Below are 115,343 nucleotides of genomic sequence, written 5' to 3'. Positions count from 1 at the left end.
GATGAGTTGGACAAACTGAAGGAAATTGTCCCGGAATGCATGGAAAACACGATAGAATTACATGTTCCTTTGAAAGTGGAATACGCATTTGGGAATAGCTGGTTTGATGCAAAGTAAGGAGAACGAAAAATGCCGGAACTGCCTGAAGTAGAAACGATAAAAAACACACTGAAACAATTAGTTATTCACAAAACGATTGAAGATGTGACCATTCAGTGGCCCAAAATTATTAAAAGACCTGGTGATACAGCTGCATTCAGGATGGATTTGCTGGGCCAAAGCATTTTAAATATCCATCGCAGGGGGAAATTTTTGCTGTTTGAACTTGATGATTATACGCTCGTATCTCATTTGCGCATGGAAGGGAAGTATAGCGTCCATCAAAAGGAAGAGAAGGTCAAGAAGCATACACATGTCATTTTTACTTTTACCGATCAAACAGAACTGCGGTATAATGATGTCCGCAAATTTGGGACAATGCATCTTTTTCCTAAAGGGATGGAGTTGACCGAGTCTCCGCTGAACAAGCTTGGACCAGATCCATTCGACGAGGCTTTCACCCTGGATTATTTTTATCAAAAACTGCAACATACGAATCGGCTCATTAAAGCAGTGCTGCTTGACCAGTCAGTTGTAGCGGGGCTTGGGAACATATACGTCGATGAGACTTTATTCAAAGCTGGCATTCTTCCTACCAGAAGAGCGGATACACTGAGCAAAAAAGAAACGGCAGCAATCCGTTCCCAAGCGATCGCTACCATTACAAATGCGGTTGCAAAAGGGGGCTCGACCATCAGGTCATATGTCAATTCGCAAGGAAACATGGGCATGTTCCAGCTCGAATTATATGTTTACGGGCAGGAAAATAAGCCATGCAAAGATTGCGGCTGCGAAATAGTGAAAATGAAGGTAGCTGGCCGGGGGACCCACGTTTGCCTGCACTGCCAAAAATAAATAAATCGTCTGATTAGCAATACCATCTCTTCAAAGGAGTTAGAAATATGACAGTTGTTATTGGATTGACAGGGGGCATCGCAACCGGAAAAAGCACGGTAAGCAATATGTTCAAAGACCTTGGTATTCCCGTGATAGATGCAGATGTGCTTGCCAGAGAAGCGGTTGCATACGGAGAACCTGCCTATGCAGAAATCATTGCCACATTCGGAGAAGCCATATTGAAGTCGGATAAAACGATTAACAGAAAAGCACTTGGAGAAATCATTTTTACCGACCCGGAAAAAAGAGAACGATTGAATAAAATTGTCCATCCAGCTGTACGCCAAAAAATGGTCAAACAGCGCGATGCATATGTTGCAAAAGGGGCTGCTGCAGTGGTACTGGATATTCCGTTGCTGTTTGAGGGGAAGTTGATGTCCTTTGTCGATCAAACGTTGGTTGTCTTTGTTAAAGAGAGTCTTCAGCTTGAACGGCTGATTTCACGCGACGGTTCCTCAGAAGCAGATGCCTTGAATAGGATACAGGCGCAAATCCCGATCGAAGAAAAAGTTAAAATGGCTGATGCTGTGATCGATAATAATGGCTCAAAAGCTAGTACGAAAAAGCAGCTGTTTGAGATATTGGCAAATTGGAGCATACTTAACACCGAAAACCACCTAAAATAAGTGGTTTTCGGTTTTTTCTTGTGAGGACATACGCCGGATTTGTTCCGTAATTGGGGAATTTATTCTCACATTTTTATTTGCAATGTGTTATACTATTAGTGGAATTATTAATAAAAAGTATAACATATACAACAGGAGGATTATGGATGAACAAGAACCGTATTGCGATAAATGGTTTCGGAAGAATTGGAAGAATGGTATTTCGGCAAGCAATCAAAGATCCACAGTTGGAAGTAGTAGCCATCAATGCGAGTTATCCTCCGGAAACACTAGCGCATCTTATTAAATACGATAGTGTCCATGGTATTTTTGATGGCGAGGTGAAAGCGCTTGCTGATAGTCTTGAAATCAATGGAAAAGAAGTTTTGCTTGTTCATTCTCGTCATCCTGAAGAACTTCCATGGAAGAAACACAAGATTGATATCGTTATTGAAGCGACAGGAAAGTTCAAAACGAGAGAAGATGCTGGCCTGCATCTTCAGGCTGGGGCTAAAAAGGTGGTCATTACTGCGCCAGGTTCTGATGTAGATAACACGATCGTGATGGGGGTAAACCATGGCTCTTATACAGCGAATGAAGATGTGATTTCAAATGCTTCCTGTACAACCAATTGTCTTGCGCCGGTTGTAAAAGTGCTTGATGATCATTTCACCATCATGAACGGTTTGATGACAACTGTACATGCCTTTACAAACGATCAGAAGAACCTTGACAGCCCACATAAGGATCTGCGACGTGCCAGAGGCTGCACACAGTCTATCATTCCGACTTCTACAGGTGCCGCCAAAGCGCTTGGTCTGGTACTCCCGCACCTGCAGGGGAAACTTCATGGTATGTCATTAAGAGTGCCGACACCGAATGTTTCTTTGGTTGATCTTGTAGTGGATGTCAAAGAGCAGGTTACAGCCGAAACGGTAAATGAAGCATTTCGCCAAGCGGCAAATAACAGCTTGAAGGGTATTTTGCATTATAGCGATGAACCTTTGGTGTCAATTGATTATACGTCGACTGACTATTCGGCTATTGTCGATGGGCTGTCGACAATGGTTATGGAAGGGAACAAAATGAAGGTGCTGGCATGGTATGATAATGAATGGGGTTATTCCAAACGTGTTATTGATCTGGCAAAGTATATTGGCAATTACTTACAGCAAAGCGAAAAAAAGATTTCCTGATTAAATGAAGTACCAGTCAAATTTAATTAGAGCCACACGCTGATCCATGCTGTGCGGCTCTTGTTTTTTATGGCTTTAATACGACCTTGATGTTGCCATCTTCTTTCTTATCAAAAATTTCGTAGGCTCTTGCTGCGTCCTCGATTGAAATGCGATGAGTGATAATATCCGTAGGATCAAAGAGGTTGTTTTCTATCATTTGATAGAGCTTTGGCATTAAGTGAATGACAGGTGCTTGTCCCATCTTTAAGGAAATATTTCTACTAAAAAAATCACCTATGGGAAATCTGTTTGCTTCCGTGCCATACACGCCAGTTAGTTGAACGGTTCCGAATTTACGTACAGCTTTAGAAGCAGTTTTGATCGGGCTAATCGTACCAAACTGATTGTCAAATTCAGATCCGAAATTTTCATTTGGCGGGACAGTGCCATCCATGCCTACACAATCAATAACAACGTCAGCGCCCCCTTGCGTCTCGTCATACAATAATGCTCCAATATCTTCATTGGTTTTAAAGTTGTATGTGTCGACGTTGTTTGTGTATTTGGCATGTTCAAGCCGATGATCTACCTGATCCACTGCGATGACTCGATTTGCTCCTTTCAATTTTGCGAATTTCTGAGCCATCAATCCAATCGGGCCGCTCCCGAGAATGATGACTGTATCGCCTTCCTTCACGCCGCTATGTTCTACACTCCAATAAGCAGTCGGCACCACATCAGACAAAAAGAGGACGCTTTCGTCATCTAAATTACTTGACTCAGGTACTTTAAATGAAGTGAAGTCAGCATATGGCACCCGTAAGTATTCCGCTTGGCCACCTGGGAAGTTTCCAAACATTTCGGTGAATCCAAATAAACCACCGATTTCCCCGTGAGGATTGGAGACATCGCACTGGCTTTCCATTTGATTTTTACAAAAATAGCATTCTCCGCATCCAATATTAAATGGGATTACCACACGATCTCCCTTTTTTAGATGCTTCACTTCAGGACCTACCTCTTCCACAATCCCCATTGGTTCGTGCCCCATGACATAATCTATCTCCGGCTTGATGCCTCCGTGATAAAGATGGAGATCTGATCCACATATGCCACTCGCCGTTATTTTTACAATCATATCGCTTTTTTCTATGATGGAAGGATCATTTACTCGTTTTGTCACCATATTTTCCTTTCCTTGGAAAGTCACAGCTTTCATTCTTTCACATCCTTTTCTTGTTTATTGTAGTAATATGTTTCCGGGAACTTACTATGTTAAACATTCGGAAAACATTCGCTGTACCTTTTTACGCCAGAGAGAAGCGGAGCTTTTATATCCAAGCTATCCATTGTTCCAGCAGGTGAAAACCCGCTTACGATTGGCAGGGACCTTCCATGCAGGGGAAATGTCAGTTTACCGTCCTATGAAGAATAACGCTTTTCTTCTGTTGCTTATGGTGAAAACATGTTAAAATGAATGGTAGCTTCATACATGATTCACGATTATTTTACAAATTTTGTGGTTGCTGAAGTCTATGACGATGGAGTTGAAAAAACGCATGTCATTTCGAAATTTTATAGGTACATATTTTAACAACCATGCTGAAACAAGCGAACATCATTATAATGCATCTTTGCAGTCACGATATTTTAAAACAAACAAAACCAATGCTTTAGCTGCATTAGAAGAAATGCTGCATAAGAGCGGAGAATTCTCCATTCATGCGATTTCCGAAGAGCATGGTGAAATCAGTGCTCATAAACGAAAAGGGAAAAAAGCATTCATGGTCATTACTGTGGTCATGGTACGGCCATATCGTACGGCTATTGATTTTTCGGTAACAACTGAATCGATTTTACCCTTTGATTTTGGATATAGCAGCAAACTGATTCAAAGATTGTACAATCAGCTAGAACAAGAACTGCCACTGGTTGACAAACATTAAAAAGGTGAAATGTAAAACAGAGTAGGAGCGGTTTTGATGAAATGCCCAGATTGTCAAAGCAAAAATACAAAAGTGCTGGATTCACGTCCTGTTGATGAAAATAAAGCGATTCGCCGACGCAGGGAATGTGAGGACTGCGGATTCCGATTTACGACTTTCGAGCGAGTTGAGGAAAGGCCTCTGATCGTTGTCAAAAAAGATGGCGCAAGGCAGGAATTCAGCAGGGAAAAACTGATCCGTGGTTTGATCAAGGCTTGTGAAAAAAGGCCGGTTTCGATGGAAACAATGGAACAGGTTGCCCTGGATGTTGAAAAAGAATTGCGCAATACCGGGGTCTCTGAAGTAGACAGCAAAAAAATCGGTGAACTTGTCATGGCTCATCTAAGCAATATTGATGAAGTAGCTTATGTGCGATTTGCATCAGTCTATCGTCAATTCAAGGATATTAATGTCTTTCTGGATGAGTTGAAAGAAATCATATCGGATAATCATAAAGATGCTTGATAAAAAATATTGCGGGAGGAGTGCTTTGCTATGAATTTTATTGCTAAAATATTGCCTGTTGATGGCTATAAAGTGGCATTGCGTGGTGATCTCCCTGTTGATTACATTTTATCGCTCACACATCTTTACCAGCCAATTATAGGCAGTAAACCTGTCATGTTATATTTGACTTTGCTGCATGAGATAGACTTTACTGCGGGGGGAGAAGCGCAGACTCATCATACCCTGATGAATTATCTTTGCTTACCGCTGGATGAAATATACGAAGCAAGGACCAAATTGGAAGGAATAGGTCTGTTGCAGACGTTCGAGGATAAAAAAGAAGAAGCAACAGTTTATGAATATATGTTGCAGGTGCCTTACACTCCCGAAGTATTCTTTGCAGAACCAATGCTTTCCCAATTGTTATACTACCACATCGGAAAACAGAAGTTTGCTGTACTCGAAAAACATTTTGAAAAGAATACAATGATTCATGCCGCCCGGGAAATCACAGCATCGTTTAATGATGTGTTCGATACCGTAAAACCTTTCAGAAATGGCGAAATTCAAGAAAGGTCAACAGCCAAGCCCAGAGGCCCCAATATAGAAGAAATCGATTTTACTTATTTGGAGCATGCATTGAAACAGCGAATGATCCCCGTCCAAAAAGTGCTTACTATGATCAACCGCCGTATCATTTCCCAAATGGTGACTTTATATCAGCTAACAAGCTTTGAAATTGAAAACTGTCTCATGTGGTCTCTTACAGCCGATAATGAATTTGATGCGGACGCCTTCAAGTCTGCTTGTCTGGATGTGTTCAAATCGAGCCATGGGCAGTCATATATCCGGCTGCAGGATAAAAAAACAACTTTACTTGATGGAGACAGACAACCTTCTTCAACAGCAATGACAAAAGAGGAGAAATTGATTCAGGAACTGGAAAATATATCTCCTCAGCAGCTGCTTGCTGATCTGTCCAAGGGTAAACGGGCATCTGCACAAGATATGAAGGTAATCAGCGATGTGATGACATCACAGGGACTTCCTTCTCCAGTTATGAATGTGCTCATCCATTATGTACTGCTGCAGACAGATATGAAGCTTTCAAAAGCTTACTTGGAAACGATCGCCAGTCACTGGTCAAGAGCCAACTTGCAAACAGCCAAAGAAGCAATGGTATTTGCAAAACGACAGCAGCAAACAAAATTCAAGACAGTTAAGAAACCGGCAAAATACCGGCAATATGCTAATAAGGCCCGTGTCGTACCTGATTGGATCAATGATAATCATACAAAACCAAAAATAAATGATGAGCAAGATGCACAGGTAAATGTACAAAAGGAAAAAGATGAACTCTTGGCATTCATCAACCAATATACAGACAAGAAGAAAAATAATTATTCGCAAGGGTGAAGCTTATGGAACCATTGCAATCGACTTTGAAAAAATGGCTGGAAAACAACAAAAACTTTCAAGAACAATATGAACATATAAAGATGGAAGTTTTGAATGATCCGGACTTAAAAGTATTTTTGCAACAGCATCCTGAACTGTCTCAGAAGGAAATAGACAAAAATTTAATAAAACTTTATGAGTACAAGACGCAATCCAAGCAATGCAGCAGCTGTGAATCATTCGAAAAATGCAAGAATATCGTTAAAGGTTATTCACCGATTTTGCAAGTTACAGAAGGCGAAATCCATCTTTCATATGAAAAATGTCATCTGAGACGTATGCATGAAAAAGAACAGAAGCAGCGCCAACTTGTACAAAGTCTTTATATGCCCAAAGAAATTCTGCAAGCTACGATTGAAAATATGGATAATGACGAAAAACGCGGTGGCGCCATTGCGGAAATAAATCGTTTTATCAGGCACATCAAAGATGGGCTTCCTGCGAAAGGAATATATTTTTATGGACCTTTCGGTGTTGGTAAGACGTATTTTCTTGGAGCTATAGCTAATACGTTAAAACATTTCGATATTTCATCCATGCTGATTTATATGCCTGAATTTGTACGGGAAATCAGGTCCTCTATTAAGGATGATTCGATCAATGAGAAAATAGATGCGTTCAAGAAGACGGATGTGCTTATGCTTGATGATATCGGCGCTGAGATGCAATCTGCCTGGTTCCGTGATGAAATACTGGGCTCAATTTTACAATATCGAATGATGGAAAAGCTCCCAGTGTTTTTTACATCAAATTATAGCCTTGAACAGTTGGTTGGTGAACTGGAAACGACACGAGACGGCGTAGAAACAGTTAAGGCTAAACGGATCGTGGAACGTATTAAACAAGTTAGCAAAGAAATAGCTGTGTTCGGGCAGAATCGGCGTGATTGAAAGCTGATGAATGGATATTGCTCCATTCATCAGCTTTTTTATCGGAATCAGTACAAATCTACTTTGCTAGTTTTCATGGAATGCACATTTTTTTAAAACCATGTCCATATAATGTAACAGTTTGGAATTGGTGAGGGTGATGTTGCATTGCAGGAAATTTATTTTGGATCTAATAAAGAAGTCATTAGTTTTTGCGATTATTTGTTCAGCCATACGCAAAAAATGGACTTGCATTGGAGAACGGATGAGGCGTTTGGAAATCGAATAAAGGTCAACTGCGAACCAAAGGACGAGGAGAAATCTGATGTGATTTCAAAGTCATTGGCGGATGTTTTTATCAAGCACCGGCTGACAAAGATGACAGGAGACCTGATTACGAATGTTTTTTATTACACCAACCATGATGAAATGGAGCAGATTCTGGAACTGACACATTGGATTTTTGCTGGAGAAGACATAGACAGCAGAAAGGTGCGTCAGGATATCAATCCGAAAAAACTTCTCCAAACATTGTTTGTGGCCCATATTCAGGGAGAAGAGTCCATTCATTTCGATTCACTTGTACAATTTCGCATGCAGGAATTCAAGGAACAGCTCATTCAAATTATTGGGTTGGCTATTGATGAATTTAAACGTGAAGAAGAGCACCAGGCATTTATCAACATGCTTAGAGAATATATTTCCAATAAAGAAGCTAACTACCGGTGCGTCCATATTCTTCAGGGTAATCATTTTTCGTTTTTTAAACCGGATGGCAATAAGTTCACGAATTTGGAACTGAAAAAATTGATGCATGCTGAACCACTTTATATCGTTGGTCTAGATGCGCATGAAATGAATTTGGCACCGCTCGTAGCAATGGCTCCGAAGAAGATTTACGTGTATGGGGATTACCCTTCTGAGCCTAAAACATTGACAATCATTAATGTATTTCAAGAAAAAGTCGAATTTTTACCTGTCCAGCAGTTTCCATTTCCGTATCAGCTGCACCATTAAAAAGCAAACTGGAATCTGGACTGCCAGCGATTTACTTAGGTTTTGCATCGAAGTGGGGTGAGATGCTTTCCCGACTGAAAGGCTATTGACTTCTTTAGCGGAAAAGGTTATAATTTGTCTAATCATTATTCATACTTGAAAAGTATCGATAAGGACATGATTATTTGACCGTAAGCAGTTTTCAGAGAAGGAAGCCAAGGGCTGAAAGTTTCCTCTGCCGAACAAATAATTACCCCCTTTGAACTCTGGCTACGAACCATGCAGAATGCAATCAGTAGTGCCCAGCGAGTGATCATCGTTATTGATCTATAAGCCGCAGATAGCTTTATTTGCGGAAAATAGGGTGGAACCACGTGACCAACGCTCGTCCCTTTGCATTCTGCAGAGGGATGGGCGTTTTTAATTTTTTAACCTTTATGCCAAATCGAATAACTTCCATAGGTTCTGTCAATGATACATCCAAAATGGAAGGTTTGGCGACAATGATATCGAGGAGTGAACAGCATGTCAGCAATTGAAATTATTTTTCCTGATGGAGCAGTTAAAGACTTTCCCGTCGATACAACCGGCGAGGATATTGCGGCATCCATATCACCAGGATTGAAAAAACAAGCACTGGCTATCAAGTTGGATGGCAAGCTGCTGGATTTAAAGAGGAAACTTAATCACGGCGGCAAATTTGAAATTATCACGAATAAAGATCAGGAAGGCATTGAAGTCATGCGTCACTCTACTGCCCATTTAATGGCGCAGGCGGTCCGCAGAATTTATAAACAGGTGCATTTTGGTGTCGGTCCAGTTATTAAAGAAGGGTTTTACTATGACATGGATATGGAACATAAAATTGTTCCAGAAGATTTGCCGGCTATCGAAAAAGAGATGAAGCGCATTATCGATGAAAATCTGCCGATTGAAAGGGAAGAAGTCAGCAGACAGCAGGCAAAGGAAATGTTTAAGGAACTTGGTGACCCATTGAAAATGGAGCTTATTGATGCAATTCCGGAAGAGGAACAGGTCACAATCTATCGACAGGGTGAATTCTTCGATCTATGCCGAGGCGTCCATGTTCCATCCACAGGCAAAATAAAGGTATTCAAGCTGTTGAGTATTTCAGGCGCTTACTGGCGAGGCGATAGTGATAACCAGCAGCTGCAGCGAATATACGGTACAGCTTTTGCTAAGCAAAGCGAACTTGATGATTACCTGCACCTGCTGGAGGAGCGGAAAGAACGCGATCACCGTAAGCTTGGCAAGGAATTGGGGATTTTCACCATTTCTCAAAAAGTTGGTCAGGGCTTGCCGATGTGGCTGCCGAAAGGGGCGACTGTACGCCGTCTGATTGAACGCTATATCGTGGATCTGGAAGAAAAGTTAGGGTATGACCATGTGTATACGCCAGTACTCGGCAGTGTGGATTTGTATAAAACAAGCGGACACTGGGATCATTACCAAGAGGACATGTTCCCGGAAATGAAAATGGACAATGAGGAACTGGTGCTTCGCCCGATGAACTGCCCGCACCATATGATGGTCTACAAAAATCAGCTGCATAGCTATCGTGATCTGCCTGTCCGGATTGCGGAGCTTGGCATGATGCATCGCTATGAAATGTCAGGAGCGCTTGCAGGTTTGCAAAGAGTCCGTGCCATGACATTGAATGATTCCCATATTTTTGCAAGACCTGATCAAATGAAAGCTGAATTCATTAGAGTGGTTGAACTGGTACAGCGAGTCTATAAGGATTTTGGTATTGAGGACTATTATTTCCGTCTTTCTTATCGGGACCCGGAAGATAAAGAAAAATATATCGATAACGATGAGATGTGGGAAAAAGCGCAGTCCATGTTAAAAGAAACGATGGAAGATATGAATTTGGAATATGTGGAGGCAGAAGGAGAAGCTGCGTTTTACGGTCCGAAACTTGATGTTCAGGTTAAAACTGCACTTGGCAAGGATGAAACACTCTCCACTGTACAACTTGACTACCAGCTTCCTGAACGATTCGACCTTACTTATATCGGAGAAGATGGTAAAGAACACCGTCCGGTAGTCATTCACCGAGGTGTTGTATCAACAATGGAACGTTTTGTTGCATTCTTGCTAGAGGAGTATAAAGGTGCTTTCCCGACTTGGCTGGCACCCGTTCAAGTGAAGGTGATCCCGGTTTCTCCACAGGCACACGGGGATTATGCGAATAAAGTTGCTGAGCAACTACAGCTGGAAAATGTGCGTGTCAATGTGGATATGAGAGATGAGAAGATTGGCTATAAGATCCGTGAAGCACAAACTGAAAAAATTCCGTTCGCTATTGTTGTAGGAGATAATGAAATGAATGAGGATGCAGTAAATGCCAGAAGATATGGGGAAAAGAAATCTGAAACCATGTCATTTGACAGCTTCAAAGAATTGTTGCTCGATGAAATCAATCAGAAAACACTGCGCAAGGGCCGCTAGAAGAAGGTTATGCACCACTAGGAAAAAATTGTTATAAGTGCATATTGCCCACAGCCAACCTCATGCGGAGACAACAAGTCATCTTTTTATGCAATGGCTGCTTGACATGTCTTACGACTCATGCTATGATGTTGTAGTTGAATAAATTAAATATGATCTTGAGACAAGTAGAAGCACCCGCTTCTCACCTGATCAACGCTTCAAGCAGTTGGCTGGTTCTTATTCTTGATGTTATAAGAAGAAGTGTGGGTGCAGTTTGTACCCACACTTTATTTATGTGACTTATCTATTTGCTTGTCAATAAAAGATCAGCGCTTTATTAAAATATGGAGGTGTCTGGCTATTAGCAAAGATATGAATGTTAATGAGAAGATTCGTGCAAGAGAAGTGCGTTTGATTGATTCCAATGGTGATCAACTTGGCGTTAAATCACGTCAGGATGCCTTGGAAATCGCACAAAAGCGGAATTTGGACCTTGTGATGGTCGCACCAACCGCAAAACCCCCTGTTTGCCGAGTCATGGATTACGGAAAATTCCGCTTTGAGCAACAAAAGAAAGAAAAAGAAGCACGCAAGAAACAAAAAATCATCAATGTGAAAGAAGTGCGATTCACACCAGGTATCGGTGATCATGATTTTATGACGAAACTGAAAAATGCTCGTAAATTCCTTGAAAAAGGTGATAAGGTAAAAGCATCTGTCAGATTTCGCGGACGCGCTATCACTCATAAAGATCTTGGACGAGAAGTACTGGATCGTTTGGCTGAAGAAGTCAAAGACATTGCTGCGGTCGAGTCCAAGCCGAAAATGGAAGGACGCAATATGTTCATGATGCTTGCGCCTGCAGCTGATAAATAAACTGAGTACTTCCATTCTCGCATAATCATCAGAGCACAAGGAGGAAATTATCATGCCAAAAATGAAAACCCATAAAGGTTCTCAAAAACGCTTTAAGAAAACTGGATCAGGTGAATTGAAACGTTCCCATGCTTACACGAGCCATATGTTTGCTCATAAATCTCAAAAGCAAAAACGTAAATTGCGCAAATCAGCGTTGGTATCATCCGGAGATTACAAGCGTATCAAAAACATGCTTCCATAATTGAAGCTAAACGACAAAAAACAAACGAATTTTGATTTGTATTAGGAGGTTATTAAAATGGCACGTGTTAAAGGTGGAACAGTGACTCGCAGACGTCGCAAACGTGTATTGAAATTAGCAAAGGGTTATTACGGTTCGAAAAGAACTTTGTTCAAAACAGCAAAACAGCAAGTGATCAAATCAGGTCAGTATGCGTATCGTGACCGCAGACAGAAAAAACGTGAATTTCGTAAGCTTTGGATCGCTCGTATCAATGCTGCAGCACGTTTGAATGGTCTTTCTTACAATAAATTGATGCACGGTTTGAAATTGGCTGGCATCGATATCAACCGCAAAATGCTCTCTGACTTGGCAATTCATGATGAACAAGCATTTGCACAACTTGCTGATAAAGCGAAATCAGCACTTAACTAATGATCGGTATATCACTGCGAAAGGATTAGAATGGCACAAGGTGCACTTCTGATCCTTTTTTTCATTGGAAGGAATAAGCAAACGATTATTCAGAAAGCAAGTAACTAGGTAAAGACCTTACATTCAGCCTTGTCATAAAGGCTCGTCAATTGTCATATAGATGGATGACGGGGAAATAAATAAATGAAAGGGGATAAGTAATGGAACACCTAGGAACCAACATCATGACCATTATTGAGCATGGCGGTATACTGGCTCCCGTTTTATTTATTGGTTTTCACTTGCTAAGACCGCTGTTTTTTTTGCCAGTGGTATTCATTTGTGTCACAGGAGGGGTTTTATTTGGCACACTAGCTGGATCGGTATATTCCATTATCGGCATTACACTGTCAAGCATCGTTTTTTATGGTATTATTCAATGGATGCCAAAAACGATCCGTAAATTGACCAGGATAAGAGAGAAGCTTATGGGAAAAAATAGTGGATTAACGACATCACAAGTAGCAGTTCTCCGTTTAGTGCCATTCATTCATTTTCATTTGTTATCACTTTGTCTTATTGAGATGTCGGCGAATTTTAAGGATTATACAAAAGCATCTTTATTCTCGAATATACCGCTTGCTCTTGTTTACACAACCCTTGGACAATGGATCTCGAGTATGTCTCCACTGTATATATCTGTAGTTTTGCTGCTGTTGTTACCATTTCTATTCATGCTGCGAAGAAAGGAAATCATTATTAAGTGGCAGGATTTTTTCCAAGCTGCTTAGTTATGAAACATGTTGTTGTTCGAGTTCCCCTAAATAATTGAAAAAATATGCAGGGTTTCTGAAATAACGCTCTTTAGCATGTTAATTAACCCAAAAAAACTGCTCATTATTTTGTGTGAGCAGTTTTTTTCTAGCTGAAGAGTTGATCAATAGGATGTTTCCATTCAATTTTAGCGTGTGGATAGCGTATCAATATTTCCTTTTCAATAAAATAGAGATCTTCACGTGTCATACCACTCAGTTCCATCGGATTTGAGATGGTCACGCTGATATTGACTACTTCAAAAGCATCTTCCGTCGTGCCTAGATATTTCTCACCCTCAAAACAGGCCCCCTGATATACCACATGAAAATTCTTCTGGCTATTGTGACGATCGTCCATAAAGAAAAAAGCATCAGAATTTTTTGCGGCATGCAATCGTCTTTGTGGATTGCGAAGGTATTTCACCAGGGTGAATATGAGCAGTACGAAAGAAATTAAAATGAGTATGCGGAAAAGAACTAAAACAAACATTGTCAACCGTCTCCCACGAATCGTATTAGTATCTCTATACGAAACAGTATCAGCTAGGGTTTCACTATTTTCCCGATTAAATGGTACAATTTACACTGGCTTTGAAATAATTTACCAGGAGGATGAATCTACCATGCTTTACCCCTTGAAAGTGAAATTAATACATGAAGATGCATTGCTGCCATACCAGGCCAATGAGGGCGATGCTGGTTTTGACGTGTACGCGATTGAAAACAAAATGATCCCTGCCGGGGAATCCGCATTGATTCGAACTGGACTGCAGGTGGAATTGCCTGAAGGAACAGAAGCCCAGATCCGGCCTCGAAGCGGTCTGGCACTTAGACATGCCGTCACTGTGTTGAACAGTCCTGGTACAATTGACGAGGGTTATCGCGGAGAAGTCAAGATCATATTGATTAACCATGGGAAGAACGAATTTATTGTGGAGAAACATATGAGAATCGCGCAAATGGTCGTCGCCCCCGTACTTCGTGTCAAACTGGAGCAGACAGATATATTATCCGATTCGGCAAGAGGCGAAGGCGGATTCGGTTCCTCTGGGAAATGACATTTAAAACACGCTGACAAAATGTTAGCGTGTTTTAAGGAATCATTCGTTTTTTTCATATGCCCAAACGCGGTCATGATTGGAATTCTGCGGGAATCTATCACCTGCACGCAATCGGATCATTTTTGGATTTTTCACGTTGCTGCCTGTTTCACCAATCTCTCTATAAACGCCATTATTAGGTACTTTTTGACCAAAGCGGTAATGCGTAAATTCACCCATATCCAACACTCCTTTGGTAATGATTCTACATGTAGTATGGCTATTTGAAGCTGACAGCATACAAAAGAATAGTGTGTATCATATAAACATGTAATGTTACATACAAGAGAAGGAGAACATGTCATTAACGCTTTTATTTGAATTCCATTATAATAGAATGTGAAAAGGAACTTTAACTTTTCTCACTTTAAAGGAGGGTCTCATACATATGTCTAAATTGGACGAAACATTGGAAATGCTGAAAGACTTGACCGACGCTAAGGCTGTTTCTGGCAACGAAAGAGAAGCTAGAGATGTGATGTCACGCTATATCAAGGACTATGCGGATGAATTGTATACAGATAACCTCGGCAGTCTGGTTGCTAAAAAAACTGGCGCTGAGAACGGACCGAAAGTCATGGTTGCCGGCCATTTGGATGAGGTCGGATTTATGGTGACCAGGATAGATGAGAAAGGATTCCTCTCTTTTCAAACGATCGGGGGATGGTGGAGCCAAGTCATGCTTGCGCAGCGAGTTACCATTCTGACAACTAAAGGAGAAGTTACTGGCGTTATTGGCTCCAAACCGCCACACGTACTTTCCGCTGAAGCTCGGAAAAAACCAATTGATATCAAAGATATGTTTATTGATATCGGTGCAGGCAGTAAAGAGGAAGCAGTTTCTTTCGGGGTCAGACCAGGTGATTCAGTCGTACCTTATTTTGAATTCACCCCCCTCAAAAACGAAAAGCTGCTGCTTGCTAAAGCGTGGGATAATCGTATCGGCTGCGCAATTGCCATCGAAGTACTGAAAAGCCTTAAAAATGAATCACATCCGAACATAGTATACGGGGTTGGTACCATTCAGGAAGAAGTCGGACTTCGCGGTGCAAAAACTTCCGCTCATTTGATTGAGCCGGATATTGCATTCGGAGTGGATGTCGGCATAGCAGGGGATACACCGGGCATATCAGATCATGAAGCTGACAGCAAGCTTGGGGATGGTCCGCAACTGATTCTGTACGATGCTTCCATGATATCCCATAAAGGTTTACGTGAGTTGGTCGTTGGGACTGCGGAAGAACAAAACATTCCGTATCAATTTGCATCTATTCCTGGCGGCGGAACTGATTCGGGTTCCATTCATTTAACTGCAAACGGGGTACCTGCATTGTCTATCACGATTGCAACACGCTATATTCATTCCCATGCAGGAATACTGCACCGTGATGATTTTGAAAATGCGGTGAAACTAATTGTTTCAGTTATTAAGAAGCTAGACCGTGAAACAGTAAACAAAATTACGTTTGATTAAAAGACAAGCCACCATCTGATTTTGGATGGTGGCTTCATCTTATGCCAGATAGCTATTCATGACATTTTTAACATAACTTTGCGTTTCAGCAAAGGGAGGGATGCCATTATATTTATCTACATTCCCTGGTCCCGCATTATAAGCAGCGAGAGCGAGTTCAATATTGCCGCTATATTTTTCCAGCATATTTTTTAAATATTTCGTTCCGCCAGTTATATTTTGGACAGGGTCATATGGATTTGCCACACCCAGCCCGCTGGCTGTAGCGGGCATCAATTGCATCAGTCCCATCGCTCCAGCACCGCTTCTTGCATCCGGGTTAAAATTGGATTCCTGTTTGATGACAGCTTGAATCAGCTTGGGGTCGATACCGAATTGGCTGGCAATTTCATTAATTTGTGAATCGAAATTACCTGTAAATTCCATACTCCTAAGCGGTGCCGATGCAGGTGCTTCCGGTATGTTCACCGGCCGGTATGGAGAAGTTTGCTCGTTCATTTGAACCGTTTGGTGTTGCGCCGCATCTATCTTTTCCTGAAGTAATTGTTTAAACGCTAAATCGATAAAAGGAGAATAGCTTGAAAGCGAATTTCCCTGGGATGCGTTCATTGGAAAAGTTTGTTGCTGAATGAATTGCTGCAGTTGCCTGAGTTCCATTTTTACACTCCTATGTATGTATGCAATCACTTCGTAAAATAAGTTCTTATATCTAGTATAAACGAAATGATAGAAGGAATTAAGCACTATTTTCATAAAAAAAAGGAATAAATAAGATTTGACATATATTTGACAAATTAACTTTACCCAGCTAAAATAATGAAAATATTAAAAAAACATGGGCGAATTGGGGGTGGGGTAAGTCTGGCTATTCATGCTAGATGAAATGTATTCTAAAGCGGTTCCTAAAACCTGCACAGGGCCGGGACATGCCCAGTTATTGAACAAGCAGGTTCATGGAGATGATGTTGCGTACCGTACGTTCATGAGACTCGCATTTCCCGCATAGTATATTAGAAAACGTGAAATGCTCGCGGGAGAGGTGGAAACAGAATGCAAGAGGCCTACTTAAATTTTCAAAAGGACCGGGCAAAGAGTATCCAGGTAAATGGCAAGGCAAAAATCGCAGTAGAGCCTGATACTGTTATTGTCAGTTTGGAGGTTTATACGGAAGAATTATCGTTAGGGCAAGCACAGCAAGAAAACGCACAAAACATGGAGAAAGTGATCCACGCCTTGTTGAAGCACGGTGTTGGACAACCTGATATACAGACTACAGTTTTCACGGTTTATCCTATATATGACTATGTGGAGGAAAAGCAGGTATTTCGGGGCTTTGCAGTCAGTAATGAACTGACCATTTCGTCTAACGATATAGAAGCTGCTGGAGAGATTGTTGATACAGCAATAAACAATGGCGCCAATCGTATTTCAGAAATTCGTTTTTCTATTGATAATCAAGCCTATTTCTACAAGCAAGCATTAATCATGGCATTGGAAGACGCAGTATCTAAATCTTTGGCAATAGCGGAAAAGATGCAGCTTCGTCTGGCTCCTTATCCTGTTAAAATAGATGAAATAACTAATGAGCCGCCGCAAATGCATGGACAAGCTTTTGCATTAGCTAACAAAAATACGACACCAATTGAGCCAGGAAAAATTGTAATAGCGGCAGAGGTCAATGTGCAGTTTCAATATTAATAGAAGATTTTAGCAAATTAGACGCAGTTCATAGTGGGGGCGAGGAATTTATGAGACCAGTTAGTAACCAAATACCAGCAGTATTTATCCATGTGCGGGATCTGAAAAAATCGGTAAAATGGTACAGTGAGATATTTGGCCTTCATGTTGATTTGGATACGGTCGTATCCCCGGTACACAATGTACCAATGAAAGGAGGGACCGGATTGACATTGGATGATCACACTTTTGATGACCAGTTCACACATCAACCGAGCCCGAACCCGATTGCAAATTTTTTGGCTGCTGATATTGATGAAGCCTATGAATTTTTACAACAAAAGAATGTGAAAATTGTTCGGGAAATTGAGCGGATAGGAAAAAAATTTGCCTGGTTCAATTTTTCTGATCCGGATGGCAATGTGTTGATGGTTTGTACATGTTGAGGTGCAGGAAGTATGGTGCAAATATTTATTGCGTGGCTGATATTTTGAGTGTCAGACTCTCCGCATCACGTTATATTGGCACTTTCCAAACTCTTGTTTATAATAACTGATTATGAGAGATTAAGGGAGTTGATGGATTGCGAATATTTCAGTTCAAAAAAGCCAACGGAAAAAAAATCAGTCAATATGGTTCCGAATTTGTGATCTCTCGGGTATTGCTTTCAACCACAAGTGTTCAGATAAATTGTATGTATTTAGATGCGCAAGGTGTGATAGGCTATCACGATGCGACGGTATCTCAGCTCATGTTGATTATGGAAGGCCAAGCAATAGTAAAGGGGGGGAAACTGATGTTGGACAGCAAGTCGGCAGCGGTACGGCAGTTTTTTGGGTGCAGGGAGAGGGGCATGAAACATATTCAGAATATGGAATGACAGCCATTGTTATCGAAGGAAAAGAATTGGACCCGGCAAGTTATATGGTAGAAGAGCAATGGAGATAGGAGGAATTGAATGATTATAAGATTGGCAGAGGAAAATGATGCAGCTGGAATTGCTAAAGTGCATGTGGATAGCTGGCGCACGACATACAAAGGGATTGTACCGGATGAATTTTTATTCAAGACGCTGACATATGAATCACGCTTGAAAAACTGGCAAGGAAATGTTAGCCAGCGAAAGGTGTTTGTCGCAGAAGACAAGCAAAAAGGGATAGTAGGATTTGCTGGAGGGGGCAAGGAAAGAAGCGGGGAATATCCAACATATAGAGGGGAACTGTATGCTATCTACATATTGAAAGACTTTCAAAGAATGAATATTGGCAGAAAGCTGACGGCTCGTGTGATGGATCAGCTGGTTGATGCTGGCTTTCATTCTATGTTGGTGTGGGTACTGGAGGAAAACCAATCCAAATCTTTTTATCAGGAAATGGGCGGCAAATATGTCGATTCAACAACAATTCAGATAGGCGGAAAAAGTCTGAGTGAAGTAGCTTTCGGATGGGAAAATCTGCGTGAATTACAAGGGTTCAAAAATGATTGAGGCGGTATTTGTAGATCGGGATGGTACGATCGGCGGTGGAAAAGGAGTTTTATATCCAGATGAATTCAGACTTTTTTCTTACGTGAAGCAGACGATCCAGCGTATCAAAGAAGCAGGTATAACTGTTTGCTCATTTACGAATCAGCCTGGTATCAGCAAAGGGGAAGTGAAAAAAGAACAGTATAATGAAGAATTATGCAGGTTTGGCTTTGATAAAGTCTATCTCTGCCCCCATACGAACGAAGAAGGATGCCAGTGCCGTAAACCGGGTACAGGTATGTTATTGCAAGCTGCTGAAGAAAACAATTTTTCTTTAAAGCGTTGTGTAGTTGTTGGTGACAGATGGACTGATATGCTAGCAGCGCAGAGAGCGGGATGCAGAAAGATCCTTATCCAGACAGGGGCTGGCAGGGAAGCATTAACTGGATACCTGCAAAGAGAATATGTAGGTGAATGGGCTGCTGTGACGTTGGACCATATTGCATCGAATTTTAAAGAAGCTGCAGCATGGTTATTGGATAGGCAGAAAATGGAGGATGGCACCTGAAATCGCCTGGAAATCCTTTGAAGAAATCAAGTCTTTTACGCTGTCTTTCCCGAAATTTAGAGAATGGATACTGAATGATATCTAGGGTAAGGAAAAAAAGCAGAGGTGGATGAAATGGAGCTGCTATTATTTTTGGAGAAATTTACTGCAAATGTTAGTTCCATTTTAAAGGAGAATCTTGTAGGCATTTACCTACATGGTTCCGCGTCGATGGGATGTTATCGGGAGGGTACTAGCGATATAGATATACTTATCATTGTTTCAAATCCGCTAAGTTTAGTAGTAAAACGAAAGCTGATCACTGTTGTTCTGGAACTGGAAGAAAAGGATCCGCAAAAACAAACCGAGTGGAGCATCTTGTTAAAGGCAGATCTGGACCATTTCAGTTATCCAACCCCTTTTGTACTGCATTATTCCAAGATACATAAAGAACAATACATATTGGATCCCAGTTATTCCTGTGCGAATGACGTGGATCCGGATCTGGCCGCACATATTGTTATGACCCGTAAAAGAGGGAAATGTCTGGCTGGTGGGGAGATCTGCCAGGTGTTCCCGTCAGTTCCTGATGAATATTATATACGATCAATTGTGCATGATGTGAAAGATGCAGTTAAAGAAATGGACAATAATCCAGTGTATTATATATTGAATTTATGCCGTGTTTTATGTTATTTGCGAAATAGGTCTGTTCTTTCCAAAAAGGAAGCAGGCGATTGGGCGTTACAGCAACCGTATTTATTGGATAACAGCCATATTTTCCATAAATGTCTGCATGCATATGAGCATGGTTTAATATATGAATATAATCGGGAGGAACGAAACGAGTTAAAACGGCTTGCAACTTATATGCTGGAGGAAATAAGTTCAAAGGTGAATGATCATTTCAAAAATATGCAAAAAAATGGTAAGAAAAATATAACCGGCCATATATAATGCGGGAAATGATTGCCCTAATGGAGTGGATAACAATGCGGGGGAGAAGGGGAGCAGAAATAAGCGTAACGATTAAAGATTGTCAAATAGAAGATATCCAAACGCTTGAGCAACTTTTTCCTGTTATAGCTGATGAACAAGATTTATTGCGCAGTGTGCTAACAAGTCCTAACTTACAAGCTTCCTATATAGCATATATTAATGGGTCTCCGGCTGGTCTGGCTATCGCTTGGAAAAACAGTTTTCATCCAACTTGTACGTATATTCGGATATGGACAGATCCAATATACGAACAGTTCGAGGGGAGGAAAAAACTGCTACAGAAGTTGAGGCAGCTAAAAGGAAGTCCGCTGCAAACTTCTTTATGGGAAACAAATACTATCATGAAGGCTAGAAACGGGTATTTTCAAACCCCAGCTTTCGTATAGCCGGGGTATCATTTTAGTTTTCCATTCTCATTTCCAATGCTTGTTGTGCGTTTTTCATGTCATGTTCTAAAAGCTTGTGTAAATCGTATGCTGGATATAGGCCATTTTGATACATGTATTCGAAAATGTCAGCATGCATTTTGATACAGCTTTGCATTTGGCTGACAAGCGTCTGGCGAAGTGTGGCGGTTGCTGTTTCGGTGATGGCATTGGCATATGCTTTTACTGCTGCTTTAGAGAATGAGAGCGCTTCTGCAGCATAAAAACTATTGCCGATTTCACGGAAACATTCTGGATTATCGTCTTCTCTAGGTGCCATAGAATAAAATTTCATCAGGGTTTCCAAATGATTCCCTAGCGTTTTCATCCCTTGTTGATAAATTTTTTTCAGTTCTTTATCCTTTATCTCGGGTGTGAAGTTTTTCATTTTCATCAATGCTGTGGACTGCATGGCGACAAGCTCGTGTATCTCCAATGTTTCATGCCATGCAAGATGATCAGGTCTTCTTTTACGTGATTCACTCATTGCTTTCCTCCTAAGCCTTAGTCAATGTCACTATATTCAATTACAAAATCCATGATACCCCAATTGGTAAAATGGGCTCTGCAAGATGAAATGCAGCAGCCGGAAAAAGATTTTTAAATAGCATTCTTTTCCATTGATATTTTGAGGATTACATCGTAAAATAAATACATAAGCTGCGATGTACGTATTTACTTAAGTTTTAACCTCTAATTGTAGAATAGGGAGTTTTAAATTGAAGTTCAAATGCCGAGCCGTTATTAAAAGCGGAAGGCAGGAAAACTTCTGCAAACACCCACTTGGTGAAGTGGTGGTTTAAAACTTTTTATGAATAGTACGGCACTCGTGGCTGTAAACAAAAAACCAGTTCCTCTAGAGGAATTGGTTTTTTGTTTATCATGAACTTTAATAGACATGAGGAAATGTGTCGTCATCATTAGTTGTTCATTGATTATCCTTTCTGATTTTCACATATACAGGCACAAGTGTCGTTCTCTTATATTTAATTTTGCTGTTGGAATGGTTTTCTTTACGGCGGATATTACGTCGTTTTAAAAAAGAATGAATATCCTCATGCGAAATAGAAGAAGGCAAAACTAAAAATGAGCTCGATACAATATCGAACTCATTTTGTACAAGCGGTTTAACGAACTCACCATGAGGATGTTTTAGGAAGTAATCTAACATGACTGCTATCACTTTGTTTATATAAGCTTGCTAAAATGCACTTTTTTGTTCATGGCGTACATAATCGGTATACCTATTGCCATGATCGCGAATTCTCCGGCGGCCGTTGTCAGCCAGGACCAGAAGAAAGGCAAATCAAGTGCGATTTTTAATTCGAACGCGATAATGAACATATTGCATGTAAACACCAAAGAGTTTACAATCATATGTGCAATCTTGTTCTTGATATACTTGCCAAGCAGGATGACAATCCCCAGCGAGATAGCCGAATGTCCTACTCCGAAAATTAAATCGAAGACTCCTGTCGGGGAAAAGATGTTCGCCAGGAACACGCCCACAACGATTCCAAAAAAATATTTCTTGTTAAATACAACAAGATGGTTGAATATCTCGGGTATCCTGAACTGGATATTAGAGTATGCTAATGGTGGAAAGATTAGTAATACCAATGAAACAGCAACATATAATGCGGCCGTGACACCATTGACTACCAGTGTTTTGCTATTCATTTACTTCACTCCCTAGTTTTTTTAGCGTGGGATGGTCTCGAACCACGGTTTGGCAAATAGCAAACTACTATATTATATACGAATGGACGTTAAATGCAAGAAACATTGTCTTAAATCGAAATATATTTTCAGAATTGAAGAGGTGATAGGATTGACAGCAAAAGAAAGGTTACAATCCATGGCACCAGTGCTTCCGGAAGAACCGCGCGTTCTCATTTTAGGTAGTATGCCAAGTGAGTTGTCATTGAAGCATCAACAGTATTATGGCAACCCGCGCAACCACTTTTGGCCGCTGATGCTCCAATTGTTCGATAAACCGGAAACCACAGTGTATGAAAGCAGAATCCAGCTACTAAAGGAGCATCATATTGCACTATGGGATTCCATTGCCAGCTGCTATCGAAAGGGGAGCTTGGATGGGAACATCACTGAGGTTGAACCGAATGATATTGTCCGCTTATTAAAAACATATCCTACCATTAACGTGATTGCTTGTAATGGCACGAAATCATTTCAGGTATTCCAAAAACATTTCGGCTCGTACAGAGAGGTGGCGACTAGAGATGTGCTTCGTTTGCCATCGACTAGTCCGATACCTGGACGTTATACCAAGACATTCCCTGAAAAAGTGGAAGTATGGCGGCTTATATTGCGGTACTTGTAACTGTTTTGTCTGCGTCTGATCAAAAATGGGCAAGAGACTTCATTGGTTATTTTTTGAAAAGTATCATGTTAATTTGGAAGTAAGTTTTAAACTCAGCTGATACTATTCAGCATTTATCTCTATTATTGGTCATAAAGTCACGCTTGAGAAATATCTCCTCCGAAAAATTGTAGAGATATTTAATGGCATTTTGATATGACATTAATGCATTACTTCAATATTTTTATTCGCTTCGGCAAGTATATCCCTATAAAATGAATCTTTCCCAATACAGATGACTCGGTCACATAGACGTCTGATTTCATCCATGTCATGTGATGTATAAACAATCACTTTTCCTTGTTCTATGGACTGCTTTTTTAGAAAATTGCCGATCTCCATGCGAGATTTCAGATCGATGCCGACAGTTGGCTCATCCAACAGCAAGATTTTCGGATCATGAATCATACTGATAGCCATGTTCAATTTTCGCTTCATTCCGCCGGAAAGTGTTTTTACCGGCTCATTCCATTTGTCCAGTTCCATGTCTAAGCATAGTCGTTTCAAAGAACTCAAGGTCTTGTGCTGCCAGGAAAGTTTTTCAAAAAAGAGCATATTTTCTTTGACGCTCAGCGCCTCCCATAACGCAATATCCTGCGGAACAAATCCGATGCGCTTTCTGGCTCTTTTGTTGTCCTTATGAACGTTCATTCCTTCAAGTGTGACAATGCCGTTGGAAGGCCTATCCAACGTTGCCAATATTTTAAGCAATGTGGATTTGCCTGCACCGTTTTCCCCGACTAGGCCGACAACTTCCCCTTGGCTGATGGAGAAGCTGATATCGTGCAAGATGGTTTTATCACCGTAATGTTTTGTAATGCCCGCAGCTTGAAGCATTATGTCACTCCTTTCTCATCATACTTGCTTATTTCTGATCAACTTGTGTTCTTTGCTGCAGATAATACCAACTGACAATCACCAAGATACATATCGCTGGCAAATGATAGTTTATTGTACCGTGAAGGAAATCATACAACGGGTTCACCAATGGAATCCATGGATATTTTCCAATAAGGTTGTCCAGCGGGATAATGGCACCTCCAGCAACCGACAGCAGCAGGGTGATTGCGATTGCGATGCTATAAAACAGATAGGAGTTTTTAAATAGTAGTGCTAGCAAAAAAGCACCAGACGACAATAAAATTTGGAAAGCGAACAGACTTGGAAATATCGTAAAACTAAAATTTGACTGCATAACAAGGTGGAAAATGAAAACAGCAGCAAAATTGAAACATGTCTGCAGAACAAAATATAATATTGCGTTATTAATAAGATAGCCGGGATAACTGAAACGTATGAAAGAAAAACGGAGAAATACATCATTCTCTTTTTCTTTGATCAACCAGTCGGATAGCATGAAGGTAATGAGCAAGTTCCATAAAGCCCATATTGCCCATACGTCCAACATTACGCTATCGTTTGACTCTATCCCGGATGCAGAAGGAAGGTAAGAAAATGTCGATAAGAATAAGTTTTCTTCTTTCTGCACCTGTTTACTCGTTTTGACGATGGCATCCCATGTCCAATGCTGCCGGGTTTTTGCTGAATCTGAGAGACGTTTTACAGTATAAGCGGCTTTAGAGCGGCTGGTCTCCTGCTGGACAAGGGAAATAATCATTTCCTTTACTGGCGAATATGCAAATGATAAATCAGAATGGTAGCCGGAAATTAATTGATCACGATTTCCTGCACGAATTTGTTCTTCAAACCCTTTGTTGATGACAAATACGCTGTCCAGTTTATGAATCTCCAATAAATGTAGTGCTTTTTCTTTCTGAAGATGCTGGACTTGCAGCGTTCGTTCAGTACCAATTTCCTTAAGCAGCACTTCGGCTAAGGGTGTGTTATCCTCAGTGACAATTCCTATGGGAACTTTGGCTTCTTTTTCCGCACTTTGCAACAGAGAGCTAATCAATATCGTACCGATAATAGGTAATGCAAGCCAAAACAGCATTCCCACCCAGTGTTTCTTCCAGTGCATCCATCTTGTGAATAAAATATCTTTCATTACGACATTCGCTCCTTCCATGCAGAGCTAATGGCCATTAGCAATGCCCCTGCAAAAGCGGACCAAAACAACAATGAAAAGTCAGCATACAGCCGCTGATTGATGGTGATTTCCTGCAGCCAATGGAGGGCCCGGCTGCCAAAAACATAAGACAGCCATCGCTGAAGCATCAATGAAAAATATATCGCCGGGATGATGGCTCCACTTGCGACCAATAAAAAAAATACAATAACATATTGTAAAACCAATGCCAGTTTTTCGGAGTGGATCACATTTTCCAAAATAGCGAGAATTTCCAATAAACAAATACCGAACAATAGCATGAGCAGGATTATACGCCCGTAATCTGCAAAGTTTAGTTCAATGTTGGTATAATGAGCAATCCCGTACAATATGGGCATGCTGACTATAGTCACAACTCCTAAAGTGACGGCCATTCTGGAAATATGCTGCTGCAGACTGCTAACGCCATATAACTTCATCCGCTGTCTCATTTTTGCTCCGGATTGTTTGTACAGTAATTGAAAGACTAATAAAAACCAGACAGTGGTGAGGATGAACCAGCCAGTGATTCCAAAATATTGTGTTGGTGCGGCAGTAGCTTGGTTGGTAATCTTTTCCTCGGATAGTATCTGATCTTTGCCAATGACATAAAGTAAAAATTCTTTAAACTGCGCAAACATCAGTTTGCGTCTATCCTTATCTGGCATGCCAAGCTTTTTGGCATACTGATCGATCGTCAGTATATTGGCCTGAGAGGTGGAGATATGTCTTGCAACACTGTCGATCAATTGCTTGGCAAGCCGGCTGTCTGTACGCTTTTTTGGATTCCCGACAACGTTGATGTTTACTGGTATCCCATGGTAGAGATTTTCAGTGAATGAAGCGGGCAGGACAATATAAGCACTTATTTTGTTTGCTTTCACTTGCTGTTTTGCCTCTTTTTCTTCTAGTGCTTGTATTTGCAGATAACTTCCTAATTGCGAGGACTCCTCAATCAATTTAACGATCATTTGTGTTTCTTTGGACCGATCCTGGTCAACAAGACCTACTTTAATACTGGATGATTGATCTGTTGTGAACAAGGAAACTGTAATAAACCCCAACATGGTTATCAGGACAACTGGAAAAAGCAAAAGAAGAGGAAGTGTAAGCCACTTCCTCCGTACTTGCCTAAAATCGGTTTTCATAAATAAGCATATATGTTTAAAAAACCGCATGTATACCAACTCTCATTTCACTCATAATCTTACAGCTTTGCCACTGTTGGTGTTTTGCTGCTGCTAAAGGCCAGGGCCGACCATTTGCATGAAGTATTGCTGCGCTTTTTGAGAAACATCATTCATAAAATACTGCTCGATTTCATCAAGCTTCATATTGCCCAGGTCTTTGACATTATCTTCTTTAGGAAGTGTTACTTTCTTAATGGTTTTAGCTGAATTTTTAAGGTTGAGAGCAATTTTTGTGCCTTGGAGGAAATCGCCGTCTAAAGTCAGTTTATGATTGGATTTCATTTGATCCTTGTCATAATCGGCATCACCAGTCCAAATCAGACCGCCGCTTTCGTCATTCTCCTTGAATGTAAACTTACGTTCAAAATCTCTTTTACCGTCTTTTAATGTTTCGTCGGCATCAAAATCGATTTCTGTATCAGCTACTGTCAGTTTGATGGCGTTTTTAATCTTCCCATCCTTGTTCGATAGGGTACCATCTATTTTTAAATCCCCCTCATCGAACTGGTCCTTATAACCGAATGTATAGGCGAATTGCTGTTTCTCTTTTTCCAGTGTCTGTGTACCTTTAACATGGAATGTGCCTAATTGGTCCTTATTGGGTCCCGCCTTAATAGAAAAGTCTCTTTTCACGATCAGTTTGTCGTTCGTCCAAATGGTTGATGTCATGCCATCAGGAATTTTGATGTCTTTCAAGCCTTTATTTGCATCCTTCATTGCCTGCTCGAAATCTTTGATCATCTCATCAGTCATGGCGTCCATTCCAGCAGTTTGCTGCGGTGCGAATAAGCCAGCACCAAATTCCTGCATCTGATATTGGTCTTTAATGATTTTCATCAGTTTTTTATCTTTAGATGCTTTTGTAAATACGTTGGATAAGATGGTTTTTAATTGTTTTTCCGTCAAATGCATCTTTATTTTTTCTGTTTTGACCGATTTCCCATCCACATCGATTTTTTCATCCGATGTGTTGAATGCATCATCTGGCAGATCATCATAAATCATACCAAGATATTCTTTTTTCAAGTATTCGATATCTTCTTCAGGAAGCGTGTTCTGTTCGAAAAATTTACCAAAATCAAGTGAATCATCCAATTTGATGTCTGGATTTTCTTCTTCTATCAGTCTTGCAAGATCATTGTCCTTGATTTGCAGCAATTCATCCAAAAAGGGAAGCTGAACACTGAGTTTATCCTTCGTCAGGTAGGTAGAAATATCCCCAGTTTTAATCTCCCCCATGCTTCCGTTGACAGTTAATGAGGCCAGCTTGTCTTTTTGATCGTATTGTGTTGAAAGATTCAATTTTGAATTGTTGATGAACTGTTCTGGGCTGAACATACCCCCGGTTGAAAACCCGCTGGTGGGAGATTCATAGTTTCCAGTAATCTCCATATCCGATTTGACTGGGTTTTCCTTTGACTTCTCATACCAATCCATTTCAGGAGCATATTGTTCTTTTACATGCTCTGCAACATGGTCAAATGATTCTTTCTCAGCAAGGAAGTATTTCTCCTTCGGTGATTTGTTTAATAGTGCAAATGCAGCAACTGCACCACCGATAATCAGTACTGCAGCGATAACAATAGCAAGAAGTTTTTTGGATCCCCCTTTACCATGCTGATTTTCTTTCATTGTTTCGTCCATGATTTTACCCCTTTCCATTCCCCCAAGTTCATATGTATTTTTGTTGGGAATAAATATACCTCGTATATACTTCCTCATTCTATACAATTACGATATCTAGGGTCAATCAGTTTCAGAAAAATATTAATTCTTGCCGCTGAACGTGTGTTATCTTTTTGAAAACGAACGATAAAAAAAGGGTAGTTAGCACTATATATTTAATGAATATATGATTTGTTTGAGATTTTAATCACGTAAAACAGCGCTTCCACAAATTATCCGGGACTTTATCATCATTTTCGAATTTCGTTGAAAAATGTCGAAAGAAACGGCATATATATCGAGCTTGAAGCATTGTTTACCATAAAAAAACTCCTGGCATTTGCCTCCAGGAGTTAAATATGCTTTACCATGTGACTCTCTTAGGAAGTTGCTGCTTGCTCCACACCTTGTTTCAGTGCTGTCAGCATTTCCTGTTTTTCATCTTGTTGCGCCTGCTGCCAAATCAGCTCGAATAATACGCCCAGACCAGGCAGCATTTTTTCCTCACCATTTTGTATGGCATCAACGATTGTTGCTTCTAATTGCTGTTTGTCATTATCGGAAATATTGGCAATGATCGCCTTCCGAAGATTCAAGTCCATGCTATCACTCCTTGGCTCATCTTTAACAGATAGTTTGACCTGTTTTGTTAAAAATATGTATGATAGTAGCAGTGATTGGATGGGAATGGTGACAATGAAGGAGATAATATCTGTACAAAATGCAAAAGTGAAGCAATGGAGAAAACTGCATCATAAAAAAGGACGCGTAAAAAGCAACATGTTTTTAATGGAGGGATACCATCTTGTTGAAGAAGCACTGAAAAGTGATTGGAAGGTCCATGAGCTGATCATCAGCGAGGATATTGTGCAACTTCCTGAATGGATAAAGGGAGAAAATATCTATCAGTTGCGCAGCCACGTATTTGAGCATATATGTCAAACAGAGAATCCTCAGGGGATAGCTGCAGTTTTGGAAACAAAATGGATGAAGCCTGTATATGGAGCACGAAATCTTTTGCTGCTGGACAGGATTCAGGACCCAGGCAATCTTGGAACCATTATCAGAACAGCAGATGCTTGTGGTTTCGACGGCATCATTTTAGGAAGCGGCACGGTGGATGTGTTTAATGATAAAGTGATTCGTTCTACTCAAGGATCTATTTTTCATATTGCTATCGAACAAGCTGATCTTTCAGAAAAAATGAAAGAGCTGCAAAAGGATGGTTATTCCATTTGGGCGACAGCTTTAAGGAACTCACAAGATTATCAGCAAATAAAACCGACTGAAAAAATCGCATTGCTTCTTGGGAATGAAGGTTCAGGTGTCCAGGATACATTACTGCGATCAGCAGATGAAATCGCCAGAATCCCGATATACGGTAAGGCAGAATCGCTGAATGTAAGTGTTGCTGCTGGTATCCTGATGTACCATGTGAAGCATATCCACTGAATTTAATGTGGTGAAAAACAGGTGTGCTGAACCCAGAAGATGTTCGTATTTGCAAAAAAACGGTAAGTTATCTATAATATCTTAAAGAATTATAATATTACTGGCGTTGAAAGAGCTGGCAAACAAAATAAAAGCTTCCTAAGGGAGGGAATGCCATTTGACTGAAAGCATTTCTGTTGCGATTTTGTTTGCATTTCACTCTGGAGCTGACACTTAGACCTTGTGCATAATTTGGAAACTTTAATTCTGGCAACCTCTGGCGAATGCTGGGGCAGTACAAAGCAAATTATGTTTCCTTGCAGCCAAGTAAAGGTGTTCCGGAATTATCCGTTATCTGATTTCAAGTTGGACATGGGCGTTGTACACATGTCAACAAGGGTGGTACCGCGACAGTAAAACTCGTCCCTTTTTTGGGGATGGGTTTTTATTTTTGATGTAATAAGGAGGAAATGACGATGAAGGAACAACTGCAAGCCCTGAAGCAGGAAGCGATTGAAAAGATCCACCAGGTGCAAACACTGAAAGAACTTCAGGAAATCAAAGTGGCATACCTTGGTAAAAAAGGTTCTGTAACTAGTGTGTTGAAAGGGATGGGAAAATTAACCAAAGAAGAAAGACCCGTTGTTGGAGAAATCGCCAACCAAGTGAGGGCTGCCATTACGGAAGCGATTGATAACAAACAGCAAGTGCTGGAAAATGAAGCATTGGAAAAAAAGCTTGCGCAAGAAGCTATTGATGTCACCCTTCCCGCCAGACCGATTAAAAGTGGTGGACCACATTTGCTCACTTCAATTATGGAAGAAATCGAAGATATGTTTATTGGGATGGGGTTTGAAGTAAGAGAAGGACCACAGGTAGAGACGGATTACTTCAACTTCGAGGCATTAAATCTGCCAAAGGATCATCCTGCGCGCGATATGCAAGACACTTTTTATATCACGAATGAACTTTTGCTGAGAACCCAAACGTCTCCTGTACAAGCTAGAACCATGCAGTCTTATGGCGGTGACAAGCCGATCAAGATGATTTGTCCGGGAATCGTATATCGCCGTGACAACGATGATGCGACACATTCACATCAATTTACCCAAATAGAAGGGCTTTTTGTTGATAAGCATGTCCGCATGAGTGATTTGAAAGGTGTATTAGATGTGTTTGCGAAAAAAATGTTCGGTCAGGACAGAGAAATCCGATTACGCCCAAGCTTTTTTCCATTTACTGAACCATCTGTCGAGATGGATATTTCCTGTAAAGTCTGTGGCGGTGAAGGCTGTTCTGTCTGTAAAGGTACTGGCTGGATAGAAATACTTGGTGCAGGCATGGTGCACCCTCGCGTATTGGAAATGTCAGGATATGATCCGGCTGTTTATTCAGGTTTTGCTTTCGGAATGGGCCCTGAACGGATTGCAATGTTGAAATATGGTGTCAATGATATTCGCCAATTTTATACAAATGATAAGCGCTTTTTAAAACAATTTCATCAGGCTTAATAATTGAGGGAGGTAATCTTATGTTGGTTTCATTGAACTGGCTGCGTCAATATGTAGATATAGATAACATTACGCCGGAAGAACTGGCAGAAAAAATCACCAAATCAGGAATTGAAGTGGATCATATTGAGCATATAGCGGAAAAAAGTACGAATCTGGTAACAGGCTATGTCTCCTCGTGTGAAAAACACCCAGATGCTGATAAGTTGAATCTTTGCCAGGTAGATGTAGGTGAGGGCGAAACACTGCAAATCATTTGCGGCGCTCCGAATGTCGCACAAGGACAAAAAGTGGTTGTTGCGAAGCCTGGGGCAAGACTTCCCGGAGGAATCAAGATTAAAAAAGCAAAACTTCGCGGCATCGTATCCAATGGAATGATTTGCTCATTGAAAGAGCTTGGCTTTGAAGAGAAATATATTCCTAAAAACTTTGCTGACGGCATCTACGTATTTGCTGATGATGTGGAGGTAGGAATGCCTGTCGGGGAATTGTTGAACCTGAATGATGTTGTGTTGGAATTTGATTTGACACCAAATCGTTCTGATTGCTTAAGCATGATTGGGGTTGCATTTGAAGTTGCTGCCATTTTGGATCAGCCTGTGAAATTGCCTGAACCTGCTGTGGAAGCAATTGCTGATAGCGCCTCCGAATATATTAGCGTTTCCGTTATTGCTGGGGATTTATGCAAATATTATAGTGCGTATATGATTAAAGACGTTGTTATCAAGCCATCACCGCTATGGATGCAAAATTATCTGCAGGCCGCTGGCATTCGTCCAATCAATAATGTGGTGGATATCACCAATTATGTTTTGCTCGAGTACGGCCAACCGCTGCATGCGTTCGACTATGATCGTTTAGCCAGCAAGGAAATTGTTGTCCGCCGCGCGAAGGACGGGGAAAGCATTGTTACCTTGGATGATGTAGAAAGAAGACTTACGGCAGAGAATTTGGTAATCACAAACGGTTCTAAACCAGTGGCGCTTGCAGGGGTTATGGGTGGTGCAGAAACGCAAGTCGAAGATGATACGAAAACGATATTGTTGGAGGCAGCACATTTTAACCATTCCGCAGTGCGTGCCACAGTCAAAACAACTGGTCTGCGCAGTGAAGCAAGTACAAGGTATGAGAAAAAGGCAATAGATATAGCAAGGATCAACGAAGCCGGTCTGCGAGCCTGTCAGCTCTTGGAACAATATGCTTCTGGAAAAGTGCTACAAGGGGCCGCCGAGGTGGACTATCGTGAGGTGAAGCGGCCAGAGATAGCTATGGATACAGCTGACGTCAATGATCGATTGGGGACTCGGATGAGCGCGACTGAAATTGAAAATATTATACAGCGACTGCGCTTTGATTATGAACGAACAGATGCACATTTTCTTGTAAAAGCCCCTAGCAGACGTGGTGATATTCAGATCTATGAGGATATGTTGGAAGAAATTGCACGACTTTACGGATATGATAATTTGCCGTTCACATTGCCTAAGGGAGCAGCACAGGCAGGGGCACTTACTGAAACCCAGCAGCTGAAACGTAGAATGAAACAATATTTGCAAGGGATTGGAATGATGGAAACAGTCACGTACTCCTTGACAAACAGTGATTTCTCTAAAAGATTGGTCAGTCCGGAAGTTCGTGACATGCAGCCTAAGCCGATTTCTGTATCTATGCCGATGACAGAGGATCATCGTTATTTGCGGCTTAGCATTTTACCTGAGCTATTGAAATCAGCTGCCTATAATCGGGCTCGTAAACAGTTCGATATTGCCTATTTCGAAATGGGCAGTGTTTTTATAACCCAAGAAGAGGAGTTGACTGAGCAACCGTTGGAACAATTGCGCCTTTCAGGTGTATTATGCGGAAACTGGGTACAGCATGAATGGCAGCAAGAAATTAAAAAAATCGATTTCTACATTGTCAAAGGAATCGTGGAAGGACTGGCCGACTACTTGCGGCTTGATTTGGATTATACTGCAGAAGCCTTACCGGATATGCATCCAGGTCGCTGCGCTGTGCTGAGAACCGGAACGAAAGAAATTGGTTTTATCGGCCAGATACACCCGAAACTGGCCAAAGAAATGGATTTGAAAGAGACTTATGTGTTTGATTTGAATTTGTCGGAAATCATTGCCCAACACCATGTGGAGCCTGCTTACCATGCTATCAGCAAATATCCATCTGTGACTAGGGATGTTGCTTTTGTACTGGATGAATCAGTCGTTGCGGGTGATGTGGAAAAATTGATTCACAAAACAGGTCAGCCATTGGTAAACGAAACACATGTCTTTGACGTTTATAAAGGTGAAAATCTTTCGGAAGGAAAAAAATCGCTCGCATACAATATTGTTTTCCAGCATCCCGAAAAGACCTTGAAAGATGAAGAAGTAGATGAAAGTTTTCAAGCGATTATTTCCGCAGTGCAAAAACAATTTGATGCAGAAATACGCTCATAAAAAAAGATATGGCTGTGTTCCAGCCATATCTTTTTTTTGCATTTCTCTCGTGGTGCTTTTCTGATATCAAAGTACGCAAACGCAGGAAGGAGTGCATCGCCGACTGGATGCAAGTTCATTTATATAAACATCATTTTACCGTTAAAGTAGCTTTTTACCTTTGCCTGTATTAGCAAAGTGGACTTTGGCACAGGAGTCTAACGTGCGTTCCCCTTTTGTTGCAATTATTTTTGCAATGGCCTCATCCACGATTCTTGAAGCTCCTTTCGGCAGATGGATGCCAATCTGCTGAGACAACTTATCCATTTCACGTAAAAAAGCAGCCCTTGCCAGAATCGATCCGGCAGCTACAGCGATGGAATAGCTTTCGGCTTTCGTCATAAAGAATGTATTGTTTTGCAAAGCCAAATTTTCCGAAGTGATATACCTTTTGTAGACGTCCGGTTGGCAGAATTGATCTATCAGGATGCCGTCCAGTTCGGCATTGTCGATTTTTTCTACTAACTTGTCAATGGCGTGCTGATGAAGTACGCCTTTCATTTTTCCCTGGGACCAGCCGCGTTTTTGCAATTGGTTATATTTGGGATTATTTAATATTAACAAACTATATGGTATGTTCATATGAATGATTTCAGCGGCTAGTTTTTTTATTGTATCATCGGAAAGTGCTTTGGAATCCTTAACACCCATCTGTTTTAGCAGTGGAATATTTGCCGCATTTATATAAGCACAAGCGACGGTGATCGGCCCAAAATAATCACCTGTTCCTGCTTCATCAGAACCGATATGGCTTGCAGAAAATAAAGTTTGTGCAGGAAGGAGGCCGCTATTCTTTCGGGTAGCAACTTGTTTGGGAACGTGTCTGCTGCTTTGTCCCTGTGTCCATTTTTCTGCCTCAGCTTCAGGAGCCTTACCCTGAAATAAAATTTTTCCCGAACGGTAAGCAGTGACAGATGCATTACTTGTTTTTGCCCGAAACACCGCTCCAGGCGGTGGTGATTCCAAAAAATCCGTATAGTATTCTTTCATTGACTGAATTTGATTTTCTGCTAACTGCAGTACCAATTGTCCCAACGTCATCTCTCCAATCTACTGTACTGACTATAGCAAAAAAATGCGTCAATTGAAATGGGAAAACAATGAGAAAGAACAGTTCCCTAATCACCTGTCTTCATGTTAATATATGTATGTATCTAATTTGCAATTAACATTCGACAAAATTCAACAGTTTTATACCATTTGCTGCATCATACCAGCTTTTATAGGAGGAATTATTGTGTCCGGAGAAAAGAAACGGATTACAGTTGATATACATAATCGTTCATATACCGTTGTTGGCAAGGAATCAGAAAGCCATGTGAAATTGGTCGCCAGCCTGGTTGATCAAAAAATGAAGGAAATACAACAGATGAATCAAAGTCTGGATACAACCAGTCTCGCTGTACTGACGGCTGTTAACGCGATGAACGATTATATGAAACTTAAAGAAGAGTATGCAACATTGCTTGGCTCATTCAAAGGGAAAGAGGATAAATAACATATGGTCACTTTTATTATTATACTTTTATTGCTTTTCGGTTTTTTGATGGGACTGAAAAGAGGTCTTGTCCTGCAAGTGCTTCATTTTGTCGGTTTTATCGTAGCTTTTGTGGTGGCTGCGGTCTATTATGATGACCTGGCTAGCAAATTGGCAATTTGGATACCCTATCCAAACACGACGGATACGAGCTCTTGGGCGCAATTTTTACAGTCGATGCCAGTGGAACAAGCTTTTTATAATGCGATTTCCTTCGCGATCATTTTTTTCGCTGTAAAAATCATTGTCCAGATTATTGCTTCGATGCTTGATTTTGTAGCTTCTTTGCCTATCCTGAATTCCGTTAACAAATTGCTCGGTGCAATATTCGGTTTTCTGGAAGTTTACCTGATTTTATTCATTGTGCTCTACATCCTCGTGCTCATACCTGTTGATACCGTCCAGAATTGGATCAATCAGTCATCACTGGCGTTATTCATGATCGAAAAAACACCATTTTTGTCAGGAAAAATCCAAGATCTTTGGTTTGCAAAAATTAGCACGAGCATGCATTAATAGACACGTGAAGGCCGATTCGTATCAAAGGCATGAACCATTGCCTGAGGGAATTGGCCTTTTTCACCATAGAAACAGGAACAAGATGATCATTTTGATGACATACAGCAATGGAAATAGCCTTGTTTTATTCTGATATCCTTCTGTCGGAAACGGGGAGAACACAGGCTTTGTTCCACCGCTGTTTGTATCTTTTCTTACAAGAATAGCTGATTTGGAAAGAGTGACGAACATGGAAATGAACAAGAAAGATATTATCAGGTTACTAGAACAAATAGCTGTTTTGTTAGAGTTGAAAGGAGAAAATAGCTTTAAAATCGCTGCATACAGCCGCGCTGCGCAAAACATAGAGCGTGACAGCCGCGCATTATCGGAAATAGATGATTTTACAAAGATAAAAGGGATCGGCAAAGGGACAAGCAGCGTTATAATGCAATATATCCATGACGGTAAATCTGAAGCGCTGGAAGAATTGAAAAAACAAGTACCGGCAGGGTTAATACCGCTGTTGCAAGTTCCAGGACTAGGGGGCAAAAAGCTTTCAAGGCTCTACCAGGAATTGAATGTGACAGATGCAGAATCGCTAAGGGAAGCGTTGGTGAGCAAAGAGGTTGAAGCTTTGCCGGGCTTTGGAAAGAAATCTGCTGAGAAATTGCTTGCTTCTCTTCAAGAGATGGGGAAGCGGCCTGAACGTCTTCCTATAGCCGTTGTGTTGCCGATTGTTGAGAAGTTGAATCAACACTTGGAAACGATACCTGAAATCCGCGCATTTTCAATAGCCGGCAGTGTCAGGAGAATGCGGGAAACCGTGAAAGATATAGATTTTATCATCGCTACCGAACAGCCTGATATAGTTGGAAATAAATTATTGGATATCGAAAATGTCAAAGAAGTCATCGCAAAAGGACAAACGAAAGTCTCTGTCATATTGGCAGAGCAATATGATATTAACGTAGATTTCCGAATGGTGAAAGAGAATGAATTTGCTACCACTCTCCACCATTTCACCGGATCATCGGAGCATAATGTTCACATGCGTCAGCTCGCGAAGTCGCACGATGAGAAAATCAGTGAGTACGGAGTGGAGAATGTTGCCTCCCAGGAAATTCTACAATTCACTGACGAAGAGCAGTTTTATGCGCATTTCAATCTGCGGTATATACCTCCGGAGCTGCGCGAAGATAGTGGAGAAATTGAGGCATTTGCAGAACGTAAAATCGCAGAAGGATTACTGCACCTCTCGCATATCAAGGGTGACCTTCATATGCATACGACTTGGAGTGACGGTGCCCAGTCTTTGGAAGAGATGGCAGAAGCTGCGCGAAGAAAAGGCTATGAATACATTGCTATCACGGATCACTCTAAATTCTTACGGGTTGCAAATGGATTGGATGAGACAAGGTTAAGGAAACAGAAGGAAGAAATAAATAGACTAAATGAGAGATACGCTGACTTGCATATTTTCTCCGGAGTGGAAATGGATATTCTGCCAGACGGCTCCCTCGATTTTTCTGATAAATTTTTAAGAGAAATGGATTTTGTGATAGCGGCAATCCATTCTAGTTTCAGTCAATCACAAGAGCAAATCATGACCAGACTAAAAAACGCTATGAATAATCCTTATGTATCTTTGATTGCTCATCCAACTGGAAGATTGATTGGAAAAAGAGATGGTTATGCTATTGATATGGAAGAGCTAATTGCTACGGCTGCAGAAACAAATACAGCATTGGAAATCAATGCCAATCCTAATCGATTGGATTTAAGTGCTGCCTGGGCAAAGAAAGCACAGGAAAAAGGCGTGGTACTCTCAATCGATACGGACGCGCATAATTATTCGATGCTGGAGGATATGAAATATGGTGTTGCGACCGCAAGAAAGGGCTGGATAAGCAAGAATACAGTTATGAACACATGGACAGCAGAAAAAATCAAATCTTTCTGTAATCACAAACGTATGATAGAGAAGTAGTAATTGAAATGATCAAGCTGCAGATGGCATTTCCACCATTTGCTGACAAAGGGGCAACAAATTATGAACGAACGGGTATTTCGAGTGCTCGAATATCAGAAAGTGTTGAACGTTTTAGGCGATCAGGCACAAACAAAGCTTGGCAAAGATTTGGTTTTGTCACTAGCGCCATCGCTGGATTATCAGGAAATCGTCCACATGCAAGAGGAAACCGATGAGGCTGCGCAAATTTCACGCTTGAATAAAGTTATACCGCTTGGAGGCATATTTGATATCCGGGCGAGTGTGAAACGCAGTATTATTGGCGGATCGCTGAATATCCACGAACTGCTTGATATTGCCAGCACCATCTATGCCGGAAGGCAAATCAAGCTTTTCTTTGAAAATCTGGAGGAAGACTTACCGATCTTAAAAGAAATGGCTGATTTGATTACCCCTGTACATGAGGTTGAGACAGAAATAAGAAATTGTATGGATGAACACGGGTATGTGATGGATAGCGCGTCAGCAAAACTGCGCAGTATCAGGACAACCATCCGGACAAATGAAGGGCGTATACGGGAAAAACTCAATGAATATACCAAAAGTAAGAGTAATATGCTCTCGGACGCTATCATTACTATTAGAAATGAGAGATATGTTTTGCCTGTAAAGCAAGAATATAAGGCGGCTGTCGGCGGAATTGTCCATGATCAATCAGCTTCTGGTCAAACGCTATTTATGGAGCCAAAAGCCGTTGTGGAATTGAATAACCGCTTACAGGAAGCAGCATTACAAGAAAAACAGGAAATAGACCGGATTTTGCAAAAACTGACTGAATATGTGGCTGAACATGCTTCTGCTTTGCTGGCCAACGTTGATATTTTAACAAAAATTGATTTCATCCATGCGCGGGGTAAATTGGCGCAAAAAATGAAAGCGGCCAAACCAACCATGAATGCGCAAGGGTTGATTAAGATGCAGCAGGCAAGGCATCCGCTGATAAGTGCGGAAGCTGTGGTGGCCAACGATGTGGAAATAGGGGATAGGTATACCTCTATTGTCATTACCGGTCCGAATACGGGCGGCAAAACAGTAACAATCAAGATGATCGGCCTCTGTGTGCTGATGGCGCAATCCGGACTTCAAGTACCTGCACTGGATGGTTGTGAATTAGGAGTTTTTAAAAACGTATTTGCAGATATTGGGGACGAACAGTCTATTGAGCAAAATTTGAGCACATTTTCTTCTCACATGACTAATATCGTTCAAATATTGGAGGAAGTGGATGATAAGTCGTTGGTGCTTTTTGATGAGCTCGGCGCCGGAACTGACCCCCAGGAGGGGGCGGCACTTGCAATGGCAATTCTGGACGAAACAATTTCCCGAGGGGCTCGTGTCATAGCAACTACCCATTACCCTGAATTGAAGGCCTATGGATATAACAGGCAAAATGTGATTAACGCATCCATGGAATTTAATGTCGATACGCTTCAGCCGACTTACCGTCTGCTGATCGGTATTCCTGGGCGCAGCAACGCGTTTGAAATATCACAGCGGCTTGGGCTTAGTCAGCAAATCATTAAACATGCAAAAAAATTAGTTGGTACGGATTCGAAAAGTGTTGAGAATATGATTGCTGCATTAGAAAAAGCACAAATCGGCGCACAGCAGGAATATGAACAGGCAGAGCAGGTTTTACAGGACAGTGAGAGACTGCAGCAAGACTTGAAACGCGAATGGCAGGATTTTAAAGACAAAAGAGAAAAATTATACCGAAAAGCAGAAGAAAAGGCTGGCAAGGCCCTGGAAAAGGCTAAAGATGAAGCTGAAAAAATCGTTTCCGATATTCGCAATATGAAGACTGAGGCGGAATTGAAAGAACATAAATGGATCGAGGCGAGAAAATCTCTTGAAGCGGCTATGCCTGAACTGACTTCCAAAAAGCCGGATAAAAAAATTGTAAATAAACAAGAAAAAAATTTCCATCCTGGTGATGATGTAAAACTGCTGTCACTTGATCAACAAGGAACTATCGTTGATAAAGTCAATGACAGTACCTATTTGGTCCAAGTTGGCATCATGAAAATGAAAGTCAAAAGCAAGGATATGCAGGTAGTGAAAACAAAAAAACAAGATTATGAAAAACCATTGGCAACTGTAAAGGGCTCCAGTTATCATGTAAGTCCTGAACTGGATCTCCGCGGTGAAAGGTATGAAGATGCCTTGTTGAAGTTGGAGAGGTATCTCGATGATGCCATGCTTGCAGGATATCAAAAAGTTTCAGTCATACACGGAAAAGGTACTGGTGCGTTGAGAAAGGGTGTAGAAAATTATCTGAAAGGCAACGGCTCCATTGCTGGTTTTCGCTTTGGTACGATGGGAGAAGGAGGAAGCGGGGTAACGATAGTAGAACTGAAATAAAACAGGTTGAATATCTGTTGAAACTCCAGGTAGGAATACATCAACAGTAGGAAGGAGTATTGCAGTGGAGGGATTTTGGGAAAATCTGTATATAGCAACCTTTGCCAGGTATACTGTCGTAATCCTTTGTTCTGTCGTTTTTCTTGCAATTTTCGAATTAGTGACAGCATATAAAAATTGGAAAGAAATCAAAGAAGGGAATGTCGCCGTGGCCATGGCAACCGGAGGTAAAATTTTCGGGATCGCAACTATTTTCCGCTACTCTATCGAGCACCATGATTCTTTATTGCAAAGTGTTGGATGGGGGGCGTTCGGTTTTGTTCTGCTGCTTGCCGGATATTTCCTATTTGAATTCTTGACCCCATCATTTAGAATTGATGAAGAAATCGGCAATGGAAATCGGGCAGTCGGTTTTATTTCTCTGATGATTTCAGCCGGTTTGTCGTTTGTGATTGGTGCAAGTATCATTGCAGGATAGGAGCAGGACATATGGAAACGTTAGCTAAAATATTAATTGTTGTCGCATTTTTATTTATTGTCATCGGAGTTGTCTATTTAATTTAAGTAAAAAAAGAATAATTAAGTTTCAAAAAAAAGTAATAAGTCGGTATAATGGATATAAGCTAACATAAAGGAGGAATGAAGATGACCGTACAAAAGCCTTGGTTAAATGCGTATCCCAAAGAAATACCGACTTCTATTTCTTATGATGAAAAACCTTTGTACGCATTCTTAGAAGAATCCGCTGACAAATATGACAAAAAGAAAGCGCTTCACTTTATGGGTAGAGAAATGTCCTTTTCAGAAGTATATCAACAGTCAAGAAAGATGGCCCATTATTTACAAACTGCAGGTGTGGAAAAAGGTGACAGGGTGGCCATCATGCTGCCTAATTGTCCACAATCCGTGATAAGCTATTATGGTGCATTACTGGCAGGAGCGACTGTGGTCCAAGTCAATCCGTTGTATAAGGAAAGAGAATTGGAATATCAGCTGAATGATTCAGGGGCCGTCGTGCTAGTATGTCTGGATATTCTTTTGCCTACTGTCAGTGCCATTCGTTCCAGCACTTCTGTTGCACACTTGATTGTCACTGGCATCAAAGATTACCTGCCGTTTCCTAAGAATGCGATTTACCCTTTTCTGCAGAAAAGACAGACGAAAATGGTCATCAATCTGGAGGAAAACGAGGATACACATATCTGGAAACACATTATGAAACATAGTGCTCCAGACTATAAGGAAGTCGTCATTGATCCAAAGAATGATTTGGCACTTCTGCAGTATACAGGTGGTACTACCGGCTATCCCAAAGGGGTGATGCTTACGCATTACAATCTTGTTGCCAACGTTCAGATGATTCAAGCATGGCTCTATAAGTCCAAGCCGGGAGAGGAGATAATACTGGGCATTTTGCCTTTCTTTCATGTATACGGGATGACAGCTGTGATGAATTTATCAATCATGTTCGGCAGCAAGATGGTGTTGTTGCCAAAATTCGATGCGAAAGATGTTCTGAAGACAATTGATAAAATGAAACCAACATTGTTTCCAGGCGCACCGACGATTTATGTAGGTTTATTGAACCACCCAGACATGCATAAATATGACCTCTCATCTATAGAAGCATGCATTAGCGGTTCAGCCCCTTTGCCAGCCGAGGTACAGTCCAAGTTTGAAAGTGTTACAAGTGGACGGCTTGTAGAAGGATACGGATTGTCGGAAACCTCGCCGATTACTCACGCCAATTTTGTTTGGAATAATCGAGTAAACGGGAGTATAGGTGTGCCGTGGCCAGATACAGCCGCGAAAATTATCGACATGGAAACAATGGAAGAAGCAGAAATTGGTGATGTTGGTGAATTGGCTGTGAAAGGTCCGCAAGTGATGAAGGGATACTGGAACAGGCCGGAAGAGACGGAGAATGTGCTAAATGAAGATGGCTGGCTGTTGACTGGAGATCTTGGATATATGGATGAGAACGGCTATTTTTACATTGTAGACCGAAAAAAAGATATTATTATAGCTGGGGGTTATAATGTTTACCCGCGGGAAGTGGAAGAAGTGCTTTATGAACATGAGGCGGTCTTGGAAGCAGCAGTTGCCGGGGTGCCTGATCCTTACAGGGGCGAAACAGTCAAAGCCTACGTTGTCTTAAAAGATGGTCATCAAGTCAGTGAAGAAGAATTAAATAGTTATTGCAGGAAAAAACTGGCTGCGTTCAAAGTCCCGCGTATTTATGATTTCCGGGAAGAACTTCCAAAAACGACTGTTGGAAAAATACTAAGAAGGCAATTGGTGGAGGAAGAGAAAACAAAAAACAGACAGACCAAAGCAAGCATATGACCTTTTTAAACTGATTGACAAGCTTTTGATTGACAATGTTCCATTCTATAGATACAATATAAAATGAATGAGTAATCATTCATTTTAGAAAGGTAGAAGGAGAACATGATGAAAAAGAACAAGCCTAAATATAATATGATAATCGAAGCTGCAGTGAAGGTGATCGCCGAAAATGGTTATCATGCTTCGCAAGTTTCTAAAATTGCTAAGAAAGCCGGCGTTGCGGATGGTACGATCTATCTCTATTTCAAAAATAAAGAAGATATTCTTGTAAGTGTTTTCGAAGAGAAAATGGGGCAGTTCATCGAGCAAATTAAAGTGGCTATCATGGATAAAGCGGATGCGCACGAAAAGCTGTTGACTTTGATCAGGATGCATTTTGAACAACTTGCTGCGGATCATCACCTGGCAATTGTCACGCAATTGGAGTTAAGGCAGTCAAATTTAGGTTTACGCAGGCAAATCAACCGAGTTTTAAAACCCTATCTTGATGTCATTGATGCCATTATCGAACAGGGAGTAGAAGAAAAAACTTATCAGACTGACTTGACCAGCCCATTGGCTCGCCAAATGATATTCGGCACATTGGATGAGATGGTGACCAATTGGGTGATGAAAGAAGAGAAATATGATCTCGTATCCCAAGCAGAGGCGGTGCATCGTTTGCTGATTCATGGTCTTCAGGCTAAGTAATGGCGCAATTTTCTGTTATAATTAGCAAGGGAGGGGATAATTGAAAATGCTATCATATGAGAAAAAAGAAAATGTTGCAACGCTTACTATCCAAAGTCCGCCGGCAAACGCACTTTCCAGCAAGCTGCTGAAAGAATTGGCGGAAAAGCTGGATAGCATGGAAAGGGATCCTGAACTCAAAGCTGTTATAATCAAAGGGGAAGGCAGATTTTTTTCAGCGGGAGCGGATATCAAAGAGTTCACTTCACTTCAAGAAGCTTCTGACTATGAGTCGCTTTCTGCAGATGGACAGCAGATTTTCGCACGTATGGAACGCTTTTCCATACCAATTATTGCGGTAATCCATGGGGCCGCATTAGGGGGCGGGTTAGAATTGGCAATGGCTTGTCATATCCGACTGGCCAGCTCTGACGCCAAGTTGGGTCTTCCCGAGTTGAATCTTGGCATTATCCCGGGTTTTGCTGGCTCACAAAGATTGCCAAGATACGTGGGAAATGCCAAAGCGTATGAAATGATTTTGACCGGTGCCCCTATTAGCGGAAAAGAGGCTGCCTCTTTCGGGCTTGTTAATAAAGCGCTTACAGAAGAGGAATTGTTTCCAGCAGCTGAAAAATTGGCCGGGAATATAGCGCAAAAAAGCAAGCCGGCAATAAAGCGCATCATGCAATTGATCCCATACGCCAATACAAACGCTATTGCAGAAGGATCTAAAGCAGAAGCTAAAGCCTTTGGGGAAATATTTGGTTCTGAGGATGCCAAAGAGGGAATTGAGGCTTTTCTGCATAAGCGCAAGCCAGTTTTCAAGGATAAATGACCAAAGATGAGGAGGAAAATATATGAATATTTATGTGATACTTAAAAGAACTTTCGATACGGAAGAAAAAATTGTGATATCCAATGGCAAAATTGAAACAGATGGTGCGGAGTATATCATTAATCCGTATGACGAGTATGCTGTTGAAGAGGCTATCAAGCAGCGTGATGAGCACGGAGGAGAAGTCACGGTAGTTACTGTTGGGGATGAGGAAAGTGAAAAACAGCTGCGTACTGCCCTTGCGATGGGTGCTGACAAAGCAACTCTGATCAACACAGAAGACGATTTGGAAGATGGCGACCAATACACAACAGCTAAAATTTTGGCAGCGTATTTCGAAGATAAAGAAGTGGATTTGATCTTAGCAGGTAATGTAGCTATCGATGAAGCAAGTGGTCAAGTAGGCCCTCGGCTTGCTGAGCGTTTAGGCATCTCATGTGTGACAACGATTACAAAATTGGATATTGAAGATGATAAGGCGCAAATTGACAAAGATGTAGAAGGTGATGTGGAAAAATTAGAGGTTTCACTCCCGTTATTGGTCACATGCCAGCAAGGGCTGAATGATCCGCGCTACCCATCTTTGCCAGGAATCATGAAAGCGAAGAAAAAACCTTTGGATGAACTTGAAATAGATGATTTCGATCTGGAGGAGGATGAATTAGAGCCGAAAACAAAAACGCTGGACATCTATCTGCCTCCTGAAAAGGAAGCTGGCCGAGTGTTAGAAGGTGAAGTCGCCGATCAGGTAAAAGAATTGGTTTCCTTACTTCAAAATGAAAAGAAAATATTGTGAGGATGTTGCTATAGAGAGGAGAATGTGTAATGACTGAAAAAATATTAGTAATTGGTGAAGTAAGAGACGGTGAACTACGTAATGTATCTTTTGAAGCGATTGCAGCTGCAAAGAAAATGAATGATCAAGCAGAAATCGTTGGAGCAGTGCTTGGGGCTGGGGAATTGGAAAAAGAAGCCCAAGCGATGATTCAGTACGGAGCTGACCGTGTGACCGCATTAAAAAATGATGCTTTGAAGCTATACACAGCAGATGCTTTTTCTCAGGTTTTATTAAAGCTTATTGAAAAAGAGTCTCCAGCGGGCATTGTGATGGGACATACAGCTGCGGGGAAGGATTTGACGCCGAAAATAGCGAGCAAACTTGAAACAGGGCTGATTTCTGATGTCACTGACATTGAAGTGGATGGAGAGAAGACCATATTCATCCGACCGATTTATTCAGGTAAAGCTTTTGAAAAAAAGCTGATCACTGATGGAATTACGTTTATTACGATCCGGCCGAATAACATTCCGGTGCTGGAACGTGATGAATCACGAACAGGTGAAGTGATTCATGAAGATGTGGAGGTCAATGACCTAAGGACTGTAATCAAAGATGTCATTCGAAAGGCATCTGAAGGTGTTGATCTGTCTGAAGCGAGCGTTATCGTTTCTGGCGGGAGGGGTGTGAAAAGCGCTGATGGTTTCAAGCCGCTATATGAATTGGCAGAGGTTCTCGGAGGAGCAGTAGGTGCTTCCCGCGGGGCATGTGATGCGGATTACTGCGACTATTCCCTGCAAATCGGACAGACAGGTAAGGTAGTCACCCCTGACTTATATATCGCCGTAGGGATTTCCGGAGCAATTCAGCACTTGGCAGGTATGTCCAATTCTAAGGTGATTGTTGCCATCAACAAGGACCCTGAAGCCAACATCTTCAATGTAGCAGACTATGGCATTGTAGGCGATTTGTTTGAAATCATTCCTATGCTGACGGAAGAAATCAGGAAGATCAAAGGTTGAAGGGTTATAAAACCCATTAGAAAAATCCAGTGTTGCTGGATTTTTTCTATTCTAAGAATACGTTTCATCGGTATAAGCAAACTATTAGTAAGTCGAAAATATTGATGATATACTGGCATTAATGATTAGGAATTAGATTGTCTAAGGAGGATATATATATGGCTATTGTACATGTGACTGACCAAAATTTTAATGAAGAAACTTCAAAAGGTCTTGTATTGGTAGATTTTTGGGCACCTTGGTGTGGACCTTGTAAAATGATCGCACCAGTGTTGGAAGAAATCGATGGAGAAATGAGCGATAAGGTCAAAATTGCTAAATTGGATGTGGATGAAAATCAAGAGACAGCTGGACGTTTCGGTGTCATGAGTATTCCAACGCTGCTTTTATTCAAAGATGGAAATGTAGTGGATCAAGTGATAGGTTTTCAGCCGAAAGAAGCATTACAGGACTTGATCAGCAAACATGCTTAAGTGATTCCAAAAATGCACAATCCCTTGCTGTCTGGCAAGGGATTGTTTTTTTGACAAGGTGTTTTCTAGAATTGTTGCTGTTGGAAAATATGAAATGCTGATCTATTGTTGCTCAAGCTGCGACGAGATGCCAATTTGCACCTCATCCTTCTCTGAGGTAAGTGCAAATCCCGCGCTGTGAAATTACACTCCGCTTCCCGGGGGAGGTTAATGGCTCTCGTTGACGGAGTTCATCGAGGCAAGGCCTATAGTTTTGCATGCATTTGCTTCGATAAACTTAAACCACATGCCGCGTTTTCTAAAAACAAAGGAAAAGGGAGACTAAAACGTATGAATCAGAGGATAAAGGAAAAGCTGGCAATTCTTCCTGGCCAACCAGGGTGCTATTTAATGAAGGATAAGCACGGCACGATTATCTACGTGGGGAAGTCTAAGCTATTGAAAAATCGTGTCAGATCATATTTCACTGGGGCCCATGACCGGAAAACGCAGCGCCTTGTCCAGGAAATTGATGACTTCGAATATATTATCACTTCATCAGAAATGGAAGCATTAATATTGGAAATGAACCTGATTAAAAAATATGACCCCAGGTATAATGTCATGCTTAAGGATGATAAGTCCTATCCTTATCTCAAGATAACTTCTGAACGTCATCCAAGACTTTTGATAACTCGTCAGGTAAAAAAAGATAAAGGAAAATATTTTGGTCCCTATCCAAATGTCATTGCAGCCAGAGAAACAAAAAAATTGCTCGACCGCTTATACCCGCTGCGTAAGTGCAATAATCCGCCTGGCCGCTATTGTCTTTATTATCATCTGGGGCAGTGTCTGGCATGCAGTGAAAACCCTCCTTCAGCAGAAGTGTACAGGGAAATCATCCAAAGTATCACTTCTTTTTTGCACGGCGGCTATAAAGAAATCAAAAAGGAATTGGTACAAAAGATGACCAGGGCCAGCGAAGAACTTCATTTTGAGCGTGCATCCGAGTACAGAGATTTGATCAGGAATATCGAAATTGTAATGGAACAGCAGAAAATCACCCTGAATGACAATGCGGATCGTGATGTTTTCGGGTATTACGTTGATAAAGGCTGGATGTGTGTACAAGTCTTCTTTGTCAGACAAGGAAAACTGATTGAACGGGACGTTTCTCTTTTCCCCTTTTTTGATGAGGCAGAAGAGACATTCATAACTTTCATCGGACGTTTTTATTTACACCGTAACCACCCAAAACCGAAACAAATTTTGCTTCCAGTCGGTACTGATACATCCATGTTGGAAGAATTGCTTGAAATCAACGTAAGCACCCCGCTGCGCGGGAAAAAGAAAGAATTGGTGCAACTGGCGATGGAAAATGCAAAGGCGTCTCTGACACAAAAATTTTCATTGATTGAACGCGATGAAGAACGGACGGTTATCGCTATGGATAAACTGGGAGAGGCCCTTCTTATTGAAACGCCCCATCGGATTGAAACATTCGATAATTCCAATATACAAGGCAGTGATCCGGTTTCTGCCATGGTCGTTTTTATCGATGGAAAGCCTGATAAAAGAGAATATCGAAAGTATAAAATACGCGGTGTAAAAGGACCAGATGATTATGAAACCATGAGGGAGGTAATCCGCAGACGGTATACAAGGGTATTGAAAGAAAACCTGCCACTGCCTGATCTTATCATTGTCGATGGAGGAAGAGGACAAATGAGTGCGGCAAAAGATGTGCTGGAGGATGAACTTGGGCTGGATATTCCGCTGTGCGGCCTGGCCAAAGATGACAGGCATAAAACAAGTGAGTTGTTATATGGCGATCCGCCAGAAGTTGTTCAACTGTCAAGAAAGTCTCAGGAATTTTACCTTGTTCAGCGTATCCAGGATGAGGTGCATAGATTTGCAATCACTTTTCATCGTCAGCTTCGAGGGAAAAACTTGCTCCAGTCTGAGTTGGATAAAATCCCAGGAGTCGGGGCAAAAAGACGCAAACTGCTTTTAACACATTTTGCTTCCATACAAGAGATTGCCAAAGCTGATGTAACCCATTTCAGAAAACTCGGCATTCCTAAAAATACTGCTGAACAAATCATTGCATATTTGAATAAAGAGATGGCAGATGAAACAAATGAGGTAAAGGAAGATGATGAATGAGGCTGTCCCAGTAAATGGGACAGCCTCACTTTGTTTTGCGGTCAAATTGGTTCAGTATAATGGACGTGGAATTCCACTTGATGGATTTTAGTATTCACTTCAAACCTGCATTCACACACTTTCTCTTGCATGATTTCTAATGTCTCCGCCAAGAATCCGGCTTCCAAATAAAAGTCTGTATCAACTTTAGCACGTATTCGTTGTACGACTGCATCCGCCAACAAGTAGAAAACAAAGCCTTTTCGTTTTTCTTTAATGAATTCCAAGCTCCCCCAGCCCATCGAAGTAAAAAAAGTGGCTAACTCTTCCATGTTGCTGATAGAAAATTTTCTTGCTAATTTTTTTCCCATAAAATAAAGCAAAGAGTCTTTTTCATCACCAAACAGTTCAGGTAATGCTATGTAACGTAAAATGTCATAACCCGCACCAGGAGATTGCAATTGGTCGAGCAGTGAAATAGGGAGCAATTCCTTTTTTTTCGACATGAAGGTCATCCTTTCCGTATATGTAAATGTTTCTAGGGTAGTCATGAAAAAGATACTTACTTATTATCTATTGAATCCGAGAATTGTGCAACCTTCACTTCATCATAGATTCACTGGTGATAAACCATTTTAAACAGCGTCCGGCCTTTGATATCAGCTGTTCTTCCCTCTTTTTAAAAGAAAATCGTTTCTCGTTCATTTTTTTAAGAGTATGCTAGTTTGACAACTGGTAAATAAGCCGCGTATAAACATTGTTTTTCCCCGCCTATCTGTTAATGAAACGCTTTGATCAGCTATTGAAAACACTGTTGTGCAGTCATGTACAAGGAATGAGGTTGTTACCCTTTTCTTGACGCTTAAAGTCTTAAGAAGTACAATAAACATGTCACAAATTGTACATTTTTCATCTTGTCATAGCGACACAAATTCATACAAATTTTGAATGTAAGTGTGATGCTGAAACTGAAGAAGTACAGAAGTGCAACACTACAACTAACCGAGGGGGGTAAAACATGTCAAAGCATCCTGAGTTTTTTTGGAAAAGGTTACATTCTTTATCGGGATTGATACCTGTAGGTCTTTTTTTGATTGTGCACTTAACCGTGAATTATTTTGCCGTGTATGGTGAAGAAAAATTTAATGGTGCAACTGAGTTTATGGAAAGTCTGCCTTTTCTAGTTGCATTGGAAATCCTGGTAATCTATTTGCCAATCCTTTTTCATGGCATCCTGGGTGTTTACATTGCCTTTACTGCTAGGAACAACCCAAGAAACTATGGTTTTCTTCGCAACTGGTTATTCCTTCTGCAAAGGGTCACCGGCGTATTGACATTTATCTTTATTGCATGGCACGTATGGGAAACGCGAATCCAAGTAATGTTAGGAAATGCAAGTCTGGATTTCAGCCTGATGGAAAACATTCTGGCAAGCCCTGTCATGCTTTGGGTTTACATCGTTGGTGTCGTTTCAACAACTTTCCATTTTTCAAATGGTCTATGGGGCTTTCTGGTGCATTGGGGCTTCGCACAGTCGCCTAGATCTCAGAAAATCACTACATATGTCACTTTGATTGTTTTCGTAGTGGTCAGTTACGTAGGAGTCAGAGCACTATTTGCATTTGCATGATTTTTGCGATGCACGTTTGAATCTGTCCTTTTGGACTGATTGGTATGCAATTTAAAGGGAGTGAGCATTCAATATGAGTAAACGTAAAGTTGCCATTGTCGGCGGAGGTTTGGCCGGACTGTTTGCGGCAATTAAATGCGCAGAAGCAGGCGTAAACGTCGATTTATTTTCCATTGTTCCAGTAAAACGCTCTCACTCTGTTTGTGCACAGGGCGGAATCAATGGCGCAGTCAATACAAAGGGTGAGGGAGATTCGCCATGGAAACATTTCGATGACACAGTTTATGGTGGAGACTTTCTGGCTAATCAGCCGCCAGTAAAAGCTATGTGCGAAATGGCACCAAAGATTATCAATTTGATGGACCGTATGGGTGTCATGTTCAACCGTACTCCGGAAGGACTGCTTGATTTCCGTCGTTTTGGAGGAACGGATGTGCACCGTACAGCATATGCAGGTGCAACAACTGGCCAACAGCTTCTATATGCTTTGGATGAGCAAGTACGCCGTTTCGAAGTAGAGGGACTGGTTACCAAATACGAAGGCTGGGAATATCTTGGTGCTGTATTGGATGATTCCAATACGAGCAAAGGTATCGTTGCCCAAAATATAAAAACACATGAAATCCAAGCCTTTCGTGCGGACGCTACCATTATGGCTACAGGCGGACCCGGTATCATTTTCGGTAAATCGACAAACTCCATGATCAATACGGGATCTGCTGCAAGCACATTGTATCAGCAAGGTGCAAAATATGCGAATGGTGAATTTATCCAAATCCACCCTACAGCTATTCCGGGAGACGACAAGCTCCGTTTGATGAGTGAATCAGCCCGTGGCGAGGGCGGTCGGATCTGGACGTATAAAGATGGCGAACCGTGGTATTTCCTAGAGGAAAAATACCCTGCATACGGCAATCTGGTTACGAGGGACATAGCAACAAGGGAAATTTTTGATGTCTGTGTCAACCAAAAACTTGGCATTAATGGGGAAAATATGGTGTACCTCGATCTTTCCCATAAAGATCCACATGAGCTTGATGTCAAGCTTGGTGGAATCATGGAAATTTATGAGAAATTTGTTGGGGAGGACCCGCGTAAAGTCCCAATGAAAATTTTTCCTGCTGTTCACTATTCGATGGGAGGGTTATGGGTCGATTTCGATCAAAAAACCAGTATTCCCGGTGTGTTCGCAGCTGGTGAATGTGATTATTCCCAGCACGGGGGAAATCGTTTGGGTGCCAATTCACTGCTGAGCGCCATGTACGGCGGTATGGTCTCTGGTCCGAATGCTATCAGTTATATTGATGGTCTTGATAAGCACGCTGAGGATGAATCATCCAAGTTGTTCGATGACCGCGTAAAAGAAGAAGTGGAGAAATTCGAAGCGATGATGAAAATGCGTGGGAAAGAAAATGCTTACAAGCTCCATCAGGAACTTGGCGAATGGATGACTGAAAACGTTACTGTTGTACGTCATAATGACAAGCTACTGAAAACGGATGAAAAGATACAAGAGCTAATGGAGCGTTGGAACAATATCAATATGGATGATACATCCCGATACAGCAACCAGGGAATCATGTTTACCCGTCAATTAAAAAATATGTTGCAGCTGGCGCGCGTCATCACCATTGGCGCTTATAACCGCAATGAAAGCCGCGGAGCGCATTACAAACCGGAGTTTCCGGAGCGTAATGATGAAGAATGGCTGAAAACAACTATAGCTGAATATAATCAGGAAAAAAATAAACCGGAACTCTCTTATGAAGAAGTCGATACTTCTTTGATTAAACCGCGATTACGAGACTACACCAAGAAACATTGATGATGTCTGAAAAATGCTACGCGGAAATCTTATCCATTTTCTAACATTCAAGGGAAGGGAGTAAATGAGAATGGCTGAACAAAAGACTGTTACTTTTATCGTTACCCGACAAGACAGCCCTGATTCTGCCCCTTATAAAGAAACGTTTAACGTTCCTTATCGTAAAAATATGAACGTCATTTCCGGATTGATGGAAATCAGGAAAAACCCGGTAAATGCAAAAGGGGAAGAAACCACACCTATCCAATGGGAAATGAACTGTCTGGAAGAAGTGTGCGGCGCCTGCTCAATGGTTATCAATGGTACGGCAAGACAATCATGCTCTGCCCTTGTAGATGACCTTGAACAGCCAATTCATTTGGAACCAATGGCTACTTTTCCAGTAGAACGTGATCTGGTAGTCGATCGTTCCCGTATGTTTGATGCTTTAAAACGTATCAAGGCGTGGATTCCGATTGATGGTACCTATGATCTTGGTCCTGGTCCGCGTATGCCTGAGAAGAAGCGCCAGTGGGCTTATGAGCTTTCCAAATGCATGACCTGCGGCGTATGTCTGGAAGCATGTCCGAACGTCAATGACAAGTCTGATTTTATTGGACCTGCATTTTTATCATTGCCACGTTTGTATAACGCTCATCCAACAGGTGCTATGAACAAGTCCGAGCGTTTGGATGCACTGATGGATGATGGCGGAATTACAGGATGCGGAAATTCACAAAACTGCGTGCAAGTTTGTCCAAAGGGCATTCCTTTGACAACATCGATTGCTGCAATGAACCGTGCTACAAATATACAAGCATTCAAAAATTTCTTTGGCAGTGACAACGCCCATTGATGATTTTGACAAAAGCCCTTGCCATATTGGCAAGGGCTTTTGTGCTATAGACAAGAGGAGATGGAAAGATGAAAAAAATTTCTTATATTGATGATTTTGAAAAATGGATTCAGGGATTCACCTTCTCCATTCCGATTAAAATACGTTTTTCTGAAACAGATATGTTCGGGCATGTGAACAATGTATCACCGTTTATTTATTTTGAAGAAGGCAGAATCGCCTACCTGCAGTCATTAGGCTTGTTCGATTTGCAGCAAACGAAATCGGAGGGGATACCTATTGTGGCTGATTTGCAATGTGATTATCTGAAACAGCTTTATTTCAATGATCAGCTTCAGCTGTATGTGAAAGCCCAATCGGTAGGGACGACCTCCATCGACGTTCATTATATGGTGAAAAATGAAAAAGAAGAAGTTTGCCTGACTGGCAGGGGAAGAATGGTGTTTATTGATGCCCAATCCGGAAAACCAGTTGCGCTGCGGAACGAATTGAAAGAAAAATTACTACAGGCATAAATGCGTATTCCTAAGCGGTAATTTTAGAATGTAAGAGATTTTTTAAGCAGCGTAAGCAGACTTGTGTAGCTGATTTTACACTGAGGTATATCGAAGAAAACCATGCAGTCTCGTTTTAAAGGAAAACCGACCTTCAAGTGAAGATCGGTTTTTTTTAGAGCTTAAGCTCTCCCATGCGAAGTAATTCTACAACTGCTTGCGAACGCCCCTTGACACCCAATTTTTGCATCGCATTCGAGATATGGTTTCGGACTGTTTTTTCCGAGATAAACAATTCCTGGGCAATTTCTTTCGTTGTCTTATCCTGGACCAATAGTTCGAATACTTCTTTTTCACGCTTTGTCAGTAATTGCTTGGGTTTGTAGTCGCTATCCCTCAAATGAAAACCCCTCCTTGCTGTCGTAGAGCTGTGCCCAGAAGGGAATTATCTAGTCATGAATAGCTTATGTAGCGATGTGTAAACGGTGCGCACATTTCATTAGACAAAAAAGTTCTTGATGTTTCGTATGTTTATAATCGTTATGTTTCGTAAAAGTTCGGATTCGTAGATCTGTAGCGCATAAACGGCGTAACTTTGTCATACAGGAATATACGAACTTGTAAAGGGAATCTCCTCCTCCGCTTATAAATATTTCATTTGTACATAATGATTTGTGATACAATGATTTTAAACGTGGGAAGAATTGGAGGCAGCAAATTTGGAAACAGTGACAGATTTAATTCCAATATTGGAAAAAAGAATTCGACATATTTCTGGAGCCATCAAACAAAGCGGCAGAAAAATTTTGAAAAATTATCCCATCACTTCGCCCCAATTCATTGCACTGCAGTGGATTATTGAAGAGGACAATCTGACTATCGGAGAATTATCCAATAAAATTAGTTTAGCTTTCAGTACGACAACAGACTTGGTTGATCGGCTGGAAAAAAATGGTCTGGTGCAACGGACAAAAGATGAGAGCGACCGCAGGGTTGTCCGTATTATTCCTTTGGAAAAAGGAAAGGCCATCATCAATGAAGTGATTGAAAAGCGCCGGGAATACTTAGGTGAGGTTATCGGAAGCTTCACGACAGAGCAGGCTGAAGCATTGGATGAATTACTGGAGCAATTATATGAGAGAATGAAAAACATCAATGAAAGATAACAACAAAGAAGAGGCGATTTATTTTGGAACGTGCTATTGGGGTCATAGATTCAGGAGTGGGTGGACTGACGGTAGCTTATGAACTGATGAGGCAGCTGCCGAATGAAAGATTGATTTATCTTGGTGATACCCTCAGGTGTCCTTATGGACCCCGCCCTGAACTTGAAATAAAGGCATTCACTTGGGAAATGGTAAATTTTCTACTGACAAAACATATTAAAATGCTGGTTATCGCCTGTAATACCGCTACTGCATTTACATTGCAGGAATTACAAGAGAAACTCGATATTCCTGTAATCGGTGTGATTCAGCCGGGTGCAAGAGCCGCTATTAAAGTGACAAAAACTAATCATGTCGGGGTTATTGGCACACTGGGAACCATCGGCAGTGAAGCTTATGCAACAGCCCTCCAAACGATCAAACCCGAGATTGCTGTAACGTCGCTGGCATGTTCGCCATTTGTTCCGATGGTTGAAAAGGGAATTTTACAGGGTGAGCAATGTTTATCAGTGGTAAAAGAATCTTTGCTTCCCATGCAAAAAATAAAAAAGATGGATACACTCATTCTTGGGTGTACACATTATCCGATTATAAAAGATACCATTCAGCAGGTGATGGGTCCCAAAATAAGCTTGATATCTTCCAGCGAGGAGACAGCGAGGGAAACGAGCATCATCTTAGAAATGAAAGGATTGCTGAATAAACCGAATGAGGTTGGGAATCATGAATTTTATACAACGGGCAACCTGGAAACATTCAAAAAAATGACCCATCGTATTTTTGCAAAAAGAATGGAATCCATTCAGCCTATTACTATGTACCGCACAGTGATATGATTACATGAAAGAACAGTTAGTCCTCTTTGAAGGCTGACTGTTTTTTTGTTGATTTCTGAATTGGCTTTGTTAAAGAGGAAAGTAGGTATTTTTTTCATGAAGGCTCGTATACATAGTAGTACAAACCATCGTAGGAGGGAATGACATGAAAGCTCGGGGCTTGCTCGTATTGTTGATGGCTGTTTGCTTGAGTATGCTATTGACAGGGTGTTTTAAAGGGGAACAATCGTTGAAAGAAATCGATCCGCCGAAAAATGCAAAAGCTGTGGATGGAGCGAAGGATACAAAGAAAACGGATAAAACGTCTGAGGAAAAAAATACGAAAGAAGGTTCTGGTGAGGCTGTGAAGGATACCACAGCAAGACAGCTTTACTTACTCGACAGTAATAAGATGGTAGTGCCTCAGACCTTGGATTTGCCAGTACCGGATTCTGGGGAAGTGGCTAAACAGGCTTTGGAGTACTTGGTGAAGGGTGGACCGGTGACCTCCATTCTGCCAAACGGTTTCCAGGCAGTGCTGCCAGAAGGTACTGAGATTCTGGGGTTGAAGGCAGAAGGAGATACCATGATTGTCGATGTTTCTAAGGAATTTAAAGATTATGAAGCAAGTGATGAAGTAAAGATACTGGAAGCGATGACAAATACTCTTACACAGTTTGATAAGGTTAAAAAAGTAAAATTGTGGATCAATGGTTACCCACAAGAAAAAATGCCAGTCAATGGCACCCCAATAGGCAATGGTTATTCCGCAGCGAATGGTATCAATCTGATGGAAACAGAGGCCGTCGACCTAATGGACAGTAAAGCAGTGACCATGTATTTTCCGGCTGAACATAACAAAACGAGATATTATGTTCCTGTCACAAGCCATATTGAGGTGAGTGAAGATGATAATATCTATCAAAAGGTGGTCAATTCATTGGTGAAAGGCCCCGATTATCGTACGAACGCACTTCAAGTGTTCAACACCGGCACTTCGCTGGTCGATCCTCCTTCATTGGATGATGGTGTGTTAAGTCTAACTTTTAACCAAAAAATATTAGAGGATAAAGAAAAAGGGGTTATTTCAGATGAAGTAATTGAAACAATTGTCAGAACAATGGCTGCACAAAAAGGTGTCAAGGCAGTTGATTTAAAAGTCGAAAAAACAGACCACCTTGTCAATGAACAAGGTGAAGAATACAATGAGCCAGTATCATTGGACAAATATACGAAATCCAAAAAACTGTAAAGAGGTAAATATGCCTCTTTCCTTTTTTTGTTGGACGCAAGAAAAAAACAAATATGAAAAAGCGGCTGATAGTTCCTGAAAAATGCAGCCTATCTACAGCTGGCCGTCATGAAATGAAGTGTTACGATAAAAAATAAAAGAAAGGGATTTTTTTCGGAAAATAAAAGAAAATATGGTATGCTAATACTTGTGAATCAAGGAGGCAGAATAAATGCGCAATCATGATAGACAAGCAGGTGACCTAAGGGAAATTGATATCATCACGAATTTCACCAAACATCCAGAAGGATCTGTTTTGATTCAGGTAGGCGATACAAAAGTAATTTGTAATGCGAGTATTGAAGAGAGAGTTCCTCCCTTCATGCGAGGTCAGGGGAAGGGATGGATCACTGCCGAATATTCCATGCTGCCAAGGGCGACCGAACAAAGAAACATCCGTGAATCTTCAAAAGGGAAGGTTGCGGGCAGAACAATGGAAATACAGCGGCTGATTGGAAGAACACTCCGCAGTGTGGTCGATTTGAATAAAATCGGTGAAAGAACGATCTGGATTGACTGTGATGTTATCCAAGCTGATGGCGGAACTCGGACAGCCTCCATCACAGGTGCCTTTGTAGCACTTGTTTTGGCTTTCGGAAAACTGATCGAGAATAAAACGATAAAACAAATGCCTGTCACTGATTTTTTGGCGGCAACATCAGTTGGGATATTGCCAGATGGAACTGAGATTCTTGATTTGGAGTATACAGAAGATTCTCATGCAAATGTGGACATGAACATCGTGATGACCGGTAAAGGCGAATTTGTAGAAATTCAAGGAACTGGTGAAGAAGCAACATTTACAATGGACCAGCTAAACACCATGCTTGGTCTTGCTAAAAATGGATTAGAACAGATCATTGCCAAACAAAAGGAAGTATTGGGAGATCTAGTTGAAAAAATTGGGGAAACAAAAACAATGGACAGGAAATGATTGAATGAAACAAATAATCATTGCTACCAAAAATAAAGGAAAAGCAGAAGAATTCAAAGTTTTTTTCCGCCCATACCATATAGAAGCACTATCTTTACTGGATTTAAATGAGAATGTGAGCGATGTAGAAGAAACTGGAAGCACATTTTCGGAGAATGCTGCACTTAAATCCGAAACGATTTCAGCATTATTTGGTTGCCCGGTTATTGCCGATGACTCAGGTTTGATAGTCGAGGAGCTGGACGGGGAACCTGGGATTTATTCAGCAAGATATGCTGGCAGGGAGAAGAATGATCAGAAGAATATAGATAAGCTGCTTCATAAATTGAACCAAATCCCTGATGCGCAACGTTCCGCAAAGTTCATTTGTGTACTTGCTCTCAGTGTACCGGGCCAACCCACAACCTTTTTTACAGGATATTGCAAGGGGAAAATCGCTGCAAAGCAATCTGGTAAGAATGGTTTCGGTTACGACCCAGTATTCATACCTGAAGGTTATATCAAGACAATGGCTGAACTTGACCCATCTGAGAAAAATCGAATCAGTCATAGAAGTAATGCATTTGCACGGTTACAGGAATGGATCAAATTAAATTTGGAGAGGGATCATGATGTATAAAGTGCTTATCGTAAGCGATAGCCACGGGTTAAAGGAGCAGTTGAAACAAATCAAAGAACGGCATGAAGCCGAATATTTGCTTCATTGTGGTGATTCAGAACTTGACATGGATGAGGATGCTATGACCGGTTTTTTGAAAGTCCGGGGTAATTGTGATTTCGACGTTAGATATCCTTTGGAACAAACATTTGCAATAAACGAAACTGTATTTTTCATTGCACATGGTCATTTGCATGATGTAAAGATGGACCTGACCAAAATCAGTTATCGAGGAGAGGAGCTAGGAGCCAACATCGTTTGTTTTGGACATACGCATGTAGCTGGAGTCCAAAAGATGGGGGACCAAGTATTAATCAATCCCGGCAGCATCCGTCTTCCTAAGGGAAGGCTAGAAAAAACCTATGCAATCCTGCAATGGGAAAATCTTGAAAATGGAGCTGAAGTTGTATTCTATACTGTCGAAGGTGAACAAGTGGAAGAACTCTCCCAGCATGTTTCTTTTTAAGGTGAAAAGTATGATAAAACATCATGAATACGTGAACTTTCAAAGAAAGATCAATATCTAGCAGACAGGAATGCAAAAAAACTTCCTGTCTGCTAAAAAAAAGATTGACAATATATAAGAAAGTGCATATAATAATTCTTGTGGCAAAAAACAAACCGTTTTTTAAAGGGAAGATTAATTTCAATGCGGGTGTAGTTTAATGGTAAAACCTCAGCCTTCCAAGCTGATGACGAGGGTTCGATTCCCTTCACCCGCTCCATACATAAATCGAATATGTCCCAGTAGCTCAGCTGGATAGAGCAACAGCCTTCTAAGCTGTGGGTCGCAGGTTCGAATCCTGCCTGGGACGCTATGCAAAACGCCAGCTGTATTGCTGGCGTTTTTTTGAAAGGCGGCAATAAATCCATGGCTTTACTAGAGCAATTGATTAGCTTCATTCTACATATTGACAAGCATTTGTTGGATATAATTGATATCTTCGGTTTTTGGTCGTATGCTATTTTGTTCTTGATCGTATTCGTTGAAACTGGTGTGGTCATTTTCCCTTTCCTGCCAGGTGACTCATTGCTGTTCGCTGCCAGTGCGTTTGCAGCTGCAGGAGCGTTTCATATATGGATACTCATCCTGGTGTTTTTCGCGGCGGCGATTCTAGGTGATACGATCAACTATCATATAGGTCAAAAGATAGGAAAGTCGTTATCTGATAGCAACCATTTTGGGAAGTTTATTAATCAGGAAAAAATGCAAAAAGCAGAGGATTTTTTCAATAAGCATGGGGGAAAGACGATTGTCATTGCTCGATTTATGCCCTTCATCCGAACTTTCGTACCATTTGTAGCAGGCGCCAGTCATATGAATTATCGGTATTTCCTTATTTATAACGTGACGGGTGCAGCCATATGGGTTGGTTTATGTACAATAGCGGGTTACTTCTTCGGTAATATTCCCATCATCAAAAATAATTTTTCCGCCGTATTCCTTATTATTATTTTTCTTTCTGTATTGCCTGCTGTCATTTCGTTTATCAAGACGCAGTTGGATAAACGAAAATAATAAAAGATAAGAATGCATATAGTGGAGATGATGAAACGGGCGATTTGCCAATGAGCAAATTTCTCGTTTTCTGTTTTAATAAAAGTATAATAATGCTAAGCAAGTGGTTTACATATCATATAAATAGGGAAATATGCAACAGGTACTATCATAAGCGGGAAAGGAGGTTACATATGGCTCAAAACGAAAAAGTGATACTTTTTCCGAAATGGAAGGCAAATTTGGAAGAAGAAGGTCTGCGCTTTTTGAAGGCAGCTGACTATAAAGAGGCATTGGACAGATTCAATCAGCTGATTGCCTATCACGTCGCCAATGACGATATCATCACAGGGAAGCTGATTTGTTTAATGGAACTTGGCATGTATGATGAAGCAGAAGAAATATGTTTGTCCGAAATGGAGCAAATGAACAAGAGTTATTACCAGTACGCTCATATCTATTTCACAATGCTTTTTCAGACGAATCAATATGATGTTCTGATGGAAAAACTGGATTATGAGCTTTCGTTTGCGGGGCTGCCAGAAAATGAAAAGCAGCAATTTCAGCAGTTGTATGAAATGAGTGCCGCGATGAAAATTGATTTTGATGAGAAAAAAAACACTGCCTACATAGCCGATTTGAAAGAGGCGGTGGAAGAAGAGGATATTCAAAAACAATGGCGTACAATTGAAGCACTTCGAAAAATGAAATTGAAACCAAGCTCTTGGGAAATTCAATTGCTGCGAGAGGAATTCATTCATCCAGTCGTGAAAACAGCGATTGTTGAATGGCTGCAAACGATTGGTGCAGTTGAAGCCGTACATATACATAAATTCGGGATGAAGGCGACAATCAATCCGAGCGAACTTCCATCTTTTTCCCAGCATCCAGCAGTTTCTGCCATTCTATCTACATACGATGACATAGAGCAAAAAAACCCGACATTGTATCAAATGCTGCAAAAACTTCTGAATCATTACGCGTATGTCCGGTTTCCTTTTATGCCTGAACGGTCTGAGGTGAACAAAATTGCCTCCGCGATTCTTTACATAGGAAAAAAGTATCTGAACTTGCCAACCGATGATGGTGCATCTGGGGAAATGCAAAATTACTTATCAGAAGTAGAGCTTTGTGACAGGCTTTATGCCAGTATTATCGCTGATTGACAATTGATACAGCAAATGCTTGAAAGGCCAAACAATTATGTTATAATATAGTGGTTGTATATGGACTGAATAGGATTATTCATCACTTACAAACCCAATGTAGGTAATAGAAATGCAGTCATTTCTATGAAAAAATCTTGATTTTCACTAATATGAACAAAAATGGTATAAGTGATATCTTGATGGATGATTGTGAGAAAGCTTGGCGATAGCCATTTTCGCTTATGAGGCAGAAAAGAGTTTACACTTTTCTTGTTGCCAAGAACAAATAGATTTTCGGAGGGATCATATATGTCAGCTAAATGGGAAAAAAATGAAGGAAATGAAGGCGTACTAACCTTTGAGGCTAGCGCAGAAGATTTTGAAACAGCTTTGGACAAAGCTTTTAAAAAGGTAGTTAAGGATGTCCAAATTCCAGGATTTCGTAAAGGCAAAATTCCGCGTAAAATTTTTGAAAAACGTTTTGGTGTTGAGTCACTTTATCAAGATGCTGTAGATATCGTACTGCCTGATGCATACATGGCAGCAGTTAGTGAAGCAAAAATCGAACCAGTTGATCAGCCTGAAATCAACATTGAAGAAATCGAAAGAGGCAAAAACCTGGTCTTCACTGCAAAAGTCACTGTAAAGCCTGAAGTAAAGCTTGGGGAATACAAGGGACTTGAAGTGGAAGAAGAAGATGTGACTGTGACGGATGAAGATGTAGATCATGAAATCGAACACCAACGTCAGCATCATGCAGAACTCGTTGTAAAAGAAGATGGCGAAGTAGCAGAAGGCGATACAGCGGTCATCGATTTTGAAGGATTTGTAGATGGGGAAGCATTCGAAGGTGGAAAAGGTGAAAATTTCTCTTTGGAAATCGGATCAGGCCAATTTATTCCTGGGTTTGAAGAACAATTAATCGGGAAAAAATCCGGCGAAGAAACAGAAGTGAACGTAACATTCCCTGAAGATTATCATGAAGAAAGCTTGAAAGGCAAAGAGGCAGTATTCAAAGTGACAATTCATGAAATCAAATCAAAAGAATTGCCAGATCTTGACGATGAATTTGCAAAAGATGTCGACGAAGAAGTGGAAACACTTGACGAACTTAAAAAGAAAACACGCGAAAACCTTGAAAAACAGAAAAAACAAAGTGCAGAAGATAAAAAACGTACGACGTTGATTGAAAAAGCTACCGAGAATGCTGAAGTGGAAATTCCTGACGCAATGGTTGAAACTGAGTTGGAACGCATGATGAATGAATTCAAGCAAAACTTACAAATGCAAGGAATGACATTGGAAATGTATTTCCAATTCTCAGGACAGGATGAAAATGCACTGAAAGACCAAATGCGTGAGGATGCCCAAAAACGTGTTAAGACGAATTTAACACTTGAGGCCATCGCCAATGCAGAAGCGCTCGAGGCATCTGATGAAGATGTAGAAGCAGAACTTGATAAAATGGCAGGTATGTACAATGTTGAAAAAGACCAGCTTGTGAATATGCTTGGCGGCAGCACAGACATGCTAAAAGAGGACCTGAAAGTTCAAAAAGCACTTGACTTCCTTGTGGAGCACAGCAAAGCAGCTGCATAATAACTGTTAAAAAACATATAAACACAAGGTGTTGAACGCGCCTTGTGTTTTCTTTCAATCAATCAGTCTTCCATGCATAAGAAGGACAAACCTACATATGATGGAATAAACATAATTGAAGTATACATACAGCAGTAGGGAAGTTTTCCGGTAAATACAAAAAAGTTGACATTCCCTGCAAAGAATACATAATAGGAACATGCTGAAATATATTTTCGAAAAATACATGGATTTGATTGTTCATAACCTCTCTGGTTATGCTACAATATGACAACAAGATGTATTTGTTTTGTGTTTGCGAAATGCATTTGATATGATTGCAATGACTGTTGAACACACTCAGGGACTTGGAAGATACAAATTTTAGGGGTGAAAAAACGAATGTTTAAGTTTAACGAAGAAAAAGGACAACTGAAATGTTCATTCTGTGGTAAGAGTCAAGAACAAGTCCGCAAATTGGTTGCCGGACCTGGTGTATATATATGTGATGAATGTATTGAACTTTGCACTGAAATTGTAGAAGAGGAGCTGGGATCTGAAGAGGAATCGGAATTCAAGGAAATTCCTAAACCGAAAGAAATCTGTGAAATACTCAGCGATTATGTGATCGGCCAGGAAAAAGCTAAAAAAAGTCTCTCTGTAGCGGTGTATAACCACTATAAGCGGATTAATTCTGTGAAAAGCACAGACGATGTAGAGCTTTCTAAAAGTAACATTGTCATGATTGGGCCGACAGGAAGCGGAAAGACGCTGCTGGCGCAAACACTTGCTAGGATTCTGAACGTTCCTTTTGCGATGGCTGATGCGACGTCTCTTACTGAAGCAGGATATGTCGGTGAGGACGTGGAAAATATTTTGCTGAAACTCATTCAGTCTGCCGATTATGATGTAGAGAAAGCTGAAAAGGGAATCATTTATATTGATGAAATCGATAAAGTTGCCAGAAAATCTGAAAATCCTTCCATCACCAGGGACGTTTCGGGGGAAGGTGTGCAGCAAGCATTGTTGAAAATTCTTGAAGGGACAGTAGCCAGTGTTCCTCCTCAGGGTGGCCGTAAACATCCGCATCAAGAATTCATTCAAATCGATACAACCAATATTTTGTTCATTTGCGGCGGTGCGTTTGATGGTATTGAACAGGTCATCAAACGTCGTCTTGGCAAAAAAGTGATTGGTTTTGGTGCGAATACAGAACAGTTGGAACTTGACAAAGGGGAATTGCTGTCAAAGGTGTTGCCTGAAGACTTGCTTCGCTTTGGACTTATTCCGGAGTTTATCGGAAGGCTCCCTGTCATTGGAAGCCTGGAACCGCTGGATGAAGATGCGCTTGTGGAAATTCTTACTAAGCCAAAAAATGCGCTTGTCAAGCAGTATCAGAAACTGTTTGAAATGGATGATGTTGCGCTCGAGATCGAGGACGATGCGCTTGTGGAAATAGCCAAAAAAGCGATTGAAAGAAAAACGGGCGCCCGCGGGTTGCGGTCGATTATTGAAGGGATTATGCTGGATGTCATGTTCGACCTCCCATCCCGTGATGACATCGAAACATGCGTGATAATGAAAGAAACAGTTTTAAATGAAGACGGCAGCCCAAAGCTGATTTTAAGAGATGGATCTGTCAAAGATGGCAATAAAAAACCAAAAGAAAGTGCTTGATTTCTTGATGCTTTCTTTGCCAATCATCTGAATTAGAACATAATGAGACTGACTTGGCTTACCGGTTCCTCTCTCCGGAAAGGGACTGCATGCCGGAGTCAGTCTTATTCCATTTTCAGCTTCAGAAGGCGTCCCATTCCTATTGGATGGACGACCCCCACGCCAAAGTTCATTTACTGTTTAGCTGCAGGGGGATAAAATAGCTATAGGACATTGCTTTAGGGACATACTAATTTACATAGAAAAACATATTTGGCGATGCGAAAATGGCGACCATATCCAGAGATTAATATTTAATTAAGCGATACATAAACGGAGGTACCATAATGACGAACAATACGCTTCAGCTGCCATTGCTGCCTTTAAGAGGTATGCTTGTATTTCCAACAATGGTGCTGCATTTGGATGTTGGCAGGGAAAAGTCTATTGCAGCACTTGAAAAAGCAATGATGAATGATCATTCCATATTTTTGGCTACACAAAAAAAGTCAAGTATCAATACACCACAAGCGGATGATATTTATCAAGTTGGTACTGTGGCTGCCGTCAAACAAATGATCAAGCTTCCAAATGATACTGTTCGTGTGCTTGTGGAAGGACTTTATCGTGCGAAAATCACCACATTTGAAGAAACGGAACAAAAATACGTGGTCACAACGGAAAAGCTGATTGAAGTAGAGGGAGATAAAAATGAAGAAGAAGCGCTTATGCGCTATTTACTTCAGCAGTTTGAAAAATATCTGGAGGTTTCCAGAAAAATAACGAAAGAAACATTTGCAACTGTCTCGGACATAGACGAACCTGGAAGGGTTGCGGATATTGTCGCTTCTCATTTACCATTAAAAATAAGTGATAAGCAAAAGCTATTGGAGCTTGTAGACAGAGAAGCGCGTTTGCGTCATTTAATCGGTTTGATCTCCAATGAACAAAAAGTACTTGAACTGGAAAAGAAAATCGGGCAGCGTGTGAAAACGTCAATGGAACAGACACAAAAAGAATATTATTTACGGGAACAACTGAAAGCCATTCAAAGAGAGTTGGGAGATAAAGACGGCAAAACGAGTGAAATGCAAGAATTGACCAACCGCATTAAAAAATCGGACATGCCTGAGCGAATACTGGAAGTTGCCATGAAGGAATTGAATAGATATGAATCTGTTCCAAAAAGCTCTGCTGAAAGTTCAGTCATTCGCAATTACCTGGAGTGGCTGCTGTCTCTGCCATGGACGTTAAAAACTGAAGATACTATAGAAATAAATTACGCCCAAGAAATACTGAATGAGGATCATTATGGTTTAGATAAAGTCAAAGAGCGGATTTTGGAATATCTAGCTGTCCAAAAACTGACTGATTCTATCAAAGGTCCCATACTATGTCTTGTTGGTCCTCCAGGGGTTGGAAAAACCTCCTTGGCAAAATCGATTGCAAGATCGATTAACAGGAATTTTGTTCGAATCTCTCTCGGAGGGGTTCGTGACGAGGCAGAAATCAGAGGGCATCGAAGGACATATATCGGTGCTATGCCAGGCCGTATCATTCAAGGGATGAAAAAAGCTCAAACGGTAAACCCTGTATTTTTGCTCGATGAGATTGATAAAATGTCTAACGATTTTAGAGGAGACCCTTCTTCAGCAATGCTTGAAGTATTAGACCCGGAGCAAAACAGTAATTTCAGTGATCATTTTATCGAAGAAACCTATGATTTATCCAATGTGTTGTTCATAGCGACAGCTAATTATATCAATAATATTCCTGGGCCGCTACTTGACAGAATGGAGCTCATTTCTATAGCAGGTTACACTGAAATAGAGAAGCTACATATTGCAAAGGAACACTTGCTTCCGAAGCAGCTAAAGCAGAATGGCCTTAGGAAAGGGAATATGCAGATTCGAGATGAGGCATTGCTGCAGTTAATCAGACGTTATACAAGAGAAGCAGGAGTACGTTCGTTGGAAAGACAACTGGCTACACTGTGCAGAAAGACAGCAAAAGTGATTGTTTCGAAGGAAAAAAAGCGTGTTATCATAACGGAAAAAAAACTGGAAGACATGCTGGGTAAGCCTATCTTTCGTTTCGGACAAATGGAAGCAAAAAACCAGGTCGGAACAGCTACGGGCTTGGCGTATACAACAGTTGGCGGAGACACTTTATCGATCGAGGTTACACATTATCCTGGTAAAGGGAAACTGATTCTCACTGGTAAGCTTGGTGATGTGATGCGGGAATCAGCACAGGCGGCATTCAGTTATATTCGGACAAGAAGTAAAGAACTCGGAATCGAACCGGATTTCCACGAAAAATATGATATTCATATCCATGTTCCTGAAGGGGCGGTACCTAAGGATGGACCATCGGCAGGAATTACAATGGCAACAGCTTTGATTTCTTCCCTTACAGGCAAGGCGGTAAAAAGGGAAGTTGCTATGACCGGAGAAATTACCTTGCGTGGAAGAGTGCTGCCTATTGGCGGTCTGAAAGAAAAAACTTTGGGTGCACATCGTGCGGGCATTACAACCATAATATTACCTGAGGATAATGCAAAAGACATTACAGATATTCCGGAAAGTATTCGTGAAGGGATGACATTCATTACTGTCAATCACCTGGACCAAGTACTAAAATATGCGTTAGTGGGGAATCAAAAATGAAAGTGACAAATGCCGAAATTACAATCAGCGCCGTGAGCCAAAAGCAATATCCTGGCGGTTTTTTGCCTGAAATTGCTTTAGCGGGGCGTTCCAATGTCGGGAAATCTTCTTTCATCAATAAACTGATTCAACGGAAGAGTTTGGCAAGAACTTCATCTAAACCGGGTAAAACCCAGACATTGAATTTTTATAAAATCAACGGACTATTCTATTTTGTGGACGTCCCAGGCTACGGGTATGCGCAAGTATCCAAAAAAGAACGTGAAAAATGGGGCCAGATGCTGGAAGAGTATTTCCAAACAAGAGAAACACTTAAAGCTGTTCTCCTTATTACGGACATCCGTCATGAACCAACGAAAGATGACATACAGATGTACGACTATCTCAAATATTTCAATCTTGATGTGATTGTTATAGCTACGAAAGCAGATAAGATACCAAAAGGAAAAAAAGAACAATATCTAAAAAGAACGCGAAAAGTGCTTCAGATGGATCAGACAGATCCTGTAATCGCATTTTCTTCGCAAACAGGCGAAGGAAAGGAAGCGGCATGGGGTGTTATCAAACAGTACCTTTGAATAAACCTAAGGACACAAAGTAAGCTGTGCACTTTAGATGAAAAAACAATGAAACAGCAGTCTATTTGAATCAAATAATCATATGATTCAAATACAAAAGGGGCTTGGATATCCAAGCCCCTTTTGTAATGACGGCTTATTCAATTATTAATGATCGGTTGAAATCTGACAAGCATAAATTGTCCTGCCTTGCTTCTAATTGCTTTCACACGTCGTTCATATCATTCCACACATTTTCCTCCAATAAATCATCCGTACAAAACAAAGTAATCAATTGCAGACCTGTTAATTGGTAAATGTTTATTGAACATGATCTTCGTATGTATCCTTGTTGCTCGGTGTAAAATTAAAATTCAGTCCACTTTTTAAGCATATTCACGGAGCTGGCAGGATATACGTTTATATAGGAGCATGAACGAGGTATTTTCATTAAACACTGAATAGTACGTTGAATAGCTGGAAAATGAAGGTATAGGCAATTGGTGGGAAGGGGGCGTTATTGATATAATAAAAGCCAAGCTGGCAAGCCGTTCTTGCATGATGCATAATTTAAAAATTGAAAGGGAGTTTGTTTGTTGAGAAAACTGAATCTTGCGTTTTTTATCGTTTTGTTAGTGTGTGCTCTGTCTGCATGTGGAGCGGTCAAGAAAGAAAGTGCGGGTTCTTCCGGGGCCAAAGATATGCCATATGATTTGGTTCATGCAGATACATTTACCTTCGCTGCTTCTGGAGAGTTCAAACCCTTCAGTTATGTGGGAAGTGACGGGAAGATGAGGGGATTTGATATAGCGGTTGGAAATGAAATTGCGAAAGAACTAGGCTTGAAACCGGCTCAGGAGCAATATAAATTTTCCGCCATTGTGGAAGGAGTGAAAACTGGTCGGTTTGATGCCGCGGTAGCAAGTCATACGATCACTCCGGAACGCGCTAAAAGTGTTGATTTTTCGGATCCTTATTATTATTCCGGTGCCCAGATTTTCGTCCGTACGGATAGTCATATAGAAAAGCTGACTGATTTGAAAGGGAAAGAAATAGGATTGTCAAAAGGTTCCACGTATACAAGTTTTGCTGAGAAAGTGACAGATAAAATTAAAACATACGACAGTGATGTGGTCGCATTACAGGCACTTGAAAAAGGTCATCATGATGCCGTGATCACCGATTTCCTGACTGGAAAGGAAGCTATTTCTAATGGTTTGAAAATTGAAGGCAAAGAGTTGATCGACAGAAGCGAACAAGCGGTGGCGGTGTCAAAGGATAATCCTGAATTGTTGGAGGCGGTTAATAAAGCCCTGAAAAAAATGCGGGAAAATGGCAAGCTGAAAGAATTGAGTGAAAAATACTTTGATGCTGATATCACCGAGTTGCCAGAAAAAGATTAAACGGAGGCATGTAAAACAATTGAGTGAAGCTTAAGGCCCTTTATCGTGGCTTGCGGTGAAGGGCCTTGCAGGTTTTAGTTTACATATGGAAGAAGTATGAAGAAGGAGCTGAAAGAATGCTGGGAGACGTGTTTGCTTATTTAGCCCATTTAGGAGAAACTTTTCTAGAAGGAAAACATTTATTTTTGGAAGCAACAAAATTAACTTTGGAATTAACAGTTATTTCCATTTTTATAGCTATTTTTATCGGTTTGTTTTTTGCTTTATTGAAAATCACCCAAATAAAGTTCTTTGTCTGGATTGCCAATCTGTATATATTTATTGTTAGGGGAACCCCTTTAATTGTACAAATTTTCATTTTTTATTATGGGCTATCATATGGTCCGCTCCAAATCAGCGGATTTTGGTCAGCTGTTCTGGGTTTGGCATTTCATAACGGAGCATATATCGCTGAAATCTTTCGTGGGGCCATCCAGTCGATTGGGAATGGTCAGACAGAAGCAGGAAGGTCTATCGGTATGACCAGCGCTCAAACTATGCGCCGCATCATTTTGCCTCAGGCATTTCGCCGGGCGCTGCCTCCCCTTGGAAACCAATTCATCATTGGCTTGAAGGACTCCTCACTGGCGGCATTCGTCGGTCTGGCAGAAATTTTCAACGTTGCAACAACGATGGGATCCAATACATTTGATTTTATGTCATGGCTACTCGTCAGTGCTGTCTATTATCTGATTCTGGTATTATTGCTGACCTTCGTTGTCAGCTATGTAGAAAAAAAGCTTTCGGTCAGCGAATAGGAGGAAAAAATGGAACAGACAAATGAAATGATTCGTGTGGAAAAATTGAATAAATATTTTGGAAACCTGCATGTATTAAAAGATGTTAACTTCAGTGTCAGGGAAAGCGATGTTGTTGTACTGATCGGTGCCAGCGGTTCAGGGAAAAGTACATTGCTTCGCTGCATGAATTTTTTAGAAGTAAAAACGAGTGGCTCAATTACGATCGAAGGGACTCAAGTTGAGCCGAAAAAGGCAAATCTGAACAAAATCAGGGAGAAAGTCGGAATGGTCTTTCAGCATTTCAATCTATTCCCGCATAAGACAGTCCTGCAAAATGTTATTGAAGGTCCGATACAGGTGAAGAAAGTTCCCAAGTCAACTGCAGTGAAAGAGGGAAAGGAATTATTAGATAAAGTCGGTCTTTTAGAAAAAAAAGATGTGTATCCATCCAAACTGAGCGGAGGGCAAAAACAGCGTGTCGCTATTGCAAGGTCACTTGCTATGAAACCCGATGTGATGCTGTTTGACGAGCCGACATCCGCGCTTGACCCGGAATTGGTTGGTGAGGTGCTGGCAACAATGAAGACGCTTGCCAACGATGGAATGACTATGGTTGTTGTGACCCATGAAATGGGATTTGCAAGGGAAGTGGCTGATTTCGTTTGTTATATGCACGACGGAAGGATTGTAGAGTCTGGTCAACCTGAACGGATATTCGATCATCCGCAGGAGCAGCGGACCCAAGAATTTTTAGGTTCCATATTATAGCACAGCGATTAAACACGGCCATCAGCAATAATGGAGAAAGTGAACTGTTTTTTCTTAGCCGATGCGCATACTGTCTAAAGGCGAAAGACCTGTATAATATGGGCGTATTGTATTTTTTCTTCAATAATTGATACCCAAGACTGCCATTCAAATACTCAGTAACAAGTTTTATGTAAAATCCCTCACGATATTTAGTCATAGAAACAACCCCAAAAGTTAGATTCTCACGCTACCTTTTGGGGTTCAGTACATATTACAGTCTATTTTTTGCGCATCAACATATAAATTCCGATGGCGATCAGAATGATCGGCCAATACATTTTTAAAGAATCGAAAGTCAAATATAATTGTTGAAACCAGTCTGGCAGTTGGATGGAAAGCAGCATAGGCAACGAAATGAGACAAAGGATGATTCCAGGCAGATATCCTGATTTTGTTTTCAGTGCGCGGACAAGAAACGCTACCCCCACAATCAGGGGAAACATTGCCCAGTGCTGCGGCCAGAACGTATAATGAGCGATGCCATGGAAATGGATACCAAGTCCCAATAGCAGCGTGCCAGTGAACAAGTGTTCATGTTCTTTAGCCGTATGGCTGTAAAATAAAAATACTGCTCCGATGATGATAAGAAGTGTCGGCCATGAATAAAAGTCCGTTAATATCGGAACTTGCAACTGTTTCAGTAAAAAATAGGCACCGATGCCAACAAGCAGATAGCCTGCAAAAGTGTGATTTCTTTTCATGTAATCTCCCTTCAAAGCTTGATTTCTTGAGTCCCATGCATTGTTGTGGTAAAGTTCGTCATATAGCACGTAATACGAATGAATACCAGCAATTGTTTCAAACACTATTCACATTTTAAAATAGTGATTTGTGGTACAATAGTAATGGTATCAATAGTTATTATACAAGTGAATGTTTTCGAATGAAACTCTTCACCTATTAAACGGAGGAGATATTTTTGCACGTACTTAAAGTAGGGTTTAACCATAAAACAGCTCCGGTCGAGATTCGGGAGAAAATGGCTTTTTCTGACAGTACACTCGACCAGGCTATGCGGACATTGAAAGAACAAAAAAGTATTTTGGAAAATGTCATTTTGTCCACTTGTAACCGGACAGAGATTTTTGCGGTCGTGGACCAGCTTCATACAGGACGTTATTATGTGAAACAATTTATGGAAAATTGGTTTCAAATTGAAAAAAATGTTTTTGCACCTTATTTGCAGATTGAAGAGAATGATGATGCTGTGTCCCATCTGCTGCGTTTGGTTTGCGGATTGGATTCAATGGTACTTGGGGAAACCCAGATATTAGGGCAAGTGAAGCAAGCGTTTTTGACTGCGCAAAAATTGCAGACGACAGGAACGATTTTCAACGAATTATTCAAACAAGCCATCACGTTTGGCAAAAAAGCGCAACATGAAACTGCCATTGGCGAAAGTGCCGTTTCTGTAAGCTATGCTGCTGTAGAATTGGCCAAAAAGATATTTGGAGGCATTGATAATAAGCGAGTTTTAATCATAGGCGCCGGTAAGATGGGCGAATTGACTGCGAAAAATCTGCATGGGTCTGGCGCATCGGACATCACTGTCATCAATAGGACACACCGAAAAGCGATAGAACTTGCCAAGCAGTTTCAGGCAAAAGCAGCACCTTTTGAAAAACTAGATGATTCACTGCTGCATGCGGACATATTGATCAGCTCGACTGGCTCTTCCCATACTGTATTGGAAAAAGCCGATCTGCTGCCTGTCATGAAGCAAAGAAAAGGACGTCCTTTGTGTATCGTCGATATCGCGGTTCCAAGGGATGCTGATCCGGCCATCAACGAATTGGAAAATGTGTTTTTATACGATATCGATGACTTGCAGCATATAGTGGATGAAAATCTTGCTGCACGAAAACAAGCTGCTGAGCAAATCGAGGCATCCATCGGAAAAGAAATTGCATCTTTCAATGAATGGGTCAAGATGCTTGGCGTTGTTCCTGTTATTACTGCTTTGCGGAAAAAGGCGTTGAAGATCCAAGCTGATACAATGCAGAGTATAGAAAGAAAAATGCCTGATTTGACTGACCGCGAGAAAAAAGTACTCAGCAAGCACACGAAGAGTATCATTAATCAGCTGCTGAAAACACCTATAACACAGGCAAAAGAAATGGCTGCTTTGGATCATGCAGAAGACAAATTATCATTGTTAGTCCATATCTTCGGAATTGAAGATGAACTGCAGGATGAAAAAAACAAGCAAACACAAGCAGCTGAAAAAAAACAGACTATATTCGATCAAACAAAAAAGACAGCTGTTCCTTCCATTGACGGTTTTCCCGTCAACTAATCAGGAAGAGATGCTGGGGTGTTTATCATGAAATTATTTTATGAAGGCATTCTGCTTATGTATGCATTCAGCCTTATCGGCTATTTCATAGATTTTATACAACATAATCGAAAGGCAAAGCAATTTGCCTTTTGGTTTCTTTGTATGGTTTGGATAATGCAAACCGTTTTTTTATGCAAGCAGATGATCGTCCACCAAGCTTTTCCAATCGGCACATTAACAGATAGCTTATTTATATACAGTTGGATACTGATCGCTTTTTCGCTAATCATCAACAGGCTTTTCCGCATCCATTTTATCGTCTTGTTTACGAATATATTCGGGTTTCTTATTTTGCTGCTTTATACTGTCACTGCAGCCAGGGAGCAAATGAATACTTCAGTCGTCAATTTTGTCAATGAAATTCTGGTAGCTCATATTGCAGCAGCAATCATTTCCTACGGATTTTTCACACTAGCGTTCATTTTTTCCGTGATGTATATGTTGCAGTATCGTTTGCTGAAAGGTAAAAAAGGCTGGAGGTGGCTGAAGCGATTCGGTAATTTAGCTCAACTGGATCAACTTTCTTTTCAGGCGATAACTATTGGTGTGCCTATGTTGTTGATTGGGCTTTTGTTAGGACTTGCTTGGGCTTATGATTCAGGAGCAGTATTTTATTGGTTTGATTTAAAAACGATCGGATCGATATTCGTTTTGTTTGTATATGTATTCTATCTTATTTTGCGGCTAGTTAGTGGCTATTATGGGAAATCGCTGGTCATTTTCAATATCGCGGCGTTTCTGATATTGCTCGTCAACTTTTTCTTATTTTCAGTACTGTCAAATTTTCACTTTTCAGTGTAAACCTATCAGTCAGTTAAACGATTATTACTTCTAGGAGGATGAGGATGCGTACAATCAGAGTTGGGTCAAGACAAAGCAACTTAGCTATGACTCAAACTAAATGGGTGATTGCAAAGTTGAAGGAAGCGGGCGTTGAGAACCCGTTCGAAATCAAAAAAATAGTTACAAAGGGTGACAAGATTCTCGACGTGACTTTATCAAAAGTAGGAGGGAAAGGTCTTTTTGTCAAAGAAATCGAGAAGGCGATGTATGATAAGGAAATTGATTTTGCTGTTCACAGTATGAAAGATATGCCTGCCGAACTGCCGGAAGGACTGACTATCTCATGCATCCCTCAACGGGAGGATCACCGAGATGCCCTGCTTTCTAAAAGTGGCAAAAAACTAGCCGAGCTGCCAAAGGGAGCTTTGGTGGGTACGAGCAGTTTGAGACGGGGTGCACAGATACTTGCTGCAAGACCCGACCTGGAAATCAAATGGATACGTGGTAATATTGAAACACGTATCAATAAATTGCACGAGGAAGACTACGATGCCATCATCCTGGCTGTTTCCGGGATGAAAAGAGTCGGTATGAGCGAAGATATCATCACCGAATATCTCGATGCCGACTTATGCGTTCCAGCTGTGGGCCAAGGTGCTTTAGCAATTGAATCCAGGTCCGAGGACAAAGAGTTAGTTGATTTGCTTTCTGCTATCCACGATGAGCATACAGCAGCAACAGTGCTTGCTGAACGTACTTTCCTCAGGATATTAGAAGGTGGATGTCAAATCCCTATTGGCGGGTTCGCTTATCAGGAACAGGGAGAGGTTGTGTTGAATGCACTTGTCGGAACTCCCGATGGTAAGACGATCCTGCGCGAAACAGTTCGTGGCAGAAACCCGGAAAAGGTTGGCCAGGATGCAGCAAGAAAATTAATTGCCCGGGGCGCTAAAGATATAGTAGATGAAGTGAAAGAGGATATGAATGAATCATGACACTGCAACAAGCTCGTATACTTGTCACCCGGGAAAAAGAACAGGGAAAAACATTTTCAGAAAAGATACGCGCTCATGGCGGCCTGCCGATTGAAGTACCTTTACTGCAAATTTCCTGCGAGGCATCTAGGGAAAATGAAAGGCGACTGAGACAGCTTGCTGCCTACGAATGGATATTTTTCACAAGTGCTAACGGAGTGAAACATTTCTATGAACTAATTGAGCTGTACCATATTCCTGCTTCCTCTTTCGGTCATGTTAAAATTGCAGTTGTCGGTCATAAGACGGAAAAGTCACTTCGGAAATACGGGGGGCGCAGGGCCGATTTCATACCTACAATATATGATGCGGACCATATGGCTGAACAATTTTTGGACCGATTTAAAATTAGCGGCAAAGCTCTGCTTGTGCGCGGCAATTTGTCCAGGATGATTCTGCCAAAGCAGCTGGCTAAAAAAAAAGTGGCATACGATATGTTGGAAGTTTACGAGACCATCGCTGCTGATCGGTCAAAAGCATTGCTCAACGATATATTGCAGCACAAACCAATTGATTTTCTCACTTTTACCAGTCCTTCGGCAGTCGCTGCATACGAGAAGCTTGCTGATGAACCACTTAGGCAAAATATAAATGCTACTTGCGTTTGCATTGGAAATACAACAAGACAGAAAGCTTTATCCGCGGGTTTTAGAGATGTACTTGTGCCAAGCGAGTATACGATAGAAGGAATGATTGCCTGCATGGAAGATTATCATGAAAAAAGGAATGATATATGATGGACAAACTACCAGATTTTAAAAGACACCGCCGATTGCGAGTTTCTGCAGCGATGCGGTCGATGGTCAGAGAAAATCATTTGCGGCCAGAGGACTTCATTTATCCGATTTTTGTATCCGAAGGAAAAAACGTCAAATATGAGGTGCCGTCTATGCCGGGTGTGTATCAACTTTCTCTTGACCTCCTTCAAGAAGAAATAGAAGAAGTTGTCCGGCTGGGAATCAAATCTGTCATATTGTTTGGCGTCATTAGTGACAAAGATGAAATAGGCAGCGGGGCGTTTGCTGATAAGGGTATTATTCAAGAGGCGACAAGGCTGATTAAAAAAATAGCTCCGGCATTACTTGTCGTTGCAGATACCTGTCTATGCGAATATACATCTCACGGTCATTGTGGAGTTATCCATCAACATGATGTGGATAATGATGAATCATTGAAACTTCTTGCTAAAACAGCCGTTTCCCAGGCAAGATCCGGGGCGGATATTATTGCACCGTCTAATATGATGGATGGTTTTGTGACAGTAATTCGACAAGCACTGGATGAAGCCGGTTTTCAAAATATCCCAATCATGTCTTATGCAGTAAAATATGCTTCCGCTTTTTATGGTCCTTTCCGTGATGCCGCAGACAGTACTCCGCAATTTGGAGATAGAAAATCATATCAGATGGATCCTGCGAACCGTGAAGAGGCGCTTCGGGAGGCTGAGACGGACATAGCAGAAGGCGCTGATTTTTTAATTGTTAAGCCAACTATGTCGTACTTGGATATTGTCCGTGATGTGCGCAATCTTTGCCACATACCTGTAGTGGGTTATAATGTCAGTGGTGAATATGCCATGGTTAAAGCAGCTGCACGGAATGGTTGGATTGACGAGAAAAAAATGGTTATGGAAACTTTACTGTCCATGAAGCGGGCCGGCTGTGAATTGATTATCACTTATTTTGCAAAAGATGTATGCAAATGGCTGAAGGAAGATTAAACATAAAAGCTATTTGGATGGTTAGTAATCGTTTTTCAAAAAAGTTGTTTGGAGTGATAAATGAATGAAAAAATTTGATGAATCAATCGATGCATACAAAGAGGCAGTCAATTTGATGCCTGGCGGTGTGAATTCTCCTGTCCGAGCGTTTAAATCAGTGGACATGGATCCGATTTTCATGGATCACGGAAAAGGATCAAAAATTACAGACATTGATGGCAATGAATATATTGACTATGTATTGAGCTGGGGCCCCCTCATATTAGGTCACGCAGACGATAAAGTGGTGGCTGAACTAGGCGAAGCGGCAATAAAAGGAACCAGCTTTGGCGCATCAACTTTGATTGAAAACAAATTGGCGGAATTCGTTATCGACCGTGTACCTTCAATAGAAATGATAAGGATGGTAAATTCAGGGACAGAAGCGACGATGAGTGCATTACGGCTTGCCCGCGGGTATACAGGAAGAAATAAAATCCTGAAGTTTGAAGGAAGTTACCATGGCCATGGTGATTCACTGCTGATCAAAGCAGGGTCAGGTGTGGCAACACTTGGCCTCCCGGACAGCCCTGGTGTACCTGAATCGGTAGCGCAGCATACCATCACTGTTCCTTTTAACGATATACAAGCTGTGACAGCAGCGTTCGAGAAATTTGGTGAAGATATTGCTGGCATTATCGCCGAGCCGGTCTGCGGCAATATGGGAGTCATTCCGCCCAAAGAGGGATTTTTGCAGCAATTACGTAAGTTAGCTGATAAACATGGTTCTTTGCTGATTTTCGATGAAGTGATGACAGGATTTCGAGTAGATTATCATTGTGCACAAGGATATTTTGATGTCACTCCAGATTTGACATGTCTTGGGAAAGTGATCGGAGGCGGACTGCCTGTAGGTGCTTTTGGTGGTAAGAGACAGATTATGGAAAAAATAGCGCCGGCAGGACCGATTTATCAAGCCGGAACACTATCGGGAAATCCACTGGCTATGACTGCTGGATATGAAACTTTAAAAGCTGTTAAAGCCTCTTCATATGATGAAATAAGCCAAAAAATAGATCGCCTGGAAGAAGGATATCGACAAGCTTCACAAGAGTTTGGCATTCCATTGCAGGTCAATCGGGCAGGATCCATGTTCGGTGTTTTCTTCTCAGATGTGCCTGTTACAAACTTTGCTACCGCACAGCAGTCCAATCTCAATTATTTCGCACAATATTATCGCGCTATGATTGAAGAAGGCATATTCCTTCCTCCTTCACAATTCGAAGGTCTGTTCCTGTCCTTAGCACATACTGATGAAGACATCGAAAAAACTGTTGCAGCAATCAGGAAAGCATTTTCAAAAATAGAGAAGTGATTTTTAAAAGCCAGTCTTCTGACTGGTTTTTTTTGCGTCATTCGTATCCAAATTATTCACTGATAAGCATATCCTTCAGGAAGGACTCATATAGATAATGTTGACATGAAAGAATGGGTTAATGCATGTGATAAAGGGGTGAACTAGCTTGAATAACGGAGAATCTGTATTTCAATTTGATTTACGAGAGTCTGTTTATTTCGAAGATCATCAACAGGTTTCAGAAATAACCGGTATTTCACTGGAGCCGGAAATTTCCATTCAAACATACGGCGATTATATTTCCATCAGGGGAGTGATTGCCTTGCATGGAGAATATAGGTCAGTGGACAATTCTGTTGTGGAACAAATGCAACCGTCGTTCGAAAAGCAAGCGTTACGTTATATTGATTCTGTCGAGGCAGATGAGAATGGTTTTGCTATGTTCTCGCATCAATTTCCCGTTGAAATATCTGTTCCATTATATCGGATTGCAGATTTGAATGATGTGGCAGTAAATATCGAATCCTTCGATTATACTTTGCCTGATCCGGCCCAGCTAGTTGTGACAGCTGATATTGCTATTCATGGTATTTCAAACAGCGAGAGAAGCCCGGACTCAGGTGGAGATACTGAACAGGAGACGGAGGAATGGGATAGCTTCAGTGTCGAATTGAAGAAAGAAAAGGAAAGTTCGGAATCCACGACAGCAGAGATGGGAGAGAGAGTGAACGAAGGACTGACGGCGCATTCTGAACATGTAAACGATGGTGAATCATCAACGTATGAAGAGTCCATTGAATCATACTCGACTGAACGAGTATCATCGGAGTATGAAGCGTCCATCGAATCTTACTCAAGTGAACGGGAAGAGCCGTTTGAACAAACCGAGTTTGTAACAGAAAACGAATCTTTACCAGAAGAGCAAACTGAGGCGACAGAAAACAAAGATACTACTTCATTCGAAGAAACGAAAGAATCGAAAGAATCATCTGATGGAAGATGGAAGTGGACAAAATCGCAGAGTTTTGATGAATTTTTTGGTAAACAGCAGGAGTCGGAATCAAGCGGGCATGAATCAAATGAATCATCAGCCGTTTACAGTGATCCGCCGGCATATGAATCCTATGAAACATCGAATGTTTTTGATGTTTCTGCAGAATCCTCCTCTTTGCACCCTGACAGGGTGCCACTTAACAAGGAAGAGGAACAGACCGCAGCTGGGGAAGAAAATTCCGAGGAAACGGAAGCATCGCAAGCAGATATCAGTTATTTGTCAGATATGTTTCAATCCAGAGAAGAAGATGAAGGAGACCAATTCACGAAGATGAAACTATGTATCGTGCAGGATAAAGACACGCTTGAATCCATTGCAGAAAGATATCAGCTTACTTCCATGCATATCATAAAGAGGAACAGTCTGGACAGTGAAAATATCTCTCCGGGGCAGCTGCTGTATATTCCCATGCGAAAAAAAGATCATTAAACAAAAAACGCACACTGATATCCCCTTGTAAGCAAACAAGGGGGTATATTTTTAGGTGGTGATCAGTTTATATGAACACGAATACAAAGAGGGCTCTGGCTGGCTACAATCTGGTATATAACCATGTGGAGCCTATTGGAAACCGTCTATATAAAATAAGTACAGACGCAGGAGATTTCGCATTGAAAAAGAGCCGGTTGACTCCAGCTACTGTCCAAATTTGGGAACAGGTATTCAGACAAGCATACCATACGGGGATTCATACGGTTCTGCCAGTATATTTGAATAAAGATGGCCAGCTTTTTACACTTGTTCAAGATGATATCTATTACGTACAACCGTGGTTGGAAATGAATGAAAATGTACATGACACGCGCCGCGTTTTAGAGGAACTCGCACAAATGCATGTGAAAACAGAGCAGAAGGTACAATTAAAGACTGAAAAAATGAAAAACAGCTTGCAAAAATATTTGAAGTTTTGCCGTAAATGTAAGGAAAAAATGGAGGCATATATTACTGTTTTTGAAAATCAAAGATATATGTCACCTTTTGAATTGCTAGCATGCACGCAATATCATCAAGTGAGGGCCAGCATGGAAGTGAATGATTCCATACTTGAAGATTTGTTGGAGCATCTCGATGAAACAATTAATTGGCAAAGCAGTTTAAGCCATGGTAAATTACTGCCGGAACATATATATTGCGGTAAATATGTTTACTTTTTAAATTGGGAAAGTGCTTCTTTTGACAGTCCTGTTGCTGATCTAAGTGTATATTTCGGTGAAGTTTCACAGCATTATCATCCGGATCCGCACTCATTTCTGGAAGGTTTCGCTGCTTACATGGAAAGAAATGAACTGGATATCGTACAGTGTCAGATGCTGCTCATTCATCTGTTGAACCCGAATGATTATTTTCAGTTGATTCGGTCTTATGTCGATAAAACCAGCTGTCTTTCCATGACTTCGAAAGTGCAGGAATTGCAGCATTTAGCCCGGCCATTACTTTTCGGAACAGCACTCAAGCACTTTATGGATGAACAGCATGCAGTTGCTGATTCAGCGGATGATTCATCAAATCCACCTCAATTGGAAGGCAACGAATAATCCGATAAAGACACCAAGAAGCAGCACATCGAAAGTTGTTGGGAAGAAGATGGTCCGTATAAGCTGAAAAATCATGATTGGCAATGTGCAGCCTTCCGCGATAATCAGGCATCTTCTGGCCCAAGGGGGCAATCTGTAACGGTAATATCTCGCCATATCGATCATCCTTTTTGATAGGCCCAGCATAAAGTTAGCAAGACCGTTTTATATATCCTATGTACCAGACAGGGCAGTTTGTGCAAATATGTGTGTATTTTTTATAAGGAATCTGGCGAATATATTAAAACACTGTTATCCCTAACAAATTTATTGCTTTTGGTAAATTGATTCGTTAAAATGAGATTAACATTCAAATGCAATGATAGGGAAGAGTACAGTTCATGAACCATACAGAGAAGGGGACAGAAATTGGTGGAAGTCTCCTGGGAACATTGACTGGAAGGTCGCCCTTGATGCAGTTTTGCTGAAATTGGTGTCGCCAAGTGTAAGCAAAGCCGGTCACTGACCGTTATCAATTCAAGCGTGCAAGCGAAATGCTGGCAAATAAAGGTGGTACCGCGAAAAGTTATAGGTCTTTTCGTCCTTTTTACAGGACGAAAAGGCCTTTTCTGCATATTCGGTTCACCTGAAATTGCTGGTTCTTTCGAAATTGTCGAGGAGGAGTTCTGATGGAAGAAAATAAGTCGCTTCCGAGTAAATACAACCCACAGACCGTTGAAAAAAATTGGTACCACTTCTGGGTGGAAGGGAAATTTTTTGAAGCAACCGGGAATCCTGATAAGCAACCATATTCAATTGTGATTCCACCTCCCAATGTCACAGGCAAATTGCATTTGGGGCATGCGTGGGATACGGCTATTCAGGATACTATTGCCCGTATGAAGCGAATGCAGGGCTATGATGTTCTGTGGCTGCCTGGTATGGATCATGCTGGAATCGCAACACAGGCGAAAGTAGAAGCGAAATTAAGGGAACAAGGTCAATCACGTTATGATTTAGGACGAGAGAATTTTTTGAAAACTGCCTGGGAATGGAAAAAAGATTATTCTGCTTTCATTCGTAAACAGTGGGAAAAGTTAGGTCTCGGACTTGATTATTCCAGAGAGCGCTTCACGTTGGACGAAGGGCTTTCCCAAGCAGTCCGTGAAGTTTTCGTCACCCTTTATAATAAAGGGCTGATCTACCGCGGGGAATATATCATTAACTGGGATCCTCAGACGAAGACTGCAATATCTGATATTGAAGTTATATACAAAGAAGTCCAGGGGAAATTTTATCATATGCATTACCCGATCAAAGACAGTAATGAAACGATAGATATCGCCACAACCAGGCCGGAGACAATGCTTGGTGATACAGCTGTTGCTGTCCATCCGAATGATGAAAGGTATCAGCACTTGATTGGGAAGAAAGTCATTTTACCGATTGTGGGGAGAGAAATCGAAATCGTTGCCGATAGATACGTTGATATGGCATTCGGTTCTGGTGCAGTGAAAATTACACCGGCTCATGACCCCAATGACTTTGAAGTAGGCAATCGCCATGATTTAGCACGCGTTTTGGTCATGCATGAGGATGGCACAATGAATGAAAACGCCGGAAAATATGAAGGGTTGGACCGTTTCGAATGCCGCAAGCAAATTGTGAAAGATTTGCAGGACATGGGTGTTCTTTTTGAAATCGAGGATCACGTGCATCAAGTCGGTCATTCCGAACGCAGTGGAGCAGTAGTTGAACCATATCTCTCTACACAATGGTTTGTTGATATGAAACCATTGGCAAAACAAGCATTAGAGATGCAAAAGGGAGAAGACAAAGTACACTTTGTTCCGGAAAGATTTGAACATAATTATGAATTTTGGATGGAAAACATTCGTGATTGGTGTATTTCCCGTCAGCTTTGGTGGGGACATCGTATACCTGCTTGGTATCATAAGGAAACAGGACAAATTTACGTCGGGCACACTGCACCAGCTGATATAGAAAACTGGGAGCAAGATGAAGATGTACTTGATACATGGTTCTCTTCTGCTTTATGGCCATTTTCAACGATGGGCTGGCCGGATGAAGAATCTGCTGATTTCAAACGCTATTTCCCAACAAATGTATTAGTGACAGGTTACGATATTCTGACCTTCTGGGTATCGAGAATGATATTCCAGTCCAAGGAATTCACTGGCAGAAGACCGTTTAAAGATGTGCTTATTCATGGTCTGATCCGCGATGCGGAAGGAAGGAAGATGAGTAAATCGCTTGGCAATGGTGTCGACCCGATGGATGTCATTGATAAATACGGGGCGGATTCGTTACGCTATTTCTTGCTTACCGGCTCCACACCAGGTCAGGATCTGCGTTTTTATTGGGAGAAAGTGGAGTCTATTTGGAATTTCGCTAATAAGGTCTGGAATGCTTCACGCTTCTGCCTAATGAATATGGCTGATTTCACATACGATGACATTGACTTATCCCAGCCCAAAACGCTTGCTGATAAATGGATCCTCACTCGTTTGAATGAAACGATTGAAAACGTCACAAAGCATGCCAATAAATACGATTTTGGTGAAGCCGGACGTCATTTGTACAACTTTATTTGGGATGATTTTTGTGATTGGTATATAGAAATGGCCAAATTGCCTTTATATGGGGAGGATGAACAACAGAAGCAAACAACCAGGTCCGTTCTGGCCTATGTACTTGATCATAGTTTGCGCATGCTGCACCCGTTCATGCCATATATTACAGAGGAAATATGGCAGCAGCTGCCGCATGAAGGTCCCTCAATCACTATTGCTAATTGGCCTGCATTCAAAGCGCACTACCATGATGAAAAAGCTGCGAAAGAAATGAAACGGTTGGTTGCGATCATTAAATCAGTGCGCAATATCAGAGCTGAAGTCGATACACCGATGTCTAAAAAAATTCCGCTTCTTATCCAGGCAGAAAACGAAGAAATCGTTGAAGAACTGCAAGAAGAGCATATTTATCTCGACCGGTTTTGCAATGCAGAAAGTTTGACAATCGCTGCGAATGTTAATGTGCCGGAAAAGGCGATGACTTCGGTAGTAACAGGAGCAGAAATCTTTATCCCGCTGGAAGGTCTAATCGATTTTGACAAGGAAATAGCAAGACTTCAAAAAGAACTGGACAAATGGACTGCAGAAGTCAGTCGTGTTCAAAAGAAGCTTGGTAATCAAGGATTTGTTAACAAAGCACCAGATGCAGTGGTAGAGGAAGAAAAACGGAAAGAAAAAGATTATCTTGAAAAACAAGCGAAAGTGAAAGCACGGCTGATTGAATTGCAGGAAAGATGACGAGACAGACTGTTTCCAACAGGGAAATCCTTTGGGACAGTCTGTTTTTTATCGTATCAAAACTTTTATATTGGACAACAATTTTAAATAAAAAAGAAAAAAGGTTGTATATTCCTTTTGCATATTGATTGAAATTTATTTATCAATTTTTAGGGAGTGTTTGATCAATTTGATATATTCTTTAAGAATATTTACCTCACTGACTTCACTCAACGTCCTTGACCCCACAACATCCTCCATTTCATTGAAGAGCAGTCTGCCGGTATGGTCGATTAAAAAATCGATACCCACCATACCGAAATCAAAATGATTGATGATCGTTTGTATCGTTTCTTTTTCACTTTGACTTAGTTCATACCACTCCGCAGTACCTCCAAGTGTGAAATTAGCTCTGAAATCATTATCGCTTTTACGCAGGACGGCTCCGATGATTTTCTTTCCAACCACAAAAACGCGGATATCCCTCCCGGGCTGGACATCAGCGCTGCTTTGAATGATCACATCCCCCTGAGGAAGCTGTATTGTTACATGCTGCCAAGTTTGTTGGTCAGGGAGGAAATGTACCTGCTTGCCCCCTCTGCCAGCAACTTCTTTGACAACTAAAGGAAAAGGAATGGGGGGAGTTTCAGTCAGACAGTCCGTTTTGGTGAAAATAGTATCCACCATTGGAATACCTAGCATTTGTACATATAAATGAGTCAACCCTTTATGATTGCATATCCGGGAAATTTCGGATGAATTGTAAACCTGTATCCCCATTTGTTCCAGGATAAAATTTAGCTGGGGCTCAATGGTTCTGACGATGGCAAGTGTCGGGATTTGGATTGTCTTTTGCTGATAGCTGGCGGTAAAACGGTTGTGATGAATACCAACTTCCAAATTCTCACGAAGGATCAGCAGTAATGTGATGTTTTGGTTGTTTGCCTCTTCCATAAACCAGCGGATGAACGATTCGTTTTTAACTGCATCGTCTTTTCGGTATATTAACCAGCCTGTGGTTTTCATTGGCTAACTCCTTCTGACTGTATTGATTGCAGTACATGATCTGCAATAAAATCTGCGGCATTGGTCCCTGTACAATTAAGCAGATTCCTAATATGAGCATTTGAATTGATTTCGCAAACAACCGGGCTTGTTTTACCAAATAGTAAATCGATCCCTGCAAAATCCGCATCAATCGTTTTTGCTGCTGCAACCGCCAGTTTTTCTTCTGTATATGTCGGGTGATAAGGTTCCATCGAAGCGCCAGCAGTGACATTGGCTCGAAAATCGTCCCTGGCAATTCGTTTCATTGCCGCAACTACTCGATTTCCTACAACTTGGAGGCGTACGTCTGTTCCGTAGCTTGTCTGAATGAACTCCTGGAACATAAACGGCTTGCCATGCAGTCTGCGTATTATATCCAGCAATCCTGATTTTTCTTGAATAAGATGTACCTGTTCTCCAAATGAGCCGAATGCCTCTTTGACAATCATAGGGAAGCCTAATTCTTTTATGACCGCTTCAGTATAGGAGAATTTTTCCAAATCATGTTGAAGAAACACTTTCGGCGAAACGATTGTTTTCGGAATAGGAAGCCCGGCGCGTGCCAATCTTTGGTACGTTGCTATTTTATCATCACTTACGGCTATTGTTTCAGCCTTATTGAATACTTGCAGGTCCATCCATTCCAGCTGCCTTGCCAAATAAATATCTTTGTCTGCAAAAAGGACATAATCGGGTTTGGCAAAAGTATTTTTACTTACCAGTTCCAATTGTTCTTGATGCAAAAGTACAGGCAGGTCCGTATTAGATATGATTTTTGCCTGGCTGTTTTTCCGGATCATTGCTTCCTGAAGCATACTTGCATAATCTAGAAATGAACCTCCCTTTAAACTGCCATTGTATATAATCCATCCATTAGGTTTCATTGGAATCCCTTCTTTACTGTATATTTGCGTTTTCTTCTTCTTGATTATGCTATACTTTTTTTAGCAGTAAGGAAAGCGTGAAAACCATTCCTTACTGTATAGAAATGGAACTGAAGTATCTACGATATCTAAAGAATACCAGGTTTACTAAGTAAAGTTAAAAGAGTGGTGTGTAAGATCATGATTGAAACATATAAGGATGCTGAAAATTTTTTACGAGAACGAGGACAATTGGGAATCAAGCCAGGACTGCAAAGAGTCAGCCGATTACTCATGGAACTTGGACATCCCGAAAGGAAAGTAAGTGGTATCCATATTGCTGGTACAAATGGCAAAGGATCGACCGTCCAGTTTTTAAAAAGTGCTTTTAAAAATAATGACTATCTTGTAGGCTCATTCACTTCTCCAAGTATGCATGGATTGCGGGGACATATCAAACTTCAAGATGATCCAATCAGTAAAGAAACCTTTATTGGATTATTGCAGGATATGCTTCCTGTCATTGAGAAAATGGATATAGAGGACATGGCCCCTACATCCTTTGAAATCTTAACTGTTCTTGCTTTTCTTTGTTTTGCAGACAATGTGGATATTGCGTTGATTGAAGCGGGTATGGGGGGGCGTGAAGATACGACGAACTGTTTCACGCCAATTTTGTCCATTATTACGAATGTCGCGCTGGATCATACTGCTTTTCTAGGTGATACTGTTGCCAAGATTGCAGCGCATAAAGCAGGAATTATCAAGTACAAAGTTCCTGTTGTAGCAGGTGAATTACCAGAAACTGCAATGGAAGTCATTGAAACAGAAGCTTCAAGTAAGCATGCGGCACTTTATTGTTTACATCAGTATTTTTGCTATAAGCGAATCCTGCCAGAAAAAGGGATACACCGCTTCTTGTTTGAAAGTGCCGGATTTAAAAAGGAAGTCCAGCTCCGTATGGCTGGAGAACATCAGGAAAAAAATGCAGCACTTGCAATCATGGCGACACTTCTTTTGCGGGACATGCATTTTCCTGTAGATATGAGGAAGGCACTTAGCGGAATCTCTTCCAGTACAGCAGCTGGCAGGTTTGAAAAGGTTTATAATCATCCGGAAATCATTGTTGATAGTGCGCATAACCCAGCAGGTATGAAAGCCTTCCTGCGCACTGTTGCAGAAAATTATCCATATCAACGTAAAAAGCTTTTATTTGCGGGATTCAAGGACAAGGATTTGCGGCACATGCTGCAGGATTGCTTTGGGAAATTCGATGAAATCACCTTGACCTCCTTTGATCATCCAAGGGCGGCCGGAGTCGCGAATTTGGAAGAAATCTTCCCTTCTGAAACATTTTACAAAGAAAAAGACTATCGTGTGTATATAGAACGCATCCTTCAGGACAGAGATCCGAAAACCATTTATTTCATCGCTGGATCTTTTCACTTTATTTCCGAGGTCAGGGAGTATATGGCGCAAAATTTGTAGAACGAAATGAATGGTCATATGACATGAATCGCCGTACTTTTTGTTCATCGTATGCTAGGTTGAACTTATTAGCTATTTGGACAAAAAGGAGGGGACAAGCATGGAAAAGAAGCAGCCGATAACTGTGCGGGTGAATCAGGACGAACCACGAAAAGTACAAAATGTTAGCCAAGCAGATACTGATGAGTTGAAATATCCTTTGGTGGTTGAAGTGCCTGAGCACCCGAAAGACCTTGACTCATCCAAAAACAACCTGTCCAAAAAGCAGCTGCCCCCCGTTTTCAAAGTGTTTTTATTCGCAGGGGCGCCTGCTCTGGTGATCGGGATATTGTTTGGCTTTATCATGCTTCATTTATTCTCGGGAATAGAAACGGATCCGCCAAATAATCAGCATGCTCCTGTGGCAGGTGGACAGTCTTTCGAATCCAGCCTGGACAAAACCTCGGGAAACGGTAAACAGAACAAGGGGGAAGTTGGTAAATTCATGTTGCCTGGTATTAGTGCTTTTGTTCTGCAAAGCGGCATATTTTCTGAGAAAACCAATGCAGAACAGGCAAAAAATGAATTGAAGTCATCCGGATTTCCGGCATTGGTCTCGGAGAAAGATGGTCAATACTTTTTGCTGGCCGGCATAGCAGCATCTGATAAGGAGGCAAAAAAAATTGCTGGGCAAATGAAAAAAAGTAAGCTTGATGTGTATGCAAAGGAGTGGCCGATTGCTGAGAAAGAGATACATATGGAAAAAAAAGAGTATGAATGGATTGTTGGAATTCAAAAGAAACTACAAAGCACGTTGACAAGCATGAGTGAAAACGGAAATATCAATTCCTCTGTGTGGGAGGGGACAGATGAAAAACAGCCCGCGAATTCCAACAAGCTGAAGGGGATTCGAGCAGATGTATCAGCTATGGCAAAACTTGGCACGGAAGCAACTGAAGAGAATAAGCAACAGCTCCTGCTTCAAATTTTTCAAGACTACGAATCCATAAGTGGTGACTGAACTTTCAGTGAGGCCTCATCTCGTATCGTTTGCTGCCCCCGCTATGAAGTCCCTAAAGCAAACTCCTCATCTCAATAGAAATCGACGAATGCAGCAATATATTTTTAAAATAGTCTATTCAAAATGAAATGATAGTAGGGCTGCGGGACCCAAATATTTGATATCATGCTTGAAAAAGGGATTTTCAATATGGAAGCCCCCATAATACAACAAATCGGAAAGCAATACAGAAGTTTTTCCGATTTGTTTTTTTGTATTCTGTGAGCTATGATCATTCGTGATGAAAGTGAGGTGAAATGCTTGAAGAAGGAAATAGTCATGATAAAAGATGTGCCATCAGAGGATCGTCCAAGAGAGCGCCTGATACGTCTTGGTGCCGGACATTTATCAAATCAGGAATTGCTTGCCATATTACTGGGAAGCGGGACAAGAGAGGAATCAGTGATGACTTTGGCTAACAGAGTGCTGATTCATTTTGAAGGTCTGAAGCTGCTCCAGGATGCCGCTATTGAAGAATTGGTCGCAATTAAAGGTATTGGGAATGCAAAAGCCGTACTGCTGCTCTCAGCGCTGGAGCTTGGCAAACGTCTGAACCAATATAGACCGAATGAGCGTTATGTGGTCAAATCTCCTGAAGACGGTGCCAATTTTGTCATGGAAGAAATGCGGTTGCTTCAACAGGAACATTTTGTTGTCTTATTTTTAAACACAAAGAACCAAATCATTCACCGTCAAACCATTTTTATTGGATCCTTGAATGCCTCCATCGTCCACCCCAGAGAAGTCTATCGTGAAGCAGTGAAGCGCAGCGCTGCTTCCATTATCGTCGCTCATAACCATCCATCGGGAGTGCGCCTGCACTGTGCTTGATTTCAGTGTTTTTAAAAGAAATGAATCGATAGCCTGCGTCATTTCTGTGCAGGAATTTACTTACATTTCGATATCCAATGTTCTTTTAAAAACTGGAACTCCTTGCAATGTTCCATGGCCGCACATCTTACTTGGCGGGGAAACCCATACAAGGAACATAGCATGATGTGAAAAGGGGAGAGACGGCGGTGCTATCACGCCGAGTCCATCCTCAGGCCAAGTGATGTATGGCAAAGGCTATACTGCTTGAATCCCAGATGAATGTGTGTCGGATGCACCAATGTCTTAGATAGCGGAAACAGGCATTGCGGACAAAGTGGAAGACTTTCGTGTCTGAACGAACCCTCCTGATTCCAGTCCACAGCAAGGTTTGTCCAGCAATTCTTTGAAAAAGAAAACCATCGAAAAGGATGCCTAACCATCACGTATCTGAACCTAAGCATCATGCAGGGATTGCCTAAACACATATAGTGTAGCGTTTGTGCATGGCAACGGAGTCTTCATATTACCCTACGTTTGCTTGTAATGAGTTTAGCACGGGAAAGGAAGACAGGCTGATCAAAAAAACACATTGGTGAAAGGAGTCATGAAGATGGCAATTCATCCAATTCATCAATTGCACGTTTTCAGACAAAGGGCACGAAAACACCAGCAAGTACGAGACTGCTATCGTTTACTTTATAGAAAAACGCTTTGGGAAATGGTTGAAAACCGTCTTTTTAAAAAAGAAGCGGACAAGAAACAACTCCTATTGATTGAGAATTTAGTCTATGAATTGCGAGAAGGTACTTTTCGAATCAAGGAAAAGCATCATAAAAAAAGTACTGAAAATCACATGGAAAGTTTACTAATACTAGAAGCAGTAAACATAATCATGCAATCCATTTACGCCGATGTATTGGAGAAACATCTTAAAGTGCCTGATGCCTTATTTCAGGTGAAAAGGGTTTTTAGGAATATGAGCTGGTGTATCAGCGGATTGCTTGACCTGAGCCAAATGAACAAGGTGATGCTTTGCCAGCTTGTCTCTGTCAGAATCAAGGATCATCGTTTTATTCGTTTACTTCACCAATTGCTAAAGAACATGTCCATAACAGGTGGACAACATAAAATCAATGAGCTGTTGTTTGCTGTATGCGTGAATGAATTGCGTTCCCAATTGAAACGAAGGACAGAAATGGATGGGAAAATAGAAGTGGTGTGTTGCCAAAATAATTTTCTTGCAGGAATTGCAGGCAGCAAAAAAGATGTTTTCTATGTAGGTGGCATTTTAAAGCAAATAATGCAGCAAAATCTTGGAATGCAAATAAAGGATGAACATTTATACATTCGTCATTTCGAGAAAACGGTCTGTTTTTTGGGTTATTGTTTAAAAAAAATACCTTCGAAACAACAAGAAGGCGTACAAAAGCAGTTGCAAAGAAAAAAAATCAAGTGTTATGTGCCGAAAAAAAAGCTGCAGAATATTGCAAGAGAATTCCAATATGGTGATTACACCATCTTCAAACCGACCAGAAAATCAAAAGTCATGAATCTGTCGGAATTTGATATATTGTCACTTTATAACAAGGAAATAAAAAATCTGGCTCATTATTATTGTGCTGTGGAAAATCCTCATTCTCTTTTAAAACTGCGGTCTTTGGCCCAGAGCAGCTTTTTAAGGACAATTTCTGCCAAAAGGAAGACAACACCTAAAAAGGCTGCTGAAAGTTTGAGAAGACCTGGGTATGAAGGATTATGGATTTCCAGGCCTGGCAAAGATGGCAGGAAGCTTTGGATACGTTTTATGAGCGGCCGACAATTTAGCGCACGCATACGCCGCAAAAAAGCATCATACCTGCAATCAATCAATAGATCGAAGTCAAATGGCAGTCTTTAAAAGGTGATATTGTTTTGCTTTGTTCTGGATCAGCTGGCGAGCCGTATACATCGAAAAGGTGTACGTACGGTTCTGAGGGAGGCAATTCTGCCCACCCTACGACCCAACCCCTTCTCAGGAAGATATCCATGTGACGAGAAGATTATCTGAATCAGGAAAATTGATGGGCATTGAGCTTTTAGACCACTTGGTAATCGGTGATCGCAAATTTGTTTCATTGAAAGAAAAAGGGTACTTATAGCACTATGAATTTCACTCTTTTTCTCGTATAATTGAATAGACAGTCACTAGGCGCCATTTTTCGAATGAATGAAACTGGCGCTTCTTGAAATTTAATCATATATTAAAGAGCTTCAAACTTATCTTGATAAAATTTTTGTATCGTGTTATTTGCATATTGGGTGCAGTACATGTAATCTTTAAAAAGTGTTGAAATTTGCTGAAGGAGCGAGTGATCCATTTTCAAACTCCGGACAGCTGACTTTGTCCCTGCCTGCGGGGATTGTTTTAAATCGCATGTATGCTAAAAACAATAACGTACCACGCGATTTGCATATCTTAAATGGAAACGAATTGGAAAGGGAGATCTTCTTGGGAGTATTTAATTTTTCACAGGATTTGGGAATTGACCTCGGTACGGCTAATACACTGGTGTTTGTTAAAAACAAGGGTGTCATTCTACGTGAGCCGTCTGTCGTTGCTAAAAATATAGAATCAGGAACCATTGAAGCTGTAGGCAGCTCAGCAAGGAATATGATTGGCAGAACACCCGGCAATATTCAGGTGATAAAGCCAATGAAGGATGGCGTCATTGCTGATTACGATACAACAGCAATTATGATGAAATATTATCTGAAAAAAGCGATGAAAAATCGCTCCTTTTTCGCCAAAAAGCCAAACGTGATGGTTTGTGTACCATCAGGTATAACGATGGTGGAAGAAAGAGCAGTAATCGATGCTACCAAACAGGCTGGTGCTAGAGACGCATTTCCAATCGCCGAACCATTCGCTGCAGCGATTGGTGCAGGTCTTCCGGTTTGGGAACCGACTGGCAGCATGATAGTAGACATCGGGGGCGGTACAACCGAAGTTGCGGTAATATCGCTTGGCGGTATTGTAACTAGTCAGTCCGTTCGAACAGCTGGGAATAAAATGGATGAAGCGATCATTCAATTTATTCGAAAGCATTATAACCTGATGATAGGGGAAAGATCAGCGGAATCTTTGAAAATGGATATCGGATCAGCGGGAGATATGGATTATGAAGAAGAAATTGATATTCGCGGCCGTGATTTGCTGACTGGTCTTCCTAAAACGATATCCATCTCTGCCAAAGAGATTTCCCAGGCATTGTTGGAAACAGTACAGTCTATCGTAGAGGCGGTTAAAACTACGCTGGAAAAAACGCCGCCTGAATTGGCCGCAGACATCATGGACAGAGGGATTGTACTTTCTGGAGGCGGCGCATTATTGAAAAATATGGAGAACGTCATTAGTGAAGAGACTAAGATGCCTGTGTTCATTGCGGAAAATCCACTCGATAGTGTCGCCATCGGAACTGGCAAATCTTTGGAATACATTCAGCATTTTCGTTCCCATCCAAATGTATTCGTCCGTCCAACAACGGATTAAGAAGGTGCTTTCATGCAATTTTTTCGCAAAAAAAGATTATTCATACTTTTAATTGGCATGATCATTCTGGTTGTACTAATCGGATATTCTTTAAAGGATAGGAATGAATTGTCAATGCCAGAGAAATTCATAAATGATACTGTTGGATGGGCGCAAAGTATCATTCATGCACCAGTCAGTTTCGTGACGAATATTTTTTCAAATATCGATGATTTGAAAAAGACATATGAAGAAAATAAAGTACTTAAAGAGAAACTTTCCAATGAAAAAGAGCTGCTTTACGAGACGCAAGAATTGAAGAAAGAAAATGAAGAACTGCGTAAAACACTAAAAAAATCAGATTCTATTCGTGAATTTACGCCGATACAAGCAACGGTGATCTCCCGTTCACCGGAGCGCTGGATTGAACAGGTGAGTATTAATAAAGGCTCTATGGATGGCGTGAAGTCAAATATGGCTGTCATCACCGCGGATGGTATGATCGGTAAAATTAAATCTACTTCTAAAAGTACATCGACCGTTCAATTACTGACAGGTTTTGATCAATTTAACCGTATTTCTGCGAAAGTATCTCGAAAAAAGGGCAAAGATATTGTTGGTGTCATCGAAGAATATGATGAAAAGTCCAAATCATTGTTGTTCCGGATCATTGATGAATCAGATAAAGATTTGAAAAAAGGTGAGCTTGTCGTTTCCTCAGGAATGGGCGGGGTCTTCCCATCCGGTCTTCCCATCGGAACAGTTAAAGAAGTCATTCCTGACCAGTACGGCTTGACACAAACTGCTTTAATCAAGCCCGCTGCGGATATGTATCAAATCAACAATGTGATTATCGTCGACAGGGATTTGGCCAACGGCGACCAAGGGGATGAAGAGTGATGAGACGTCTTTATGTGCCTCTTATCCTTTTTCTGCTGATGATTATGGAAGGAGTGGCATTGGAACTGCTCCCGAAAAAGTTGGTCGGCGGCAGTATGATGATTGTTCCGCACTGGGTTTTAATTTTTTTGATGCTGACTGCTGTCTTTTATGACCGGAGAAATACGTATATGTCCGTTTGGTATGCGATTATATTCGGCTTGCTGATTGACATTGTATATACAGAAATATTGGGTGTGTATATGTTTACATATGCAGTGACAATTTATCTGATACATGGACTTTCCAAATTTTTGCAGAGCAATATAGCTGCGCTGGGTTTGTTCGCGATTTTGGGTATAACCGTTGCAGATTGTGCCATCAACACCGTCTATGTAGTGGTTGGTCTTGTAACGGCGGATTGGAACTGGTATATCATTTTCAGGCTGCTTCCAACAATCGCTGCTAATCTTATTTTCTTGCTGATCATGTATCCGATATTTTCCAGCCGTTTGACACGCTGGAGCCAGGAAAAATCGTTTCACAGCGATCCATTTTAGTGGAATGGCGCAATAAAGTATTGCAGCATTTTGACGGGGTGAATGTATGACTGTTGAGAATAAACAACTCATTACAATGAAAGGTACTAGAGAAGGGCTGACATTGCTCTTAGATGATGGCTGTTCATTAGAACAACTGCTCCATGAGCTGCTTGAAAAGATCAGAGTATCAAAGACTGGCAAGAGCGAGCAGACTACTGCAGTTGTCGTAAAGCTGGGAGCCCGTTATCTCACTGAGGAACAAAAAGAAAAAATCGCCTCCATTATTGAGGACGGTAATTATTTCAAAGTTGAATCTTTTGAAGCAGATGTCATCCATTTACAGGAAGCTTTGCGCTGGAAGGAAGAAAGTAATATCAATGTTTTCAATAAAGTAGTCCGGTCCGGGCAAGTACTTACCGTGACCGGTGATCTGCTTCTTGTCGGGGATGTCAATCCTGGAGGAAAAGTCGAAGCGAGCGGCAATATTTATATTATGGGCCGTCTGCATGGCATTGCGCATGCCGGAACTGAGGGAGACAAAGAAGCGATCATCGCGGCTTCTTATTTGAATCCAACCCAGTTGCGGATTGCGGAATATATTAGTAGAGCGCCTGACTATGAATCTGATGGTGTCATGATGGAATGTGGCTACATAGATGAAAAGGAAGACAAGATTTTGGTTGATAGATTGCAAGTTCTTTCCAGAAAACGTACGAGCTTGAGCGGTTTTGAAAGGAGAATGTATAATGGGTGAGGCAATTGTAATCACTTCAGGAAAAGGCGGGGTGGGGAAAACTACCACAACAGCTAATATCGGCACCGCTTTAGCATTGATGGAAAAAAAGGTTTGTTTGATTGATACAGATATCGGTTTGCGCAATCTTGATGTCATTATGGGGTTGGAAAATCGTATCATCTATGACATTGTAGACGTTATAGAAGAGAGATGTAAGCTGAAACAAGCTCTGATCAAGGATAAGCGTTTTGATGATCTATCTCTGCTGCCTGCAGCTCAAACAAGCGATAAAACAGCTGTCACACCTGAAGGCATGAAAAAAATCATCCAAGAATTGAAACAGGAATATGATTATATCATCATTGATTGTCCTGCAGGCATTGAGCAAGGCTTTCAAAACGCCATTGCTGGCGCAGATAGGGCGATAGTAGTTACGACACCGGAGAAATCCAGTGTCAGGGATGCTGACCGGATTGTAGGTCTGATTGAAAAAGAAGATATGCAGGCTCCAAGCTTGGTTATTAACCGTATCCGGAACCATATGATGAAAAACGGGGATATGCTGGACATTGATGAAGTAGTACAAATTTTGTCTATTGACCTGATTGGAATTGTCCTTGATGATGATGAAGTCATTAAAGCATCTAATAATGGGGAGCCAGTCGCAATGCAATCCAAACCAAAAGCTTCTATATCCTATCGCAATATCGCGAGAAGGATATTGGGTGAGAGCGTACCGCTGCAGTCGTTGGATGAAGAAATGGGCATTTTTAAAAAAATGAAGAAATTTTTTGGACTGCGGTCTTGATACACTGGGCAGGATGTACGCTAAAGCGGCATCCTGTCCTTTTGCTTTTCATAACTCCTTGATGTCTGGCATAAACTTGTACAAAACATTAAAAGGAATGTGAGGCAGATGAATAAAGGGGTTAAGCAGGTTAGAAAATCTATCATGAAACGAAAAAGAAATCAAACTCCTCATACTGGGGTAAGTAAGCCATCGATGGAGAGACAAATAACAGCTTTTTTACCAGAGGAAGAAGAACGGCATGGATTTTATCCGTCGGTTCCTGATATTAACAATGGCAGCGGTAAAAGCAGTTTAAAGTCTCCGTTAATCTCCGGATTGATTTTGAAAGGTATTCTATCTGTCGCATTATTCATGGGTACTGCCATCGTGTGGCAATCTGAGCGTGTTGCTGAGCAATTTGGTCCAGTGAAGCGTTGGACAAGTACAGCGATGACCAAAGAATTTCCATTTGCCAAAGTGAATCAGGTGTATCAGGAAACCTTTGGGAGCCCGTTTTCATTCCGAACACAAAAGGTTGACAAGGCTGAAGGAGCTCCCGCATCATCCATACCGGTAATAGGCAATATTAGCGAAACCTTTGAGGAAAATGGCCATGGAATCATGATTGCACCCACAGGTTCAGCCAAAGTGAATTCGTTGGAGGAAGGCATCGTCATTTTCGCTGGAAAGGATAAGGATACCCAGCGTACAGTAATCGTGCAGCATGCCGATAACAGTCAATCAACCTATGGTTATCTAAGTGGTATCAACGTACATTTATACCAGTATGTACAAAAAGACGAACAATTGGGTGAATTTGAAGCAGGCCAAAAAGCAAAAAATGTCTACTTTTCTATTCAAAAGAACAATCAGTTTATTGACCCAATGCCTGTGATAAAGGTCAATGACAATCATTAAACGATTACCGCCTGTTCACATTCATCCAACTTTATATATTTTCATGGGTATTGCTTTCTTGACAGGTACATTTGTTCAATTATTCATCTTGTTTTCGGTTGTTATATTCCATGAACTTGGTCACTACTTCATGGCATTGCGATTCAAATGGCGCGTTCAGCGGGTCATGATTTGGGTGTTTGGTGGAGTGATGGAGACTGAAGAACACTCAAATAAGCCGGTTAAAGAGGATATGCTTGTAACGTTGGCAGGACCTTTCCAACATTTGATCATATATGGTCTGCTTTATCTATGCGCTGCGGGTGACTATTTGCCGCGTGTATACATCGAAGAAATTGCTACGTATAATACGTTTATTCTACTATTCAATTTATTACCGATTTGGCCCCTGGATGGCGGCAAATTATTGTTTTGTTTGTTTTCGATAGTTTTTCCCTATCAGAGGGGGTACTATACAGTCATTATTTGGTCGATGCTAGCATGTCTTGTTTTGTTCGCGATTCAGCTCATATTTTTTTCGTTCAATCTCAGTTTCTTTTTACTCATGTCTTTTTTATTTATGGAAAATATAAAGGAGTGGAAACGGCGCTTTTTTGTATTTATGCGTTTTTTGCTGCAACGCTATCATGGCAAAACATATGTTGCAGCAGTACGTCCACTTGTTGTCGGGCCCGATGCCACTTTGATGGAAGTATTCAGCCGTTTTGAACGTAATAAAAAACATTCGGTCTATATTACATATCCGGGAGGGGAACGTCGGGTGCTGGATGAAAACGATTGTTTACGAGGATTCTTTCACGAAAAGTTGCATCTAAAAAAAGTTGGGGAAATAGCCGAGATAATCTGAAGGTTTTTTTCGCTGCCTTCTTGACAGATTCTGCGGTTTCATGATAATATCAATACGTTATTCTATGTAGCACCAAGCTACAACCGCTCAGAACAGGTGATAAAATCTTCGGATGCCTGTATGGCGAGTCTTAGTTATCGAGGAGGTGCATATCCATGTACGCAATTATTGAAACAGGTGGAAAGCAGGTTAAGGTTACAGAAGGTCAAGCTATCTATGTTGAAAAAGTAGCTGGTGAACCGGAAGAAACTGTAACATTTGACAAAGTACTTTTTGTTGGCGGGGACGATGTGAAGGTTGGTTCTCCGTATGTCGATGGTGCAACAGTTACTGCGAAAGTCGAGAAACAAGGACGCCAGAAAAAAGTTACAGTGATCAAATTCAAACCTAAGAAGAACTACCACCGTAAACACGGTCATCGTCAGCCATATACAAAACTGGTTGTTGAAAAAATCAACCTATAATCTATTTAGGGTTAGGGATTAGATGCGATGATTCAGGCTAACATATACTTTAAAGACAGTCGGGCGATCGGTTTTGAAGTAGCTGGACATGCTAATAGCGGGCCATACGGCTATGATCTGGTTTGTGCAGCTGTTTCAGCAATCACTTTCGGAACAGTCAATGCGGTCATGACGCTTTGCGATGTTCATCCGGATGTCAATCAGGGCGAAGATGGTTACTTATATGTTAAAATACCGCACAGTGCGACTGATTCTCAAAAGGATAAAGCTTCATTCTTGTTTGAGGGTATGCTTGTATCGCTTCAAACCGTCGAGCAGGAATACAGCGATTTTATCACCATAGAAAAAAAATCATTATAGGAGGTGCTGTGAAATGCTACGTTTGGATTTGCAATTTTTCTCTCAGAAAAAAGGAGTAGGTTCTACTCGAAACGGTCGTGATTCCGAGTCGAAACGTCTTGGCGCAAAACGTGCTGATGGTCAGTTTGTGACAGGTGGATCTATTCTTTTCCGCCAACGTGGAACAAAGATCTATCCAGGTGAAAATGTTGGCCGTGGCGGAGATGACACGCTTTATGCAAAAATGGACGGCGTTGTGAAGTTTGAACGCTTCGGACGTGATCGCAAAAAAGTCAGCGTCTATCCAGCTGCTCAGGAAGCTTAAGTTTTATTTCATCTGAACTCCAGTCTATAAATGGACTGGAGTTTTTTAGTATACACATGATGATTTCACTTTTTTCTGTTATAATTTCCACATAACAGGAGGGGTTTTGTGGAAACAATAGAGGTCTTGCACTTGTTGCGGCATTGTCGTCATGATTTAATGAATCAAATTCAGCTGCTTCAAGGCTATATGAGCATGAATAGACCGGAGAAAGTAAAGCAGAAGCTTCATGAGATGGTGGTGGAAGCAGACCAGCAAAGAAAGTTAATGGATTTACAAGCAAATGAATTTGCCTTATGGCTTTTACAAGTTAACATGAGCGTTGGGCAGATACGGGTTTCTTTTGAAGTGAACGATGTGAGAGAAAACCTGCAATGTATGGATGCAAAGCTGCTGGAACAAACAAAACAAATGTTCGCGGCTGTGGAAGCAGCAGGCGACAAAAATGAAATGTACTTTATCTCGATGAATATTTGTAAACCGGAGAATGTAAAAGCAACCGTAGAGATCCAGTGCAGATTGTCCGCAAAAGGCATTGATGAGAACAAAATGACTACGTTGCTGCAACGTCAGGGCATTCAAGTTAAATTTGAATCAAAAGAAAAAATCATATTAACTGCAGTATTTTGATTTGCGATGAGGTGTATAGGATGTTTGTAGATCAGGTGAGTGTTTATGTTAAAGCCGGTGACGGTGGAAATGGACTCGTGGCGTACCGCCGTGAAAAATATGTTCCTAAAGGCGGCCCGGCGGGCGGAGATGGAGGAAACGGCGGGGATATCGTATTCAAAGTGGATGAAGGACTGAACACATTGATGGATTTTCGCTATAATCGCCATTTTAAAGCGAAGCGCGGTGAGAATGGCATGAGTAAAAGCATGCACGGAAAAAATGCGGATGCATATGTCATTTCAGTTCCCCCTGGCACAACAGTTATAAATGAAGAAACTGAAGAGGTCATAGCGGATTTGACTATCCATGGTCAAGAGGCTGTGATAGCCCATGGCGGGAGAGGAGGCAGAGGAAATATCCGATTTGCCACACCACGGAACCCAGCTCCGGATTTTGCTGAAAATGGAGAGCCAGGAGAAGAAAAAAATATTAAGGTGGAGCTAAAAGTCATTGCTGATGTCGGTTTGGTGGGATTTCCGAGCGTCGGGAAATCAACTCTGCTATCAGTCGTAAGCGCCGCAAAGCCAAAAATAGCCGATTATCATTTTACTACCCTTGCCCCTAATCTCGGCGTCGTTGAAACGGGGGACCAGAGAAGTTTCGTCATGGCTGATCTTCCTGGGCTGATAGAGGGAGCAAATCAGGGGGCGGGTCTTGGTCACCAGTTCTTGCGACATGTGGAAAGGACCAGATTGATTGTGCATGTCATCGATATGGCTGCGACAGAGGAACGGGATCCGTATGAAGACTATATGAAAATCAATCAAGAAATCCATGCCTATGATGAATCGCTTGCCAAAAGGCCGCAAATCATCATCGCTAATAAAATGGACATGCCATCGGCAGCAGAACACCTTACAGTATTTAAAGAACGTTTAATTGATGACGTCCAGGTATTTCCTGTATCCTCTGTAACTAAAGAAGGCCTCAGGGAGGTATTATTTGCGATTGCTGATATGTTGGAGACGATTCCGAAACAAACCGCTGTAGAAACGGTGAATGAAGAGGTTGTTTATAAATTTGAAAAACAAGCAGCCCCATTTAAAATATCTCGGGATTCGGATGGCAGCTTTGTCTTAAGCGGCGATAAGCTGGAAAGGTTGTTTAAAATGACTGATTTTTCAAGGGATGAGGCAGTTCAGCGGTTTGCAAGGCAAATACGCAGCATGGGAGTAGATGATGCGTTGCGTCAAAAAGGCGCAAAAGATGGAGATACGATCCGGCTGATGGATTTTGAATTTGAATTTGTCGAGTGAGTTTTGCGAAAACGGGGGATGGTAATGGAAATAACAAATGAGAAATTCTACTTGGTTCGCCATGATGTTTTACCGGAATCCATGCAAAAAACAATAGAGGTCAAAGAATTGCTTGAAAGGGGAAAGGCAAAATCAATTTATGAAGCGGTGCAGATGGTCGATCTGTCCCGAAGTGCTTTCTACAAATATAAAGATGCTGTTTTTCCTTTTCAAGCGATGGTTAAAGAAAAAATCATCACGTTGTTTTTTCATCTGGAGGATCGTACGGGTACATTATCCAAGCTTTTACACATTGTTGCCAATGCCGGCTGCAATATTCTGACCATTCATCAGACTATACCCCTGCAAGGAAAAGCGAATGTGACACTGTCATTGGATATTTCGCGGATTAACGAGGAAATAGAGCAATTGATCCATCAGCTGAAGCAGCTTGAGTTCATTGAACGGGTCGACATGTTGAGCTCTGGTGCTTAGGCAGCGATGCATATCGACCATATTATCAGATAAATAAAAGGGGGAAGTCCGGCATGGTAAAAAAAATAGGATATTTGGGACCAAAAGGAACGTTTACAAAAATGGCTGTCGATGCCGCATTCAACGGGGAAGGCAAAGTTGCGTATGAAACCATACCCGCGTGCATAGATGCTGTGCGTGATGGTGAAATTGATATTGGTGTAGTGCCATTGGAGAACGCAATTGAAGGAACCGTACAAATCACGGTCGATTATCTTATACATCAGGCAAGATTGCCTGTCGTGGCGGAAATTGTCGTGCCAATCCAGCAACATTTGATGTTAAAAGATAGCTTTTCGGGAGATCTTCAGGAAATCACAGAAATTTATTCACATAGCCATGCGATTGCCCAATGCCATCAGTATATACATAGATATATGCCGCACGCTCGGATTCACTACACACCTTCCACTGGAAAGGCAGCTGAGCTTGTAGGACAATCCGATAGAAAGATTGCTGCAATCGGGAACAGGCTGGCAGCCGAGGAATACGGTCTGACCATTATTCGGGAAAACATTCATGATTTTCCAAACAATCATACAAGGTTTGCAGTGCTCACGAAAGATGGAACTGCAGTCAAAATCAGTCAGGAACGGGATTCTGAAAAAACTAGTCTTTTTGTCACGCTTCCTGAAGATTATGCTGGCGCACTCCACCAAGTATTATCTGCCTTTGCTTGGAGAAAAATGAATCTGTCGAAGATCGAATCACGGCCAATGAAAACCGGACTTGGAAATTATTTCTTTATCATTGATGTTGATCAGCCATATGATGATATCCTTTTCCCAGGGGTAAAAGCAGAATTGGAACGACTGGGGTGCAACTTGACAGTACTAGGGTCTTATCCTGTCCATCATATTTCTATTTAAATAGGGGGAGACAAAACCTCAGGAAATGTAAAAAGTTGAGCGGTACCATCTTGACATGGAACCGCCCAACTTTTTTTATCCAGCTTAGCAATTTCGTTGATTTGCACGCCAGGCGCCCCGACAAGGGGTGTGCAGGCGTTGGCGCAAAGGCCGTATGCAGCTTGCCTTCCCTTCATGTACTTTCTAAGAAATTCACTTCCTGGGGGTTTTCAGACTCGTGCTGGGACTGCGATTACGCTTCCCATCGAAAACCATTGTTCCCGCAGGACAAGGCACGCTTCGGCAACATTCACATCGCAACCAGAAAAAGCGAATTTCTTTTTCAAGGAGAGCCGCCTTTCGCTCCAATCAACTAGATGTGAAATGGCACTTTATAGCTTATTTTTAGCTGTTTTTGGCTGGTTCTGTCCCACACTCTTTATGACAAAACACCTCCTCCAACCAATTTAAGTTGTAAACAATACATACATGCTGTACAAATCACAAATTTTCCGGGATTGGTGAATTAATAAAAAGAATGTCTCAACATTTGCCTCGGTTGTGCATATGTTTATAGAGAGTAAAGAGCCTAGTTGTGAAATGAAAGGAGTTTGAGTCAGCTTTGAAAATTCACGTCGTACAAAAAGGCGATACACTATGGGAGCTCTCCAAAAAATATGGAGTAGATTTTGAGGCATTGAAACAAGCCAATACGCAGCTTTCAAGTCCGGATATGATCATGCCCGGTATGAAAATCAAAATACCGGGTACAGCAAAAACCGTTAAAAAAGAAGTACAAACACCGATGAAAAAGGAACAGATGCATCCGTATAAGGAGATGTCCCCTCAGCCTAAACCAGTCATTAAAGAAGATGACCACAAAGAAAAAATGAAGGTAAAGCCACAGATGCCACAAATGCCGCCAACACCGCCACAAATGCCAATATTAGAGATGCCGCCGATGCAAATGCAAATGCCAGTCATGGAACAAGAAATGACGAATTACACCACAATCAATGTTCCCGCACCGCCGCCACCACAGCATGAAAAGAAAAAAGAAAAAATAGTAAAGCCGCCAAAGCATGAGCATAAGCACGAGTATATGCCGATGCCGCATCCACAGCAAATGATGCCCATGTGCTGTTATGTGATGTATCCATGCTGTCCACCGCACCAAATGCCGTGGCATCAGCCAATGCCATTTCCACAGCCTGCTATGGCGCACCCATTCCAAGGTTTTGGCCATGAGCATATGATGGAAATGCCAGTCAAACCATCGGGCCACATGATGGATGATTGCGGATGTGGTCCTGCTTCAGGACATATGCATGTATTTCGCGAAGGAAATGCAGGGCAGGATGATGCAGCGAGCAACATGAACTATTATCCGCCAGCAAATATGCAATTCGGGGAAGGAAACTATCCTGGACCTCCCGCATACAGATCTTTTACAGAGGAAAATACAGAATCAAATGAGTAGAAACAAGCAAAGAGACGAGGTGTATTATCATCGTCTCTCTTCTTTTTTGAATAAATCCGGTGGGTTGGCAGTGAAAAGATTTATTAAAATCAAGCAGATGATTTTCAAAATTGAAGCTAAAACTGGGGAATGGTATATTTTAAAAGGCCACTTCCATCCTGCCCGCGTCAAACGACAATGGGATTTTTTCGATTGCATGGATAACAAAGAAGCCTTGGTCCCATTTATATTATTCCCTAATGGGAGCAAAACAATTGCTGACGGGCGAGTTACTTGGACAATTTCCCCGTACCGTAAAGGCCGTACCTTGAAATATGAGGATGAAGCTGACCGAAAAAGGGCGCTTCATGCAACAAGAACATTCCATTCCTATGCAAAAAACATTCAATTAAAAAATCAACAGGTAACGAAGGTCATGTCTGAGCGGATGCAAAAACGCTTTTACCGTTTTACACAATCTGCGTCCATTTTCCATGAGTATGGATATGACCGTTTGTATACAGAAATCTACAAAGTTTCCGCAAATCTGCTTGAGAGTGCATTTTCCTATCCTTGGCATGAAAAAATGAATCTTGCGAAGAAAAATGGTCGATGGATTCATGGAGATGTCGCATCGCATAATTTCATTCATGACGAAACAACTGTGTTAATTGATTTCGATTTATTGGCCACTGCACCACAGATATACGATTACATGCAGCTTGGCCAGCGATTTTTGCCATATATCGATTGGAATCTGGATGCCTTGTTGGCCTACCAAATGGTGGACGATCATGATCTCCCCATTTGGTTGACGATGATTGGATTGCCTAGCGATGTGATGCGGGAATGGCACATCACAATAGCAAAAAAGAACATCAACACCAAAGAATATTTACAAAAAATGGGGGAAGACTGGGCACAACGCAAAATCTTTTTGAGAAACGTTCATTCAATGCTACAATCAAAGTAATCACACTTATGAAAACAGACAAAGACAGGAGCGATTTCATATGAAAGATACTGCAGAAGCAATAGTCGCCTGGCTGCGTGAGCAGGTTGAAGCAGCCAATGCAAAAGGGTTGGTAGTCGGAGTGAGCGGCGGGCTTGATTCTGCCGTTGTGGCCCATTTGATCAAGCGGGCTTTCCCCAATGATTCACTGGGTGTGATGATGCCGCTTAAGAGCAACCCAGTCGATATGGAAGATGCAGGAGAAGTGGTGGAAAGCTGTGATTTGCAGTCATTGACAATAGATTTGACTGCCACACATGAAACCATGTACAGTGAAATCCGCAAACGGCTTGGGAATACATTCAATCAGCAAAATGACCGTATGGCGGATGCCAATTTGCGAGCAAGACTCAGAATGAGTACCTTATATACGATAGCAACCAATCATCATTACCTAGTTGTTGGTACTGACAATGCTGCGGAATGGTACATGGGTTATTTTACAAAATATGGTGATGGTGCTGCAGATTTGCAGCCAATCATTGATTTGACTAAAACGGAAGTACGTGAATTGGCCAGCTATCTGGGGGTTCCAAGTCAAGTGGTTGAGAAAAAGCCGAGTGCCGATTTATGGGCAGGGCAAACCGATGAAGCGGAAATGGGCACAACATACGACGCCATTGATGCATTTTTGAAAGGAGAACCTGTCTCGGAAGCTGATCAGGCGATTATTGATAAAATGCACCGCAACACTGCGCATAAACGTACCATTCCGAACCAATTCCATACAAAAAAAGAAAGATAACAGCAAAATGATGTAGATGTTTAAAAAACCTCCCTTCAAGCAAACTAAACAGGAGTAGAGTTGGACTGACTAGTCGAAGCGCAGCGTCATTCCAATCAAACCTAAACTGAAAGGGAGGTTTTTATATGCGTTTTTTATTGTTTTTCAGTGCGGCAGCATTGCTGCTTTCAGGATGCTCTGCACATGATGATTCATCACAGTCAGGACACCCCGCAAAAAATGAGCTGGTAAGGTATGAGACCCCTGGACAATACCGGCAACAGGATAAAAAACTTCGTGAGGCAGAAGGAGAAAACACTGGACGTTATCAAACCAAACAAGATAGAATCAATCAGGGCCAGAAGACGAACGATTACACAGATGCATTCACGAATGAAGAGGCTGTACAAGCAATGCAACATCTGGCTTCTTTTAAGGTGATCAAACAGGCGCAAGTCGCTGCGGCTGATGATCGGGTTGTAGTTAGTGTGATGTTGAATGAGCATGATGATCACGATATTTCAAGCTGGGTGGAAAATGAGGTGAAACCATTCTTTCCAGATAAAACGATTGTTGTATATACAGACGATTACCATTGGCGCCATGTCAAAAATCTAAGATCGAAGCTGCAACCGGGGATCAACAAAGGGCAGGCGAAGGAATATTTCAGGGAACTATTCAATATCAATGACCGATAAACCCTCTTTATATCTCAACGAAATTCTGGTATAGTAAGAAAGGAATTTCATTGAGAGGAGAATACCAGATGGCTGGTCATTCCAAATGGAAAAATATACAAAGACGTAAAAATGCACAGGATGCCAAAAAAGGCAAAATTTTCATGGTGCATGCTAAAAATATTTATTTAGCGGCCAAGCAGGGCGGCGGGGATCTAGGAACGAATGCTAGTCTGCGTACAGCAGTTGATAAAGCAAAAGCTGATAACATGCCCAACGATAATATCGAAAGAGCTATCAAGAAGGCTACCGGAAGTTTGGACGGGGTAAGCTACGAAGAGTTCAACTATGAAGGATATGGCCCTGGTGGTGTTGCTGTGATCGTACAGGTGTTGACTGATAATCGGAATAGGACAGCAGCTGAAGTCCGTCATAGCTTTAAGAAAAATGGTGGGAACCTTGGCGAAAACGGCAGTGTTTCGTTCATGTTTGACCGTAAAGGATATATGATCATTCTGAATGAGGATGATGAAATTTCAGAGGATGAGATTACACTTCAGGCACTCGAAGCCGGAGCGGATGATGTGATCGTGCAGGATGGTGGATACGAGATCCTGACAGCACCAGATTCTTTTGACAATGCTTGTCAGTATTTGAAAAACAATGGCTATCAGCTGGAAGAAGCGGAAATTACACTCATCCCTCAAAATTATACGATGCTTTCTCCTGAAGATGAAGAAAAAATGAATCGTTTGATCGACATGCTGGAAGATAATGAGGATGTTCAAGATATTTACCATAATATGAAAACTGATGACTGATGATGCATGACTTCCACTCGCAGGAGTGGGAGTCATTATCTTTCTCCAGAAGGCTTTCGATTACGAAATGTCTACTTTATGGTAAAATAAGTGTGAATGCTTGAAGAGGTTGTTCAAAAAGGCTCGGAAAATGACATATCGCGTGCTCCATATGTCCCGCGAATGAAAAAATGATGACTACAGCATTTTTGCCTTCTTTTCTGAACATGCATTTGAGGGAGAAGATAAAATGATTGCGTATATACAAGGAACATTGACGTACATAAATGATCAATCAGTTGTTGTAGAAACGATGGGAGTAGGTTATGAAATAGTTTGTCCGAATCCGTTCGTGTTTCAGCATCAGCTTAATGAGCAAGTGAAGATTGTCACATTTCATCATGTCAGGGAAGATGCACAAATATTATTCGGCTTCAAAAATGAAGAAGAAAAGCGCTTGTTCACTAAACTAATCTCTGTGTCTGGAATTGGTCCGAAAAGTGCTTTGGCTATTTTAGCGAATGTGCATATTGCTGATTTTGCTGCAGCGGTGGAAAGAGAGGACGATAAATTTCTTACAGGTTTTCCGGGAGTTGGAAAAAAAACCGCCAGACAAATTATTCTGGATCTGAAAGGTAAGCTCGGAAGTATATTCACTCTAGAAGCCGTCGGAAATATCAGTCAGGAGGATGCGGGAGAGGATACTGCCAATCAAACTGTTTCTGAAGCGGTAGAAGCATTGAAAGCTTTAGGTTATACCGACAAGGAGCTGAATCCTGTTGCTGCAGAACTGCGCAAGGAAGGGGCGGCAGATGCAGACAAATTGATTCACAAGGCATTGCGTATGCTTGCCAAGTAAGTGAAAGGAGGTGCTGTGTTTAAATGGATGAACGTATAATCACCGGAGAAGAGCAGGTACAGGATACTGAAGTGGAATTGAGCCTGCGCCCGGCATATTTGAATCAATATATTGGACAGCATAAAGCTAAAGAGAATCTGGAAATATTCATTAAAGCAGCAAAAATGCGCAACGAACCATTAGATCATGTTTTGCTGTACGGCCCTCCAGGCCTGGGGAAAACCACACTTGCCGGTATCATTGCCAATGAAATGGGGGTCCAATTCCGCTCAACTTCCGGCCCCGCCATCGAAAGGGCCGGTGACCTGGCAGCAATACTGTCTTCTCTCGAAGTGGGAGATGTGCTGTTTATCGACGAAATTCATCGTATACCCAGATCTGTGGAAGAAATTTTATATCCGGCTATGGAAGACTTTTTTCTGGATATCGTTGTTGGCTCTGGGCCAAGTGCCAGGTCGGTCAGGATTGATTTGCCACCTTTCACCCTTGTTGGAGCAACCACAAGAGCGGGATTATTATCTGCACCGCTGAGAGATCGTTTTGGCGTTTTGAGCAGGTTGGAATTCTATGATGCCAATGATCTTTGTGAAATTACGGAACGTACCGCTAAAATTTTTGAAACAACGATAACTGCTCAGGCCGCCGAGGAAATAGCTTGTCGTTCAAGAGGCACGCCAAGGATTGCCAATCGGCTGCTTAGAAGGATTAGGGATATTTCTCAGGTCAAAGGAGAAAATGAAATCAGCTTGCAAACGACGAAGGATGCCCTGGAAATGTTGCAAGTAGACCGTGCAGGTTTGGATAACACAGACCATAAGCTGCTGTTGGGCATCATTGAAGGTTTTAAAGGCGGGCCGGTCGGACTCGATACCATTGCTGCCAGTATAGGCGAGGAATCCCAGACAATTGAAGAAGTTTATGAGCCGTTTTTACTGCAAATCGGATATATTCAGCGGACTCCAAGGGGTAGGGTTGCTACGGCTAAAGCGTATCACCATTTCGGATTGGAAAAGAAAGGTGACTGAGCATGTATAGAATGTTCATCATTTTAGGTGCTGCACTTTTGCTTATCGGGTTAGCGGGAAGCTTATTGGGCAGATTGCCAGGTGACTTTCGTTTTACGAAAGGAAATGTGACGGTCTATTTTCCGGTGATGACAAGCGTGATTATCAGTATTCTGTGCACTTTGATTTTTTTCATCTGGAACAAATTCAAGTAAAGTATTGCTGTGTCCCGAATTCCTGCCTGCCTTAGGACATTTGAAGTAAACCAATTAGCAAGGAGATATATCATGGATATCAATGATTACGATTTTCATTTACCAAAAGAGTTAATTGCACAAACACCACTGCCAAACAGGGCTGCTTCGAGGCTGCTTGTGCTTCATAATGATACAAAAGAAATTGACCATCGACATTTTACGGATATCAAAGGATACCTCAAGTCTGGGGACTGTCTGGTTCTGAATGATACGAAAGTGTTGCCTGCCAGATTATTTGGCGTGAAAGAAGAAACCGGTGCAAAAATTGAAGTTTTGCTGCTTCATCAGGAAGAGGATGACTGCTGGGAGGTCCTGGCCAAGCCAGCAAAGCGTTTAAAAGTTGGCTCTGTAGTTGATTTTGGCGAAGGTAAAATGAAAGCTGTCTGCACGGAGGAAAAGGAACATGGTGGAAGGGTCATGAAATTTTCTTATGATGGCATTTTTTATGAAGTGCTTGATGAATTGGGAGAAATGCCGTTGCCCCCGTATATTAAGGAACAGCTTTCCGAGAATGATCGTTACCAGACAGTTTATGCTAGAGAAATGGGCTCTGCTGCAGCGCCGACTGCCGGATTGCATTTTACTAATGAGTTATTGGAAGAAATGAAGGAAATGGGTGTGACGCTAGCGTTCATTACATTGCATGTTGGCCTTGGCACATTCAGACCGGTCAGTACGGACAATATAGAAGAACATGAGATGCATTCAGAGTTTTACAAGATGACGAAGGAAACTGCGGAGACATTGACGAATATCCGTAAGAACGGCGGCAGAATTATTTCTGTGGGGACTACTTCCACAAGGACGCTGGAGACGATCGCCAGGGACCATGATGGGAATTTTGCAGAGGCTAGCGGCTGGACTGATATTTTTATTCGTCCACCATATCAATATAAAGCAATTGATGGGTTGATCACTAATTTCCATTTACCGAAATCCACATTGATCATGCTTGTAAGTGCTTTGGCCGGAAGAGAACCTATTTTGTCTGCTTATCATGAAGCAGTCGAGCAAAAATATCGTTTCTTCAGTTTTGGAGATGCTATGTTAATCATTTAACATGAAGAAAAAATGGAGGTGAAAAATACATGGAACCGATTAAATACGAGCATATAAAAACATGTAAGCAGACAGGTGCCCGGCTTGGACGTGTGACAACACCGCATGGCTCCTTTGAAACGCCGATGTTTATGCCGGTCGGCACATTGGCAACGGTAAAAACAATGAGTCCGGAAGATTTGGAATCGATGAATGCTAAAATCATTTTATCCAACACATACCATTTATGGCTTCGACCAGGGGAAGATATTGTAAAAAAAGCAGGCGGTCTTCACCGATTCATGAATTGGGATGGCTCCATATTGACTGATTCGGGCGGATTTCAAGTATTCAGTTTAAGTGATATGCGAGAAATAAAAGAAGAAGGTGTCCATTTCCGGAATCATTTGAATGGAGAAAAACTTTTTTTGTCACCCGAAAAATCAATGCAAGTCCAAAATGCGCTTGGTTCAGATATCATGATGGCTTTCGATGAATGTCCTCCATATCCGGCTACTCATGACTATATGAAGAAATCTGTGGAAAGAACTTCCCGATGGGCTGAACGCTGTATGGAAGCACATGTCAGAAAAGATGTACAAGGTTTATTCGGCATTGTGCAGGGGGGAGAATACGAAGATTTGCGCAAACAAAGTGCCAGAGATCTTGTCTCGTTAGGCTTTCCGGGATATGCGATCGGCGGTCTCTCTGTAGGTGAGCCTAAACCGATTATGAACAGAATGCTGGAATATACGACCCCACTGCTGCCTGTTGACAAACCACGTTATTTGATGGGAGTTGGTTCCCCAGACTCTTTGATTGACGGAGCAATCCGCGGAATCGATATGTTCGATTGTGTGTTGCCGACGAGAATTGCCAGAAATGGGACATGTATGACTTCCCGTGGCAGACTTGTAGTCAGAAATGCTAAGTTTGCTGAAGATTTTGGGCCGATTGATGATCAATGCGACTGTTATACTTGTAAAAATTATAGCCGAGCTTACATCCGTCACTTAATAAAATGTAATGAAACTTTCGGTTTCAGACTTACTACTTATCATAACTTGTATTTTCTGTTAAAATTAATGGAACAAGTCCGAAATGCGATTCGCGAAGACCGACTTGGCGATTTTAGAGAAGCATTCTTTGAACAATATGGATTGAACAAACCGAATGCAAAAAATTTCTAGGAGAAGGAGGTAATATCATGGGTAGTTTAGGCGCATTGCTGCCGATTATTTTAATGTTTGTCATTTTTTATTTCTTGTTGATCCGTCCGCAACAAAAACGGCAAAAGCAAGTAAGACAAATGCAATCGGAACTGCAAAAAGGTGACACAGTTGTGACAATCGGCGGATTCCACGGCTTGGTTCATGCGATTGATGAAAATTCTGTCGTGCTTCAAGCTGAAGATGGAACGAAACTTACATATGATCGTTCAGCAATCCGAGAAGTAAAAACAGCGGAGTAAATAAAATTAAAACCAATACTAAAAAGAAGAGGCTTTTAAGCCTCTTCTTTTTTCGATCATGATTCTTGTCCGTTGACAATGACATTCACACCAATGACCCCGCCAATCAGCGCAGCAAAAATATAGCCAAGGTGCTGCAGTGATTGTTCCATGGAGAATCCATGATGATAACCGAGGTATTGCAGTAAAAAAGTGAATAATGTAAAACCCGCCCCCGTCACCGCACCTATCACCCAGCCTTTTTTCTTAGCCTTTACACCTGCAATAATCCCGCCGATAAACAAGGTGATTAAGCCGATCACCAGTGTGACCCACGATAAGGCTGGATCATTGAAAGAGGAAAAACGCAATAAAAGTGCCAGGATAAAGCTCGTTGTCAGTACCATACCCAAAATCACAATCCATCCATACAATAAACCGATAAATTGCTGGCGCATCCAATACCCCCTTTATATCTTAGCCTATTTTAATCATATTCATCATTTTGTAAAATAGACTAGCCCCTCATAGTCATTATTTCATGTATTTATTAAGAAATGGAATTTGTTTCAATTCCTCCTTTGTGATAAATTGGAGTGCAAACAATAGAAAAATATAAATGATGACCAACGCAAGAATTATGAGGAGAAGAACAAACAAGTTATCCCCCCCCGTTAAGAAAAACGATTTTAATAATAATCCGACTCCAGATGCCAGTCCGAGCAGCACTGCCATTTTCACGAGGTCCCTAGGCGGAATGAAAAATCGGATAGTTTTTTTCAAGGTTGCGAGATGCAGCAAAGTCACTAAAATGACACCAGTGCTCATGGCAATAGCGACTCCGGTTATGCCGAAATCCTGGTTGGAGGCAAGTAAGAAAAGTACTGTAAACTTAACGATATTCCCTATTAAACTATTCCACATAGCGGGTTTGGCCAAATCCAATGCTTGTAATGCTGCTTGTAAAGGAGATTGGATATAGAGTAAAATATAAAAAGGTGCCATTAATAGCAACAATGTACTTGCATGGTCTGTACCGTACATGTAAAGTAGAATTGTCTTTGCAAACAGTACCAAAACAATTGTCGCTATCGCTCCGGAAGCAAAGGATATACGGATGGACTGATGTATACGGTACATGATAAGTGTATGATTTGCTTTCGCCTCTGCCTCGGATATAGATGGTACAAGCGATATGGATAAAGAATGTGTGATGAAGGTAGGCAAAAACAATAATGGCAATACGTAGCCGGTCAGCTCACCATATTGTTTCGTCGCCATGACAGTGGAGATACCAGCGATAGCCAGGCTTTGAGAAACAAAAATCGGTTCCAGAAAATTAGACACAGAGCCGATCAGCCGGCTACCAGTACTTGGCAAGGCAATGGAAAAAAGTTCTTTCAAAACATTTTTGCTTGATTTTAAATAGGTGAAGAAGCGATAGCGAACCTTGATGGTCTTTCTGCGTTTAAATTGATAAACCATGTATAGCAAAGACATGAACTCTCCGATAATGACGCTGATCATCGCACCTGCGGCAGCATATTCCACACCAAGCGGCATGAATAGTTTCACAAGCAATGCGACACATGTGATTCGTACAATTTGCTCGATTATCTGTGAATAGCTTTGCGGTTTCATATTTTGCTTACCTTGAAAATAGCCTCTTAGTACAGAAGAGATGGCAACGATTGGAACAATCGGGCTGATGGCGACCAGTGGCATCAGAGTACGCTTATCAGTCAATAGGTTGTTAGCAATATATGGTGCTCCAATCAGCATGAGTGTGGTGAATATCAGACTGGAACAGCCGGTGATGATTAAAGAGACGATTAGAATTTTTTTAATTTTAGCCTGATCATTTTTTGCTTCTGCTTCTGCAACCCGCTTGGAAATGGCTACAGGCAGGCCAAGCTGTGTCATCGACATGATAAGGAATAACGTGGGAAGAGCCATCATATATAACCCGACGCCTTCTTCTCCCATTAGCCGGGCAACGACCAGCCTGTTGATGAACCCGAGAAAACGGGTGATCATACCTGCGAAAATCAGTATTAAAGTTCCTTGCAAAAAAGTTTGTTTGGACAAGATGGGCTCCCTGCCTTCTCAAAAAATAAAATTTCATATACAATGATGTATATGCTGACTTGTTGGTCAAGCATGACAAGATTACATATGAAGATTTGTCAAGATAACAAGCATATAATTATTTTTTGTTATTTCAATTTGAAGGGGGAGGGCAAATGGAAAGCATATTGCCTGTAAAAGAATGGAAATCCCATGTCCGTCCAGTGCTTGCTTGTAAAGCAAGTGAGTTCAAGCTGATGGGATATGACAATGCAACACAAGAGGATATCTGGAATTGTTTGAGCGGCAAAATCTGGAAAGGAAATCCCCATAAACGCCTGTATGAAGTAGTAGAGGACATCTTTCATCTGGGCACAAACGTATATATGAGCTATTTGACAGTCAATGCTTATCAGGAAGATGATTTGGAAGCCTCCATCGCTGCACTGTTAAATGGAAGTTGATGAAAATGGATTTAAGATATTCTCGTATACGTGCGGTGTTAGAACATTAATCTTACTTTACTTAGACAAGGAAGGTTTGCCTCAGCATTAATCTGTATAGGAATTGTTGCGAAGTTAGGGAGGAATTGTAAAGATGAAAAATAAAGGCAAATTGATTGCCTTCTTTCTAATCGTCCTTATTGTGGGAGCGGCGATTGGATCGACGACAAGCAGTATCATGAAAAAAATCAATCTTGGCTTAGATCTGCAAGGCGGATTTGAAATTTTATACAAGGTTGAACCGATAGATAAAGGCCAGAAGGTCACACGCGATTTGCTGGAGGGTACCGTACAGACGTTGAATGACCGTGTCAATCGTCTCGGTATCAGTGAGTCGACAATTGATATTGAAGGTGATGATCGCATCCGGGTGCAACTCGCCGGCATAAGGGATCAGCAGCAAGCACGCGATTTGCTGGCCACGTCTGCCAGATTATCCTTCCGGGATGTCAATGATAAAAAGCTTCTGGATGGTTCTGATGTCAAAGAAGGCAGCGCGAAACAGGATTTTGACCCAAAAACGAATCAGCCTATGGTGACACTGAAATTGAAAGATGCCAGTAAGTTCGCCAAGGTTACTACAGAAATCAAAAACATGGCGCCAAACAATCAGTTGGTCATCTGGATGGATCACAATAAAGGGGACACCTACAAAGAAGAAGTGAAAAAGAAGGACCCTAAATTTGTATCTAATCCCAATGTAAACGAGACGTTGAATACGAATAATGTGCAAATCAGCGGTAATTTTACTGTAGAAGAAGCGAAATATATGGCTGATATCATCAATTCAGGTTCTCTGCCAGTAAACATGAAAGAATTGTATTCGACTTCTGTTGGGGCGCAATTTGGAGAGCAGGCACTGCATAAAACGGTTATCGCGGGAATAATTGGTGTGGGACTGGTATTCCTATTCATGCTATTTTTCTATCGTTTCCCAGGTTTGATCGCATCTATCAACTTGACTGTATATGTTTACTTGATCTTATTGGTGTTCATGCTGATGAACGGCGTATTGACTTTGCCTGGTATTGCCGCTTTGATACTAGGGGTAGGTATGGCAGTGGATGCCAACGTTATCACATTCGAGCGGATAAAAGAAGAAATGCGTGCAGGTAAATCATTGCAGGCTTCTTTCAGGGCAGGAACGAAGAATTCACTTTCTACTATTTTGGATGCCAATATTACCACGTTGCTCGCAGCTGTCATCCTGTTCATTTTTGGGACAAGCTCCGTAAAAGGCTTTGCAACCCTATTGATCATCAGTGTCCTTGTCAGTTTTTTGACGGCAGTTTATGGTACAAGATTTTTATTGCACCTTTGGATCAAAGTACCTTTCTTCAAGAAACATCCAGGATGGTTCGGGGTAAAAAAGGACTCTATCAGAGATATCAATGACAAAGAAGCTGAAGTGACATTTCATAACCGCAAAGTCGACGTTGTGAAACATCGGAAGAAATTTTTCATTGCATCAACGACGATGGTAATTGTAGGTATTATCTGTTTGTCATTGTTCAAACTGAATCCTGGTATTGATTTCACTAGCGGTACAAGAGTGGAAATATTATCAGATCACACTTTGACTACTAAGGAAATAGAAAAAGATCTATCTGATCTTGATTTGAAAGCGAAATCGATTGTCATTTCCGGTGACAATAAAGAAATCGGTGTAACCAGATTTGATAAAGTGTTACCCGATTCTAAAATCAAACAGGTGAAACAGTACCTTAATGATAAATATGATAAAGGCGAGCCGAATGTCAGTGTGGTATCACCGATTGTCGGACAGGAATTAGTCAAAAATGCGTTATACGCCGTAGGGCTTGCTGCAATTGGGATGATTATCTATGTTGCTTTCAGGTTCGAACTGTTCTTCGGTATTACGGCAATCATTGCTCTGTTGCATGATGCATTTTTCATGTTGGTACTTTTCAGCATCACCCGTATGGAATTTGATGTCACGATCATTGCCGCTATATTGACAATCATCGGTTATTCCATCAATGATACAATTGTTACATTTGACCGGATTCGCGAAAATTTACAGAGACATAACAAGCGTATCAAATCGTTTAAGGAATTGGCTAAAGTAGTCAACAATAGTATCATGCAAACAATGACGAGGAGTATCAATACTTCCTTAACCACTTTGTTAGCTATACTGGCATTTCTTGTGATTGGTGCGACTTCCATCAAAGGCTTCGCTATCGCCATGATGGTTGGCCTTATCGTCGGTACGTATTCTTCTTTATTCCTCGCAGCACAGTTATGGCTGGTATGGCGTGGAAAAATGTTGAAAAAGCGGCCGGTCGATTTCACCAAGAAAAAGAAAATGGAAGGACCTCAAGTTTGATAATCATGATGAAA

General features: G+C 41.3%; 118 protein-coding genes, 2 tRNA genes, 1 other RNA gene, 1 pseudogene, 1 riboswitch and 3 other annotated features (1 of these 126 cut by a window edge). Of the genes and pseudogenes, 102 read left to right on the top strand and 20 right to left on the bottom strand.

All coding sequences use genetic code 11. The annotated features are described in order from the left end of the window. From polA to ACFSMW_RS15480, 4 genes are all read left to right on the top strand, one after another. A protein-coding gene (gene polA, locus ACFSMW_RS15495; RefSeq protein ID WP_390357150.1) for a DNA polymerase I crosses the window boundary here: on the top strand, positions 1-117 show its end. It extends 2,517 nt beyond the left edge of the window; the window shows 117 of its 2,634 coding nt (coding positions 2,518-2,634); its start codon lies off the left edge, out of view; the stop codon is at positions 115-117. 12 nt (positions 118-129) lie between these two features. Further along, entirely contained in the window at positions 130-954 is an 825-nt protein-coding gene (mutM, locus tag ACFSMW_RS15490) for a DNA-formamidopyrimidine glycosylase (protein ID WP_390357148.1), read from the top strand. A gap of 47 nt (positions 955-1,001) precedes the next feature. Next, positions 1,002-1,622 carry a dephospho-CoA kinase gene (gene coaE, locus ACFSMW_RS15485; protein WP_390357146.1) on the top strand — a complete coding sequence of 207 codons (621 nt, stop codon included), beginning with the start codon at positions 1,002-1,004 and terminating at the stop codon, positions 1,620-1,622. Between the two features lie 146 nt (positions 1,623-1,768). Next, positions 1,769-2,797, top strand: coding sequence for a glyceraldehyde-3-phosphate dehydrogenase (locus ACFSMW_RS15480; protein WP_390357145.1), 1,029 nt, complete (start codon positions 1,769-1,771; stop codon positions 2,795-2,797). A gap of 67 nt (positions 2,798-2,864) precedes the next feature. On the opposite strand, the gene ACFSMW_RS15475 is transcribed toward ACFSMW_RS15480, so the two are convergent. Further along, positions 2,865-3,998, bottom strand: a complete 1,134-nt coding sequence (locus ACFSMW_RS15475; protein WP_390357143.1) for a zinc-dependent alcohol dehydrogenase — start codon at positions 3,996-3,998, stop codon at positions 2,865-2,867. 322 nt (positions 3,999-4,320) lie between these two features. Between ACFSMW_RS15475 and ACFSMW_RS15470 the strand changes: the two genes are divergently transcribed. The 10 genes from ACFSMW_RS15470 to ACFSMW_RS15425 all read left to right on the top strand — a co-directional run bounded on the left by ACFSMW_RS15470 (position 4,321) and on the right by ACFSMW_RS15425 (position 13,295). After that, a complete protein-coding gene (locus tag ACFSMW_RS15470) occupies positions 4,321-4,725 on the top strand; it encodes a cytosolic protein (RefSeq protein WP_390357141.1) in 405 nt (134 codons plus the stop codon). A 36-nt stretch (positions 4,726-4,761) separates the two neighbouring features. Beyond that, complete coding sequence (gene nrdR, locus ACFSMW_RS15465; RefSeq protein WP_390357139.1) at positions 4,762-5,229, top strand: transcriptional regulator NrdR; 468 nt, start codon at positions 4,762-4,764, stop codon at positions 5,227-5,229. Between the two features lie 30 nt (positions 5,230-5,259). After that, positions 5,260-6,627, top strand: coding sequence for a replication initiation and membrane attachment family protein (locus ACFSMW_RS15460; RefSeq protein ID WP_390357138.1), 1,368 nt, complete (start codon positions 5,260-5,262; stop codon positions 6,625-6,627). Positions 6,628-6,632: 5 nt separating this feature from the next. Beyond that, entirely contained in the window at positions 6,633-7,559 is a 927-nt protein-coding gene (dnaI, locus tag ACFSMW_RS15455; protein ID WP_390357136.1) for a primosomal protein DnaI, read from the top strand. 147 nt (positions 7,560-7,706) lie between these two features. Beyond that, positions 7,707-8,555: a putative sporulation protein YtxC gene (gene ytxC / locus ACFSMW_RS15450; protein WP_390357135.1), complete on the top strand. Its 849-nt coding sequence runs from the start codon at positions 7,707-7,709 to the stop codon at positions 8,553-8,555. 504 nt (positions 8,556-9,059) lie between these two features. Continuing rightward, the gene (gene thrS, locus ACFSMW_RS15445; RefSeq protein WP_390357133.1) at positions 9,060-11,009 is read left to right on the top strand and encodes a threonine--tRNA ligase; all 1,950 of its coding nucleotides are present in this window, start codon (positions 9,060-9,062) and stop codon (positions 11,007-11,009) included. A gap of 159 nt (positions 11,010-11,168) precedes the next feature. Beyond that, positions 11,169-11,289: a sequence feature (ribosomal protein L20 leader region), on the top strand. 74 nt (positions 11,290-11,363) lie between these two features. After that, entirely contained in the window at positions 11,364-11,867 is a 504-nt protein-coding gene (infC, locus tag ACFSMW_RS15440) for a translation initiation factor IF-3 (protein ID WP_390357276.1), read from the top strand. A 52-nt stretch (positions 11,868-11,919) separates the two neighbouring features. Then, entirely contained in the window at positions 11,920-12,111 is a 192-nt protein-coding gene (rpmI, locus tag ACFSMW_RS15435; protein ID WP_390357131.1) for a 50S ribosomal protein L35, read from the top strand. Positions 12,112-12,168: 57 nt separating this feature from the next. Further along, on the top strand, positions 12,169-12,525 hold the full coding sequence (gene rplT / locus ACFSMW_RS15430; RefSeq protein ID WP_390357130.1) for a 50S ribosomal protein L20: 357 nt from the start codon (positions 12,169-12,171) through the stop codon (positions 12,523-12,525). 200 nt (positions 12,526-12,725) lie between these two features. Beyond that, complete coding sequence (locus ACFSMW_RS15425) at positions 12,726-13,295, top strand: TVP38/TMEM64 family protein (RefSeq protein ID WP_390357128.1); 570 nt, start codon at positions 12,726-12,728, stop codon at positions 13,293-13,295. A 130-nt stretch (positions 13,296-13,425) separates the two neighbouring features. Here ACFSMW_RS15425 and ACFSMW_RS15420 read toward each other — a convergent pair whose 3' ends face one another. Continuing rightward, positions 13,426-13,809 carry a sigma-w pathway protein ysdB gene (locus tag ACFSMW_RS15420; protein WP_390357126.1) on the bottom strand — a complete coding sequence of 128 codons (384 nt, stop codon included), beginning with the start codon at positions 13,807-13,809 and terminating at the stop codon, positions 13,426-13,428. 133 nt (positions 13,810-13,942) lie between these two features. Between ACFSMW_RS15420 and dut the strand changes: the two genes are divergently transcribed. Beyond that, positions 13,943-14,377: a dUTP diphosphatase gene (dut, locus tag ACFSMW_RS15415; protein WP_390357124.1), complete on the top strand. Its 435-nt coding sequence runs from the start codon at positions 13,943-13,945 to the stop codon at positions 14,375-14,377. A gap of 42 nt (positions 14,378-14,419) precedes the next feature. Here dut and ACFSMW_RS15410 read toward each other — a convergent pair whose 3' ends face one another. Beyond that, positions 14,420-14,599, bottom strand: coding sequence for a YjzC family protein (locus ACFSMW_RS15410; RefSeq protein ID WP_390357122.1), 180 nt, complete (start codon positions 14,597-14,599; stop codon positions 14,420-14,422). Positions 14,600-14,807: 208 nt separating this feature from the next. Here ACFSMW_RS15410 and ACFSMW_RS15405 point away from each other — a divergent pair, with 208 nt between their 5' ends. Then, the gene (locus ACFSMW_RS15405) at positions 14,808-15,893 is read left to right on the top strand and encodes a M42 family metallopeptidase (RefSeq protein ID WP_390357121.1); all 1,086 of its coding nucleotides are present in this window, start codon (positions 14,808-14,810) and stop codon (positions 15,891-15,893) included. Between the two features lie 39 nt (positions 15,894-15,932). On the opposite strand, the gene ACFSMW_RS15400 is transcribed toward ACFSMW_RS15405, so the two are convergent. Continuing rightward, positions 15,933-16,550 (bottom strand): lytic transglycosylase domain-containing protein, encoded by a 618-nt coding sequence (locus tag ACFSMW_RS15400; RefSeq protein ID WP_390357119.1) that lies wholly within the window; start codon positions 16,548-16,550, stop codon positions 15,933-15,935. A gap of 393 nt (positions 16,551-16,943) precedes the next feature. Here ACFSMW_RS15400 and ACFSMW_RS15395 point away from each other — a divergent pair, with 393 nt between their 5' ends. The 7 genes from ACFSMW_RS15395 (at position 16,944) to ACFSMW_RS15365 (ending at position 20,967) form a co-directional block, all read left to right on the top strand. Next, a complete protein-coding gene (locus ACFSMW_RS15395; RefSeq protein WP_390357118.1) occupies positions 16,944-17,591 on the top strand; it encodes an SIMPL domain-containing protein in 648 nt (215 codons plus the stop codon). A 50-nt stretch (positions 17,592-17,641) separates the two neighbouring features. Continuing rightward, positions 17,642-18,016: a VOC family protein gene (locus tag ACFSMW_RS15390; protein ID WP_390357117.1), complete on the top strand. Its 375-nt coding sequence runs from the start codon at positions 17,642-17,644 to the stop codon at positions 18,014-18,016. Between the two features lie 244 nt (positions 18,017-18,260). After that, positions 18,261-18,518: a hypothetical protein gene (locus ACFSMW_RS15385; protein WP_390357115.1), complete on the top strand. Its 258-nt coding sequence runs from the start codon at positions 18,261-18,263 to the stop codon at positions 18,516-18,518. A gap of 10 nt (positions 18,519-18,528) precedes the next feature. Then, on the top strand, positions 18,529-19,056 hold the full coding sequence (locus ACFSMW_RS15380; protein WP_390357113.1) for a GNAT family N-acetyltransferase: 528 nt from the start codon (positions 18,529-18,531) through the stop codon (positions 19,054-19,056). Then, positions 19,049-19,603 carry an HAD-IIIA family hydrolase gene (locus ACFSMW_RS15375; protein WP_390357111.1) on the top strand — a complete coding sequence of 185 codons (555 nt, stop codon included), beginning with the start codon at positions 19,049-19,051 and terminating at the stop codon, positions 19,601-19,603. The genes ACFSMW_RS15380 and ACFSMW_RS15375 overlap by 8 nt, the downstream gene beginning before the upstream one ends. 114 nt (positions 19,604-19,717) lie before the next feature. Then, positions 19,718-20,539 carry an aminoglycoside adenylyltransferase domain-containing protein gene (locus tag ACFSMW_RS15370; RefSeq protein WP_390357109.1) on the top strand — a complete coding sequence of 274 codons (822 nt, stop codon included), beginning with the start codon at positions 19,718-19,720 and terminating at the stop codon, positions 20,537-20,539. Between the two features lie 35 nt (positions 20,540-20,574). Next, on the top strand, positions 20,575-20,967 hold the full coding sequence (locus ACFSMW_RS15365) for a hypothetical protein (RefSeq protein ID WP_390357108.1): 393 nt from the start codon (positions 20,575-20,577) through the stop codon (positions 20,965-20,967). Between the two features lie 13 nt (positions 20,968-20,980). Here the strand turns inward: ACFSMW_RS15365 and ACFSMW_RS15360 are convergent, their stop codons facing one another. Continuing rightward, positions 20,981-21,493 (bottom strand): spore coat protein, encoded by a 513-nt coding sequence (locus ACFSMW_RS15360; RefSeq protein WP_390357106.1) that lies wholly within the window; start codon positions 21,491-21,493, stop codon positions 20,981-20,983. A gap of 167 nt (positions 21,494-21,660) precedes the next feature. Here ACFSMW_RS15360 and ssrS point away from each other — a divergent pair. Then, a non-coding RNA gene (gene ssrS / locus ACFSMW_RS15355) (6S RNA) lies at positions 21,661-21,846 on the top strand. A gap of 348 nt (positions 21,847-22,194) precedes the next feature. On the opposite strand, the gene ACFSMW_RS15350 is transcribed toward ssrS, so the two are convergent. Next, a complete protein-coding gene (locus tag ACFSMW_RS15350) occupies positions 22,195-22,686 on the bottom strand; it encodes a QueT transporter family protein (protein ID WP_390357104.1) in 492 nt (163 codons plus the stop codon). Positions 22,687-22,692: 6 nt separating this feature from the next. After that, positions 22,693-22,738: riboswitch (PreQ1 riboswitch) on the bottom strand. Positions 22,739-22,837: 99 nt separating this feature from the next. Here ACFSMW_RS15350 and ACFSMW_RS15345 point away from each other — a divergent pair. Continuing rightward, positions 22,838-23,350, top strand: coding sequence for a DNA-deoxyinosine glycosylase (locus ACFSMW_RS15345; RefSeq protein WP_390357102.1), 513 nt, complete (start codon positions 22,838-22,840; stop codon positions 23,348-23,350). A gap of 201 nt (positions 23,351-23,551) precedes the next feature. Here ACFSMW_RS15345 and ACFSMW_RS15340 read toward each other — a convergent pair whose 3' ends face one another. From ACFSMW_RS15340 to sspI, 5 genes are all read right to left on the bottom strand, one after another. After that, on the bottom strand, positions 23,552-24,226 hold the full coding sequence (locus tag ACFSMW_RS15340) for an ABC transporter ATP-binding protein (RefSeq protein WP_390357100.1): 675 nt from the start codon (positions 24,224-24,226) through the stop codon (positions 23,552-23,554). Between the two features lie 28 nt (positions 24,227-24,254). Continuing rightward, entirely contained in the window at positions 24,255-25,397 is a 1,143-nt protein-coding gene (locus ACFSMW_RS15335; RefSeq protein ID WP_390357099.1) for an ABC transporter permease, read from the bottom strand. Then, entirely contained in the window at positions 25,397-26,587 is a 1,191-nt protein-coding gene (locus ACFSMW_RS15330) for an ABC transporter permease (protein WP_390357275.1), read from the bottom strand. The genes ACFSMW_RS15335 and ACFSMW_RS15330 overlap by 1 nt, the downstream gene beginning before the upstream one ends. A gap of 93 nt (positions 26,588-26,680) precedes the next feature. Further along, the gene (locus ACFSMW_RS15325; protein WP_390357097.1) at positions 26,681-28,273 is read right to left on the bottom strand and encodes a hypothetical protein; all 1,593 of its coding nucleotides are present in this window, start codon (positions 28,271-28,273) and stop codon (positions 26,681-26,683) included. 401 nt (positions 28,274-28,674) lie between these two features. Continuing rightward, complete coding sequence (sspI, locus tag ACFSMW_RS15320; RefSeq protein ID WP_390357096.1) at positions 28,675-28,896, bottom strand: small acid-soluble spore protein SspI; 222 nt, start codon at positions 28,894-28,896, stop codon at positions 28,675-28,677. A gap of 94 nt (positions 28,897-28,990) precedes the next feature. Between sspI and ACFSMW_RS15315 the strand changes: the two genes are divergently transcribed. The 3 genes from ACFSMW_RS15315 (at position 28,991) to pheT (ending at position 33,689) form a co-directional block, all read left to right on the top strand. Next, the gene (locus ACFSMW_RS15315; RefSeq protein ID WP_390357095.1) at positions 28,991-29,746 is read left to right on the top strand and encodes a TrmH family RNA methyltransferase; all 756 of its coding nucleotides are present in this window, start codon (positions 28,991-28,993) and stop codon (positions 29,744-29,746) included. A gap of 455 nt (positions 29,747-30,201) precedes the next feature. After that, positions 30,202-31,236: a phenylalanine--tRNA ligase subunit alpha gene (gene pheS / locus ACFSMW_RS15310; RefSeq protein WP_390357094.1), complete on the top strand. Its 1,035-nt coding sequence runs from the start codon at positions 30,202-30,204 to the stop codon at positions 31,234-31,236. A gap of 20 nt (positions 31,237-31,256) precedes the next feature. Continuing rightward, positions 31,257-33,689 carry a phenylalanine--tRNA ligase subunit beta gene (gene pheT, locus ACFSMW_RS15305; protein ID WP_390357093.1) on the top strand — a complete coding sequence of 811 codons (2,433 nt, stop codon included), beginning with the start codon at positions 31,257-31,259 and terminating at the stop codon, positions 33,687-33,689. Positions 33,690-33,830: 141 nt separating this feature from the next. On the opposite strand, the gene rnhC is transcribed toward pheT, so the two are convergent. Further along, positions 33,831-34,769 (bottom strand): ribonuclease HIII, encoded by a 939-nt coding sequence (gene rnhC / locus ACFSMW_RS15300; protein ID WP_390357091.1) that lies wholly within the window; start codon positions 34,767-34,769, stop codon positions 33,831-33,833. A gap of 193 nt (positions 34,770-34,962) precedes the next feature. On the opposite strand from rnhC, the gene zapA reads away from it, so the two are divergent. The 12 genes from zapA to uvrC all read left to right on the top strand — a co-directional run bounded on the left by zapA (position 34,963) and on the right by uvrC (position 48,427). Beyond that, complete coding sequence (gene zapA, locus ACFSMW_RS15295) at positions 34,963-35,226, top strand: cell division protein ZapA (protein ID WP_390357274.1); 264 nt, start codon at positions 34,963-34,965, stop codon at positions 35,224-35,226. 3 nt (positions 35,227-35,229) lie between these two features. Further along, on the top strand, positions 35,230-35,781 hold the full coding sequence (locus ACFSMW_RS15290; RefSeq protein WP_390357090.1) for a CvpA family protein: 552 nt from the start codon (positions 35,230-35,232) through the stop codon (positions 35,779-35,781). Between the two features lie 232 nt (positions 35,782-36,013). Next, on the top strand, positions 36,014-37,753 hold the full coding sequence (polX, locus tag ACFSMW_RS15285; protein ID WP_390357088.1) for a DNA polymerase/3'-5' exonuclease PolX: 1,740 nt from the start codon (positions 36,014-36,016) through the stop codon (positions 37,751-37,753). 63 nt (positions 37,754-37,816) lie between these two features. Next, positions 37,817-40,156 (top strand): endonuclease MutS2, encoded by a 2,340-nt coding sequence (locus ACFSMW_RS15280; protein WP_390357086.1) that lies wholly within the window; start codon positions 37,817-37,819, stop codon positions 40,154-40,156. A 64-nt stretch (positions 40,157-40,220) separates the two neighbouring features. Then, entirely contained in the window at positions 40,221-40,634 is a 414-nt protein-coding gene (locus ACFSMW_RS15275; RefSeq protein WP_390357084.1) for a DUF350 domain-containing protein, read from the top strand. Between the two features lie 167 nt (positions 40,635-40,801). Continuing rightward, positions 40,802-42,502, top strand: a complete 1,701-nt coding sequence (locus tag ACFSMW_RS15270; protein WP_390357083.1) for a long-chain-fatty-acid--CoA ligase — start codon at positions 40,802-40,804, stop codon at positions 42,500-42,502. Between the two features lie 108 nt (positions 42,503-42,610). Continuing rightward, positions 42,611-43,195, top strand: a complete 585-nt coding sequence (locus ACFSMW_RS15265) for a TetR/AcrR family transcriptional regulator (RefSeq protein WP_390357082.1) — start codon at positions 42,611-42,613, stop codon at positions 43,193-43,195. A 40-nt stretch (positions 43,196-43,235) separates the two neighbouring features. Further along, a complete protein-coding gene (locus ACFSMW_RS15260; protein WP_390357080.1) occupies positions 43,236-44,009 on the top strand; it encodes an enoyl-CoA hydratase in 774 nt (257 codons plus the stop codon). Positions 44,010-44,031: 22 nt separating this feature from the next. Further along, positions 44,032-44,805 carry an electron transfer flavoprotein subunit beta/FixA family protein gene (locus ACFSMW_RS15255; protein WP_390357079.1) on the top strand — a complete coding sequence of 258 codons (774 nt, stop codon included), beginning with the start codon at positions 44,032-44,034 and terminating at the stop codon, positions 44,803-44,805. A 29-nt stretch (positions 44,806-44,834) separates the two neighbouring features. Then, complete coding sequence (locus ACFSMW_RS15250; protein ID WP_390357077.1) at positions 44,835-45,809, top strand: electron transfer flavoprotein subunit alpha/FixB family protein; 975 nt, start codon at positions 44,835-44,837, stop codon at positions 45,807-45,809. A 158-nt stretch (positions 45,810-45,967) separates the two neighbouring features. Further along, entirely contained in the window at positions 45,968-46,282 is a 315-nt protein-coding gene (trxA, locus tag ACFSMW_RS15245) for a thioredoxin (protein WP_390357075.1), read from the top strand. Between the two features lie 330 nt (positions 46,283-46,612). Then, positions 46,613-48,427: an excinuclease ABC subunit UvrC gene (gene uvrC / locus ACFSMW_RS15240; RefSeq protein ID WP_390357074.1), complete on the top strand. Its 1,815-nt coding sequence runs from the start codon at positions 46,613-46,615 to the stop codon at positions 48,425-48,427. Positions 48,428-48,468: 41 nt separating this feature from the next. Here the strand turns inward: uvrC and ACFSMW_RS15235 are convergent, their stop codons facing one another. Beyond that, positions 48,469-48,912 (bottom strand): YslB family protein, encoded by a 444-nt coding sequence (locus ACFSMW_RS15235; RefSeq protein ID WP_390357071.1) that lies wholly within the window; start codon positions 48,910-48,912, stop codon positions 48,469-48,471. A 512-nt stretch (positions 48,913-49,424) separates the two neighbouring features. On the opposite strand from ACFSMW_RS15235, the gene ACFSMW_RS15230 reads away from it, so the two are divergent. The 4 genes from ACFSMW_RS15230 (at position 49,425) to ACFSMW_RS15215 (ending at position 53,211) form a co-directional block, all read left to right on the top strand. Continuing rightward, on the top strand, positions 49,425-50,036 hold the full coding sequence (locus ACFSMW_RS15230; protein WP_390357069.1) for a succinate dehydrogenase cytochrome b558 subunit: 612 nt from the start codon (positions 49,425-49,427) through the stop codon (positions 50,034-50,036). A 73-nt stretch (positions 50,037-50,109) separates the two neighbouring features. Next, positions 50,110-51,861 carry a succinate dehydrogenase flavoprotein subunit gene (gene sdhA / locus ACFSMW_RS15225; RefSeq protein WP_390357068.1) on the top strand — a complete coding sequence of 584 codons (1,752 nt, stop codon included), beginning with the start codon at positions 50,110-50,112 and terminating at the stop codon, positions 51,859-51,861. Positions 51,862-51,931: 70 nt separating this feature from the next. Further along, on the top strand, positions 51,932-52,696 hold the full coding sequence (gene sdhB, locus ACFSMW_RS15220) for a succinate dehydrogenase iron-sulfur subunit (RefSeq protein WP_390357066.1): 765 nt from the start codon (positions 51,932-51,934) through the stop codon (positions 52,694-52,696). A gap of 68 nt (positions 52,697-52,764) precedes the next feature. Next, positions 52,765-53,211 carry an acyl-CoA thioesterase gene (locus tag ACFSMW_RS15215; RefSeq protein WP_390357065.1) on the top strand — a complete coding sequence of 149 codons (447 nt, stop codon included), beginning with the start codon at positions 52,765-52,767 and terminating at the stop codon, positions 53,209-53,211. Between the two features lie 154 nt (positions 53,212-53,365). On the opposite strand, the gene ACFSMW_RS15210 is transcribed toward ACFSMW_RS15215, so the two are convergent. Beyond that, positions 53,366-53,590 (bottom strand): helix-turn-helix domain-containing protein, encoded by a 225-nt coding sequence (locus ACFSMW_RS15210; RefSeq protein WP_390357063.1) that lies wholly within the window; start codon positions 53,588-53,590, stop codon positions 53,366-53,368. Between the two features lie 319 nt (positions 53,591-53,909). Between ACFSMW_RS15210 and ACFSMW_RS15205 the strand changes: the two genes are divergently transcribed. The 17 genes from ACFSMW_RS15205 to ACFSMW_RS15125 all read left to right on the top strand — a co-directional run bounded on the left by ACFSMW_RS15205 (position 53,910) and on the right by ACFSMW_RS15125 (position 70,110). Beyond that, a complete protein-coding gene (locus ACFSMW_RS15205; protein ID WP_390357061.1) occupies positions 53,910-54,356 on the top strand; it encodes a MarR family winged helix-turn-helix transcriptional regulator in 447 nt (148 codons plus the stop codon). 23 nt (positions 54,357-54,379) lie between these two features. Next, positions 54,380-55,192 carry a glutamate racemase gene (gene racE, locus ACFSMW_RS15200; protein ID WP_390357060.1) on the top strand — a complete coding sequence of 271 codons (813 nt, stop codon included), beginning with the start codon at positions 54,380-54,382 and terminating at the stop codon, positions 55,190-55,192. 145 nt (positions 55,193-55,337) lie between these two features. Continuing rightward, entirely contained in the window at positions 55,338-56,423 is a 1,086-nt protein-coding gene (locus tag ACFSMW_RS15195; RefSeq protein WP_390357058.1) for a GerMN domain-containing protein, read from the top strand. A 211-nt stretch (positions 56,424-56,634) separates the two neighbouring features. Beyond that, on the top strand, positions 56,635-57,396 hold the full coding sequence (gene rph, locus ACFSMW_RS15190; RefSeq protein ID WP_390357056.1) for a ribonuclease PH: 762 nt from the start codon (positions 56,635-56,637) through the stop codon (positions 57,394-57,396). 4 nt (positions 57,397-57,400) lie between these two features. Further along, positions 57,401-58,015 (top strand): XTP/dITP diphosphatase, encoded by a 615-nt coding sequence (locus ACFSMW_RS15185; protein ID WP_390357054.1) that lies wholly within the window; start codon positions 57,401-57,403, stop codon positions 58,013-58,015. Continuing rightward, positions 58,005-58,520, top strand: coding sequence for a metallophosphoesterase (locus tag ACFSMW_RS15180; protein ID WP_390357052.1), 516 nt, complete (start codon positions 58,005-58,007; stop codon positions 58,518-58,520). The genes ACFSMW_RS15185 and ACFSMW_RS15180 overlap by 11 nt, the downstream gene beginning before the upstream one ends. Positions 58,521-58,705: 185 nt before the next feature. Further along, positions 58,706-58,779 (top strand) — tRNA-Gly (locus ACFSMW_RS15175). Between the two features lie 16 nt (positions 58,780-58,795). After that, positions 58,796-58,869: transfer RNA gene (locus tag ACFSMW_RS15170), tRNA-Arg, on the top strand. 56 nt (positions 58,870-58,925) lie between these two features. Continuing rightward, complete coding sequence (locus ACFSMW_RS15165) at positions 58,926-59,573, top strand: VTT domain-containing protein (protein ID WP_390357050.1); 648 nt, start codon at positions 58,926-58,928, stop codon at positions 59,571-59,573. Positions 59,574-59,746: 173 nt separating this feature from the next. Continuing rightward, on the top strand, positions 59,747-60,718 hold the full coding sequence (locus ACFSMW_RS15160; RefSeq protein WP_390357049.1) for a tetratricopeptide repeat protein: 972 nt from the start codon (positions 59,747-59,749) through the stop codon (positions 60,716-60,718). 291 nt (positions 60,719-61,009) lie between these two features. Then, complete coding sequence (gene tig / locus ACFSMW_RS15155; RefSeq protein ID WP_390357047.1) at positions 61,010-62,299, top strand: trigger factor; 1,290 nt, start codon at positions 61,010-61,012, stop codon at positions 62,297-62,299. A gap of 381 nt (positions 62,300-62,680) precedes the next feature. Then, positions 62,681-63,955 (top strand): ATP-dependent protease ATP-binding subunit ClpX, encoded by a 1,275-nt coding sequence (clpX, locus tag ACFSMW_RS15150; protein WP_390357045.1) that lies wholly within the window; start codon positions 62,681-62,683, stop codon positions 63,953-63,955. Between the two features lie 326 nt (positions 63,956-64,281). Next, positions 64,282-66,603 (top strand): endopeptidase La, encoded by a 2,322-nt coding sequence (lon, locus tag ACFSMW_RS15145; protein ID WP_390357043.1) that lies wholly within the window; start codon positions 64,282-64,284, stop codon positions 66,601-66,603. Then, complete coding sequence (gene yihA / locus ACFSMW_RS15140; protein ID WP_390357041.1) at positions 66,600-67,181, top strand: ribosome biogenesis GTP-binding protein YihA/YsxC; 582 nt, start codon at positions 66,600-66,602, stop codon at positions 67,179-67,181. Before lon ends, yihA begins: the two co-directional genes overlap by 4 nt. Before the next feature lie 575 nt (positions 67,182-67,756). Continuing rightward, positions 67,757-68,563, top strand: a complete 807-nt coding sequence (locus ACFSMW_RS15135; protein WP_390357039.1) for a transporter substrate-binding domain-containing protein — start codon at positions 67,757-67,759, stop codon at positions 68,561-68,563. A 116-nt stretch (positions 68,564-68,679) separates the two neighbouring features. Continuing rightward, complete coding sequence (locus ACFSMW_RS15130; RefSeq protein ID WP_390357037.1) at positions 68,680-69,360, top strand: amino acid ABC transporter permease; 681 nt, start codon at positions 68,680-68,682, stop codon at positions 69,358-69,360. A 27-nt stretch (positions 69,361-69,387) separates the two neighbouring features. After that, complete coding sequence (locus ACFSMW_RS15125; protein WP_390357273.1) at positions 69,388-70,110, top strand: amino acid ABC transporter ATP-binding protein; 723 nt, start codon at positions 69,388-69,390, stop codon at positions 70,108-70,110. A 260-nt stretch (positions 70,111-70,370) separates the two neighbouring features. Here ACFSMW_RS15125 and ACFSMW_RS15120 read toward each other — a convergent pair whose 3' ends face one another. Further along, the gene (locus ACFSMW_RS15120; RefSeq protein WP_390357035.1) at positions 70,371-70,853 is read right to left on the bottom strand and encodes a LiaI-LiaF-like domain-containing protein; all 483 of its coding nucleotides are present in this window, start codon (positions 70,851-70,853) and stop codon (positions 70,371-70,373) included. Positions 70,854-71,071: 218 nt separating this feature from the next. Here ACFSMW_RS15120 and hemA point away from each other — a divergent pair, with 218 nt between their 5' ends. The 8 genes from hemA (at position 71,072) to ACFSMW_RS15080 (ending at position 79,952) form a co-directional block, all read left to right on the top strand. After that, the gene (gene hemA / locus ACFSMW_RS15115; protein ID WP_390357033.1) at positions 71,072-72,448 is read left to right on the top strand and encodes a glutamyl-tRNA reductase; all 1,377 of its coding nucleotides are present in this window, start codon (positions 71,072-71,074) and stop codon (positions 72,446-72,448) included. A 27-nt stretch (positions 72,449-72,475) separates the two neighbouring features. Then, positions 72,476-73,291, top strand: coding sequence for a cytochrome c biogenesis protein (locus tag ACFSMW_RS15110; RefSeq protein ID WP_390357031.1), 816 nt, complete (start codon positions 72,476-72,478; stop codon positions 73,289-73,291). Between the two features lie 44 nt (positions 73,292-73,335). Continuing rightward, entirely contained in the window at positions 73,336-74,268 is a 933-nt protein-coding gene (gene hemC, locus ACFSMW_RS15105; RefSeq protein ID WP_390357029.1) for a hydroxymethylbilane synthase, read from the top strand. Next, positions 74,265-75,044 carry a uroporphyrinogen-III synthase gene (locus ACFSMW_RS15100; RefSeq protein ID WP_390357027.1) on the top strand — a complete coding sequence of 260 codons (780 nt, stop codon included), beginning with the start codon at positions 74,265-74,267 and terminating at the stop codon, positions 75,042-75,044. Before hemC ends, ACFSMW_RS15100 begins: the two co-directional genes overlap by 4 nt. Beyond that, complete coding sequence (hemB, locus tag ACFSMW_RS15095) at positions 75,044-76,027, top strand: porphobilinogen synthase (RefSeq protein ID WP_390357272.1); 984 nt, start codon at positions 75,044-75,046, stop codon at positions 76,025-76,027. Before ACFSMW_RS15100 ends, hemB begins: the two co-directional genes overlap by 1 nt. Before the next feature lie 64 nt (positions 76,028-76,091). Continuing rightward, entirely contained in the window at positions 76,092-77,381 is a 1,290-nt protein-coding gene (hemL, locus tag ACFSMW_RS15090) for a glutamate-1-semialdehyde 2,1-aminomutase (RefSeq protein WP_390357025.1), read from the top strand. Between the two features lie 148 nt (positions 77,382-77,529). Beyond that, complete coding sequence (locus tag ACFSMW_RS15085) at positions 77,530-78,846, top strand: LysM peptidoglycan-binding domain-containing protein (protein ID WP_390357023.1); 1,317 nt, start codon at positions 77,530-77,532, stop codon at positions 78,844-78,846. 71 nt (positions 78,847-78,917) lie between these two features. Then, positions 78,918-79,952, top strand: coding sequence for a hypothetical protein (locus ACFSMW_RS15080; RefSeq protein ID WP_390357021.1), 1,035 nt, complete (start codon positions 78,918-78,920; stop codon positions 79,950-79,952). On the opposite strand, the gene ACFSMW_RS15075 is transcribed toward ACFSMW_RS15080, so the two are convergent. Further along, complete coding sequence (locus ACFSMW_RS15075) at positions 79,920-80,108, bottom strand: hypothetical protein (protein ID WP_390357019.1); 189 nt, start codon at positions 80,106-80,108, stop codon at positions 79,920-79,922. The two genes, ACFSMW_RS15080 and ACFSMW_RS15075, sit on opposite strands and share 33 nt — an antisense overlap. Positions 80,109-80,301: 193 nt before the next feature. Beyond that, positions 80,302-80,540 (top strand) — a binding site (T-box leader). Between the two features lie 80 nt (positions 80,541-80,620). On the opposite strand from ACFSMW_RS15075, the gene ACFSMW_RS15070 reads away from it, so the two are divergent. Beyond that, the gene (locus ACFSMW_RS15070) at positions 80,621-83,263 is read left to right on the top strand and encodes a valine--tRNA ligase (protein ID WP_390357017.1); all 2,643 of its coding nucleotides are present in this window, start codon (positions 80,621-80,623) and stop codon (positions 83,261-83,263) included. Positions 83,264-83,398: 135 nt separating this feature from the next. Here ACFSMW_RS15070 and ACFSMW_RS15065 read toward each other — a convergent pair whose 3' ends face one another. Together ACFSMW_RS15065 and ACFSMW_RS15060 are read right to left on the bottom strand one after the other, a co-directional pair. Beyond that, on the bottom strand, positions 83,399-84,268 hold the full coding sequence (locus tag ACFSMW_RS15065) for an ATP-grasp domain-containing protein (RefSeq protein WP_390357015.1): 870 nt from the start codon (positions 84,266-84,268) through the stop codon (positions 83,399-83,401). Then, positions 84,265-85,173 (bottom strand): ATP-grasp domain-containing protein, encoded by a 909-nt coding sequence (locus tag ACFSMW_RS15060; protein WP_390357013.1) that lies wholly within the window; start codon positions 85,171-85,173, stop codon positions 84,265-84,267. Before ACFSMW_RS15060 ends, ACFSMW_RS15065 begins: the two co-directional genes overlap by 4 nt. Positions 85,174-85,353: 180 nt before the next feature. Between ACFSMW_RS15060 and ACFSMW_RS15055 the strand changes: the two genes are divergently transcribed. From ACFSMW_RS15055 to yajC, 30 genes and pseudogenes are all read left to right on the top strand, one after another. Continuing rightward, entirely contained in the window at positions 85,354-86,640 is a 1,287-nt protein-coding gene (locus ACFSMW_RS15055; protein ID WP_390357011.1) for a bifunctional folylpolyglutamate synthase/dihydrofolate synthase, read from the top strand. Between the two features lie 100 nt (positions 86,641-86,740). After that, complete coding sequence (locus ACFSMW_RS15050) at positions 86,741-87,640, top strand: SPOR domain-containing protein (RefSeq protein ID WP_390357009.1); 900 nt, start codon at positions 86,741-86,743, stop codon at positions 87,638-87,640. A gap of 267 nt (positions 87,641-87,907) precedes the next feature. Continuing rightward, the gene (radC, locus tag ACFSMW_RS15045) at positions 87,908-88,510 is read left to right on the top strand and encodes a RadC family protein (protein WP_390357007.1); all 603 of its coding nucleotides are present in this window, start codon (positions 87,908-87,910) and stop codon (positions 88,508-88,510) included. A gap of 592 nt (positions 88,511-89,102) precedes the next feature. Then, positions 89,103-90,389: a group II intron reverse transcriptase/maturase gene (locus ACFSMW_RS15040; protein ID WP_390357006.1), complete on the top strand. Its 1,287-nt coding sequence runs from the start codon at positions 89,103-89,105 to the stop codon at positions 90,387-90,389. Positions 90,390-90,480: 91 nt separating this feature from the next. Then, positions 90,481-90,630 (top strand): annotated as a pseudogene (locus ACFSMW_RS15035) (JAB domain-containing protein); the annotation flags it as partial. A 350-nt stretch (positions 90,631-90,980) separates the two neighbouring features. Further along, entirely contained in the window at positions 90,981-92,021 is a 1,041-nt protein-coding gene (locus ACFSMW_RS15030; RefSeq protein ID WP_390357004.1) for a rod shape-determining protein, read from the top strand. 12 nt (positions 92,022-92,033) lie between these two features. Next, the gene (gene mreC / locus ACFSMW_RS15025; RefSeq protein ID WP_390357003.1) at positions 92,034-92,900 is read left to right on the top strand and encodes a rod shape-determining protein MreC; all 867 of its coding nucleotides are present in this window, start codon (positions 92,034-92,036) and stop codon (positions 92,898-92,900) included. Continuing rightward, positions 92,900-93,439: a rod shape-determining protein MreD gene (gene mreD, locus ACFSMW_RS15020; RefSeq protein WP_390357001.1), complete on the top strand. Its 540-nt coding sequence runs from the start codon at positions 92,900-92,902 to the stop codon at positions 93,437-93,439. Before mreC ends, mreD begins: the two co-directional genes overlap by 1 nt. Before the next feature lie 46 nt (positions 93,440-93,485). Continuing rightward, the gene (gene minC / locus ACFSMW_RS15015; RefSeq protein ID WP_390356999.1) at positions 93,486-94,175 is read left to right on the top strand and encodes a septum site-determining protein MinC; all 690 of its coding nucleotides are present in this window, start codon (positions 93,486-93,488) and stop codon (positions 94,173-94,175) included. Further along, entirely contained in the window at positions 94,168-94,965 is a 798-nt protein-coding gene (gene minD / locus ACFSMW_RS15010; protein WP_390356998.1) for a septum site-determining protein MinD, read from the top strand. The genes minC and minD overlap by 8 nt, the downstream gene beginning before the upstream one ends. Positions 94,966-95,109: 144 nt before the next feature. Then, positions 95,110-95,865 (top strand): peptidoglycan DD-metalloendopeptidase family protein, encoded by a 756-nt coding sequence (locus ACFSMW_RS15005; protein WP_390356996.1) that lies wholly within the window; start codon positions 95,110-95,112, stop codon positions 95,863-95,865. Then, on the top strand, positions 95,852-96,712 hold the full coding sequence (locus tag ACFSMW_RS15000) for a M50 family metallopeptidase (protein ID WP_390356995.1): 861 nt from the start codon (positions 95,852-95,854) through the stop codon (positions 96,710-96,712). The genes ACFSMW_RS15005 and ACFSMW_RS15000 overlap by 14 nt, the downstream gene beginning before the upstream one ends. A 71-nt stretch (positions 96,713-96,783) precedes the next feature. After that, positions 96,784-96,853, top strand: a sequence feature (ribosomal protein L21 leader region). Positions 96,854-96,867: 14 nt separating this feature from the next. Next, positions 96,868-97,176 carry a 50S ribosomal protein L21 gene (gene rplU, locus ACFSMW_RS14995; protein WP_390356994.1) on the top strand — a complete coding sequence of 103 codons (309 nt, stop codon included), beginning with the start codon at positions 96,868-96,870 and terminating at the stop codon, positions 97,174-97,176. A gap of 27 nt (positions 97,177-97,203) precedes the next feature. Then, positions 97,204-97,536, top strand: coding sequence for a ribosomal-processing cysteine protease Prp (locus ACFSMW_RS14990; protein ID WP_390356993.1), 333 nt, complete (start codon positions 97,204-97,206; stop codon positions 97,534-97,536). A gap of 13 nt (positions 97,537-97,549) precedes the next feature. Further along, positions 97,550-97,840 (top strand): 50S ribosomal protein L27, encoded by a 291-nt coding sequence (gene rpmA, locus ACFSMW_RS14985; RefSeq protein ID WP_390356992.1) that lies wholly within the window; start codon positions 97,550-97,552, stop codon positions 97,838-97,840. Between the two features lie 108 nt (positions 97,841-97,948). Beyond that, on the top strand, positions 97,949-98,470 hold the full coding sequence (locus tag ACFSMW_RS14980; RefSeq protein WP_390356991.1) for a Spo0B domain-containing protein: 522 nt from the start codon (positions 97,949-97,951) through the stop codon (positions 98,468-98,470). 20 nt (positions 98,471-98,490) lie between these two features. Continuing rightward, positions 98,491-99,768, top strand: coding sequence for a GTPase ObgE (obgE, locus tag ACFSMW_RS14975; protein ID WP_390356990.1), 1,278 nt, complete (start codon positions 98,491-98,493; stop codon positions 99,766-99,768). A 24-nt stretch (positions 99,769-99,792) separates the two neighbouring features. Next, positions 99,793-100,242 carry an ACT domain-containing protein gene (locus ACFSMW_RS14970; RefSeq protein ID WP_390356988.1) on the top strand — a complete coding sequence of 150 codons (450 nt, stop codon included), beginning with the start codon at positions 99,793-99,795 and terminating at the stop codon, positions 100,240-100,242. Between the two features lie 53 nt (positions 100,243-100,295). Further along, positions 100,296-101,150, top strand: coding sequence for a prephenate dehydratase (gene pheA, locus ACFSMW_RS14965; protein WP_390356986.1), 855 nt, complete (start codon positions 100,296-100,298; stop codon positions 101,148-101,150). Between the two features lie 601 nt (positions 101,151-101,751). Then, complete coding sequence (gene safA / locus ACFSMW_RS14960) at positions 101,752-102,609, top strand: SafA/ExsA family spore coat assembly protein (RefSeq protein WP_390356984.1); 858 nt, start codon at positions 101,752-101,754, stop codon at positions 102,607-102,609. Between the two features lie 70 nt (positions 102,610-102,679). Further along, on the top strand, positions 102,680-103,561 hold the full coding sequence (locus ACFSMW_RS14955) for a phosphotransferase (RefSeq protein ID WP_390356982.1): 882 nt from the start codon (positions 102,680-102,682) through the stop codon (positions 103,559-103,561). Positions 103,562-103,601: 40 nt separating this feature from the next. Further along, complete coding sequence (nadE, locus tag ACFSMW_RS14950; RefSeq protein WP_390356980.1) at positions 103,602-104,345, top strand: NAD(+) synthase; 744 nt, start codon at positions 103,602-103,604, stop codon at positions 104,343-104,345. Between the two features lie 125 nt (positions 104,346-104,470). Continuing rightward, entirely contained in the window at positions 104,471-105,022 is a 552-nt protein-coding gene (locus ACFSMW_RS14945) for a YhcN/YlaJ family sporulation lipoprotein (RefSeq protein ID WP_390356978.1), read from the top strand. A gap of 68 nt (positions 105,023-105,090) precedes the next feature. Next, positions 105,091-105,822 carry a YebC/PmpR family DNA-binding transcriptional regulator gene (locus ACFSMW_RS14940; protein ID WP_390356976.1) on the top strand — a complete coding sequence of 244 codons (732 nt, stop codon included), beginning with the start codon at positions 105,091-105,093 and terminating at the stop codon, positions 105,820-105,822. Positions 105,823-106,051: 229 nt separating this feature from the next. Further along, a complete protein-coding gene (gene ruvA / locus ACFSMW_RS14935; protein WP_390356974.1) occupies positions 106,052-106,660 on the top strand; it encodes a Holliday junction branch migration protein RuvA in 609 nt (202 codons plus the stop codon). A 23-nt stretch (positions 106,661-106,683) separates the two neighbouring features. After that, on the top strand, positions 106,684-107,685 hold the full coding sequence (ruvB, locus tag ACFSMW_RS14930; RefSeq protein ID WP_390356972.1) for a Holliday junction branch migration DNA helicase RuvB: 1,002 nt from the start codon (positions 106,684-106,686) through the stop codon (positions 107,683-107,685). Between the two features lie 2 nt (positions 107,686-107,687). Then, a complete protein-coding gene (locus ACFSMW_RS14925) occupies positions 107,688-107,879 on the top strand; it encodes a DUF2905 domain-containing protein (protein WP_390356970.1) in 192 nt (63 codons plus the stop codon). 72 nt (positions 107,880-107,951) lie between these two features. After that, entirely contained in the window at positions 107,952-108,980 is a 1,029-nt protein-coding gene (queA, locus tag ACFSMW_RS14920; protein WP_390356968.1) for a tRNA preQ1(34) S-adenosylmethionine ribosyltransferase-isomerase QueA, read from the top strand. A gap of 29 nt (positions 108,981-109,009) precedes the next feature. Further along, the gene (tgt, locus tag ACFSMW_RS14915) at positions 109,010-110,149 is read left to right on the top strand and encodes a tRNA guanosine(34) transglycosylase Tgt (protein ID WP_390356967.1); all 1,140 of its coding nucleotides are present in this window, start codon (positions 109,010-109,012) and stop codon (positions 110,147-110,149) included. 17 nt (positions 110,150-110,166) lie between these two features. Then, positions 110,167-110,430: a preprotein translocase subunit YajC gene (gene yajC, locus ACFSMW_RS14910; RefSeq protein ID WP_390356965.1), complete on the top strand. Its 264-nt coding sequence runs from the start codon at positions 110,167-110,169 to the stop codon at positions 110,428-110,430. 56 nt (positions 110,431-110,486) lie between these two features. Here yajC and ACFSMW_RS14905 read toward each other — a convergent pair whose 3' ends face one another. Next, positions 110,487-110,867, bottom strand: coding sequence for a TIGR04086 family membrane protein (locus tag ACFSMW_RS14905; protein ID WP_390356963.1), 381 nt, complete (start codon positions 110,865-110,867; stop codon positions 110,487-110,489). Between the two features lie 76 nt (positions 110,868-110,943). Continuing rightward, a complete protein-coding gene (spoVB, locus tag ACFSMW_RS14900; protein WP_390356961.1) occupies positions 110,944-112,497 on the bottom strand; it encodes a stage V sporulation protein B in 1,554 nt (517 codons plus the stop codon). 155 nt (positions 112,498-112,652) lie between these two features. Here spoVB and ACFSMW_RS14895 point away from each other — a divergent pair, with 155 nt between their 5' ends. Then, positions 112,653-112,940 carry a post-transcriptional regulator gene (locus ACFSMW_RS14895; RefSeq protein WP_390356959.1) on the top strand — a complete coding sequence of 96 codons (288 nt, stop codon included), beginning with the start codon at positions 112,653-112,655 and terminating at the stop codon, positions 112,938-112,940. A 133-nt stretch (positions 112,941-113,073) separates the two neighbouring features. Next, complete coding sequence (secDF, locus tag ACFSMW_RS14890; RefSeq protein WP_390356957.1) at positions 113,074-115,329, top strand: protein translocase subunit SecDF; 2,256 nt, start codon at positions 113,074-113,076, stop codon at positions 115,327-115,329. Positions 115,330-115,343 lie beyond the last annotated feature (14 nt).

Origin of the sequence: Tigheibacillus halophilus (genome assembly GCF_042683165.1) — a bacterium.
In the GTDB taxonomy this organism is placed as follows: Bacteria; Bacillota; Bacilli; order Bacillales; family Amphibacillaceae; genus Tigheibacillus; species Tigheibacillus halophilus.
This window is presented reverse-complemented; position numbering and strand designations above follow the sequence as displayed.

Excerpts from the sequence above, each read along its gene's own strand:
- mutM (WP_390357148.1), top strand. The coding sequence starts at position 130 with ATGCCGGAACTGCCTGAAGTAGAAACGATAAAAAACACACTGAAACAA.
- coaE (WP_390357146.1), top strand. The coding sequence starts at position 1,002 with ATGACAGTTGTTATTGGATTGACAGGGGGCATCGCAACCGGAAAAAGC.
- ACFSMW_RS15480 (WP_390357145.1), top strand. The coding sequence starts at position 1,769 with ATGAACAAGAACCGTATTGCGATAAATGGTTTCGGAAGAATTGGAAGA.
- ACFSMW_RS15475 (WP_390357143.1), bottom strand. The coding sequence starts at position 3,998 with ATGAAAGCTGTGACTTTCCAAGGAAAGGAAAATATGGTGACAAAACGA.
- ACFSMW_RS15470 (WP_390357141.1), top strand. The coding sequence starts at position 4,321 with ATGGAGTTGAAAAAACGCATGTCATTTCGAAATTTTATAGGTACATAT.
- nrdR (WP_390357139.1), top strand. The coding sequence starts at position 4,762 with ATGAAATGCCCAGATTGTCAAAGCAAAAATACAAAAGTGCTGGATTCA.
- ACFSMW_RS15460 (WP_390357138.1), top strand. The coding sequence starts at position 5,260 with ATGAATTTTATTGCTAAAATATTGCCTGTTGATGGCTATAAAGTGGCA.
- dnaI (WP_390357136.1), top strand. The coding sequence starts at position 6,633 with ATGGAACCATTGCAATCGACTTTGAAAAAATGGCTGGAAAACAACAAA.
- thrS (WP_390357133.1), top strand. The coding sequence starts at position 9,060 with ATGTCAGCAATTGAAATTATTTTTCCTGATGGAGCAGTTAAAGACTTT.
- infC (WP_390357276.1), top strand. The coding sequence starts at position 11,364 with ATGAATGTTAATGAGAAGATTCGTGCAAGAGAAGTGCGTTTGATTGAT.
- rpmI (WP_390357131.1), top strand. The coding sequence starts at position 11,920 with ATGCCAAAAATGAAAACCCATAAAGGTTCTCAAAAACGCTTTAAGAAA.
- rplT (WP_390357130.1), top strand. The coding sequence starts at position 12,169 with ATGGCACGTGTTAAAGGTGGAACAGTGACTCGCAGACGTCGCAAACGT.
- ACFSMW_RS15425 (WP_390357128.1), top strand. The coding sequence starts at position 12,726 with ATGGAACACCTAGGAACCAACATCATGACCATTATTGAGCATGGCGGT.
- ACFSMW_RS15420 (WP_390357126.1), bottom strand. The coding sequence starts at position 13,809 with ATGTTTGTTTTAGTTCTTTTCCGCATACTCATTTTAATTTCTTTCGTA.
- dut (WP_390357124.1), top strand. The coding sequence starts at position 13,943 with ATGCTTTACCCCTTGAAAGTGAAATTAATACATGAAGATGCATTGCTG.
- ACFSMW_RS15410 (WP_390357122.1), bottom strand. The coding sequence starts at position 14,599 with ATGGGTGAATTTACGCATTACCGCTTTGGTCAAAAAGTACCTAATAAT.
- ACFSMW_RS15405 (WP_390357121.1), top strand. The coding sequence starts at position 14,808 with ATGTCTAAATTGGACGAAACATTGGAAATGCTGAAAGACTTGACCGAC.
- ACFSMW_RS15400 (WP_390357119.1), bottom strand. The coding sequence starts at position 16,550 with ATGGAACTCAGGCAACTGCAGCAATTCATTCAGCAACAAACTTTTCCA.
- ACFSMW_RS15395 (WP_390357118.1), top strand. The coding sequence starts at position 16,944 with ATGCAAGAGGCCTACTTAAATTTTCAAAAGGACCGGGCAAAGAGTATC.
- ACFSMW_RS15390 (WP_390357117.1), top strand. The coding sequence starts at position 17,642 with ATGAGACCAGTTAGTAACCAAATACCAGCAGTATTTATCCATGTGCGG.
- ACFSMW_RS15380 (WP_390357113.1), top strand. The coding sequence starts at position 18,529 with ATGATTATAAGATTGGCAGAGGAAAATGATGCAGCTGGAATTGCTAAA.
- ACFSMW_RS15375 (WP_390357111.1), top strand. The coding sequence starts at position 19,049 with ATGATTGAGGCGGTATTTGTAGATCGGGATGGTACGATCGGCGGTGGA.
- ACFSMW_RS15370 (WP_390357109.1), top strand. The coding sequence starts at position 19,718 with ATGGAGCTGCTATTATTTTTGGAGAAATTTACTGCAAATGTTAGTTCC.
- ACFSMW_RS15365 (WP_390357108.1), top strand. The coding sequence starts at position 20,575 with ATGCGGGGGAGAAGGGGAGCAGAAATAAGCGTAACGATTAAAGATTGT.
- ACFSMW_RS15360 (WP_390357106.1), bottom strand. The coding sequence starts at position 21,493 with ATGAGTGAATCACGTAAAAGAAGACCTGATCATCTTGCATGGCATGAA.
- ACFSMW_RS15350 (WP_390357104.1), bottom strand. The coding sequence starts at position 22,686 with ATGAATAGCAAAACACTGGTAGTCAATGGTGTCACGGCCGCATTATAT.
- ACFSMW_RS15340 (WP_390357100.1), bottom strand. The coding sequence starts at position 24,226 with ATGCTTCAAGCTGCGGGCATTACAAAACATTACGGTGATAAAACCATC.
- ACFSMW_RS15335 (WP_390357099.1), bottom strand. The coding sequence starts at position 25,397 with ATGAAAGATATTTTATTCACAAGATGGATGCACTGGAAGAAACACTGG.
- ACFSMW_RS15330 (WP_390357275.1), bottom strand. The coding sequence starts at position 26,587 with ATGAAAACCGATTTTAGGCAAGTACGGAGGAAGTGGCTTACACTTCCT.
- ACFSMW_RS15325 (WP_390357097.1), bottom strand. The coding sequence starts at position 28,273 with ATGGACGAAACAATGAAAGAAAATCAGCATGGTAAAGGGGGATCCAAA.
- sspI (WP_390357096.1), bottom strand. The coding sequence starts at position 28,896 with ATGGACTTGAATCTTCGGAAGGCGATCATTGCCAATATTTCCGATAAT.
- ACFSMW_RS15315 (WP_390357095.1), top strand. The coding sequence starts at position 28,991 with ATGAAGGAGATAATATCTGTACAAAATGCAAAAGTGAAGCAATGGAGA.
- pheS (WP_390357094.1), top strand. The coding sequence starts at position 30,202 with ATGAAGGAACAACTGCAAGCCCTGAAGCAGGAAGCGATTGAAAAGATC.
- pheT (WP_390357093.1), top strand. The coding sequence starts at position 31,257 with ATGTTGGTTTCATTGAACTGGCTGCGTCAATATGTAGATATAGATAAC.
- rnhC (WP_390357091.1), bottom strand. The coding sequence starts at position 34,769 with ATGACGTTGGGACAATTGGTACTGCAGTTAGCAGAAAATCAAATTCAG.
- ACFSMW_RS15290 (WP_390357090.1), top strand. The coding sequence starts at position 35,230 with ATGGTCACTTTTATTATTATACTTTTATTGCTTTTCGGTTTTTTGATG.
- polX (WP_390357088.1), top strand. The coding sequence starts at position 36,014 with ATGGAAATGAACAAGAAAGATATTATCAGGTTACTAGAACAAATAGCT.
- ACFSMW_RS15280 (WP_390357086.1), top strand. The coding sequence starts at position 37,817 with ATGAACGAACGGGTATTTCGAGTGCTCGAATATCAGAAAGTGTTGAAC.
- ACFSMW_RS15270 (WP_390357083.1), top strand. The coding sequence starts at position 40,802 with ATGACCGTACAAAAGCCTTGGTTAAATGCGTATCCCAAAGAAATACCG.
- ACFSMW_RS15265 (WP_390357082.1), top strand. The coding sequence starts at position 42,611 with ATGAAAAAGAACAAGCCTAAATATAATATGATAATCGAAGCTGCAGTG.
- ACFSMW_RS15255 (WP_390357079.1), top strand. The coding sequence starts at position 44,032 with ATGAATATTTATGTGATACTTAAAAGAACTTTCGATACGGAAGAAAAA.
- ACFSMW_RS15250 (WP_390357077.1), top strand. The coding sequence starts at position 44,835 with ATGACTGAAAAAATATTAGTAATTGGTGAAGTAAGAGACGGTGAACTA.
- trxA (WP_390357075.1), top strand. The coding sequence starts at position 45,968 with ATGGCTATTGTACATGTGACTGACCAAAATTTTAATGAAGAAACTTCA.
- uvrC (WP_390357074.1), top strand. The coding sequence starts at position 46,613 with ATGAATCAGAGGATAAAGGAAAAGCTGGCAATTCTTCCTGGCCAACCA.
- ACFSMW_RS15235 (WP_390357071.1), bottom strand. The coding sequence starts at position 48,912 with ATGTCGAAAAAAAAGGAATTGCTCCCTATTTCACTGCTCGACCAATTG.
- ACFSMW_RS15230 (WP_390357069.1), top strand. The coding sequence starts at position 49,425 with ATGTCAAAGCATCCTGAGTTTTTTTGGAAAAGGTTACATTCTTTATCG.
- sdhA (WP_390357068.1), top strand. The coding sequence starts at position 50,110 with ATGAGTAAACGTAAAGTTGCCATTGTCGGCGGAGGTTTGGCCGGACTG.
- sdhB (WP_390357066.1), top strand. The coding sequence starts at position 51,932 with ATGGCTGAACAAAAGACTGTTACTTTTATCGTTACCCGACAAGACAGC.
- ACFSMW_RS15215 (WP_390357065.1), top strand. The coding sequence starts at position 52,765 with ATGAAAAAAATTTCTTATATTGATGATTTTGAAAAATGGATTCAGGGA.
- ACFSMW_RS15195 (WP_390357058.1), top strand. The coding sequence starts at position 55,338 with ATGAAAGCTCGGGGCTTGCTCGTATTGTTGATGGCTGTTTGCTTGAGT.
- rph (WP_390357056.1), top strand. The coding sequence starts at position 56,635 with ATGCGCAATCATGATAGACAAGCAGGTGACCTAAGGGAAATTGATATC.
- ACFSMW_RS15185 (WP_390357054.1), top strand. The coding sequence starts at position 57,401 with ATGAAACAAATAATCATTGCTACCAAAAATAAAGGAAAAGCAGAAGAA.
- ACFSMW_RS15180 (WP_390357052.1), top strand. The coding sequence starts at position 58,005 with ATGATGTATAAAGTGCTTATCGTAAGCGATAGCCACGGGTTAAAGGAG.
- ACFSMW_RS15165 (WP_390357050.1), top strand. The coding sequence starts at position 58,926 with ATGGCTTTACTAGAGCAATTGATTAGCTTCATTCTACATATTGACAAG.
- ACFSMW_RS15160 (WP_390357049.1), top strand. The coding sequence starts at position 59,747 with ATGGCTCAAAACGAAAAAGTGATACTTTTTCCGAAATGGAAGGCAAAT.
- tig (WP_390357047.1), top strand. The coding sequence starts at position 61,010 with ATGTCAGCTAAATGGGAAAAAAATGAAGGAAATGAAGGCGTACTAACC.
- clpX (WP_390357045.1), top strand. The coding sequence starts at position 62,681 with ATGTTTAAGTTTAACGAAGAAAAAGGACAACTGAAATGTTCATTCTGT.
- lon (WP_390357043.1), top strand. The coding sequence starts at position 64,282 with ATGACGAACAATACGCTTCAGCTGCCATTGCTGCCTTTAAGAGGTATG.
- yihA (WP_390357041.1), top strand. The coding sequence starts at position 66,600 with ATGAAAGTGACAAATGCCGAAATTACAATCAGCGCCGTGAGCCAAAAG.
- ACFSMW_RS15130 (WP_390357037.1), top strand. The coding sequence starts at position 68,680 with ATGCTGGGAGACGTGTTTGCTTATTTAGCCCATTTAGGAGAAACTTTT.
- ACFSMW_RS15125 (WP_390357273.1), top strand. The coding sequence starts at position 69,388 with ATGATTCGTGTGGAAAAATTGAATAAATATTTTGGAAACCTGCATGTA.
- ACFSMW_RS15120 (WP_390357035.1), bottom strand. The coding sequence starts at position 70,853 with ATGAAAAGAAATCACACTTTTGCAGGCTATCTGCTTGTTGGCATCGGT.
- ACFSMW_RS15110 (WP_390357031.1), top strand. The coding sequence starts at position 72,476 with ATGAAATTATTTTATGAAGGCATTCTGCTTATGTATGCATTCAGCCTT.
- hemC (WP_390357029.1), top strand. The coding sequence starts at position 73,336 with ATGCGTACAATCAGAGTTGGGTCAAGACAAAGCAACTTAGCTATGACT.
- ACFSMW_RS15100 (WP_390357027.1), top strand. The coding sequence starts at position 74,265 with ATGACACTGCAACAAGCTCGTATACTTGTCACCCGGGAAAAAGAACAG.
- hemB (WP_390357272.1), top strand. The coding sequence starts at position 75,044 with ATGGACAAACTACCAGATTTTAAAAGACACCGCCGATTGCGAGTTTCT.
- hemL (WP_390357025.1), top strand. The coding sequence starts at position 76,092 with ATGAAAAAATTTGATGAATCAATCGATGCATACAAAGAGGCAGTCAAT.
- ACFSMW_RS15080 (WP_390357021.1), top strand. The coding sequence starts at position 78,918 with ATGAACACGAATACAAAGAGGGCTCTGGCTGGCTACAATCTGGTATAT.
- ACFSMW_RS15075 (WP_390357019.1), bottom strand. The coding sequence starts at position 80,108 with ATGGCGAGATATTACCGTTACAGATTGCCCCCTTGGGCCAGAAGATGC.
- ACFSMW_RS15070 (WP_390357017.1), top strand. The coding sequence starts at position 80,621 with ATGGAAGAAAATAAGTCGCTTCCGAGTAAATACAACCCACAGACCGTT.
- ACFSMW_RS15065 (WP_390357015.1), bottom strand. The coding sequence starts at position 84,268 with ATGAAAACCACAGGCTGGTTAATATACCGAAAAGACGATGCAGTTAAA.
- ACFSMW_RS15060 (WP_390357013.1), bottom strand. The coding sequence starts at position 85,173 with ATGAAACCTAATGGATGGATTATATACAATGGCAGTTTAAAGGGAGGT.
- ACFSMW_RS15055 (WP_390357011.1), top strand. The coding sequence starts at position 85,354 with ATGATTGAAACATATAAGGATGCTGAAAATTTTTTACGAGAACGAGGA.
- ACFSMW_RS15050 (WP_390357009.1), top strand. The coding sequence starts at position 86,741 with ATGGAAAAGAAGCAGCCGATAACTGTGCGGGTGAATCAGGACGAACCA.
- radC (WP_390357007.1), top strand. The coding sequence starts at position 87,908 with ATGATCATTCGTGATGAAAGTGAGGTGAAATGCTTGAAGAAGGAAATA.
- ACFSMW_RS15040 (WP_390357006.1), top strand. The coding sequence starts at position 89,103 with ATGGCAATTCATCCAATTCATCAATTGCACGTTTTCAGACAAAGGGCA.
- mreC (WP_390357003.1), top strand. The coding sequence starts at position 92,034 with ATGCAATTTTTTCGCAAAAAAAGATTATTCATACTTTTAATTGGCATG.
- mreD (WP_390357001.1), top strand. The coding sequence starts at position 92,900 with ATGAGACGTCTTTATGTGCCTCTTATCCTTTTTCTGCTGATGATTATG.
- minC (WP_390356999.1), top strand. The coding sequence starts at position 93,486 with ATGACTGTTGAGAATAAACAACTCATTACAATGAAAGGTACTAGAGAA.
- minD (WP_390356998.1), top strand. The coding sequence starts at position 94,168 with ATGGGTGAGGCAATTGTAATCACTTCAGGAAAAGGCGGGGTGGGGAAA.
- ACFSMW_RS15005 (WP_390356996.1), top strand. The coding sequence starts at position 95,110 with ATGAAACGAAAAAGAAATCAAACTCCTCATACTGGGGTAAGTAAGCCA.
- ACFSMW_RS15000 (WP_390356995.1), top strand. The coding sequence starts at position 95,852 with ATGACAATCATTAAACGATTACCGCCTGTTCACATTCATCCAACTTTA.
- rplU (WP_390356994.1), top strand. The coding sequence starts at position 96,868 with ATGTACGCAATTATTGAAACAGGTGGAAAGCAGGTTAAGGTTACAGAA.
- ACFSMW_RS14990 (WP_390356993.1), top strand. The coding sequence starts at position 97,204 with ATGATTCAGGCTAACATATACTTTAAAGACAGTCGGGCGATCGGTTTT.
- rpmA (WP_390356992.1), top strand. The coding sequence starts at position 97,550 with ATGCTACGTTTGGATTTGCAATTTTTCTCTCAGAAAAAAGGAGTAGGT.
- obgE (WP_390356990.1), top strand. The coding sequence starts at position 98,491 with ATGTTTGTAGATCAGGTGAGTGTTTATGTTAAAGCCGGTGACGGTGGA.
- ACFSMW_RS14970 (WP_390356988.1), top strand. The coding sequence starts at position 99,793 with ATGGAAATAACAAATGAGAAATTCTACTTGGTTCGCCATGATGTTTTA.
- pheA (WP_390356986.1), top strand. The coding sequence starts at position 100,296 with ATGGTAAAAAAAATAGGATATTTGGGACCAAAAGGAACGTTTACAAAA.
- nadE (WP_390356980.1), top strand. The coding sequence starts at position 103,602 with ATGAAAGATACTGCAGAAGCAATAGTCGCCTGGCTGCGTGAGCAGGTT.
- ACFSMW_RS14945 (WP_390356978.1), top strand. The coding sequence starts at position 104,471 with ATGCGTTTTTTATTGTTTTTCAGTGCGGCAGCATTGCTGCTTTCAGGA.
- ACFSMW_RS14940 (WP_390356976.1), top strand. The coding sequence starts at position 105,091 with ATGGCTGGTCATTCCAAATGGAAAAATATACAAAGACGTAAAAATGCA.
- ruvA (WP_390356974.1), top strand. The coding sequence starts at position 106,052 with ATGATTGCGTATATACAAGGAACATTGACGTACATAAATGATCAATCA.
- ruvB (WP_390356972.1), top strand. The coding sequence starts at position 106,684 with ATGGATGAACGTATAATCACCGGAGAAGAGCAGGTACAGGATACTGAA.
- ACFSMW_RS14925 (WP_390356970.1), top strand. The coding sequence starts at position 107,688 with ATGTATAGAATGTTCATCATTTTAGGTGCTGCACTTTTGCTTATCGGG.
- queA (WP_390356968.1), top strand. The coding sequence starts at position 107,952 with ATGGATATCAATGATTACGATTTTCATTTACCAAAAGAGTTAATTGCA.
- tgt (WP_390356967.1), top strand. The coding sequence starts at position 109,010 with ATGGAACCGATTAAATACGAGCATATAAAAACATGTAAGCAGACAGGT.
- yajC (WP_390356965.1), top strand. The coding sequence starts at position 110,167 with ATGGGTAGTTTAGGCGCATTGCTGCCGATTATTTTAATGTTTGTCATT.
- ACFSMW_RS14905 (WP_390356963.1), bottom strand. The coding sequence starts at position 110,867 with ATGCGCCAGCAATTTATCGGTTTATTGTATGGATGGATTGTGATTTTG.
- ACFSMW_RS14895 (WP_390356959.1), top strand. The coding sequence starts at position 112,653 with ATGGAAAGCATATTGCCTGTAAAAGAATGGAAATCCCATGTCCGTCCA.
- secDF (WP_390356957.1), top strand. The coding sequence starts at position 113,074 with ATGAAAAATAAAGGCAAATTGATTGCCTTCTTTCTAATCGTCCTTATT.